Origin of the sequence: Alteromonas sp. AO-Serp, from assembly GCF_017849675.1 — a bacterium.
In the GTDB taxonomy this organism is placed as follows: Bacteria; Pseudomonadota; Gammaproteobacteria; order Enterobacterales; family Alteromonadaceae; genus Alteromonas; species Alteromonas macleodii.
This window is the reverse complement of the sequence record NZ_JAFLMX010000042.1, coordinates 1-86,675: the sequence shown is the minus strand read 5'-3', so window position 1 is coordinate 86,675 and position 86,675 is coordinate 1. Positions and strand designations below refer to the sequence as shown.

At 44.3% G+C, this 86,675-nt stretch carries 79 protein-coding genes, 1 other RNA gene and 1 pseudogene; 25 read left to right on the top strand and 56 right to left on the bottom strand.

Annotated elements, in window-relative coordinates; all coding sequences use genetic code 11:
• The 4 genes from QVA83_RS04035 to QVA83_RS04020 form a co-directional block, all read left to right on the top strand.
• Window positions 1-1,007: ABC transporter permease subunit (locus tag QVA83_RS04035; protein ID WP_287498142.1), on the top strand; the 1,007-nt coding region annotated here is incomplete at its 5' end.
• A gap of 48 nt (window positions 1,008-1,055) precedes the next feature.
• Window positions 1,056-1,685 carry an ATP-binding cassette domain-containing protein gene (locus QVA83_RS04030; RefSeq protein ID WP_014949285.1) on the top strand — a complete coding sequence of 210 codons (630 nt, stop codon included), beginning with the start codon at window positions 1,056-1,058 and terminating at the stop codon, window positions 1,683-1,685.
• 76 nt (window positions 1,686-1,761) lie between these two features.
• Window positions 1,762-2,427 (top strand): CDP-alcohol phosphatidyltransferase family protein, encoded by a 666-nt coding sequence (locus tag QVA83_RS04025; RefSeq protein ID WP_156078291.1) that lies wholly within the window; start codon window positions 1,762-1,764, stop codon window positions 2,425-2,427.
• 72 nt (window positions 2,428-2,499) lie between these two features.
• Entirely contained in the window at window positions 2,500-3,369 is an 870-nt protein-coding gene (locus tag QVA83_RS04020; RefSeq protein WP_156078292.1) for a sterol desaturase family protein, read from the top strand.
• 26 nt (window positions 3,370-3,395) lie between these two features.
• Here QVA83_RS04020 and QVA83_RS04015 read toward each other — a convergent pair whose 3' ends face one another.
• The 3 genes from QVA83_RS04015 to QVA83_RS04005 all read right to left on the bottom strand — a co-directional run bounded on the left by QVA83_RS04015 (window position 3,396) and on the right by QVA83_RS04005 (window position 6,124).
• Window positions 3,396-4,154, bottom strand: coding sequence for a DNA/RNA non-specific endonuclease (locus QVA83_RS04015; RefSeq protein WP_014949288.1), 759 nt, complete (start codon window positions 4,152-4,154; stop codon window positions 3,396-3,398).
• A 331-nt stretch (window positions 4,155-4,485) separates the two neighbouring features.
• Window positions 4,486-5,541, bottom strand: a complete 1,056-nt coding sequence (locus QVA83_RS04010; RefSeq protein WP_156078293.1) for an alcohol dehydrogenase family protein — start codon at window positions 5,539-5,541, stop codon at window positions 4,486-4,488.
• Window positions 5,542-5,605: 64 nt separating this feature from the next.
• A complete protein-coding gene (locus QVA83_RS04005; RefSeq protein WP_039229544.1) occupies window positions 5,606-6,124 on the bottom strand; it encodes a TetR/AcrR family transcriptional regulator in 519 nt (172 codons plus the stop codon).
• A gap of 278 nt (window positions 6,125-6,402) precedes the next feature.
• Here QVA83_RS04005 and QVA83_RS04000 point away from each other — a divergent pair, with 278 nt between their 5' ends.
• Together QVA83_RS04000 and QVA83_RS03995 are read left to right on the top strand one after the other, a co-directional pair.
• Window positions 6,403-7,149 carry a hypothetical protein gene (locus QVA83_RS04000; RefSeq protein WP_156078294.1) on the top strand — a complete coding sequence of 249 codons (747 nt, stop codon included), beginning with the start codon at window positions 6,403-6,405 and terminating at the stop codon, window positions 7,147-7,149.
• Window positions 7,150-7,199: 50 nt separating this feature from the next.
• Window positions 7,200-8,006 (top strand): DUF3307 domain-containing protein, encoded by an 807-nt coding sequence (locus QVA83_RS03995; protein WP_156078295.1) that lies wholly within the window; start codon window positions 7,200-7,202, stop codon window positions 8,004-8,006.
• 117 nt (window positions 8,007-8,123) lie between these two features.
• On the opposite strand, the gene QVA83_RS03990 is transcribed toward QVA83_RS03995, so the two are convergent.
• A complete protein-coding gene (locus QVA83_RS03990; RefSeq protein ID WP_156078296.1) occupies window positions 8,124-8,954 on the bottom strand; it encodes a DUF4437 domain-containing protein in 831 nt (276 codons plus the stop codon).
• 188 nt (window positions 8,955-9,142) lie between these two features.
• Between QVA83_RS03990 and QVA83_RS03985 the strand changes: the two genes are divergently transcribed.
• On the top strand, window positions 9,143-10,102 hold the full coding sequence (locus QVA83_RS03985) for a LysR family transcriptional regulator (RefSeq protein WP_156078297.1): 960 nt from the start codon (window positions 9,143-9,145) through the stop codon (window positions 10,100-10,102).
• A 246-nt stretch (window positions 10,103-10,348) separates the two neighbouring features.
• Window positions 10,349-11,575, top strand: coding sequence for a hypothetical protein (locus QVA83_RS03980; RefSeq protein WP_156078298.1), 1,227 nt, complete (start codon window positions 10,349-10,351; stop codon window positions 11,573-11,575).
• An 82-nt stretch (window positions 11,576-11,657) separates the two neighbouring features.
• Here the strand turns inward: QVA83_RS03980 and QVA83_RS03975 are convergent, their stop codons facing one another.
• The 9 genes from QVA83_RS03975 to xisR form a co-directional block, all read right to left on the bottom strand.
• Entirely contained in the window at window positions 11,658-13,853 is a 2,196-nt protein-coding gene (locus tag QVA83_RS03975; RefSeq protein ID WP_156078299.1) for a TonB-dependent siderophore receptor, read from the bottom strand.
• Window positions 13,843-15,153: a DUF3526 domain-containing protein gene (locus QVA83_RS03970; RefSeq protein WP_156078300.1), complete on the bottom strand. Its 1,311-nt coding sequence runs from the start codon at window positions 15,151-15,153 to the stop codon at window positions 13,843-13,845. Before QVA83_RS03970 ends, QVA83_RS03975 begins: the two co-directional genes overlap by 11 nt.
• Entirely contained in the window at window positions 15,150-16,592 is a 1,443-nt protein-coding gene (locus tag QVA83_RS03965) for an ABC transporter permease (protein WP_287498141.1), read from the bottom strand. The genes QVA83_RS03970 and QVA83_RS03965 overlap by 4 nt, the downstream gene beginning before the upstream one ends.
• A complete protein-coding gene (locus QVA83_RS03960; protein WP_061485774.1) occupies window positions 16,589-17,311 on the bottom strand; it encodes an ABC transporter ATP-binding protein in 723 nt (240 codons plus the stop codon). Before QVA83_RS03960 ends, QVA83_RS03965 begins: the two co-directional genes overlap by 4 nt.
• A 244-nt stretch (window positions 17,312-17,555) precedes the next feature.
• A complete protein-coding gene (locus QVA83_RS03955; RefSeq protein ID WP_061485775.1) occupies window positions 17,556-18,050 on the bottom strand; it encodes a hypothetical protein in 495 nt (164 codons plus the stop codon).
• Window positions 18,050-18,703, bottom strand: a complete 654-nt coding sequence (locus tag QVA83_RS03950; protein WP_061485776.1) for a hypothetical protein — start codon at window positions 18,701-18,703, stop codon at window positions 18,050-18,052. The genes QVA83_RS03955 and QVA83_RS03950 overlap by 1 nt, the downstream gene beginning before the upstream one ends.
• 4 nt (window positions 18,704-18,707) lie before the next feature.
• Window positions 18,708-19,439: a hypothetical protein gene (locus QVA83_RS03945; protein ID WP_061485777.1), complete on the bottom strand. Its 732-nt coding sequence runs from the start codon at window positions 19,437-19,439 to the stop codon at window positions 18,708-18,710.
• Between the two features lie 11 nt (window positions 19,440-19,450).
• Complete coding sequence (locus tag QVA83_RS03940; RefSeq protein ID WP_061485778.1) at window positions 19,451-20,374, bottom strand: site-specific integrase; 924 nt, start codon at window positions 20,372-20,374, stop codon at window positions 19,451-19,453.
• Window positions 20,375-20,518: 144 nt separating this feature from the next.
• Complete coding sequence (xisR, locus tag QVA83_RS03935; protein ID WP_061485779.1) at window positions 20,519-20,701, bottom strand: excisionase family protein; 183 nt, start codon at window positions 20,699-20,701, stop codon at window positions 20,519-20,521.
• Window positions 20,702-20,793: 92 nt separating this feature from the next.
• Here xisR and QVA83_RS03930 point away from each other — a divergent pair, with 92 nt between their 5' ends.
• On the top strand, window positions 20,794-21,732 hold the full coding sequence (locus tag QVA83_RS03930) for a hypothetical protein (protein ID WP_061485780.1): 939 nt from the start codon (window positions 20,794-20,796) through the stop codon (window positions 21,730-21,732).
• A 41-nt stretch (window positions 21,733-21,773) separates the two neighbouring features.
• Here QVA83_RS03930 and QVA83_RS03925 read toward each other — a convergent pair whose 3' ends face one another.
• From QVA83_RS03925 to ssrA, 4 genes and pseudogenes are all read right to left on the bottom strand, one after another.
• Entirely contained in the window at window positions 21,774-22,172 is a 399-nt protein-coding gene (locus QVA83_RS03925; protein ID WP_081106083.1) for an SEC-C metal-binding domain-containing protein, read from the bottom strand.
• Window positions 22,173-22,205: 33 nt separating this feature from the next.
• A pseudogene (locus tag QVA83_RS03920) lies at window positions 22,206-23,081 on the bottom strand (replication endonuclease).
• Complete coding sequence (locus QVA83_RS03915; RefSeq protein ID WP_061485783.1) at window positions 23,056-23,784, bottom strand: replication endonuclease; 729 nt, start codon at window positions 23,782-23,784, stop codon at window positions 23,056-23,058. The pseudogene QVA83_RS03920 and the gene QVA83_RS03915 overlap by 26 nt, the downstream one beginning before the upstream one ends.
• 227 nt (window positions 23,785-24,011) lie before the next feature.
• Window positions 24,012-24,370, bottom strand: a transfer-messenger RNA (tmRNA) gene (gene ssrA, locus QVA83_RS03910).
• Window positions 24,371-24,763: 393 nt separating this feature from the next.
• On the opposite strand from ssrA, the gene QVA83_RS03905 reads away from it, so the two are divergent.
• Window positions 24,764-25,987, top strand: coding sequence for an NADH:flavin oxidoreductase/NADH oxidase family protein (locus tag QVA83_RS03905; protein WP_014976383.1), 1,224 nt, complete (start codon window positions 24,764-24,766; stop codon window positions 25,985-25,987).
• Between the two features lie 44 nt (window positions 25,988-26,031).
• Here QVA83_RS03905 and smpB read toward each other — a convergent pair whose 3' ends face one another.
• On the bottom strand, window positions 26,032-26,511 hold the full coding sequence (smpB, locus tag QVA83_RS03900; RefSeq protein WP_014949307.1) for an SsrA-binding protein SmpB: 480 nt from the start codon (window positions 26,509-26,511) through the stop codon (window positions 26,032-26,034).
• 145 nt (window positions 26,512-26,656) lie between these two features.
• Here smpB and QVA83_RS03895 point away from each other — a divergent pair, with 145 nt between their 5' ends.
• Entirely contained in the window at window positions 26,657-27,088 is a 432-nt protein-coding gene (locus QVA83_RS03895; protein ID WP_014949308.1) for a type II toxin-antitoxin system RatA family toxin, read from the top strand.
• Complete coding sequence (locus QVA83_RS03890; protein ID WP_061485785.1) at window positions 27,085-27,432, top strand: RnfH family protein; 348 nt, start codon at window positions 27,085-27,087, stop codon at window positions 27,430-27,432. The genes QVA83_RS03895 and QVA83_RS03890 overlap by 4 nt, the downstream gene beginning before the upstream one ends.
• Before the next feature lie 89 nt (window positions 27,433-27,521).
• On the opposite strand, the gene QVA83_RS03885 is transcribed toward QVA83_RS03890, so the two are convergent.
• Both QVA83_RS03885 and QVA83_RS03880 read right to left on the bottom strand, forming a co-directional pair.
• Window positions 27,522-27,998, bottom strand: a complete 477-nt coding sequence (locus QVA83_RS03885; RefSeq protein ID WP_012518305.1) for a MarR family winged helix-turn-helix transcriptional regulator — start codon at window positions 27,996-27,998, stop codon at window positions 27,522-27,524.
• A gap of 30 nt (window positions 27,999-28,028) precedes the next feature.
• Window positions 28,029-29,999, bottom strand: a complete 1,971-nt coding sequence (locus QVA83_RS03880) for a BCCT family transporter (RefSeq protein WP_049586689.1) — start codon at window positions 29,997-29,999, stop codon at window positions 28,029-28,031.
• 321 nt (window positions 30,000-30,320) lie between these two features.
• Between QVA83_RS03880 and QVA83_RS03875 the strand changes: the two genes are divergently transcribed.
• Complete coding sequence (locus QVA83_RS03875) at window positions 30,321-33,032, top strand: TonB-dependent receptor (protein ID WP_156078301.1); 2,712 nt, start codon at window positions 30,321-30,323, stop codon at window positions 33,030-33,032.
• 168 nt (window positions 33,033-33,200) lie between these two features.
• Window positions 33,201-35,162 carry a tetratricopeptide repeat-containing sulfotransferase family protein gene (locus tag QVA83_RS03870; RefSeq protein WP_156078302.1) on the top strand — a complete coding sequence of 654 codons (1,962 nt, stop codon included), beginning with the start codon at window positions 33,201-33,203 and terminating at the stop codon, window positions 35,160-35,162.
• Between the two features lie 204 nt (window positions 35,163-35,366).
• Here QVA83_RS03870 and QVA83_RS03865 read toward each other — a convergent pair whose 3' ends face one another.
• A complete protein-coding gene (locus tag QVA83_RS03865) occupies window positions 35,367-35,831 on the bottom strand; it encodes a metal-independent carbonic anhydrase family protein (RefSeq protein ID WP_069944203.1) in 465 nt (154 codons plus the stop codon).
• Window positions 35,832-36,065: 234 nt separating this feature from the next.
• Between QVA83_RS03865 and QVA83_RS03860 the strand changes: the two genes are divergently transcribed.
• On the top strand, window positions 36,066-36,977 hold the full coding sequence (locus QVA83_RS03860; protein ID WP_156078303.1) for a hypothetical protein: 912 nt from the start codon (window positions 36,066-36,068) through the stop codon (window positions 36,975-36,977).
• A gap of 78 nt (window positions 36,978-37,055) precedes the next feature.
• On the opposite strand, the gene ppsR is transcribed toward QVA83_RS03860, so the two are convergent.
• Window positions 37,056-37,868: a posphoenolpyruvate synthetase regulatory kinase/phosphorylase PpsR gene (gene ppsR, locus QVA83_RS03855; protein ID WP_014949315.1), complete on the bottom strand. Its 813-nt coding sequence runs from the start codon at window positions 37,866-37,868 to the stop codon at window positions 37,056-37,058.
• Window positions 37,869-38,140: 272 nt separating this feature from the next.
• Between ppsR and ppsA the strand changes: the two genes are divergently transcribed.
• Together ppsA and QVA83_RS03845 are read left to right on the top strand one after the other, a co-directional pair.
• Entirely contained in the window at window positions 38,141-40,513 is a 2,373-nt protein-coding gene (gene ppsA, locus QVA83_RS03850; RefSeq protein WP_014949316.1) for a phosphoenolpyruvate synthase, read from the top strand.
• Window positions 40,514-40,838: 325 nt separating this feature from the next.
• Window positions 40,839-40,988 (top strand): hypothetical protein, encoded by a 150-nt coding sequence (locus QVA83_RS03845; protein ID WP_155279892.1) that lies wholly within the window; start codon window positions 40,839-40,841, stop codon window positions 40,986-40,988.
• Window positions 40,989-41,709: 721 nt separating this feature from the next.
• Here QVA83_RS03845 and QVA83_RS03840 read toward each other — a convergent pair.
• The 3 genes from QVA83_RS03840 to QVA83_RS03830 all read right to left on the bottom strand — a co-directional run bounded on the left by QVA83_RS03840 (window position 41,710) and on the right by QVA83_RS03830 (window position 45,057).
• The gene (locus QVA83_RS03840) at window positions 41,710-43,971 is read right to left on the bottom strand and encodes a molybdopterin cofactor-binding domain-containing protein (RefSeq protein ID WP_156078304.1); all 2,262 of its coding nucleotides are present in this window, start codon (window positions 43,969-43,971) and stop codon (window positions 41,710-41,712) included.
• On the bottom strand, window positions 43,968-44,474 hold the full coding sequence (locus QVA83_RS03835; RefSeq protein ID WP_069944206.1) for a (2Fe-2S)-binding protein: 507 nt from the start codon (window positions 44,472-44,474) through the stop codon (window positions 43,968-43,970). The genes QVA83_RS03840 and QVA83_RS03835 overlap by 4 nt, the downstream gene beginning before the upstream one ends.
• Window positions 44,475-44,841: 367 nt before the next feature.
• On the bottom strand, window positions 44,842-45,057 hold the full coding sequence (locus QVA83_RS03830) for a PGPGW domain-containing protein (protein WP_014949320.1): 216 nt from the start codon (window positions 45,055-45,057) through the stop codon (window positions 44,842-44,844).
• A 327-nt stretch (window positions 45,058-45,384) separates the two neighbouring features.
• On the opposite strand from QVA83_RS03830, the gene QVA83_RS03825 reads away from it, so the two are divergent.
• A complete protein-coding gene (locus QVA83_RS03825; RefSeq protein ID WP_014949321.1) occupies window positions 45,385-45,801 on the top strand; it encodes a DUF4826 family protein in 417 nt (138 codons plus the stop codon).
• Between the two features lie 47 nt (window positions 45,802-45,848).
• Here QVA83_RS03825 and QVA83_RS03820 read toward each other — a convergent pair whose 3' ends face one another.
• The 7 genes from QVA83_RS03820 to QVA83_RS03790 form a co-directional block, all read right to left on the bottom strand.
• On the bottom strand, window positions 45,849-46,307 hold the full coding sequence (locus QVA83_RS03820; protein WP_014949322.1) for a GNAT family N-acetyltransferase: 459 nt from the start codon (window positions 46,305-46,307) through the stop codon (window positions 45,849-45,851).
• A gap of 9 nt (window positions 46,308-46,316) precedes the next feature.
• On the bottom strand, window positions 46,317-47,483 hold the full coding sequence (locus tag QVA83_RS03815; RefSeq protein WP_156078305.1) for a cupin domain-containing protein: 1,167 nt from the start codon (window positions 47,481-47,483) through the stop codon (window positions 46,317-46,319).
• Window positions 47,484-47,838: 355 nt separating this feature from the next.
• The gene (locus QVA83_RS03810; protein ID WP_069944209.1) at window positions 47,839-48,672 is read right to left on the bottom strand and encodes an adenylate/guanylate cyclase domain-containing protein; all 834 of its coding nucleotides are present in this window, start codon (window positions 48,670-48,672) and stop codon (window positions 47,839-47,841) included.
• Between the two features lie 106 nt (window positions 48,673-48,778).
• A complete protein-coding gene (gene purB / locus QVA83_RS03805; protein ID WP_069944210.1) occupies window positions 48,779-50,146 on the bottom strand; it encodes an adenylosuccinate lyase in 1,368 nt (455 codons plus the stop codon).
• A 13-nt stretch (window positions 50,147-50,159) separates the two neighbouring features.
• Entirely contained in the window at window positions 50,160-50,786 is a 627-nt protein-coding gene (gene hflD, locus QVA83_RS03800) for a high frequency lysogenization protein HflD (protein WP_014949326.1), read from the bottom strand.
• Window positions 50,786-51,913, bottom strand: a complete 1,128-nt coding sequence (mnmA, locus tag QVA83_RS03795) for a tRNA 2-thiouridine(34) synthase MnmA (protein WP_139125421.1) — start codon at window positions 51,911-51,913, stop codon at window positions 50,786-50,788. The genes hflD and mnmA overlap by 1 nt, the downstream gene beginning before the upstream one ends.
• A gap of 352 nt (window positions 51,914-52,265) precedes the next feature.
• Window positions 52,266-52,808, bottom strand: a complete 543-nt coding sequence (locus QVA83_RS03790) for an rRNA large subunit pseudouridine synthase E (RefSeq protein ID WP_014976399.1) — start codon at window positions 52,806-52,808, stop codon at window positions 52,266-52,268.
• 513 nt (window positions 52,809-53,321) lie between these two features.
• Here QVA83_RS03790 and QVA83_RS03785 point away from each other — a divergent pair.
• A complete protein-coding gene (locus QVA83_RS03785; protein WP_069944212.1) occupies window positions 53,322-55,541 on the top strand; it encodes an NADP-dependent isocitrate dehydrogenase in 2,220 nt (739 codons plus the stop codon).
• 479 nt (window positions 55,542-56,020) lie between these two features.
• On the opposite strand, the gene cspD is transcribed toward QVA83_RS03785, so the two are convergent.
• Window positions 56,021-56,239: a cold shock domain-containing protein CspD gene (cspD, locus tag QVA83_RS03780; protein ID WP_014949330.1), complete on the bottom strand. Its 219-nt coding sequence runs from the start codon at window positions 56,237-56,239 to the stop codon at window positions 56,021-56,023.
• Between the two features lie 243 nt (window positions 56,240-56,482).
• Here cspD and clpS point away from each other — a divergent pair, with 243 nt between their 5' ends.
• Both clpS and clpA read left to right on the top strand, forming a co-directional pair.
• The gene (gene clpS, locus QVA83_RS03775; protein ID WP_014949331.1) at window positions 56,483-56,803 is read left to right on the top strand and encodes an ATP-dependent Clp protease adapter ClpS; all 321 of its coding nucleotides are present in this window, start codon (window positions 56,483-56,485) and stop codon (window positions 56,801-56,803) included.
• Between the two features lie 24 nt (window positions 56,804-56,827).
• Window positions 56,828-59,104 carry an ATP-dependent Clp protease ATP-binding subunit ClpA gene (gene clpA / locus QVA83_RS03770; RefSeq protein ID WP_014949332.1) on the top strand — a complete coding sequence of 759 codons (2,277 nt, stop codon included), beginning with the start codon at window positions 56,828-56,830 and terminating at the stop codon, window positions 59,102-59,104.
• A gap of 178 nt (window positions 59,105-59,282) precedes the next feature.
• Here the strand turns inward: clpA and infA are convergent, their stop codons facing one another.
• From infA to trxB, 4 genes are all read right to left on the bottom strand, one after another.
• Window positions 59,283-59,501, bottom strand: coding sequence for a translation initiation factor IF-1 (gene infA / locus QVA83_RS03765; RefSeq protein WP_014949333.1), 219 nt, complete (start codon window positions 59,499-59,501; stop codon window positions 59,283-59,285).
• 75 nt (window positions 59,502-59,576) lie between these two features.
• The gene (locus QVA83_RS03760) at window positions 59,577-60,299 is read right to left on the bottom strand and encodes an arginyltransferase (RefSeq protein WP_069944251.1); all 723 of its coding nucleotides are present in this window, start codon (window positions 60,297-60,299) and stop codon (window positions 59,577-59,579) included.
• The gene (gene aat, locus QVA83_RS03755; RefSeq protein ID WP_061486964.1) at window positions 60,296-61,042 is read right to left on the bottom strand and encodes a leucyl/phenylalanyl-tRNA--protein transferase; all 747 of its coding nucleotides are present in this window, start codon (window positions 61,040-61,042) and stop codon (window positions 60,296-60,298) included. The genes QVA83_RS03760 and aat overlap by 4 nt, the downstream gene beginning before the upstream one ends.
• Window positions 61,043-61,092: 50 nt before the next feature.
• Window positions 61,093-62,058 carry a thioredoxin-disulfide reductase gene (gene trxB, locus QVA83_RS03750; protein WP_069944252.1) on the bottom strand — a complete coding sequence of 322 codons (966 nt, stop codon included), beginning with the start codon at window positions 62,056-62,058 and terminating at the stop codon, window positions 61,093-61,095.
• Between the two features lie 611 nt (window positions 62,059-62,669).
• On the opposite strand from trxB, the gene yfbV reads away from it, so the two are divergent.
• Window positions 62,670-63,119, top strand: a complete 450-nt coding sequence (gene yfbV / locus QVA83_RS03745; protein ID WP_014949337.1) for a terminus macrodomain insulation protein YfbV — start codon at window positions 62,670-62,672, stop codon at window positions 63,117-63,119.
• 57 nt (window positions 63,120-63,176) lie between these two features.
• On the opposite strand, the gene QVA83_RS03740 is transcribed toward yfbV, so the two are convergent.
• From QVA83_RS03740 to QVA83_RS03730, 3 genes are all read right to left on the bottom strand, one after another.
• Complete coding sequence (locus QVA83_RS03740) at window positions 63,177-63,629, bottom strand: SprT family zinc-dependent metalloprotease (protein WP_156078307.1); 453 nt, start codon at window positions 63,627-63,629, stop codon at window positions 63,177-63,179.
• Window positions 63,630-63,715: 86 nt separating this feature from the next.
• Entirely contained in the window at window positions 63,716-65,581 is a 1,866-nt protein-coding gene (gene sppA, locus QVA83_RS03735; RefSeq protein ID WP_156078308.1) for a signal peptide peptidase SppA, read from the bottom strand.
• A 162-nt stretch (window positions 65,582-65,743) separates the two neighbouring features.
• A complete protein-coding gene (locus QVA83_RS03730; protein ID WP_014949340.1) occupies window positions 65,744-65,935 on the bottom strand; it encodes a hypothetical protein in 192 nt (63 codons plus the stop codon).
• A gap of 44 nt (window positions 65,936-65,979) precedes the next feature.
• Here QVA83_RS03730 and QVA83_RS03725 point away from each other — a divergent pair, with 44 nt between their 5' ends.
• Both QVA83_RS03725 and QVA83_RS03720 read left to right on the top strand, forming a co-directional pair.
• Window positions 65,980-66,591, top strand: coding sequence for an HvfX family Cu-binding RiPP maturation protein (locus tag QVA83_RS03725; protein ID WP_014949341.1), 612 nt, complete (start codon window positions 65,980-65,982; stop codon window positions 66,589-66,591).
• 169 nt (window positions 66,592-66,760) lie between these two features.
• Window positions 66,761-67,312 (top strand): NAD(P)H nitroreductase, encoded by a 552-nt coding sequence (locus QVA83_RS03720; RefSeq protein ID WP_014949342.1) that lies wholly within the window; start codon window positions 66,761-66,763, stop codon window positions 67,310-67,312.
• Between the two features lie 100 nt (window positions 67,313-67,412).
• On the opposite strand, the gene QVA83_RS03715 is transcribed toward QVA83_RS03720, so the two are convergent.
• The 16 genes from QVA83_RS03715 to QVA83_RS03640 form a co-directional block, all read right to left on the bottom strand.
• The gene (locus tag QVA83_RS03715) at window positions 67,413-68,252 is read right to left on the bottom strand and encodes a DUF2797 domain-containing protein (protein ID WP_081333994.1); all 840 of its coding nucleotides are present in this window, start codon (window positions 68,250-68,252) and stop codon (window positions 67,413-67,415) included.
• A 41-nt stretch (window positions 68,253-68,293) separates the two neighbouring features.
• Window positions 68,294-69,301 (bottom strand): asparaginase, encoded by a 1,008-nt coding sequence (gene ansA, locus QVA83_RS03710; protein ID WP_069944254.1) that lies wholly within the window; start codon window positions 69,299-69,301, stop codon window positions 68,294-68,296.
• Between the two features lie 190 nt (window positions 69,302-69,491).
• Window positions 69,492-70,454, bottom strand: coding sequence for a lipoyl synthase (gene lipA / locus QVA83_RS03705; RefSeq protein ID WP_014998236.1), 963 nt, complete (start codon window positions 70,452-70,454; stop codon window positions 69,492-69,494).
• Complete coding sequence (lipB, locus tag QVA83_RS03700; RefSeq protein WP_069944255.1) at window positions 70,447-71,118, bottom strand: lipoyl(octanoyl) transferase LipB; 672 nt, start codon at window positions 71,116-71,118, stop codon at window positions 70,447-70,449. Before lipB ends, lipA begins: the two co-directional genes overlap by 8 nt.
• Complete coding sequence (gene ybeD, locus QVA83_RS03695) at window positions 71,119-71,382, bottom strand: DUF493 family protein YbeD (RefSeq protein WP_014949347.1); 264 nt, start codon at window positions 71,380-71,382, stop codon at window positions 71,119-71,121. It abuts the gene before it with no gap.
• Between the two features lie 101 nt (window positions 71,383-71,483).
• On the bottom strand, window positions 71,484-72,668 hold the full coding sequence (locus QVA83_RS03690) for a D-alanyl-D-alanine carboxypeptidase family protein (RefSeq protein WP_014949348.1): 1,185 nt from the start codon (window positions 72,666-72,668) through the stop codon (window positions 71,484-71,486).
• A 318-nt stretch (window positions 72,669-72,986) separates the two neighbouring features.
• Window positions 72,987-74,009: a septal ring lytic transglycosylase RlpA family protein gene (locus QVA83_RS03685; protein WP_014976410.1), complete on the bottom strand. Its 1,023-nt coding sequence runs from the start codon at window positions 74,007-74,009 to the stop codon at window positions 72,987-72,989.
• A 5-nt stretch (window positions 74,010-74,014) separates the two neighbouring features.
• Window positions 74,015-75,130 (bottom strand): rod shape-determining protein RodA, encoded by a 1,116-nt coding sequence (gene rodA / locus QVA83_RS03680; RefSeq protein WP_039229455.1) that lies wholly within the window; start codon window positions 75,128-75,130, stop codon window positions 74,015-74,017.
• Window positions 75,130-77,043 carry a penicillin-binding protein 2 gene (gene mrdA / locus QVA83_RS03675; protein WP_156078309.1) on the bottom strand — a complete coding sequence of 638 codons (1,914 nt, stop codon included), beginning with the start codon at window positions 77,041-77,043 and terminating at the stop codon, window positions 75,130-75,132. Before mrdA ends, rodA begins: the two co-directional genes overlap by 1 nt.
• A gap of 30 nt (window positions 77,044-77,073) precedes the next feature.
• Window positions 77,074-77,544: a 23S rRNA (pseudouridine(1915)-N(3))-methyltransferase RlmH gene (rlmH, locus tag QVA83_RS03670; protein ID WP_156078310.1), complete on the bottom strand. Its 471-nt coding sequence runs from the start codon at window positions 77,542-77,544 to the stop codon at window positions 77,074-77,076.
• Window positions 77,545-77,660: 116 nt separating this feature from the next.
• Complete coding sequence (rsfS, locus tag QVA83_RS03665; protein WP_014949353.1) at window positions 77,661-77,978, bottom strand: ribosome silencing factor; 318 nt, start codon at window positions 77,976-77,978, stop codon at window positions 77,661-77,663.
• A gap of 17 nt (window positions 77,979-77,995) precedes the next feature.
• Entirely contained in the window at window positions 77,996-78,697 is a 702-nt protein-coding gene (gene nadD / locus QVA83_RS03660) for a nicotinate (nicotinamide) nucleotide adenylyltransferase (RefSeq protein WP_231513069.1), read from the bottom strand.
• Between the two features lie 13 nt (window positions 78,698-78,710).
• The gene (gene holA, locus QVA83_RS03655; RefSeq protein WP_014949355.1) at window positions 78,711-79,739 is read right to left on the bottom strand and encodes a DNA polymerase III subunit delta; all 1,029 of its coding nucleotides are present in this window, start codon (window positions 79,737-79,739) and stop codon (window positions 78,711-78,713) included.
• A gap of 15 nt (window positions 79,740-79,754) precedes the next feature.
• Entirely contained in the window at window positions 79,755-80,291 is a 537-nt protein-coding gene (locus QVA83_RS03650) for an LPS-assembly lipoprotein LptE (protein ID WP_014949356.1), read from the bottom strand.
• A gap of 11 nt (window positions 80,292-80,302) precedes the next feature.
• Window positions 80,303-82,906: a leucine--tRNA ligase gene (gene leuS / locus QVA83_RS03645; protein ID WP_287498140.1), complete on the bottom strand. Its 2,604-nt coding sequence runs from the start codon at window positions 82,904-82,906 to the stop codon at window positions 80,303-80,305.
• A 311-nt stretch (window positions 82,907-83,217) separates the two neighbouring features.
• Window positions 83,218-83,835 carry an SRPBCC family protein gene (locus tag QVA83_RS03640; protein ID WP_014949358.1) on the bottom strand — a complete coding sequence of 206 codons (618 nt, stop codon included), beginning with the start codon at window positions 83,833-83,835 and terminating at the stop codon, window positions 83,218-83,220.
• A 511-nt stretch (window positions 83,836-84,346) separates the two neighbouring features.
• Between QVA83_RS03640 and QVA83_RS03635 the strand changes: the two genes are divergently transcribed.
• The coding region (locus tag QVA83_RS03635; protein ID WP_287498139.1) for a Lon protease family protein at window positions 84,347-86,675 on the top strand (2,329 nt) is incomplete at its 3' end.

Sequence of the window (86,675 nt, the reverse complement as noted above, 5' to 3'; positions counted from 1 at the left end):
GGTTTAATCATATTGATTTGTCCATGCGACTGCTTGCAAGTAGCGCTGCTGTGGTTCAGGTGGCAGTTTCAGCCGTGGCGGTACTGTTGTTTTTTGGTATAGAGCGATTAGTGACTTACACCGGTAAGCGCAGCCTTTCAGGTGGAAATCGATATTTTGCAGATACTGCGCTACGCGCATGTGGTTTTACCGTTATGGCAGTTTACATCATCTTGATTTGCACAGTGGTATACACGGTTGTTGTGTACTCCTTTGCTAAGCAATGGCATTTCCCGTTGTTATTGCCAGAGGGGCTAACACTACTGCATTGGAATACGGCAACAAGTGCGCTGACAACACCGCTTATTAATACCTTGTTGCTTGGAGTGCTGGTGAGTACAACTTCATTGGTACTTGTTTTATTTACGCTGGAAAGCGAACAGTTAAAGCCAGCGCGTGCTGTTGCTGAGAATGCATTTTCTGTCTCTCTATTTTTGCCTCTATTGGTACCTGGCGTAGCTTTCCTATATGGTCTGGTCTGGTTCCAGCAGCTTGTTTTTCAAAACGCCGTATGGTTTCACACCTATGTAGCGCACATGGTTTATGTTTTGCCTTACGTGTTTTTATCGATGGCGGTGGCGTATAGGAAGTTCGACAACCGATACGCCATGGTGGCGAAGAGCTTGGGCAAAACGCCGTGGCAGGTGTTTTATCATGTTAAGCTGCCTTCGTTGTTCAGCGCCATTATGGTGGCATGGGCGTTGGGGCTGGCAATTAGTTTTAGCCAGTATTTACCTACCTTGCTGGCGTCTGGCGGGACGCTCCCTACTGTTACTACCGAGGCTGTAGCGTCAGTATCGGGGAGCAGTACGCGACTTACTGCGGTGTATGTCATTATTCAAGCGGTAATGCCGTTAATTGGCTTTATGATCGCTTGGTACATGCCTGCAGTTGCAACGAGAAGACGAAGTAAGCAAATGCTGGTATCAGATACTCACAGCAATCGTTCCGCAGACCCGGTGCAGTAAAAGCGCATGGCTAACATAAGAGCAAAAACTACAAGGGCGTAATTTATAGTGCTTAGTTTAGAAAACATCGTTATTTATCGCGATGACAAGCCGCTGCTTCAGTTAAGTGCTGAGGTAGCAAAGGGAGAAGTGCTGACCGTTATGGGACCTAGCGGCGCAGGTAAGTCTACTTTACTTCAAGCCATCGCCGGACAGCTTCAGGCCCCCTTTAGCGTTACTGGACAAATTAAAATTAACCACGTGGTGATAAACGAAATCGATGCGCACCTTCGCAAAGTGGGTATTATGTTTCAAGATGCGCTTTTATTTGAACACATGACCGTGGGCGAAAACATTGCGTTCGCTATGCCTGATAAGGCATATAAAAACAAGCAATTGAAACACGACGCCATAAACGCGTTATTAGTGGCCGTCGAACTTGACGGCATCGCTGACCGGACTGTGAATACGCTCTCTGGTGGTCAGCAGGCCAGAGTAAGCCTTATCAGAACGTTAGCTTCTGAGCCTGATGTGGTATTGCTTGACGAGCCGTTCAGCAAACTAGACGTAGCCCTTCGAAGTCAAATTCGCAGCTGGACGTTTTCGCAGCTAAAAGCACGTAATATTCCCGCAGTATTAGTGACACACGATAAAGATGATGCGCTAGCCGCAGGCGGTAACGTCATAGAAATTTTATAGCGGTATTACATAGGTGCTGCCGAAGGTAGTACTGAAATAGTAAAAAAATACTGCAGAGCGAGTAAAGAGACATGTCATGTTAGATGCCAAAGTTACCCCTTTTATAAAGCCACTTTTAAAACCGTTGATAAAAGCGCTAGACAGCAAGGGCGTTACCCCAAATCAGGTTACGCTTGCCGGGTTTGTCATCGGTGTTCTTGCGCTTCCCTTTATTATTCTTAACTGGTGGAATATGGCGCTAGCCTGCATCATATTGAATCGTGTTTTTGATGGAATTGACGGTGAATTGGCGCGCTATCAGCAAAGTAGCAGTAGTGCGGGTGGTTTTTTAGATATTTGCTTAGATTTTCTATTCTACGCTTCTATTCCTTTGGCGTTTGGCATTGCTAACCCTCAAGAGTGGGGCATACCAGCAATGGTGCTGTTAGCTACCTTTATTGGCACTGGCAGCAGTTTTTTAGCCTTTGCCATTGCAGCAGAGAAGTTTCAAATAGATAGGCCCCAGTTTGCTAACAAAAGCTTTTATTATATGCAGGGGTTAACCGAAGGCACTGAAACCATTTTTGTGTTTTTGGCGTTCTGTATTTGGCCGCAGTATTTTGCAACGCTTGCCTATGTGTTCGCTGCAGCCTGTGCCGTAACAGTCATTACTCGCATAGTAGGGGGCTTTTCTACGCTTCATAGGGTAGAGCGCGACGCTGCTAAGTCAGAACGTACAGTGCCTTCTTCAGGTTATGAATGATGGTGAAAGTTCTCGTAGCAGTAAAAGTAATCTGAATTTTGAAAGTAATTAACGTGATAAAGGTAATTTGCTTTGGATAATACCGCGGTTATTCGCTTAAGCGTATTTCTTGGCGTTTTTGTGCTTATGGCAGTACTTGAAGCACTGTTGCCAGCGCGTGAAGCCGTGCTTAGTAGGAAAACACGCTGGTTGGGTAACTTGTCCATGGTGGTAATGGGGGCACTAGTATCGCGTATTTTGCTTCCGGCCACACTCGTCGGTGTGTCTTTATGGGCGCAGCAGAAAGGCATAGGTGTGTTCAACGTTTTACTGGATGCCGTGCCGGCTGATGCCTCAAGCTCTAATCAACTGCTAAACAGTGGTGAGCCTCTCAGTAATTCTTCAACGTATCTTGTTCATATAGCCATCGTAACCTTAAGTGTTTTACTACTTGATATGCTTATCTATTGGCAGCACCGACTTTTTCATACCGTGCCTATGTTGTGGCGCTTTCATAAAATGCATCATGCCGATAGTCATGTCGACACCACTACAGGCCTTCGCTTTCATCCAGTTGAAATTGCTATGAGCTTGGGGATTAAAGCCGGGGCGGTAGTGATACTAGGCGTGCCAGCTATTGCTATTATTATCTTTGAAGTAGCGCTAAATGGCTTTGCCCTTTTTAATCATGCCAATATTAGGTTGCCACAAAAGTGGGATGATAGAATTGGGCTTGTGCTAATCACACAGCGCTTACATCGCATTCACCATAGCCAGGCTAAAAATGAATCTAATTCTAACTATGGCTTTAGCGTATCGTGGTGGGATAGGCTCTTTAATAGTTTTACGCCTCGCGCTGCGTTTAGCGACGAAACATTGCCCATTGGTCAAAAAGACGTGCCAGCCACTAAGAAGAACGCAAGTATCATTGCGCTTTTACAGCAGCCATTTAAAAAGAGGTAGGCATCCCTGCCTTTTTAGATGGGTTATTAACAGCCGAGCGCAGCGGTTAAGCCTCCTAATCCCCCTTCAACAGCATTTTCTTTATAGCTTGGTAGTGACGGCATAATGTTTAGACCTGTTCTGGATTCAACTTCATTAACCGTTACCTCAGTTGCGCAAAAGTTATCACTGCGAGCTGCGTTTTGCTCTAGGATGAAAGCAGAGGCTTCCACCCAGCCGTTAACATCGGTAATGACGACTTTAAAATATCCACTAGGAATGCTGTGCGACTCATCTGCCTCTGGCAGAGTAGCGAAATACCACTCATATAACGGCCCAGAAACCACATAAACGTCTTGCCCAGTTCTCACTACATCACGCACCGCATTTTCTAGATCCACCCAAGGACCTTGGTTTAGGTCTGAATCTTGAGGTGTAATGTTTGATAAATAATTTAACATTTGCCAATCGGCTGTGTTGCTGAACGAAGCAAGAGGAACTTGATGGCCGCGGTCAGTGCCAATTGTAGCCCATGCTCCGCTGTAATCGTTCGGCTCTAAAGTATTCGCAGAGTTAATTGAAGGGTCAGCTTTCCAATTACGACTTCTTGATGGGCCGTCAATAGTGCTTGGGGTTACATGATAGGCCACCCAGTTGGCGAACTTTGTTTGTGCATTATTGTTTAGGGTGTAAATGGAACGGGTAATGGTTTGTCCAGATTGACCAGTGGGGCAGTTGTAAACACAGTTATCAGCAAACGCATTAAATGCGCAAATTGTTAGTGTGAACGCGATGAGCTTTTTCATTATATTTCCTTTTGTTTTTAGACGCCTGCGTTTTACAGGCTGTACCAAAGTACAGGTCTAAAATGTCAGGAAATAGTACCTAATGTTACAAAGAGTACAAAAACAAATACCTATGTTTGAAAACGCGATTAGCAGTGGCTTTTCTTATAATGCCCTGGCTTGTAGAACAATCCGACGAAGCACGTTATCGCGCAAGATATGCTGGCAGAAAATTATGCTCAGCTGTGTAAGAATTAGTGTTAAGAGCTTCGCCAAGCATTTACTCGGCGAAGCTCATAGGAACGCCCGTCGTCAAAGGACTTTGGTTTATGTTCTCTCGGGCATATCGACGTTATTTGGGCTGTAACGTCAATACCATCTTACCAATGTGTTTTTTCTGCTCAAACTCTTGCTGCGCTAGGTGTATTTCACTTAGTGGGAATGTGCTCGATACTAGTGGTTTAATATTGCCTGCTTCGATGTGTTTTACTAAGTTGGCAAATACATCGTGTCCTAAAATAGTGCAGCCTAACAGGGTTAAATCTTTCAAATACAGAGTCCGAACATCCAAAGAAACGTCGTGACCAGCAATTGCGCCCGACGTAGCATAGCGGCCAAACGGTTTTAGGATCTCAAGTAGCTCAGGCCATCGTGGGCCCGCAACAAGGTCGATAACAACGTCGAACGGCTCGCTTTCTGCCATGTGTTGCCAATCTTCATCACGCAAAACGGTCTTGTCGGCGCCTAATGCTTGTATGGCTGATTGCTTTTGTTCGCTGGTTACTGCAACAACATAGGCGCCACGTGCTTTAGCGAGTTGTACGGCAGCTGAGCCTACGCCGCCCGAGGCACCGGTTATAAATACTCGCTCACCTGTTTTTACGTTTGCTCTGTGCAGCATGTTTTCGGCTGTAGAGTAAGAGCAGGGGAACGAGGCTAGTTCCACATCTGTCATCGTTGAATTTACTGCATGGGCGTGGCGCGATGCGACTTTAGTAAACTGTGCGAAACCTCCATTGCATTCCGAGCCGAAATACCAAGGGGTACTTAGCGGTTTACTGTCAACTTCTACCAAACAAGGCTCAATGATGACGCGTTCACCAATACGTTCTTTGCTCACGTTATTACCCACAGCGGTAATATAGCCACATACGTCGGCGCCTTGAATTAGAGGTAGGTTTAACGCATTGCCGGCCCATCCAGCATCTTCTGCATTGTTGTCGCCTTTGGAATACCAACCTTTTCGCGTATTTAAGTCGGTGTTGTTTACCCCCGCAGCGCGTACTTCAATAAGTACATCGTTGTCGCTGAGTGTAGGCAAAGGTATGTTTTCGTTAAATGTAAGCGCGTCGAGAGCGCCATGTTTGGTTAACTGCACGCCGTACATTTCATTTGGCAATGATTTCATATTGTCCTCCAGAATTTTTGCTTTAGACGAGAAAGGTAATGGTTGATGCAAGTGCTAAGAAGGGCTAATCAAGTAGCACTGTTAGTGCGCCTTTCGCTGCGGTTAACGCTTCATCACCAATCGTTGGCCATGCTGATGACATGCCCTCATGTAGCAGGAACACGCTGTTTGAAAGGGCTGGGTCTTCGAGCTTTTCATTCAGCCACGTTAGCACCGCGTGTTTGTGGTTGTTCACAGCGGTTTCAATTTGAAGGTTATTGGGGTAACTCGCCAAAGCCTGCAATGACATGCAACCTCTGGGAGCGAATGTCGTTAGCCACACCGACAAGCGTTCAAATATGTGGTTAATTGCTTCGTTACGCGTCGAGGGACAGTTTTCTTCCAGAAACGCGATGTAACGGCTGTGACGATAGTCAAGCGCGCCAATAATCATGTCTTCTTTTGAAGGGAAGTATTTGTACAAGGTTTTAAGTGTGGTGCCAGTGTAGTCCTTGAGTTTAGCCACATTAGGCTCTGCGAATCCGTAAAGGGCAAAAGCTTGCTCTAGTTTCGAAGCTAACTCAGATTGTTTGGGCGCGGTCATACCGGGTCTCCTCGAAAGCGTTTGTTATTTTCGTCTGCTTGGCACATCGCTTGTTATCCAATTAAACAGATTTTAAGTAGAATGAATATTCTACTCTAGGGTAGAATAAGTATTCTACTTAATCAACAGCCGCTATACGTTCTTTGTTATATTTTGCTTTCCGTTACGCAATTTAGTCACATGTGAATTTGTGATTAATAATAATCACATTTTGCTGTGTGATTGTTTTTGAATTTGAGATGGTAGCGTGTCATAGTGGACCCCTGAACGGGAAAAAAGTGTCTATTGAAAGTAGAAAAGACAACGCGGCGCATAGTGAAATGACAAGAAAGAGTGCTTTAACAAGCAATACAAAAAAGCGCGCTGGTGTGATTACCGGTGACGTCTCCAACTCTCAGTCTTATTCTGATGCTGAATTCAGAGAGATAATTGCTACGCTGAGAGAGCGTTTAACATACTACGCCGAGTACTACGGTGGAGACTTTGATATTTATCGAGGAGACGCATTCCAGCTAGTTGTTGCACAACCACAGCATAGCATTGCAGCCGCAGTTGGATTGCGGCTAGCTCTTAAGGCGCACGCTTCAGGTGTGGACGTGCGAATGAGTGTTGCTGTGGGAGAAGCGCAATTTCGCCCTTCAGAAGTAAAAACTGGGACTGGAGACGCGTTTGTGTTGTCAGGACGAGGGTTAGATAACATAAAGCCGCACCATCTTACTTTTTGTAGCGGTGAACAAACACTCGACGACAAAACGCAGCTCTTAACACGTTTTGCCGACGCGCATATCAATGGACTGACACAAACCCAGTCGCAAACCTTACTCGCGTATCTTGAAGCCACGGATAAGAGCCATGAAAGTGTAGCGGCCATACTAGATAAGAATCGCAGCAATGTAAGTCGAATTCTCAATGCCAGTAACTATAAACTGATAGCAGAATATCTCGACTATATGGAGAGAGCGCTCATTTTATGGGTTCAAGGTGGAACCTCATTAAAAACGGAACAATTGACCAAGGAATACTAACGTGATGACGGGTTATACAAAAAACATAATGCTTGTGATAGGAGAGCCACATGCTTGCTGAACCTCAACTGCTGGTGGCACTTGTGTTAGCGCATCTATTAGCAGACTTTTATTTTCAACCGTTTACCTGGGTACAGCAAAGAAACGAACGACACGCACTGGCTTTGCCCTTATACCTACACGCAATCATTCACGGTATACTCGCGGCAGCAGCAATGTTCTCGTTTTCATCAACGATAAGTATCGCAAGTGTAGGTATTGGGGCAATTGTAGTCGCCGTTTCTCACTTCAAAATTGACGTGATTAAATCGTATTGTAAGCAAAACACTACATCTTTTGTTGTCGATCAAATAGCGCACATTGTCGTGATCTTTGGCGTATTTTTGTATGCCACCAACCAGTGGCGCGAGGCAGTGGGACTACTTCAGCAGGTAGGTACATCGCATCTATTAGTGGTCTTAGCCTATTTGGCGGTACTCAAGCCCAGTTCAGTTATTATTAAACAGCTGCTGTCGCCTTGGAGCGATGAAGTATTGGCTAACAAAATGCCGTCTTCTCATCCCAATGACCCGCCCACAATAAGTACAGAGGCACAACAAACTTTATCACTGGCAGGTCAACGAATTGGCTATTTAGAGCGCGTACTCATGCTTACCTTTGTATTGTTAAATCAATTTTCTGCCATAGGTTTTCTTATTGCGGCTAAATCTATATTTCGCTTTGGCGACCTCACTAAACACCAAGACAGAAAGCTAACTGAATATGTACTTTTGGGCACCTTCACCAGTGTGGCGATGACCTTTGCCATTGGCTTGGCATGCGCAGCGGCATTAGGGCAATTACCCATAAAGTCTTAGCAAACCTCCTTAACGTACTGCTTTTGCAAAGGCTTGTTGACTATGATTGCTGAACACCTAGAAAATACGCGAAGCAAGCGTGGAAATGCCCCGCGTAAGTGAGCTGAAAAAAGCGTACTAATCTGTAACGCTAAATTTTGACGACGTTCTTACGTATACAATGGTTTCGCTTTGGTTTGCGCTTTCAACAGAATGGTGTGCGGCAGTTGATGATTCAATGTAACTTCCTGCGTTTAATTCAATCTGTCTGGGGGTATTGTTTTGGGTATAATTGATACTTCCCTTGATAACCACTGCCTTAAATTCATCACCATTAGATTTTATTGAACCTTTAAATCCTTTTGGAAGCTTGACAAGGGTACCGTATACACTACTTGTCTCGCCCCACAAATAGGCAACAGAAACACCGTCGGCCGCTATATTTACAAGGTCGCTTTTTTGCAGCCACACCATATTGTCTGCGTGAACGTTGATTGGCCTTTCACCGTTGTCAAAATGTTCTTTTGATGGCTTTACAAGGTATGGGCCTTCATCAATTTCCAGGTAAATCAGGTTGGTTTTGTCGTTTGCTGCAGTCGTGTGAGCTTCACCTGCAGGTTGAGTCCAAAACGAACCTGTTGGCATCCACATCTTTGCTGCGTTTGGATCGTCATTGTGCATTTCACCTTCAATCACAATACCTCTATAGGTTATGTTGTGAATGTGCGGTGGCGATTCAAAGCCTTTGTTAAATCGCACTAACATCCCCGTTGCCGTGTCTTTTGTTCGGTCTCCCCACAAGTCTGCTGCCCCGGGGCTTTTGTCGCCACGGGCTGGGTTCAAGTAACCCCATTCTACATCCTTGGCTGCAATAACGTTGTCTTGTGCGTGTGCGCCGGGTACAAGAAGAAAACAGGTGCTCAATAATAGCGATGCTACTGTCAGCTTGCTTCGGTTCGTTGGTTTCATTCAAACCTCCTAATTGTTGGTCGTAGGTTGTATTTAACAGACAGGCACAGTCTATTATTTCGAATAAGTCTCATAAACGACCAAAATCAATAAAGACTTTCCTGAAAATGTGGATAATAGAGGTGATCCATTTTGCTTTGTCTTTTTCGCCTTGAAATCAAAAGAGTGAAATAAACGTTGAGGGAAGTATGAAAACCGAAGACCTGTCTGTGTTCGTAAAGGTGGCTGAAGTGGGCTCGATAACCACTGCTGCGATAAAACTTGATATTAGCTCATCTGCTGCAAGTATGGCGGTTAAACGTTTAGAAGAGCAGCTTGGCGTAGCGCTATTTGTGCGAAGTACACGCAAAATTCGATTGTCACCTGAAGGAGAGCAGTATTTGCCTATGGCAAAGCAGGCACTCGACACCTTACAGCAGGGCCTTGCATTAGTGACAGAGCAGAAGCAGAGCATTCATGGTGAGCTTCGCATGGCGATGTCTTCGGAAATGGGTCGCAACTTAATGCGTGAACTGCTAAATAAAGTGCAACGCGAAAATCCAGAACTTTCATTGCGATTACATGTGAGCGACAGTCGGGTGGACTTCTACCGCGATGGTGTAGATGTAGCACTTAGAGCCATGACAAAAGAAGCGGTTAAAGAATCGCAGATGTATGGTTTTAAAGTGTGCAATATTCCGCATGTGATTTGCGCGTCTCCCGATTATTTAGAAAGAAACGGTGAGCCTACAACTTTGACTGATTTAGCGCAGCACAACGCACTTCTTTATAAGCTCTACGACCAAACCCACAATACGTGGGAACTTATCAACGAGGGCGAGAGAGTTAAAGTGAAAGTGAACAGTAATCGCGCTGTGAATGACGGTGATATTGTTCGACGCTGGTGCGTAGATGGAGAGGGGATCGCTAAAAAGTCATGTATAGACGTTGCGGAGGATTTACTGAGCGGAAAGCTGCAGCGTATTTTGATTGGTTACCACGTACCGCTAACTGAAATGTGGCTCATGCTGCCTAGCCGACATCTTATTACGCCAGCGGTAAGATTAATTAGAGATGAATTAAAACAGGTTATTGAAAGTAAGCGTCAACGTCTTATCAATACATATATTCTGACAGAGCGAGAGTGGCCTGTCTCCAATGAAATTTGAGCTCGTTTTTAGATACTCATTTGTTTCGATGCTAAGTGACTAAAAAATAAACTAAAAACAGAATCTTATAATTGAAAAAAAGACTGGAATATCCTTTAATAGTGCTCGCAAGGGATTGCGACATTTTAATAGTACACTCAACTATGCAGGACGGCATGGTGAAGTCTCGTCATGTGCAATCCTTTGTTTTCATAAAAAAGCTTCAGTTCTAAATATTTTAGCTAAAGCGAAAAACAGAGAAAACACATGAATGCAAAACTATTAGTTCCATCTTTATTAGCAGTTTCACTTCTTACTGCGTGTGGTAGTACACCACCCTCGCCAGAAGAGCAGGCAATGGCGAACCAAATGAAGCAGGCGTTTCTTGCGAAAATTCAAGGCATGTCCTTACCTGTTGCAGCCCAACAGCAACAGCAAGCTGCACCCCAGCCGGAAATCGTTATCAGTGCGACTGAACTTACAGCACAAAAACAGAAAATTGACGAAACCGGCGGAGCAGCGATTTTTTATCGTAAGAAAGATGGCATCATGATAGATGGGGAGATGTTTCATGACTTCGAAGGACAAGTTGCCAACTTCGGAGGTAATAGATTTACTGGTGAGTTTACCTATGCGGTAGAAAATTTCGATGGCTCATTTACACTCAAATATCACAAAGCCAAATCAACTGAAGCACCTATAAAAATTGCAACAGTGTGGAAGCGTGGTGACCGGTATGAAGTAAAAACAGTTACTGGAAAAACTGCAACAGGTAGTAGTGTAATTCCTACTTCAGACGGTTTTATTATTGGCCGTCCGGGGTCTGCTTTTCGCTATTTTATAGACAATGATAACGTAAAAAATATAACACTCTTAGATAACTACCACATCGCTAAACATCAGAAAGGCGATGCTGCATCTACAGGTTTTATTTTGTTAGAGAAAGATCCTCGAGACAAAGGCGACAGCGTGGGCGGATTGCTAGACTCCTTTAAAGAAATAGGTAATACGTTTGGACTTAACAAGTTTGATGACTATGTTTTAGTTAGCCTAGACGGAAAGACCATCGTTCCAATGGATGTTGGATTAGGAGGTAAGGATGTTGCAGAATACTCAAACTGCGAACGTCAAAATGCTGTGATGAACAAGTGCGAAAACGTGGATTTCAAAGAGTCGCTTTACACAAAACTTGGCTTACCTAATTACAGTCACTATTTCTGGTCAATCAATTGGGTACAAACGCAGTCAGGTCCACTGGCTATATACAGAACGTCGACGAAAATTAAAATTGTCGATATCAACAATAATCAGGTTCACACTGCATTTTCGCGCACCTTAGGTGTAAACGAGTTTGATATCATTGAAAACGCTGACGGAACTACTGGTATAGAAGCAAGACTCGGATTTTCTAAAGAGAAAATTAACGATATAGAGTCATTTATCAAGAATAATACGTCTGACATCGAGCCAATCCAGACTTTACAAAACTCTTAATTTACACAAAAATTAAACATTCAAAAGTCGTAGTAAGGAAGCGGTAATAAGTCCCGCTTCCTTTTACGTTAAATTCTAGACCTTAAAAGCGATAGGCGGCGGTAAGCCTAAAGCGTTGAGGCGCGCCAGGTTCAACCCACACATCTGCGAAAGAGTTAGTATAAAACTCTTCATCAAACAGGTTATCTACTGCAACTTTAACTGACAAGTTTTCTATAGGCTCTATTTCAGCAAACGCACGAACCGTGGTGTAGCTTGGTAAGTAGAAGTCGGTAGCGGTTTGACCTAAACGCTCATCAACATACAACAGCCCTGAACCGATACGTACTGGCATATCAGCAAATATAAGTCCCTTGCTCAACTGAATGCTCAATTGGTTTTCTGGAACGTTAATTAAAGGATCGCCAGATTCAATGGCTGCAACAAAGTTAGCATCCGCCGCATCGTTTGTACTTTCAGCATCTACGAAGGTGTACGACACCCAAAGCGAAATATCATTTTCAAATTCAGCGTTAATGTCTAACTCAACACCACGGCTACGCGCTTCGCCAGCAGGGGTTAAGAAGAAGCCGTCAGACGCCTCAGGGCTATCATCATAAACAAGGATGTTACTTTGCTCGATATTAAACACGGCGAAGGTGATATCACCCCGTATAGTATTAAACATTGATGTGAGGTCGGCTTTAACACCAATTTCCGCAGACTTCGATTCGTTAGGTTCAAACGGGTTTCCGGCGAAATCCGACCCCGTCAGCTGACGGAAACCTTCACCGTAAGTTGCGTACACACTTGTGGTGTCATCAAACAGATAAACAGCACCCACTTGTGGAGAAAAGCGTGTGTCGTCTTGTGATGTGGTACTTACAGGTGACGCCAGGCGATTATCAATTTCCTGCTCGAACTTATCGAAGCGACCACCCAGCCTAACTTGGAAATTATCAGTGATGTTGATTTGGTCTTGGAAATAGATACCCCACGCTTCCTGAACTTCAAAACGGTCCAAGTTGTCAGACAATTCCACATCTGGAAGTGGTGAGTAATCCGGATTAAAAATATCGACCACTAAGTACTGTTCTAAGTCCAAGTCGTTAATGTCAGTATCGCTTGAAAAGAATGGCGGGCGATAGCGCAGAATAATCTGGTCATTTTCAAACTTATCGTAGTCAGCACCAATAATCACGCGATGTGATAGCGACCCAGTATCGAATTGTCCCGCTATTTCGCCGCGTAAAACGAAGTAATCGGTTTGGAAATTACGGTAGCGCTTAAAACGAGACAACAAAGCTTGATTAGGATCGATAAACAATGTTTGGCGGCCACCAAAGTTGTTTTCTAATGCATTACCCTCGAAAGTGGTATCGCGTAAGCCAGCACCCAAAAGCAGGTTCCATTCGTCAGCAAGTTTATGAGAAACCTCAATTTGATGACCAACCACTTCCGTATCGATGGTGTCGCCATTAGGATCGCCGGTAAAGGTTTCAATTGGCTGGTGGCCCAATTCACCATCGATGGCCACTACGCCACGGTCGAAAGGAATTTTTTGCTCGGTGTATTCGAGTTCGTACGTAACCGTGGTGTCTGCTGATGCTTCCCACGTAACCGATGGATAAAAGCCCAAACGCTCAGTTTCTACTGTATCGCGGAAACTTTCAGCATCTTCATAAAAGCCTACTAAGCGTACACCTACATTTTCAGCACTGCCTGCAACCGATTGTACATCAGCCTCAATGCGCTTTTGTGACCAGCTTCCGTAAGTTGCTTTAATTTCACCACCTTGACGAAACTGGGGGCGTTTTGTAACAAGGTTTACCGCTCCACCTGGTTCACCGCGACCAAACAGCGCAGCTTTAGGGCCTTTTAATACTTCAACATGATCAATGCCAGAAAGATCACGAGGTCCGCCAAATCCGCGTCCTGCGTTAAAACCGTTTACCAGAAACCCGCTAGGTAAGTTTTCGTCACCTGAAAAACCACGAATAGCAAAGCTGTTCCAAAGGCCACCAAAGTTATTTTGTCTGGCTACCGAAGCGGACAAGTCTAAAGCGTCGTTGAGGTTTATAGCGCCTGTATCATTGATGAGACCAAGGTCGATATCCTGCGCTGCTGCCGGCACCTCTTTATACTCAAATGCCCCTTGATACGCACGGTGCATACCATGCACCGTAATTTTCTCTACATCCGCTTCCGATTGAGTATTAGTGTTTTGCGCATTTGCAGGCGCATTCAAAAGCGTTGCGATAGAAAGGGCGAGGGTAAATTTTACCCAACTAGTCTTCATTAGTGTTTTCCTGTGTCTTTCTTATTTTTGGTGAAAATTGAGGTAGCTGTTTAAAACTGGCCGATGAAAACTCCGGGGCTTCAAACAAGTGATGATAGTAGAATTTGCGCAACGACGCATGAAACTCGCGAACATTATTTTCGTAGTTAACCATGGCTTTAACATCGGTATCAGCCGCACTCGTTAATAAGCGTTGCGTTAACAAAGACGGGGATAGCAGAGCAACATAGCTTGCAATTTTATCTTTGCGTAAGGTGGCGGCTTGATAAGCCTCTGAAAGTTCCTTTGCCGATTGGTCGCCAACTTGTTGAAACGCGTAATACCACTTCCAATTAAATGAACTGTCTCGTTGTGGATCAAAGTCGGTTTTATCCGCCCACTGTGGGTGAGTTTCAATAAACGCTTCCCATGTTTGTTCAACAGGTTTGTCCCATGCACTGTTAACGGCTTCTCGCTGCGTGAGCACAATGTCGCCGCCCTCAGGTGTATCGACCGACGCATTAATTATGGTGTGCCCGGTAACTGGCACAATAACCGTTGTGACAAGCCATACGCCTAACATGATTGAAGCTAGGTGCGTGGCGCTGAAATTGGCAAAACGCTTAGCAGCACCTATAGCAAGCACAATAGCGCTCCAAACAATTATGCTGCCAATGACGATGGTACAAACCGTTACTGTTTGAAACACAGACGCGCCATTCACTACACTAAAGGCAATAAACGGAATAAGTGTAACTAGTGCCAAGGGCACCAGGGTTACCAATACGCGTGATGACCAAATAGCATGCGAATTGCGTGCGGTTACATTAAGTAAGTCAAAACGGCGGGCTTCGCGTTCCTTCGCTTTTAAGTCGTAAAGGAGCAAAATGATAAACAGAGGCAACAGCACACTGGTAACGAAAGCAAAGTCAAAACGCCCTAGGAAAGCAAGCTCCGGATTGTCTGTATCGCTTTCATAAATCTGACCTTCTAGCGCTAGCATTCTAATACGGTGCTTCCACGGAAACACATCGCGCTCTCCTACAGCAGCAAACGCCAACGGCGAGGGCGGGGCATATGTCAAATGAAAGGCGTAATAGGCTACCATGCCATAATTAGATTGGTGAGTAAGGACAGCGTTGCGCTCTGTTTCATCTTTATCTAACAAGCGCTCAATAGTGGCTTGCTGTTCTTGCATTTCCGAATAGCCAGACCACAACGACATCGAGCTTAAAAGAAACACGACCAAAAGCGTTAGTTTTATCTGACGATGGCCAAATACGAAACCCGCTTCTCGTTTAATATCGCTATAACGCATCATGGATTTAATCTCCTAACTGCAGCTTGAAGAAGTAGTGCGGTAAGTCCCATCCAAAGCAACAGCTGAATAAAATAAATCAACGCGTTACTAATGCGTGTGCTTCCTGCTTCTGGTTTAAAATCAAACTCTGCTAAGATCGCCCAGTTATCTGCGCCAACCACAGCTTTGTCTGCTGCTTCTTCACTGGCGTTGCGGTTCATATCTAACTTGTAATCGAGTTTTTCAGCGTGAACCTTGTTCAAAGCCTGAACAAACTCAAGTCTTAGCGTTTCCGCTTCCCTTAAAAAGCGGTGGTGTGTCTCGAGGCTAGTTCCCGCAAGGATCGTAGAAATAGAGCGCACCGCAACTGTAGGCGAAAGCCAGCCAAACTGACGTGCTATTTGGGCTTGGTCTAACTCTTCAGTCATGCGGGTTTCAGCAAACTCATTGAGTACTTTGGCTTGTCGACCTTCTGAGTACTGGGCAACAATGCCCCTGAAATTCACGGGTAAGTCATCAACTGAATCTACATTATATTTGGCTAGTAAATCTTCTTTTAGCTTTTTGAATGCAGGGTCGTTAACGTCGTGACCGTCGCCTAAACTTCTAAGCTTTTCTTCCACTTTGAAATCGGCTTCAACTTTTCCTATTGAAGGGGCAATGTTTGTGGCAACGCTGCTCCCTAAACGAGGAAGCAACACACAAGCGCTCATCCAAATGACAACAAGTACCGTGAAGCTAACGCTGCCTTTCTCAAATATGGCCGAGCACGCAGTGACTACCGTGGCCCACAGTAAAAAGTAAACCACATAACTAAGGCAAAAGAGTATTACAACAAGTGCACTTTCGTTTGAAAACGCGACATAAAGACAGGCAAGCAGTAGCGGGAGTAAAAATAGGCTGCTAGCAGTCATAAGCGCCAGAAGCTTCCCCAAGAGCAATTGCCAACGGGTGGTGCCTTGAGAAAGCAGTAAGGTTAGCGTGCCGGCTTCGCGTTCACGAGACACGCTGCCGTAGCCAATTAGAATAATAAATAAAGGTGCAAGAACCAAAGCTAAAAAGCTGGGTGTTAAACTACTAAAGCGTGTAAGCCCTGCGGATTGGCGCTGCTCGGCGAACATCGCACTATTTTGGCGGTGCCCTTCTAAAAATATAGCGTTCCCCGTGTAAGTATCGACACCCGGTTCAATTACGCTCAGTGGAGTGGGGGCTCGAAATACATAATGACCATAATGCACCATGCGATGAGGGTGCTTATCGGGCTGTGCCTCAAAGCGTTGTTCAGCTTCTGTTTGAAGGTGGTCTCTGGTGTGGGCAGCCTCATCGACGTGAAAGGCGTTAACTACCAGTGCAGCTATGGTAAGCATAGCGCCTAGCAATAAAACGGTCGCTGCTACTTTTGTTCGCATCCAATAGCGCCACTGTTCTGCACAAATGATTTTAGCAACATTCAGTATCATACATTACGCCCTGCAAATGCTGCGTGAACGGCTTCAGTATCTATTGGCGTATCGCCAGCGCGCTCGAAGGAACCGGTTAATTTGCCATTACTTAAAAGCACAATTCGATGGGCAACTTGGCAGGCAGCATAAACGTCGTGGGTAACCATAAAAATAGTAGCGCCACCCGCTGCCAGCTCTGACACTAACGCATTAAATTCGTCGATGGCTGCTGGATCTAGCCCAGATGTAGGTTCGTCTAAGAACAGTACAGGCGCATTGCGCAGTAGCGCCAAGGCAATTGCGGTCTTCTGACGCATGCCTTTTGAATAATTAGATAGCGCCTTATTCCACGAATCTTCTTGAAGTGCGACCTTGCGAAGTGCGGCGAACATATCGTCGTCAGACTTATCGACTCCAGCCACTGACAAGAAATAACGAATGTTTTCTACGCCAGAAAGATGGCCATATAAGGTGACAGATTCGGGTAAGTAGGCAACAGACTTTTGAACTTGGTTTGGCTGGGTAGAGGCATTATGCCCTAATACAGTAGCGCTACCGCTACTTGCCTTCATAAGCCCTAAAAAGGTTTTAAAGGTGGTAGATTTACCTGCGCCATTTCCACCTAAAAGTGCAAATACTTCGCCTTTTCCTACATTAAAATTGAGATTGTCTAGAAGCGTGCGATCGTCAACACACACGGTAAGCGCATCCGCGCATATCACTGAATTTGTTTGCATTGTTTGGAGAAGCTATACATTAGAATCGTGCTGCAATGTTATAATATAACCATCTAGATGGGAATAGCTTTTATTTAGGTAGTGTGTGTTTTGTCTTAATTAGAAACAATTTACAAATTTCGGAAGCTGAAACGAAAAAGGCTTGCCGAGTGGCAAGCCTTTGAAATTGGTGGAGCTGGCGGGATTTGAACCCGAAGTTTCATTCATTTTTTCAATGTCTTACGTATTCGAATAGATTTAAATGTCAAGCTACTTTGTCTTGGATGCTGGTAGGAAGCGATTTTAAGTCTAAATCACCTTTATCACATGCTTCTTTAAACATCTTCTTTATTTCACCAACTGAAATACGTTTGTGATTATCATCTTTAACTGTGTCACGAATCATCTCACTAACTATTTTTAACTTTTGTATGTCTAGATTTACTAAATCTCTATGGAGTGTATCAGCTCCTGCTAGCAAAGTGTCTCCAGGCGTTGCTTCAATAGCTAATTCTAAGGCCTCTATGTTTCCAGTATCTAAAACAACATAATCCAATGATGAAATAGAGTCTAAGGACGCTAAGATAGCCATGGCTGCTCTCCGAATATCTTGCTCAGTTTCAGCTATCCAGAAGGATAAAGTATTGTTGGTTGTTCTTAAGCAACTGGTTGGTGCGTCTGCGCTTATTGAATCATCACCAAACTCATTTATCGATTTTTTCCATTTTGATAAAGTTATTTTTCTTACTAAAAAAGGCATCATAGTTCCTGTAGATACAAAATAACGTCCTTAAGATAACAGTTTAACCAATCAAATTTTATAGTCACTGATTCTAAAAAAATTAAACAATCTTTTTCTTCCCAATTCTCAAAAGCTCTTATGCCTGACTCAACGACTTCTTCATCCTTATTTGATAATGCAGCAAGTGCCATAGTTGGCCCCTGAGGTGAAACAATTGAATAATCCATATGGGAGAGCGTTAAAATGATTCCAGAAGCTATAAATGGGTTTTTAAACTCATCAAGAAAAATTTCATTAACTAATTCAAAAATAAATAAAGATCCATACTCTTTTATTTTTGATTCTATTTTATTTTGTAAAAGAGATGTTTTTCCATATTCAAAGACACTTTCTTTGGCACTTTTAAGTAATTCTTGACGAATTGCACGTTTTATTTTTAGTTCATTATAAAAATTATTGTTGGTGTCTGAGATGTAAGAGCGAAATTTTAGATGCTCAGAGGCGCTCAAAGTTATAGGACTTGCGATATTTACTGACAAGTCGGTGTTTATCGGCTGTATGTGGTCTGCAGTTGAAAATCCGAGGTTTTCGTACCCTTTATAGGATGATCCTGAGAGACTATGATATTCATACTGTTTATCAGACTCTATATCACTAAATCTGAATTGCATCTGCCTAAGCCTCCGAATTTACTAATCTGTCTAGGTTGTTCCTCATTTCATTAGCAAATGTGTCAGTTAATTCTAAAAAAGAACGGGAGTGAGATAGCTCAAATCTATCTGCAGTTTTCTCATATTTAGTATTAATATCAATCGTTACCGCTAGAGTATCAAATGGGGTTTCAAGTCCATTATTTACGACTGTGCCTTGAACTCTTTTTAGTGATCGAATTAGGTTCAAATCTTCGTTTAACCCTTCAAAATTGTGAGATTCTGAGACACCATCCCGAAAACTCCATTCGAAAGGAACTCCTCTACATCCTGTATCACTAAAAACTTTATTATGAGTTTCATTTACGTTAATTGAATCTGGATCAAATAAGTATTCATTAATTAATGATAATCTAGTGAACTTCTTGTTATAAATTCTAAGGAATTTTGAAACTATATCTAGACTTGTGGATATGAAATTTTTAGAAAATTCTGCAGCATCAAACGGGAAACTCTGACATCTTTTGGTTATAACAATTTTCTCACTCTGAAATTCCACTACGACATTCAAACTATCAATTTGTAATTGAGGTCTTAACGATACGCCGGTTGGTGAAACTTCCTGGAATGTCGAAGGAATTATATCTAGATCACCGAAGGCGTCCATCAACCCCTTGAAAGTTCCTTTGTTCTTGGCATCAAGTTCGCGCAAATTACAAAAGAATGAAGAAGAAAGTTTATATTCAAATTTGTACATTATATTTCCATTTAAAAAGTGTTTTTACCTGGGAGCCATCGTCCATAAACTTTCCTTATCATGCCCCAGTCAGTGTACCCCATCTGCGCGGCTACCCAGAGCGGGTTTTTTCCTTTTGACAACATCATTGATGCATATGTATGTCTGCAGTTGTATGGACTGCGGTAACACACGTTAGCATTACTCAATGCAGGACGCCAAATATACTTGCGCAACCCTTCTGCATTTTTGAAGGGAGCTTCAGTGATGGGGTCGATGAATACCTTTTTCAATGAGCCGTTGAATAATACTAAAAATTGTAATGCCGAAAACGAATCATCATTCATCTCGACAGTTCTGATGCTCCCTCGAGTTTTAGGTTCCTTTTCGATGCCTCTACTGACTGATTTTCGGACATGTATAACTCTTTTGTCAAAGTCTATATTCTCCCAATCTAAAGCAACCAGCTCACCGGTCCTGAGCCCTGAATATATTGCGAGTTTGTACATGCTGGAATAGGGCTCCTCTAGTGCGTCTAGAATTCTCCCTATTTCATCGAAGGTAAAGGGCTTAGGCTCGTTGTGAACTTGTTTGAATCGCTCAACTCTGTCTATGGGATTTTCTTTTATTACTCCATCATAATATGCTCTTTTGAAAATTTGTTTAAATACGCTTCTAGTTTCGTTTATTGATTTTCCTGAAAGTAGACTAGCAGATGCCCATTCATCAAACATACTGGCCTTGAATTCCGTCAGCAGCAAATGCCCCCAATTGGGCTTGATATAACTATTGTACTTCTGCGAGTAACCACGAATCGTAGTGTGCGACCAGTTGCGCTGTTTTTGCTTAAACCAGATGCTTGAATAATCATCTATCGTACAGTTGCATCCTGTATCGAAAGCTTTTTGAATGATTTTGCTGTTCGGGAAACGATCAGCAATAGATTTGTCGTTCATACTGATCGCAAACTTGTAAACAGGCTTCCTGTTCTTCTATTCGTTTCACTGCGGCTTTGTTTTGTGGGGAAGGGATGGTTTCTCTATATCGCTGATGCCCCAAAGTAAAGTCGATCACGTATCCGCCTTTAACTGCTTTAACACTCACTTGCTGTTCTCCTTAAACCATTGATTAACCATCTCGACAACGAATATCAGTTTGCCGTCTGGTGCTTTGAAATAATGTTCGTTGCGCGTCCACACGCCTTTCTTAACCTTCATGTGGATCGCGACTTTCGTATAGCCTGTTAGTTCAGAAAGCTTTTCAGTAGTAACCATTGTGTTCATTTGTGTATCTCCGTATTAAGACGGGGCTAGCATGCTCTGAAAAGGTCTGCTAAAACAGGCACCTTACGGGTATATGACGGGTAGCAAAGGAAATGATTAGTCAGGATATTCAAGAGCTTAAAGAATCCCTGCAATTAGCTGATAAGTTTCTAAATGAGAAGCTAAACCAACAGGATAAAGCCGAGGAAGTGCTTCATGCGATAGTCATCAAGTCTCTTAAACTTATTATTGATGAAGTATCGGTGAGGGATATTTACTTCTATTACACTAATATTTATGCCGCTGTCTGGGGGGAGGGTGATACCGATAAGGCATCTAGAACGGTCAGGAAATATCTGGAAGATATCTCAAATACCAAGCTATCTGCTAACTCAGAAATTAATCAATTTTTGGTATCCGAAAACTGTCAGCCATTATTCCTCACAGTCGCTCCATCGACAGGGGGAAAGCGTACACAATTCTACTTGATAACATGTCGACATGTAGAAGAGTCGACCAATGAACAAAGTACCAATGTGATTGAGTATGTGGTAACGAAGCTGCCTAAACCTCATTGGTGGGTTAAACCGCTCATGGAAATTAAGGTCACTGTCTGGCGAGTCTTCTGTGTTGTGGCAATCGGCGTATTTCTAACATGGTCGGGTGTATTTTATCTTACTAAAATATTCTCCGGCTCAATTTCAGTACCTTTGGCGATATTAACAGTAAGCCTCGCTGCTATCGCTGGTTATACAGTGATGAGATTGAATGACCTTAGCACAAAAGGCATAACTAATATTCCCTCTTTCATAGTGCCTTTGAAGCAAAGTAATAACCTTTTTACACTCGTTAGAGATGATAAAGAAAAAAAGCGAAACCTGAAAATTCTTGCTGTGACGTACGAGTCGAAATGTCCACTTTGTGGGGATAAAATCATCATTGAGAAGAGTAGGGACTTTCACAATCGATATGTCGGAAAATGCTCAATAGCGCCGAGTGAGCATGTATACACTTTTGACCATGTTCTCAAGAAAGGTCGACTTCTGAGATAACGGTAAATTCCTTCGCTACCAATTTTTTAAAGAGCGGTTTCTCAAATAAACTGAGGTTTGCCCATAAAACGGACAGCTCCGAATTTTTCTCTGGCAATATCAAATGCAGATTCGGCGGATTTGAAAGGGCCCTCTAGTTGAATGTTTGAGCAATCACCAACTGTTACTATGTAATCGCCATTGACAAAAGAAACGGATTGTTCAGGATGATTCAATGTACCTGCACCGTATTCGTTCAGTCGCGTTACTAAGCAACACATTGACTCTGTTTGTATGTCGAATGGGGAGTCGCCAGGTTGACGTTCGGTTGCATTGCCGCAGTACTGTTCCTTTGGTTCTGTAGGTGCAAAGGTGTTTGAGCATTCCCTTTGTTGAATGCAGCATTTTTTATACTTTTTACCACTTCCGCAGGGGCATCTTTCATTTCTTCCTGTTTTCATTTTTTATTTCTCGTTTGGGGTTAGTACAGTTATTTACACAAGTCCAAGATTACCTTCGCTTTCGGCCAGCGCTCCGGTCTCCGGCGAGCTGGCCTTCAGACTCAGGTGACCACCAGATCCTTTATCGAACGCGCGCCTCTCGTGGGGCTCCAGCGCGGGTTCGAAAAGTTCTGGTGGTGACGTTAAGAGTATCCAGCCTTTATCCGCTAATGGGTACTTGGCTGATGCTGAAAGGATGGTTTTCGGTTTGCTTGAGAATGCATGTTTTGACAGCTGCGTCGGCTCTAAATGCTCGAACATGGCTTTTATATGCTTTGCATATTCGAGAGCGAATGGGCGTTCTGCTTTGCGCTTATTTGTGCCACCCATCATTAAAAGGTATGCCAGCCAGTCAGCTGAATCAGCTGCCTGTCTCAATTGCTCCAATTCAGCGTCTTCGATTGCTCCATCAACTTTACGAAGTTGCCGCCAGAGTGACACGGAAGGTAAACCGAAGAACTGAAACTGTCGGATATTGTATAAAGAAGCCCATGCCGTGATTCTTGTCGCTGCGACTTTTGCATCATTGCCGTATTTGTCGGTATCGAGATATTCACCATCAATATTTTTGCAAATGTACTTAGCGATATAGTCTTGTGCTGAGCCTTTTTCTTCACGTATTTCTTCCGCTTTGAACCGGCTTTCTTTCGCGCCAGCTTCTTCGCTTCCATGTTCCATTGCGTAATGCCGTTATATTTCAGTCACTCGCACAGCATTCTCCGCTGGCATGCAGAGCATTAGGTGCCAATGTGGTGTACCGTCATGGTGAGGTTCTACAACGCGCAAGCCGTAAACGTTGATTTTTTCTCTGTCGAATTGTGCCCGAGCCTTCTGCCACTGAGCGTTAAGATAACTGTTCGCATCTTTCACACTGAGCTTTTGATATTTCGGGTTCGCTCGACCGGATTTGTAATGAGAGTGATATGTTAGAAGGGGTGGTCACTGTAAAGAACCAACCGCAGTCCCCCTGCAATTTGGAATATTCTTCCGTGCCTTTCACTCGTGTTATAAGCTCGGCGCGCCTGACCTTCGGATTAGAAACATTGGCGTTGTATGCATCCAGCATCGAAATAAGCTCACCGTCTGCACTGCAGAACCATTTGTTTTCCATAAAGGCATAGGCTTGATCTTTCTCCCACTGGTGCTGACGGAGTCTGTCTTGGCTGCAATATGTGCTTTTTGCCTGATTCACTAAATCTAAATGACGACGGACTTCCTCCATCTTTTGAATGGCAAGTGTTTTAAGTTTCTTAAACCAAAATTTTTTGGAGCGCAGCAATGAGAGTGCTTCAGACTGAGACAAGTCACCTGGAATATTGAAGCCGTATCGACGGAATTTGCTGATGCAAAACCGGAAAGCAACGTCATTTGTCATGTGTGATGTATCTCGCATACATTCTGATGCTTTTTGCTTGGTAAAGGTTTTTAGCTCTGCGATATCTTTTGAAAGATTGAGATCTGCAACTTCAAGTTCTTTATCTAATCGATACAGAATGCGGTTCGCTTCAACGTAGTTGCTTTGTTGACTAATTTTGAGATATTTATGCGCTACATCGTAGGCGATAGGGGGCATCTTATCGAAGGTGCGTTTTCGGAACAGGTGGCATTCACGTGTACCTATTCCGCGGGTCAGTTCGTCGGGAGAAGTGACAGTCTCGCGACATTCAAGTACAGATTCGCGACACTTTACAGCCCTATTAAGACCATTAGAGACCTGTGGTTGGTTTTGAGTGGTATCGCCAGAGGTGGCGAATTTAAAGGGGGGAAGCGGTCTAGATTGGTCTAGACCGCTTCTGGAATTGGTGGAGCTGGCGGGATTTGAACCCGCGTCCAGAAAATGTCTACCTTTGGTACTACATGCTTAGTTTGTCATTTATTTAACTGCTTGGAACTCCGACAAACAGGATTTCCTTGCAGCTGGCCTAATACTGTTTCGCGGTTCACCCTTAGACAAGGTTCCCTCGCTATCCTACTTGGATGACCTTCCGAATCCCCGCTAGCAGGAAAAGACTAGGGTGGAAGGGCCTATGCCGGTTATTAAGCGGCTAGTGCGTATGTTTCGTCGTTTGCGACTATTTAAATGCGGCTTTTTAAGAGGCAAACCGCTCCTCTGCATGCACCTCCGGCTTCCTAGATCCTGTCGAATCCTAATCAGCCCCGAGTGTGATTTTCAATAATAGCACAATTGTTACATGGTGAAATACATTCTTTTGAAAATTACTATAAATTTTAAGGGTTTGGCTATAAATCAACCAAAAATAACATCTAGTTTTTCAAAAGCTTACCTGTGTGGCCTTCAGTTGAAGCTTTGCTTAAACAGTAACACACAAACATTGAGTATTATTGAACTACCATAGATATGTGGATGCTTGAGTAAAATTCAAGTGTCGAGCGCACAAGGGCTGTACAAGAAACGCAATTTATAAACCAAAATAGCGCTTTTTATTTGATTACTTTAGCGAATTTTTAAGGAAATAGTGCTGATGTAATGATGCAATTAGTAGCAAGAACCATTAAAGTACGTGAGCATAATTAAAAGGCTTGTAGTGTAAATGTCTTCAGATTCCATATTGTATTCTCCGTATACCTTGCCATGTGGCGTAACAGCGCGAAACCGTCTTGTTAAAGCTGCTATGGAAGAAAATATGTCGAGTATGGGAAATATTCCCGGAGAGTCTTTGTACTCACTCTATCGATATTGGGCCCACGGCAATTTAGGCATGGTGATCACAGGCAACGTTATGGTCGATAAAGGCGCCATGACAGGGCCAGGTGGCGTTGCACTAGAAAAAGATACCGACATTGCGCCGTTTCAAAAGTGGGCAAAAATCATTAAGTCTAATGGCGCTTTAGCCATAATGCAGATTAATCACCCTGGTCGACAGGTATTTAAAGCGATGAAAGGCAAAGCTATTGCGCCTTCTGCTGTACCGCTTGATATGGGCAAACACTCCAAGCTGTTTGCTCAACCACGAGAAATGACCTGCCAAGACATTCACGATGTGTGCAAACGTTTCGTTCAAACTGCTAAGCAAGCTGAAAAAGCCGGGTTTGATGGCGTTGAAATTCACGCCGCTCACGGTTATTTGCTTACGCAGTTTTTGTCTCCGCTTACTAATCAGCGTCAAGACGAGTGGGGAGGTTCTATTATTAATCGCGCCCGCTTGCTGATAAACATAGTCAGTCAGGTTCGAGCGGTTTGCGCTAAAGACTTTATTGTTATGGTAAAGCTTAACTCTGCAGATTTTCAGAAAAATGGTTTTTCTTTTGATGATGCCTGTGAGGTGGTAAATCGCTTGGAAGCCTTGGGTGTTGATGTTGTAGAACTGTCTGGCGGCAGTTATGAAGCGCCTGCCATGCAAGGGCAAACTCGTGACGACACCACGCTGGCCAGAGAAGCGTACTTTTTGGAATTTGCGCAGGCACTGGTAAGTAAAACTGATATTCCGCTTATGACAACTGGCGGTATAAAAAGGGCCGAGGTAGCAGAGGAAGTGATTGAGCAGGGCTGTGCCCTCGTTGGATTAGCCAGCGCCCTTGCTATTACCCCAGACTTAGCCAAAAAGTGGCAACAAGAATGGGCGTATTCGGGCATAATTCCACACTGCTCATGGAAAGATAAATCGCTTGCAAGCCTTGCGAATATGGCCATGGTGCGAAGACAACTTAGACGCCTTGGGAATAACCTAACCACCTTAAGAAACCCGTCACCGCTGTGGAGTCTGATTCTTGATATGCTACATCGCAAGAAAATGACGAAACGAGACGTAGGTTAAACCTATTACACTTCTTTTTTGGCAGCCCAAATAAAAACACAGCGTTAAACGCTGTGTTTCATCATTCTTTCTTTTTGACGCTGCCAATCTTTGTCTTTAATGGTGTCACGCTTGTCATGGGCGTGCTTACCTTTTGCTAGGTGAATTTCTAGTTTCACCCAACACTTTTTCCAATACATAGACGTGGCAACGATTGAATAACCTTGGCGGTCTCGCGCACCCATTAAGCGGTCAATTTCTCGTTTGTTCAGCAACAATTTGCGAGCACGCTCTGGAGCAGCGATAACGTGGGTAGAGGCTTGATTCAGCGGACTAATTCTACACCCTACCAAATACGCTTCGGCATTCTGGATAATAATGTATGCATCGGTAATGTTCACTTTACCGGCACGAATACTTTTAATTTCCCACCCTTGAAGCTCAAGTCCGGCTTCGAACTTGTCTTCTAGGAAATAGTCGTGACGCGCTTTTTTATTCTGCGCGATATTTCCTGTGGTGTTTTTGTTGGCTTTATTCTTTTTCATGCTGGCTATTATACTGATTGTTCAAAGGAATGTCTTTAGTTGTCATTGTTATCTTATATTGGGGCATTTGGTTCAAAACCGAATACGAGCGAACCAAATTTTCTGTGATACAATGCGGCCAAGAGTTTTAATTGTAGTGGAATCAATGCCAAGTATTCATAGAAGCGCGCTGGTAGCTCATAGCGCAGAAGCCATGTTTAACTTAGTCAACGATGTAGCTTCCTACCCAGAGTTTTTGCCAGGCTGTACCGATAGCAAAATCCTCGACACTTCAGCGCAAAGCATGAAAGCGTCATTGTTAGTGGCAAAAGCTGGTATCAAGCAATGGTTTACAACGCACAACGTGTTAGAGCCAGGTAAAAGTATTCAAATGCAACTGGTCGACGGTCCGTTTCGCTCGCTTACCGGTGGCTGGACATTTTCAGCGTTATCAGAAGAAGCCTGTAAAATTGAATTAAACCTAGAGTTTGAATTCAGCAATAAGCTAGCTGAAATGGCTTTTGGTAAAGTGTTTAACAGTTTAGCCAGCAGTATGGTTGCAGCGTTTACAGACCGAGCGCGGAGCGTGTACGCATGAGTAAGAAGCTCATCAATATTGAGGTTGCCTACGCGTTACCCACCAAGCAAACTATCATTGATGTTGCTATTCATGAAAATGCGACGGTAGAAGAAGGAATAAACGCGTCTAACGTGCTTGAGCAGTTTCCCGAGATTGATTTGAAAGCAACAAAAGTGGGTATTTGGAGCCGCGTGGTTAAGCTTCGCGACACGCTTACCGATGGCGACCGTATTGAAATTTACCGCCCGCTTATTGCTGACCCTAAAGAAATCCGCAAGCGCCGTGCTGAGAGAGCGAAAGAGGAAGGGCGCGCTGACAAAGTCACAGGTGGAAAGGTAAATCCACTTAAGGCGAAGTCATAGCAGTCAGCTGAGCGCTTCTACGCCAGCGCCAAAGATAGATACAAAAATGGCCTTCAAGTGAAGGCCATTTTTTTTAAAGACAAAGGCTATTAGCTTTTTTCTGAAATACTGCCTAACTCCAAGAAAGGGGAGGCATCAATATCTTCAGCATCCATCATGCTAGCAATTCGCTGAACGGTAGCGACCATTTGGCTTTGCTCCCACTCTTTAAGCTGTGAAAAACGCTCGACAAAGTGTTCTTGAAGCGGACGAGGGGCGTCAACCACTGCCTCTTTACCGCGTTCGGTTAAGAATACGCCCACTTTTCGTTTATCTTGCGTACTTCTTATGCGCGTAGCTAAGTCTCGTGATTCTAGTCTATCTAGAATATTCGTGATGGTTGCAGGGCTTAAGTTAATATTCTCTGCAATTTCTCGCACCATTATACCCGGGCGCTCTTCAATATTTTGCATCACCAATAACTGTGGGCCTGTTAAACCCACGTGTTTACTTAGCTGCTTGCTGCGTAGGTCTACAGCGCGTATTACGCGCCGTAGTGCCACTAATAGTTCTTCTTCTTTTCGCATGTTACTTCCAACAAATGCGTAACCCAACGGTTACTTAAGCAAATGAATAAAATGTTGGTGCTTATGATAGTGATCGATGACGTCATTAATGACCGAAATCTTCGACCAGCCCATAATATCATAGTTCTGACCACCTTCACTAAGGTGCACTTCGGCGCGATAGTACGTGGCCTTTTTGTTTTCGTCCAGTGCTGGTGTGTCACTTGGACCAAATTCAGGCTGTTCTGTCGATACAGGGTGCACAGCATAAATAAACTCAGGGTCATTGCCCATATCAACGGTTAATATGAGTGCTTCGTCGGTATCTTCAATTTTAATTTCAAATTGCTGTGCTTTAAACTCCTCGCTTACTTCTATTAGCGCAGGCTTCACCACTTTGTTGATATAACGACGAACGGCAGTTTCATCTGGAAAGGTCACAATATTTTCAAGGCGCTCTTTCCAGTTTTTATCAGAGTCATTATGCTGCGGTGTACCCGTTAGTACTTGTAAACTTTCACGTTTGTACGCCTCAATACGAAGGGCTTTCAATAGTCCCGCTATGGCGATAAGCAGCACAATAGCAAATGGCAGTGCGGCAGCAATCGTCATAGTTTGCAGCGCGCCAAGCCCACCAGCGTAAAGCAGCACTGAACTCACCACACCAACGCCAACAGCCCAGTATACTCGTTGCCACAACGGCGTATTGTTTTCACCGTGTGAACACAACATATCGACAACCATGGCACCCGAATCACATGAGGTTACAAAGAAAACAATGACCATCAATACTGCTATTAGGCTTAGTACTGAAGCGAAAGGGAACTGTTCTAAAAATACAAACAGTGCCACTGAGCTATCTTCATTTACCATTTGTGCAAGTACGTCTTTACCTTGTACTAACACCTGATCAATAGCGGCGTTGCCGAATACGGTCATCCAAAATAGTGTAAACGCTGATGGTATAAGCAGTACGCCCATTACAAATTCACGAATGGTTCTACCGTAAGAGATACGCGCGATAAACAGGCCAACAAATGGTGCCCATGCTAACCACCAACCCCAGTAGAAGATCGTCCAGCCGCCAATCCAGTCTGTTTTCTCATAGGCGAACAGGTTAAATGTGTTGCGCACTAAATCAGACAGATAAGCCCCTGTGTTTTGCATAAACGCTTGTAGTAAAAATACGGTTGGGCCTAAAAAAAGAACAATTAAAAGCAGCAGTAAGGCTAAAACCATATTAGTTTCTGACAGACGGCGTATGCCTTTTTCCAGGCCAGTAGTTACAGAAATTACGGCTAAACCAATAACGCCTGCCATTATAGCTATTTGAACACCAGTATTTGACGGTAGACCAAATAAATAGTTAAAACCCGCATTTACTTGCGAAGCACCCAAGCCTAGCGACGTAGATACACCAAACACCGTTGACGTAACCGCGAATATATCAACCACGTGCCCAGGCCAGCCATAGATCCGGTCACCAATTAACGGGTATAAAGCAGAACGCAGTGTAAGAGGTAAGTTTTGACGGTACGCAAAATAGCCCAAAATCAACGCCACTACTGCATAAATTGCCCAAGCATGAACACCCCAATGGAAAAATGTGGTTTTCATTGCTTCGCGAACAGCATCAATACTTTCAGCCTGTGCAGTGGGGGGCGCTAAAAAGTGCATTAAGGGCTCGGCAACGCCAAAGAACATAAGCCCAATTCCCATTCCTGCTGCAAACAACATACTAAGCCAAGTCCCAAAGCTAAATTCGGGGCTTGCGTGATCTGGGCCTAACTTAATTTCGCCGTAGCGTGACATTCCGAGGAAAACAACAAACACCACAATTACTGCGACAGTAAATACATAAAACCAACTACCGTTGGTCACAATTGCGCTCTGAAGCTTTTGGAAAAGCGCGTCTGCTGTCTCAGGAGCACCAGCAGCGAAGATAAGTAAACATAGGATTAAAGCTGACGATGTAATAAACACCGGCTTGTTGAGTGGAGATTTATTTTCGTTCTCAATCACGCAGTAAATTCCTTTCACCTTTTATAAATTTCGTTATATACGCAGAAATATACCGCATGGTGCATTTTTTATAAACATCAAATGAAATTATTAGATTTGTATGTATTTGGTAGGTGGGTCAAAGTGCAGTCTTTTTTCTTCAATTGTTTTTACGATAAAAATTAGACTTTCTGCTAGGTTTTAGGTGTTTTTGGTTAATTATTAATCGTTAGAGTAGAAATAATTAATAGATTGTGTATCGTAATATATGATCTTTTTGATATGTGTTTTAAGTAAACACTGTCCGAAGAATAAAAAAACAATTGAAGGAAACACACACAAATGCGAAAAACTCAGCTTAGCTGTGCAATCATCGCTGCACTGGCATCCACCTCTCTGGCTGCGCAAGAAACTAAAGCGCCCGCTAAACTTGAAACCATAGAAGTTACCGCCACGAAAAGAAGTGAATCAATCCAAGATGTCCCTGTCGCAGTCTCTGCGTTAGATGGAAAAGCATTAGAAAACCTCGGTATTGATAACTTCCAAGACTACGTAGAGTTTTTACCGAATGTGGTATTCCAAGGTACAGGTCCAGGGCAAAACGAAATATACATTCGTGGTGCGGCGACAACGCAATCAAGCATTACCCTGTCATCTGTTCAAGCACTTCAGCCCTCAGTGGCTTTCTATCTTGATGAAATGCCTGTTTCTATGGCTGGCCGAAACTTAGATATTTTTGCGACCGATGTTGAGCGTGTAGAGGTTCTACCTGGGCCGCAAGGTACGTTATTTGGTGCGAGTTCTCAGGCAGGTACAGTTCGTCTAATCACAAACAAGCCAGATCATTCTGGTTTTGCTGCAGGCTTCGATACCAGTATCTCTACCACAAAAGGCGGAGATATGAGTAACACGGTGGAGGCATATTTCAACGTTACTCCAACTGACAACCTTGCGCTGCGTGTGGCTGCCTACAATGAAAGTCAGGGCGGTTGGATTGACAACATTGAAAATGAGCCAGGAAATGGTGGTTACATTGGAAGTGCAGTAGTTATTGATCGTATTTCTGGAAATGCATTGCAAAAACAGGGCATCGATCCGGCTGCTATGGATGCACGTCGTGAAATTAATGGTTTTACCCGCAGTGAAGCCGCCGTTGTGTCGCCAAGAAACAGCGAACATGTTGAAGATAACTTTAATGACGCGGTTTACTCAGGGGCGCGATTCGGGTTGTCTTACATTATCAACGAAGATTGGGATGTACTGGTTCAACACACTCAACAAACACTTGATACAGAAGGTGTGTTTGCCTACGACCCCACAGTGGAAGGCGAAAGCTCGGCAATTCGCTTTCAAAGCGATGAAAACTCCGACGAATTTGGCTTAACCACATGGACCCTAAATGGTCGTTTGGAAAAACTAGATGTGGTGTATACCGGTGGTTACCTCGATCGTGAAATAGACACGCTTACCGATTACACAGGCTACACCAACGGCGGCTTATTTTCCGCGTACTATGTGTGTACGCACTATGAAACGCCAGATAATCCAGATGACGCGCGCTGCCTCGATCCAAGTAAATACTACAAAGAAGACACCACTAGCACTCGCTTAACCCACGAACTACGTTTCAGCACAACGATGGATACACCATGGCAGCTAACGGCGGGTGTGTTTTATGACGAACAGGAAGTAGGCTCGGTAGGCCAGTTTAAAATCGCAAGCCCTGAAATCTTTGAGAACCTTGCGGGTTCATGGAATGCGCTGGCGGGTGACCGTGGAATTAACAGCGATGGTGGCCCTTTCTCTCCTGAAATTAGCTTTGTAAACGATGTTACGCATACTATCGAGCAGATCGCAGTATTTGGTCAGCTAGGCTATGAAATTACTGATACGCTTACTGCTACCATTGGTGCGCGCTGGTATCAAATTGACGATATTTATCGCGGCGCTACATCAACACGCGACGTAACAGGCCGATTAGAAGCCTATGGTCAAGGCGTGCTAGATCCCGCCGTTTATGATGGTTTGGGTCTTGACGGCCAAGGTGTTGTAGATGCTATCCAAGATGGTTCATTGGAAATTGGATTACTAGACGGTGACGGTGTACTCACTGTTGACGATACCATCTTCAAATTTGGCCTTGACTGGAAAGTAAATGAAAACGTATTGCTTTTCGCGAACTATTCAGAAGGCTTCCGTCCACCAGTAACTAACAGACTAGGTGGTGACGCAGCGGCAAATGACACTGGGGCCTTTGCGGATTTCCGTGTTCCGGTTTACTCAACAACAGATACGCTGGATAACTACGAAATTGGCCTGAAAGGTGATTTCTTAGACGGTATCTTGCGTGTTAATGCTACTGGTTACTATTCAGAAATCAGTGACTTGCAAACGTCGCGTTTCGACCCAGCAAATATTAGTTTCTTAGTCTTTACCGATAATGTTGGTGATGCAGAAGTTAAAGGGATTGATGCAGACATTACTTGGTTAGCAACAGATAACCTAGTCATTAACGCAGCATTTAGCGTACTGGATACTGAACTGGTTAGTATTAACCCTGAACTAGAAGGTATTGCGGCTGGCGTAGGCAGTGAGCTTCCGTACTCTGCTGATTTCTCAGGCAACATTAGCGCACGTTATTTCTTTGAGTTAGATGGCGGTAAAGAAGGGTATGTTAATGCATCACTTACCTATACCGGCGACCGTCTTGCTGGCATGGTGATGAACGCCTATGCCATGGAAGATGCAACTCGATTGATTTATGGCACGGGCTCGGGTCTGAAAATTAAAGATGAGGGTGACGAGTTTAAAGGCGCAACATATCCAGGTGCAGATGGTGAAACAATTCGCGGTGGCCGCTACATTCAGGAAAGTTACGTGATTGGTAATGTATCTGTGGGGATGACGTATCAAAACTGGAAAGTTGAAGCATTCGTTGACAACGTTTTCGACAAATCAGCAATTTTGAACATTGATACACAGCAGTATACGCCTAAGGTTGTGACTAATCGCCCTCGTACTATAGGTCTTCGCTTCTCTTACGATTACTATTAATAGTCGTTCGTCGTAAACGAAGAAGTAGATTGTACACAGTGCATTAAACGGCAGGCCTAGGCCTGCCGTTTTCATTACTTATCTTAGAAAAATTCGGTAGTATTAAATACATACCCTTTTGGCTCTCGCCAATTATCACCTGCGCTACCAAGAATTATAACGAAGGCTATGACAACAGAAGATTTTCAAAATCAAGTTCGCGCTATTAAGCAAGCGCTTCAACGCGGTCAGTTATCAACTGCGAAATCGTATATTCAAGATTTATTGTCCTTGTCGGTAAATGAGCAGCAAAAAGCAGAAGTACTTTATTTGGCCGCTGTCACTTACAGGCTCTCGAACCAACATAGCGATGCTTTTAAGGCTATCGACACTCTTCTATCTCTTCGCCCAGATTACGGCAGGGGATACCAAGAGCTTGCATACTGTCATGAAGCTGTGGGAGACCAGCAAAACGCAGCAAGTGCGTTCTTTAAAGCAACGCATTTTAACCCCGCTCTTATAAGCAGTTGGAAAAAGCTGCTCTTAATCTATCAAAATCATCGCGACGCTACCGCTGAACAAATGGCATCAAATCAGATTGCGCATTTGCAGTCTCTTCCTCCGCCAATTCTGGGTGCCTACGACCTTATGTACGAAAAGCAGTTCGCTGCGGCAGAGCAAGTGTGCCGCCAATTTTTGGCTAAACAAAAGCATCACCCTGAAGCTATGATGTTGTTGGCTGAAATTGGTATGCAGTTGAAGGTGTACAGTGATGCAGAATTTTTGTTGGAAAGTTGTGTGGAATTATACCCGGACAACGAGCGAGCGGCGCTAGCGTATCAAAACGTGCTTTCAAAGTTGGGTAAGTTTCCCGAGGCCGTAAACGTTGCGCGACAAAGACTCTCAAAAAGCCCAGACAGCTTTGTTATTAAAACCAGTCTTGCCCATGCGCTTGTTGGTGTAGGGCAATTAGATGAAGCGATAGATATTTACCATGGCGTACTAGAACAAACGCCAGATAGACCTAAAGTTTGGGTGTCGTTGGGTCATGCACTAAAAGCCAAAGGCGATACTGCCGATGCGGTTAACGCTTACGAAAAAGCGGTAGGTTTTGCCCGCGACTATGGTGATGCCTATTGGAGCTTGGCGAATACGAAGACGTATAAGTTTAGTGACAAGATGCTTAAGCAAATGACTGAGCAAGCCAGCAATGATGCAATTAACTTAGACGATAAAATTCATATTTGTTTTGCGCTCGGAAAAGGGTTTGAAGATAACGCTCAGTATGACAAGGCCTTTGCGTATTACCAGCAAGGTAATGCGCTTAAACGCAGTACGCTTCAATTCGATATTGGGAAAACCGAGCAAGCATTAGATGCTCAGCAACAGGCTTTTAGTCAAGACGATTTCAAAAAAACACAGGGTTGCCAAGCGCCAGATCCTATTTTTATTGTCGGCCTTCCACGTGCTGGCTCTACACTGCTTGAGCAGATCCTAGCGTCGCACTCTAATGTCGACGGAACCATGGAGCTGCATGACATTCTGGGTATAGCGTCTTCGCTCAGCCACCAATCTACGCCATATCCGTTTAATATTTCAGCATTGAGTGAAGAAACACTGGCGAAACTTGGTGAGCAATATATTCAGCAGACCCGTGCATATCGTCAAGGCGCACCGTTATTTATTGACAAAATGCCCAACAATTTCATTCATATTGGGCTTATTAAGAAGATACTGCCTAACGCTAAAATTATTGACGCGCGAAGGGATCCAATGGATTGCTGTTTTAGTGGGTACAAACAACTATTTGGTGAAGGGCAAGAGTTTAGCTACTCGCTAAGTGATATTGGCCGATATTACAATGCGTATGAAAAGTTGATGTCACATTGGCATACGGTGATGCCCGGCGACATTTTAACGGTGCAGCACGAAGATGTGCTCGACGATTTAGAAGGGCAGGTTAAGCGTCTTCTGGCGTTCTGCGGTTTAGAGTTTGAAGAGGCATGCTTAGCGTTTCATAAAACCAAGCGGATAATCAAAACTCCAAGCTCAGAGCAGGTCCGTCAGCCTATTTACAAAACGGGGATGGGGCAGTGGAAGCCATTTGAATCTAATTTGGAAGCGCTGAAGGACGCGCTTAAGACGCAGTAGAAGCGCCTTGCGTTAAATAGCCGTATCTAGCGTAACTAGACTGAACTTGGGCTTTATCCTAAGCCAAGCTTTTGAAACTAGACGGTTACTTATTTACAGCGTTACAGCATCTTTAGAATAAAACGAGGCACGACTTTTACCGTGCCTCGTGTTTTTTGACACTTAAAGGCGTCAAGCCTGTGCCATTAGAGCCATTCCTAACGCTTATGGTTGATAAGGTAACGAAGATTGGTGAAGGATAATTCTAATTTTACCGTCGTCACATTGCTTGAAGACAAAGCTCTTGTTCACAAAAATATGGCTGTCGTCTGCACCAATAAAATGTACGTTGCATTGAACAATGGCTAACTCGCCGTTCAATATGAAATCTTCCTTGCTATACCAAACCTTTACCCAAGGCTTAAGCTTGAACCCATTGTCGTTGGGGTAGTCGCTATTGCCACCTACGAAGTAGGAAAGCGCCCCTTCTTTCGTTGGACGAAATGTTTGAGCACCAAACGTTAAGGTAGGTTTAAACAGTACCTTCCCATTATCGTAATCGTAGTTTTCAGATAAAACCTTTGATGCGAACGCCTTCGCATCGCCACCTTCAGCGTGTACTTTTCCCACCGCAACAACATTGTCGCACCAAGTCTGAAGGGCTGTATGTACCATCTCTTCTGTAAACATGACGCTAACTCCTTTAATTAATGGTTATGTTATACTGTATCAATTGTGTTTTAACAATATCGTTAAATCAATGAAATGTAACTGATTATCCGTGATAGATAATTGCTATCAGCGAAAGGTCACGGAGCATGCGATGATGCTAGCCACTAAAGAAATTAGGAGCTTTCGCTAACTATTATAAGAACAGCTTTTAACCTATACTTCATACAAAATAGACGCATTGCCATAATAATAATGAGATCTCTATTAGCCACCGTTTTATTATTCCTAGCGCTTTTTGTATTTCATGCAAATGCCGCGATTAAAGATATTCAGCCTCTTTGCCAGGATAGTGTCGACGAATGTTTATCGAAAATCAGAGCACAGCAATCTCTATTAGATAAGAACACACCACCATGGTGGGACCTTCAAGTAAGAAGGTTTGATATCTTATTTAACTTTCAACGTTATGATGAGCTTTATGCCCTTCTAAGACCTTGGCTTGAAGCTACAAATTTGAAAGGAATGCCAGAGTACAAGCCACTAGTTTCTCTGTTTTTCGGTAAGTGGTTACGTGCCAGTGGCCGAGAGCAGGAAGCAAGAATAGCGTTAACTAAATCTTTGACGGGCTTGAGAGCACAATATGAAAAGATGCCGTCCCCTCAACTAGGTATAAGGGTTTTAAATCTTTTGACTGTGCTTGGTAAAACGAAAGAAGCGCAGGACTTTGCTGAGCAACTGGAAGGTGAAAACTATAATGCGCCTGTCTTTTACCATGAGATCTTTGCTGAGCTTGGGCACGCCGCGCTAAAAGAAGGCGATAACGCAAAACATATTGAATATCGAATTAAATCGTTGAATTGGGCGTTGAAGCTACCCGATTATCAACAGCAAGCTATCGCCTACAGCAATTATGCTGTAGCGCTTCGCAACAATAGGAATTATCAGGAGGCAGAGCAGGCTTTCCTGAATGGTTTAGCATGTGCAGAGCAAGCGAAGGATATCGCTCAAATTAACAGTATTAAGTTACGGATAGCGGAAAACGCTACGCTTGGCAACGACCCTGAAAAAGCGAGACGTTGGCTCAAGCAAATATCTGTTGAGGGGCTTCCATCTTTACAGCTATCGCGCTACCGAAAATTGGTAAAAGATAACGCACCGCATTAATCGATAGGTTCATTTCGATTAGCTACAGGCAAAATGCACATTGCGGCACGCTTTTTTGTTTTCCAATTGTTAGATTCACTAATACTTACGGCGCTTCAGTCCAGTCTCGGCTAAAATCTTTGCCGAAATTTCTTCAATAGAATATTTAGTGCTGTTCAAAAACGGAATTTTTTCCTTTCTATACAGGTTCTCAACCTCACGAAGCTCCATCCTACATTGTGGTAGCGATGCGTATTTACTGTTTGCGCGTCGCTCTGAACGTATCTGATGTAGTCTATCGGCTTCAATTGTTAGTCCGAAGAGTTTGTTTTTAAATCGTCTTAGGGCAGGAGGCAGTTTCAGCATGTCTCCCATGTCTTCTTCTGTAAAAGGGTAGTTCGCTGCTTTTATTCCGTATTGAAGGGCTAAGTAAAGACTTGTTGGCGTTTTACCCGAGCGTGAAACACCAGTAAGAATGATGTCTGCTTCATCATAATCTTTTAGATTAGAGCCATCGTCATTAGCCAATGCGTAGTTTACGGCCTCAATTCTAATATCGTAGGTGGTTTCGTGGATACTGTGTGTACGATGTTTTTCTGGTTTTGAAGGAACACCCAATACTTTTTCCAGTGGCGCTACGAATTGATCGAGAAAATTATAGTTAATGCCCACAGATTTCGAGATTATTTTGCGAATATCTACATTCACAATTGTATAAAAAACGAGCGGCCTTTCTCCGGTGTCTTGAAAACTTTCAGAAATTTGCTGTAAAACTTTGTGAGCTTGTTCCTCAGTTTCAACGAAAGGAATGGTGTTGTGATTGAAAGAAACGGGAAACAGGGAAAGCAGGGCGTGGCCGAAGACCTCTGCAGTGATGGCTGTACCATCTGAAATATAAAAAGCTGTGCGCACAACATATCCTTAACATTGGTGTAATTTTATTACAAAAGTAATAAAGGGTTTACATTCTGAATTTCCCCATTCTAAGATGATTTCGTCGAAAAGCTACACGGTTCTTGTGAATGATGGCAAATATCAATAGGTTTGCTGTCAAACGTAATGGACAGCGTTAACAGTGGTTTTCACCACATATCGACTACAATTTGATGAGTTTCAGGTGACAAAAAGCACAAACCTGAAATTAACCTCATACCCTACACATAAAAAAGCTGGAGGCTTGGGCTGTGCAAGAATACGTACTTTGGTATCAAGAACTGGGCATGCATGATGTGGGTCGCGTAGGCGGCAAAAATGCATCATTAGGCGAGATGATTTCAAACCTGGCGAACGCCGGTGTGCAGGTGCCGGGAGGTTTTGCTACCACCGCCGAGGCATTTAATGAGTTTCTAGAGCAAAGTGGCCTAGAAGCGCGCATTCACGAAGTCTTAGACTCGTTAGACGTAGATGACGTAAACGCACTGACCGAAGCGGGTAAGAATATCCGCCAGTGGATCATCGACACACCTTTCCAAGGAAAGCTAGAAGAAGAAATCAAAACTGCGTTTGTCACATTACAGGGTGATGCGGGTGAAGAAGCGTCATTTGCAGTGCGTTCATCAGCCACGGCTGAAGATATGCCTGATGCGTCTTTCGCAGGTCAACAAGAGACTTTCCTAAACGTTAAAGGCTATGAAGCCGTGCTTGTGGCAATTAAGCACGTGTTCGCATCGCTATTTAACGACCGCGCTATTTCATATCGCGTTCACCAAGGATACGACCACAAAGGCGTGGCGCTATCTGCAGGCATTCAACGCATGGTGCGTAGTGATATCGCATCATCGGGCGTTATGTTTACTATCGATACAGAGTCTGGCTTTGAAGACGTTGTATTTATTACCAGCTCATTTGGTTTAGGTGAAATGGTGGTGCAGGGTGCGGTTAACCCTGATGAATTCTATGTTCACAAACCAACACTTGATAAAGGCCTGCCTGCTATCGTTCGTCGTAACCTTGGTAGTAAGCTGACTAAAATGGTGTACTCAGATGATGAAGCACACGGTAAGCAAGTGTCTATTGTCGATATTGATGCAGCTGACAGCAAAACCTTCTCGTTGACTGATGACGAAGTAATGGAGCTTGCTAAACAGGCGCAGATCATTGAAAACCACTACAAGCGTCCTATGGACATCGAGTGGGCAAAAGATGGCGCAGACGGCAAACTTTACATTGTTCAGGCTCGCCCTGAAACAGTACGCAGCCGTGAAGACTCACAGAGCATCGAGCGATTCCAGTTGAAAGGTCAAAGCAACATTGTTTGTGAAGGCCGTGCAATTGGACACAAAATCGGTGCTGGTGTAGCGAAAGTGCTTGATTCAATTGAAGAGATGGACAAAATCCAAGCGGGTGATGTTCTGGTAACTGACATGACAGACCCTGACTGGGAACCTATCATGAAGAAGGCTTCTGCTATTGTTACCAACCGTGGTGGCCGTACTTGTCACGCGGCAATCATCGCGCGTGAGTTAGGTATTCCAGCGGTTGTGGGTTGTGGTAACGCGACTGACAGTATCAAGAACGGCGACAAAATTACTGTGTCTTGTGCTGAAGGTGACACTGGTTTTATCTACGGTGACGAACTAGAGTTCGACGTTGTGACCTCACGTATTGACGCAATGCCTGACCTACCGCTGAAAGTCATGATGAACGTGGGTAACCCCGACCGCGCATTTGATTTTGCTCGCTTGCCAAACGCAGGTGTTGGTCTTGCGCGTCTTGAGTTTATTATCAACCGCATGATTGGTGTGCACCCTAAAGCTCTACTTAATTTCGACAGCCAGCCTGAAGAGTTGAAAGAAGAAATTAGCGATATGATTGCAGGCTACGAGTCGCCTACGGAATACTACATCGAGAAATTGGTGGAAGGTATTTCAACCATTGGCGCAGCATTCTCGCCAGAGAAAGTTATTGTTCGTATGTCAGATTTCAAATCGAACGAATACTTCAACTTAGTGGGCGGTTATCAATACGAGCCAGACGAAGAAAACCCAATGTTGGGTTTCCGTGGTGCAAGCCGCTACATCTCTGAAGATTTCCGCGATTGTTTTGCCCTTGAATGTGAAGCCATAAAGCGCGTTCGCAACAAAATGGGCTTGACCAATGTTGAGATCATGATCCCGTTTGTTCGTACATTAGAAGAAGGTCGTCAAGTTATCGAGCTTCTTGAAGAGCAGGGACTTAAGAAAGGTGAAAATGGCCTTCGCGTTATCATGATGTGTGAACTGCCATCAAATGCTTTGCTTGCTGATAAGTTCCTAGACATTTTCGACGGTTTCTCTATTGGATCTAACGACTTAACGCAGTTAACCCTCGGTCTAGATCGCGACAGTGGTCTTATCGCGCACTTGTTTGATGAACGTGATGAAGCGGTGAAGGCATTGTTGTCAATGGCAATTCAGGCAGCGAAGAAGCGTGGAAAATACGTAGGCATTTGTGGTCAAGGTCCATCAGATCACGAAGACTTCGCCGCGTGGCTGGTACAAGAAGGGATTGATTCGGTATCACTTAACCCTGATACCGTGGTTGAAACCTGGCTTTACCTGGCTGAAAAGCACGGCTAATTACGTAGCTCGGATGTGAAGGCGAGATAGGGTCAGAATTATCTAGTTTTCCATCTAACGTCGTGTTATTTCACGACGTTATCGCTTTGATATTATTGAAAAAGAGACCATAAGGTCTCTTTTTTGTTAGGCAACTTAAAGTGATGGCCACTCATCTAGAAGCAAATCTTTGCTCGTGTTTCATTCCTTAAAAAAACTGTGGTTATTTAGCAAAACTATGCATTTTTGCGTGTTGATAACATGACTTTGTGTAATTAAAAATGTAATATTACAAAGTGACTTTCACTTTGAATCTTTGATTAATAATTAACTTGGTTGAATTCTCATGGCACATAATGACAGCGCAGTTTCAGTAAATACTTCCGAAGAAAACGTTATGCAATCACGCTCTGTGGTAGAGCAGTTGGCGGAAGCGCAAAAAGAAATTAACGAGCTTAAAATGCAGTTAATGTGGATGGAACGCAACTACGAGTAAGAATAACCTATTAGAATAAGGCGGGAATTAACCGTCAAACACTGAAAGTGTTTTCCTTTTAATTGTAAGGTTACAGGTTGATTTACAGTTTGAATAAAAGGAGGTCATGTTGGCCTCCTTTTTTGTCTCTAATGGTTGTTTGCTGCTCTTAAGCAATGGCTTAGTTAGTTGGAAATGGCGAATATGCTAATGACTAGGTTTTTTCGCCTTTTTGATGTGCAATAAAACTCAAGACCTTCTTATATTACTTGGTTAAATTATGTCCGGTTGGATTAGTGTGCTATTGTAAATAACGTTTGGCTAGCAGTATGCATGAGGCAGGGAGGGAAACTACGATGGCTTATAAATTTAAGTTTTTTGCACAACCTGTAATCAGTAACATCAGAACGTTCTGTGAAGCTGCGCTGGTTGAATTCACTATTGGTCTGATATGTGCAGTTTTCGCCTATGCAAGTTATGGTGTATTTATTCACCTTTTTGTTGCTTGCGTTGTTATCTCGATAGCGTGTTTTTGCCTAAGTATCTATAACTTATATAGTCTTTTCTATTATTCATAAAGCAATTCGCTTTTTCGCTACTATTGAGACACACCCGAATACAGCATACATCCATAAAAAAAGGGTTAACACTGTGTGTTAACCCTTTTTGATATGATTGCCTGTCTTAAATAGCGTTAGTATTTATTCATCAAACCAGCGATTAAGCCGAATCTATAGAATGCTTACGCTTTAAGCTGGTTACCAATAGGTAGCTGGCGAATACGCTTACCGCATGCAGCAAAAATGGCATTGCACAGCGCTGGCGCATACACGGGGGTTGCAGGTTCACCTACACCTGCTGGCGGCGCATCGCTTTCAATTACTTCAACTTCTACCTCTAGTGGTGAATCGCTCATGCGTGGTACACGGTAGTTGTGGAAGTTACTCTGCTGTACACGCCCTTTATCAAACGTTATACCGTCACTGATTGCTGTTGTTATACCGTAAACCGAGCCGCCTTGGGTTTGGTTTTTAACCGTATCGGTGTTAACTACAGTACCTGCATCAATAGCTACCCATGATTTAATCACGCTAAGATCGCCAGCGTCAGACACCTCAACTTCAACCACAGTAGCAACGTAAGTTAAAAAGCTACGGTGCGCAGCAATACCCAGTCCGCGGCCTTTAGGCATGTTGCGGCCCCAGCCTGCCATGTCAGATACTTTCTCAATTACATTACGAAGACGGCCTGTATCCAAAGGATAAACCGACTTATCACCCCAATAGTTTTGATATTCGGCTTTTTGATCCGTCACATCAATAATTCTATCAGGACCAATTACTTCCAATAGGTAATTTTTAGGGTCTTTGCCTGCTTTGTGGGCTGCTTCATTAATAAACGACTGTACAGCAAACGCGTGGAAGATGTTCGATACTGAACGCATCCATCCAATACGGGCTTTGGCTGGCGCTTCACCGCGCTCTAACTTCATGTTGGGCGTAAGAATAGGGTTATCCGTAAAGCCCAAATCTAACTCAAAGCTAAAGGGTGCGTTCGCGCCCTCTTGGAACGTAGAGGCAATAGGTGAAAACGCGGTTCTGTGAAGATAAGCGTCAATTTTACCGTTTTCATCAAGTGCAGCTTCAACATGTTGAGCGGAAACCGCGTGATAGAAACCGTGCTGAATATCATCTTCACGTGTCCATTGAACGCGAATTGGCTTGCCCGTTTTCATTGATAGGAATGCTGCTTCCGCTGAAAAGTCAGGCTTAGACTTACGCCCGAAAGCACCACCTAGCATGGTAACGTGAACATTGATTTTTTCTTTGTCCATGCCAACCATAGCGCCCACGGTTTCCATATCAGCCTGCGGATTTTGTGTTGCTGCCCATACGTCAACGCGATCTTTATAGTACATGGCAGTAGCACATGGTGGCTCCATTGGGGCTTGTGCTAAATGCGGCACGTAATAGTCAGCAACCAGCTTGTCGCTGGCTTTTTCTAAAACGCTCAACGCATCGCCTTTTTCTCTAACAAGCGCTTGAGGTGCATTTACTGTGTTAAGCAACTGCTCTTTAAAGTTCGCTGAGTTATAGTCGCCATTTGCGCCATCGTCCCAGGTGACGTCTAACGCTTTGCGGCCTTGCCATGCTGCCCATGTGTTGTTAGCTATAATGGCTAGCCCACCTTTTGGTTGGAACTGAGGCGCACCTTTTGGCGCTGGAATTTCAATTACATCAACAACGCCATTAACCGCTTTTGCTTTATCTGCATTGAAGCTTTTCACCTTACCGCCCACTACAGGTGGGCGTTCGATTATAGCAACAAGTGCTTTTGGCTCGCGCACGTCGGCGGCGAAGGTTGCTTTACCGGTAACGATATCTTGAAGGTCGATATGCGCCATACCGGTATTGATGTAACGCCATTCTTTCCTTTCTTTAAGCTTAAGCTTATCTGCTTCTGGCGGCGTAATGGTTAATGCATCGTCTATTAAGTCTTTATAAGCAAGCGTTTTACCTGAAGTGTGTGTTACCACATGCTGCTCGGCAACACAGGTACTTGGCTCAACACCCCAACGCTTAGCTGCTGCATGTTGCATCATATAACGCACGCTTGAGCCCATTTCTCGAAGACGCTGCATATTGAAGCGGATACTACGCGAGCCATCGGTGTTTTGGTCACCGTATTTGGGGTCGCCTTTGCCTTGAATAACAATGACTTTGTCCCACGCAGCTTCCATCTCGTCAGCTACAATTTGCGCAATGGCGGTTCGGATCTGTTGACCCATTTCGCTGCGGTGACACGTTACTTCAACCATGCCGTCAGGGCGAAGTGCAATGAACAAGTTTGCGCGCTTTGCGTTTTCCGCCGGCTTTGCTAATACGCCAGCCATGGCGCGAGGTGCACCACCCATAAAATAGGTACCAAGAACCAGTGCACCCGCCGCTGCTGTCGATTTTAAGAAACTGCGGCGATTCATATCAAAATAGGTATTCTCACTCATGCTTCTTCTCCCGCTTGGGTTGGGTCAAAGTAGCTAACGCCAGCGTTGCTGCTTATTGATTTCGACGCAGACTTAATGGCCTTGTGAATGCGAGGGTACGTGCCGCAACGACAGATGTTGCCCGACATATTCTCAACAATTTCTTCGTCACTTGGCGTTGGGTTGGTTGATAATAGACTGGCAGCTTGCATGATTTGCCCACATTGACAGAAACCACATTGTGGTACTTTATGTTCTACCCACGCTTTTTGGACAGGGTGATCGCCATTTTCGCTTAGCCCTTCAATAGTGGTAATTTTTCTGCCTTGAACGGCTGATACAGGCAATACGCAAGAGCGTTGTGCCATGCCATCAATGTGAACAGTACAAGCGCCACATTGCGCCATACCACAGCCAAACTTAGGTCCTGTAAGATTTAATTCGTCACGAAGGTACCACAACACTGGTGTTGATGGGTCACCAGAAAATTCGTGTTTGTTACCATTAACGGTAAACGTGATCATGGTCTTGTCTCCATAGGTAAGCGAAAGATATGACTTGGACCAGATTGTTTAAATCTGGCCTACCCAAGCAGCGCAATGCGGGGTCAACGCATTGCACAAAATCATATCGATACGGTTACATTGCCTGATGATACGAACTATCTAAGATGCTGAGCATGCTCAGATAATTGCCACTATTATTATTGTTAAAGGCTTCGCAATTTATACTTTAGATTACGTTAACACGCATTGCATCATTACGCATTTACATAAGTTTAATTGCTAACACTTTGCGACAAAGTGGTGAGAGATGAAGAGGGAGGCGAAACGCACTGTGCGTTATGGCGTGCTCAACTTTCTAAAAGCACACCTGTTAGAACAAAAACAATTAACGCAGCTTTCGCATAAGAAGAAAACGATCAATTCTACGGGCACCATTCGTCATTGTTTTTTGGCTGTATTTGAGCCAGCTTCGCGCTTTTGGCCAGTCGTAACTTAAGAGCACTAAACCGCCTATCACTAACAAGATAGAGCCCGGAAGTAATGTTAGAACAATACCGCCGATAAACAAGATTGCTCCAAGGGTAAGTCTTACTATTCGCATGTATAAACACTCGGCTTGGTGAAGTTTTCATCTCGCAGTTTCGCCCAAAGATGCACATTTGCCAATATGAAAAATGTAAATGTTTGTGCCCGATCTTTGAATAACTGGGTGTTGGGTATTCTTAAAGATTGTCGAATAAGTAAGCGGTTAACACCTTCGGTGGGCACAATGCCCTAATTGCGGTGGAAAGCAGGGATGAAATAAAGTACAAAGATAAAAAAGGCGTACGCTACGAAATAGTGGCAAAACTGCCTAGAAGGTAACTGAGACATGGGTATCAAGTAGCAGTACTAGTAAGAACAGATAACGATAATAATGAGAGTAAAAATGGCAGAACAACCAGAAAACCAACCAATCAGTGATGAAGAACGCGCAACATGGGTGCGAGAGCAGTTTCAAAAGGCAAACAAATTTTTAGCGGAAAATGGCGTGTTGTTTGATTCTGTTATTACCGAAGAAAGTCGTTATTTAATGCCGTACCTTGCAGTTTGGAAAATTAGAGCAATGGACAGTAAACGCTATTGGGTTATTAGTGGTGATTTACCTTCTGATTACACATCAGTCGATAACGCCAAAGACGCCAAGGACGTACTGCGTCACTTTGCTATGCATTGGCAGTTGAAAGCAGAAAACCTTATTAATGCAGAGGGCGCAGACGATACCCAAAAGGCGTTTGGTGCTTTACTAATTAATCGTGCTGAAAGCTTGTTTGCCATGCAGAACGCGCCAGATCTTTGGAACTAATTCCAGGCAATAGCCTGTATTAGTGAGACGGTTTGTAAATACATAGCTTAATGAAGTTGAGTCACGTCCGGAAGAGGAAATCGCTCTGCCGGACATTTTAGGCGCTGTCTTGGAACGCCTGCGTCCATAAATACTTGCCCGTCGGGAATAAAACCAATGGATTGGTGATAGGACACGCTTTCTAAATTGCAGACTACTTTGATAATGGGGACGTTGTTTTGCTTTGCCGTGTTAATCAGCGCTTCAAACAAAGCGCGATAAACAGGCAATGTTCTGTGGCAGCGCTTAACAGCAATTCGGCCTAGTTCACCTCGTTTGGTTAAGCGCCCAGTGGCAATGGGTTCGTTTTCATCATTGACGATAAGCACATGGCACGCCGAGCTGTCGTGTTCGTCGAACTCGCTTGCCTCGGGGACGCGCCACTCTAAAACAAATACATGTTCCCTTAGTGCTTTCAGTCGATGTTTATCCTTTTCCCAATCGACGTTTTGTATCGTAAACGCCATACTTACCTGTTAACCTTCGAACCATTCCCAGTAACCATTATTGATAAGTGTAGTTAAGGTTTCTAAAAATGTAAAAGAAGGCGCGTCTTGGCAACACGTTGCGTTCAAAACGCCTCCTGATGCCAGCACTTCAAACCATTCTTGGTCATTTTTACCAAATGCGAATTGGCTACCATTGACATAAAGTGCGCGAGGAAGGCCACGCTTGCCATCGCAAATTAATGCGCGCACACCAGGTGCAGGAACAAAGCTAATGCCTGCAGCAAATTCATTGGAAATTTGCTCTAACGATACTTCATTTTCTAGCGGATATTCAGCAATGCCTTGTTCACTCATGGCTTCTAGAAGTGCCAAAGTAAAGTCTTCACCGTTTATCGCATCTATGAGCTGCTGCTTAAGAAAGGCAACATCGCTTGGATTTACCCAAGCACGACTGCTTTGCATAGAGCGGCTTGCATCGGTAAAGCGATAATTATGTGCGCCTTTATCCAACATCATAGCCAGGCTTTCCGCTAGTTGCAGATTGTCCGGAGCACGATAACCCACAGAGTAGGTGAGGCTATCTTCAATTGTCGCTCCATCATGAGGCCAGCCCGGTGGTACGTACACCACATCGCCAGGCTCAACCACAACATCTATAACAGGGTCGAAGCCTTCAATTTGTCTTAATTTTGGGTGTGGAAAAACTTCTTTATAGTCCGCCGGCTTGCCCACACGCCAGCGTCTTCGGCCCTTACCTTGAACTAAAAATACATCATATTGGTCGATGTGAGCACCAACGCCTGCACCATTGGTGGCGAAGCTCACCATCAGGTCGTCCAATCGCCAATTAGGGATAAAAGAAAAGGGATCTAGTAGAGGGGTTACGTCGGGCACATATTTATCTACGCCTTGAACTAGTAATGTCCATTTGCCATGACATGCTTTGTCAAAATCGGTAATTGGCCCTTGTTCAACATGCCAGCTGCCTTTCACGTTGCTAATAATACGTGCATCCACTTCCGATTCTTGTGCTAGACCGGCAAGATCGTTCTCATCGATAGGATCTACAAAGTTGTCAAAGAAGTGTTTGATGACTACCGGCTTTTGCTGCCAGTAGTTTTTTAGAAAGGTTTCTGCATTAAAGCCGTTTCCAGATTGTGCATCAATAATGTACGAATTGTCGTTAGTGGGCATAGTGTCTCTTATAGTAAGCCAATTAAATGGGTTTAATCTGTTGATTTAAGTATTGTGCGTGGCGTTACAAATATGCGGTAAGCGTTAGCACTTTGTCAAAAGCAAGGTCGAAGTTTTTGGGCGGCATTATCGATTATTGAAACGTTTATTGCTACCTTGCATTTGCTTCACCTGATTCAGTAGGGAGAGCCGAATTCATAACGGTTCGCATAGATAATTACCCACTCAGCGAAACTTAACATGTTCGTACTCGCGGCGAGTTACTGCAGGTGTAATTCATCTAACTTAGAAATCACGTGCTTTTTAGCTCAATGTTTACATGACATGGGTGGTTATCAGATGCGCTAGACAGGAGTTAGCAAACGTATGCGCTCATTAGCATTGTTTTCGTGTGCAGCTGTTTTGGTAGGAATGTGGTTTCTTTGCGATTTTCGCCACACATTTTTGACTCACTGAGTTTCCGCTTGTCGTGTTCACGCGTTGAAAGCTCGGTGTTAGCGTTTATATTTGAACCACAAGTGAAGTACGTATTAAAGGAACAAGGGTTATTCGCACTCGCGCTAGAGCGATGAATAATCTGTCGTTTAACCAGGCTGTAAGACTTCTCACAAATAGCAATTGTATTAGGTGCTGTGTATTGCTCTAACATTGCAGCCCTATTTACCGTAGTCCCCCAAATATCAAAGCCTGCAAGCGGGCGAGCAGATTGGCCGGCAAGTAAAGAGCCTGTCGCAATGCCGACTCGCAGTTGGCTTGAAGATGATGTTAAAAGGTCGTTGCTATTTACAAGCTCGCGAGCGCGAAATGCGAATTCGATGGCGTTCACCAGAGCGTTCAAAAGCGAGTGTGTTGTACTACTGTGTTCGCCGCTAAAACCAACCGCAATATATTGATCGCCGTTTGTTTTTAATGGCGAAAGGTGTAAATCAGCGGCAAGCACATCGAATTCAGAAAACAGGCTATCTACAAGTCTGGCGCATGTAATGTCGCCATATTTAACTGAGAGTTGTTGGAAGCCTGATAGGTCACAAAAAATGACGACGGCATTTTTTATACAGCTTTTTAAATTCGCGGCACTACTTTTGTTTTCTAGCGTTGGACTTAACTCCTTCGAAACCGTGGGGGAAAGTACAACACAGTGTTTTTCCTGCAATGAGAAAGGAGTGTGGTTCGTGTTGCGTAAATCCATTTGCTTGCTCCCATGCGTAGGTGAAAATTCAATGTAGAGAAATTTAGGAATAAAAAAACGCGGTACTAATGACCGCGTTTTTCAGTGTAGTGGAAAGCGTAAGGGCTTATAACTGATCTACAAGCCTGATTGCATCACCAATGTATGTAGCAGGCGTTAATGCCTTAAGCTCTGCTTTGGCCGCTTCTGGCATAGCTAGGTTATCAATAAACTCAGCAATGACCTCAGCGTTTACTTTCTTACCACGGGTCAGCTCTTTTAGCTTCTCGTATGGCTTTTCAATACCGTAACGACGCATAACAGTTTGAATAGGCTCTGCAAGCAGTTCCCAGTTGTTGTTTAGCTCGTTAAGTAAGCTTTGCTCATTAACTTCTAACTTGCTGATACCTTTCAAAGTAGCCTGATACGCAATAACCGCATAACCTACACCTACGCCAAGGTTACGTAGTACGGTTGAGTCGGTAAGGTCACGCTGCCAGCGAGAGATAGGAAGCTTAGCTGCTAAATGGTCAAAAATAGCGTTCGCCAGACCTAAGTTACCTTCCGAGTTTTCAAAGTCGATAGGGTTAACTTTGTGTGGCATGGTAGAAGAGCCAATTTCGCCAGCTACCGTTTTTTGCTTAAAATGACCCAGTGCAATATAACCCCAAACGTCACGATCGAAATCGATAAGGATGGTGTTAAAGCGCGCAATGGCATCAAACATTTCTGCAATATAGTCATGCGGCTCTATTTGCGTAGTGAACGGGTTCCAGGTTAGACCTAGTGAGGTAACAAACTTCTCTGAAACTTCGTGCCAATCTACATCTTTATACGCTGACAAGTGTGCGTTGTAGTTGCCCACTGCACCGTTAATCTTACCAAGTAACTCAACACCTGCGATTTGGCTACGCTGACGCTTTAGGCGAATAGCCACGTTTGCCATTTCTTTACCCATGGTGGTAGGTGAAGCAGGCTGACCGTGAGTACGTGCCATCATAGGTACGTTCTGGTAGCGCTTAGCAAGCTCTACTAGCGCTTCAATTAATTTGTCACAGTAAGGAAGAATAACGGTCTCGCGGGCTTCGCGAAGCATTAAGCCATGTGAAAGGTTGTTGATGTCTTCAGACGTACACGCAAAGTGGATAAACTCATTTACCGCTGAAAGCTCACTATTGTCGGCAACCTTCTCTTTAAGAAAGTATTCAACCGCTTTCACATCGTGGTTTGTTGTGCGCTCGATTTCTTTAATGCGCATGGCATCTTCAACACTAAATTCAGCTACTATTTTGTCTAGTAGTGCATTTGACGTGTCTGTAAAAGCAGGAACTTCTTCAATTTGTGGGTTAGTAGACAGCATTTGTAACCAACGTACTTCTACTTCTACACGGTATTTTAATAAGCCGTACTCACTGAAAATACTGCGTAATTCTACGCTTTTGCCAGCATATCGACCATCGACAGGGGAAATTGCAGTTAACTGACTCAGTTCCACCTTAAGCTCCTCACTAGTTTATTAATCGTAGTGCTTTAACAGCACTGTTAAGAATGTGTTTGCGTTTAAATAAAATGTTTCTTCGTTTTCCACCCATCTGACGCCACATTACTGCAGCCCTAACACCTGCAAGCAAAAGCGCACGCACTTTATGCTGAGTAGCAGGTTGGCTTAAATAATCTGGGTTACCAGCTACCTGAATACGCGGTGCTAGCGGACTGATGATATCGCTGTAAATGCTCGCTAAAGAGGAGACTATTTGTGGGTTTTGGAAATCGATGTGAGCAAGCTGGCGCTGAACATGGGAAATACGTTCGCCCAGTTCCTGCATTGCTTTAGGCTTTCTCGCTAGCTTTCTTTCAAGGCCTAGAATACTAGCTATATAGCGGGTTAATTCCGTATCTTTTGTTGCTTGTTTGTCAGATAGCTGTGCTGCGAGTGTGGTGTAACCGGTTTTTAAGTTGGCGAGCTGGCCGAAGACCTGTTGAGGTGTTTCCGGGTCAGTAACCAGTATGCTCGATAAGCTGGCCTCTATAGCCTCGTTATCGGCAGAACCTCGTCTGGCAAGCTGCTGAACCAGCGCCGCAGCTTGACATACACCAGCAAGAGCTAGGTTATTTTCTATGTCGGTATCTAACATCAGCGAATATAACTCTCAATAATACCGCCGCCAAGGCAAACTTCGTCACTATAGAACACCGCTGACTGCCCCGGCGTTACCGCCTTCTGCGGCTCATCAAACATCACTTCAATGGTGTCGTCTTGAGTTGGCGTTATTGTACATGGGATATCGGCCTGACGATAACGAGTTTTAACTACCGCGCGCACAGGCTCTGTAATCGTTTTTCTATCCACCCAGTGTAGCTGCTTTGCTACCAAGCCTTTCGAGTATAGGCGAGGGTGGTCGGCACCTTGGCCCACAATAAGTACGTTGCGTGCAACATCTTTATCTACCACATACCAAGGGTCGTCACCGTATTTGGCTAATCCACCAATGTGTAAGCCTTTACGTTGACCTAGCGTGTGGTACATCAAGCCTTCGTGTTGGCCAATTTCTTCGCCTTCCGCTGTTTCAATAACGCCAGGCTGAGCTGGAAGATAACGTGCTAGGAAGTCTTTGAATTTGCGTTCACCAATAAAGCAAATCCCGGTAGAGTCTTTCTTATCATGAGTGATAAGACCTTGCTCCTCGGCAATTTTGCGAACTAATGGTTTTTCGATGTCACCCACAGGGAAGAGCGTTTTTGCAACATGCTCTCCGCCTAATGTGTAAAGAAAGTAGCTCTGGTCTTTGTTGTTATCAAGACCGCGTAGCATTTGCCATTTACCGTCAACTTCTCGGCGACGAACATAGTGACCAGTAGCAATGTAGTCAGCGCCAAGGTCTTCTGCTGCAAATTCAAGAAACGCTTTAAACTTAATTTCTTTGTTGCACATAATATCTGGGTTTGGCGTACGGCCCGCTTTGTATTCCTCTAAGAAATACTCAAACACGTTATCCCAGTATTCTGCTGCAAAGTTAATGGTGTGCAGTTCAATGCCAAGTTTGTCAGCAACCGCTTGTGCATCTTTTAAATCTTCCGCTGCGGCACAGTATTCATCGTTGTCATCTTCTTCCCAGTTTTTCATGAAAAGACCTTCAACCTGATAACCCTGTTGTTGGAGTAGGTAGGCTGAAACAGACGAATCGACACCGCCGGACATTCCGACGATCACTTTTTTGCTGGCGTTAGATTCAATATCACTCACTATGGATTGCACACTCATTTGATTAATAAAAAGAAACCGTATTTGTTAAATCAGTCACCAATTAACATGTTGATAAATATGCTAAGGCGCTTACCCACTCAGTGGGCATTACCACTAATCAGCCACTTACAAATCGGCCCGTTTTCGAGGTCGCGGATTTTATCAGATTCCGATAGCTAATTCACATTTAATCCTTATCTGATTAAGTAATTAAATATGTGCCAAGCGGCGATTGGCCTTTGCTGTAAAAAATTGTCTATATACAAAGATGAACAGCAACTTTTAACAGCGCTAAAAATCCGTAACGTTTCGGTGCCTCTTTTAGTGTGGTCAAGGAAGGTGATTTCAAGTATTAGAAATTGAATTGCCTTTAAAAGTGAACGTAGCTGCCATTATCAATACCATCAATGGTCCAATTACCCACGCGATATCTGATGAGCCGAAGGGTGGGGTAGCCGACGTGCGCTGTCATACGTCGCACTTGTCTGTTTCTGCCTTCTGTAATGGTAATTTCTACCCAGCTAGTAGGGATCGACTGTCTAAAGCGTACGGGCGGATTCCGCGGCCACACGCTAGGTGCTTCCATGGCCTTTACTTTAGCGGGGCGAGTCATTCCGTCTTTTAATTCTACGCCGTCACGCAGCGCCTGCATTGCTTTTTCGTCCATAATACCTTCAACTTGCACCCAATAGGTTTTGCTGGTTTTAGCTTTTGGGTTAGCAAGTTTATGCTGAAGCTTTCCGTCATTGGTGAGTACGAGAAGACCTTCCGAATCTCTGTCGAGTCGTCCTGCGGCATACACACCGGGAACATCAATATAGTCCTTTAGGGTTTCTCTACCGTCTGCATCAGTAAATTGAGAAAGAACTTGAAAGGGCTTATTAAAAAGCACCACTTTAGCGTTTGAAGACATATTACTTCCGCTTGTTTAAATTCAAAATTTCGGGGGGGATTTTACGACAAATGACGATGCTTCGCATGGGAAAATCAACCGCAAATAGTGGTTTGCTCAATGAAGTTTGTCGATAAATTCGGTGATCTTATGAGTTAAGACAATGGTATGACTTGTAACTCAAACTTTCGACCCTATACTAATGGTCGCTCCCATTTTTATAAGAGAGCGCATCTGCATAATTATTAGACAGTTTTAGCAGTGATAAGCGGGCTTGCTTATACATCGTATCTCGAAATTGCGTACGACTAGGTAGTCGAGTGCAAAGTCATGAGATGCATATTGCTAACATAGGGAATTGAATAATATGTAGGGAAGAAAACAGCAAGTGACCTAGTGCTTAATAAAAGCAAAAGGTGGAAAACATCAAATACGTTTCGCAATGACTGTGGGCGTGACATGAACATGTTGCGGGTTGTTGCGACCTAATGGACTAAAGACGACAGTACCCTGTCGAGAAAATTGAGGTATATAATGACCAAGTCTAAGATCATCTACACGAAGACTGATGAAGCGCCAATGCTGGCGACTTACTCACTTCTTCCTATCATCCAGAAGTTTGCTGCGGCTGCAGATATCGACGTTGAGCTAAGCGATATTTCACTTGCTGCACGTGTTTTGGCAAATTTCCCTGAGTATCTTTCTGAAGAACAAAGAGTGCCAGACGCGCTAGCTGAACTGGGTGAGATGACCCAAGACCCGAACGCTAACATCATCAAGCTTCCAAACATCAGTGCCTCAATTCCACAGCTTCGTGCAACTATCAAAGAATTAAACGCAAAAGGCTTTAACGTACCAGCGTTCCCTGATTCACTTAAAACAGCTGAAGACGAAGAAATTCGCGAGCGTTACGGTAAAGTATTAGGTAGTGCGGTAAACCCTGTGCTACGTGAAGGTAACTCGGACCGTCGTGCACCGACAGCGGTGAAGAACTATGCCCGTAAGCACCCGCATTCAATGGGTGAGTGGTCTCAAGCTTCTCGTTCGCACGTAGCGCACATGCGCGGTGGCGATTTCTACTCTGGTGAGAAATCAGTGACAGTTGAGAAAGACGGTCACGTTAGCATCGAATTTACGGGTAAAGATGGCAGCAAGAAAACCCTTAAACCGCGTGTAGATTTACTAGCTGGCGAAGTTATCGACGGCATGTTTATGAGCAAAAAAGCGCTGTGTGAATTCTTCGAAGAGCAAATTGAAGATGCGAAAAACACAGGCATTCTTTTCTCACTACACGTAAAAGCGACCATGATGAAGGTGTCTCACCCAATCGTATTCGGTCACTGTGTAAAAGTATTTTACAAAGATCTATTCAACAAATGGGGTGACCTGTTTGAAGAGCTAGGGGTTAACCCTAACAATGGTCTTGGTAGCGTTTACGACAAAATTGCAAGCCTACCTGAGAGCCAACGCTCTGAAATTCAAAAAGATATCAACGCATGTTATGCCGACCGTCCGCCAATTGCGATGGTTAACTCTGACAAAGGTATCTCGAACCTTCACGTACCTAGTGACGTAATTGTTGATGCCTCTATGCCTGCAATGATCCGTAACTCGGGTCAAATGTGGGGACCAGATGGAAAGGCGCACGACACAAAAGCAGTTATTCCAGAAAGTACTTATGCAACCATTTACCAAGAAGTTATCAACTTCTGTAAAACGCATGGTGCATTCGACCCGACAACGATGGGTACAGTGCCTAACGTTGGTCTAATGGCGCAAAAAGCAGAAGAGTACGGTTCACACGACAAAACGTTTGAACTAGAAGCAGACGGTACTGTGTCGATTATTGACCAAGACGGCAATGTTCTTATCTCTCACGATGTTGAAGAAGGTGATATCTGGCGTATGTGTCAGGTGAAAGACGCACCTATTCAAGATTGGGTTAAGCTAGCAGTAACGCGTTCACGTCAATCTGGTATGCCTGCGGTATTCTGGCTAGATGACGAACGTGCTCACGATGCGCAACTTATCAAGAAAGTTGAAAAGTACCTACAAGACCATGATACCAACGGTCTAGACATTCAAATTATGTCTCCTGTACGCGCTATTCGCTACAGCATGGAACGTGCAATTCGCGGTCTGGATACCATTTCAGTAACGGGTAACGTACTTCGTGATTACCTTACTGATTTGTTCCCAATCCTAGAGCTTGGTACCAGTGCTAAAATGCTATCAATTGTTCCGTTGATGGCTGGTGGTGGCCTTTATGAAACGGGCGCGGGCGGTAGTGCACCTAAGCACGTGCAACAGTTCGTTGAAGAAGGTCACTTGCGTTGGGACTCACTCGGTGAATTCCTGGCACTTGCTGTATCGTTAGAAGATGTTGCTATTAAGCACAGCAACACCAAAGCAAAAGTTATTGCTACTGCACTTGATAAAGCAACGGAAAAACTACTAAACAACGGTAAGTCTCCGCTTCGTAAAGCAGGTCAGTTGGACAACCGTGGTAGCCATGTTTACCTAGGTCTATACTGGGCTGAAGAAGTAGCGAACCAAACGGAAGACGCAGATCTAGCTGCGCAATTTAAGCCAGTGTATGAAGAGTTGTCTGCGAAAATTGACGATATCTTGGCTGAGATTGATGCAACGCAAGGTAGCGCGCAAGAAATTGGTGGTTACTACTACCCTGACGAAGACAAGCTTTTCGCAACCATGTCTCCAAGTAAGACATTAAAAGCTATCTTAGGCGCATAGTATTTTGTGTATATGCGTTAGGCTTATAGGTCTAGCGCATAGAATAGTACTCTCAAACCTGAGAAGCTATTTCAAAACAACGTTTAAAAGCCCTCTCTTCAAACGAGAGGGCTTTTTTTATGTAGAACCACTATACCTGCGCTAACACGCGGCGATTACGAACATTTTAAACCTAGCTGAGTAGGCAATGGTCTACGCGGACTGGTATAAGGGGTAATAAGGGGTAGGGCGATATACCTTATGTTATGGAAACGAATGTATAAGCGGGAGATAAAAGGAACAGGAAAAAAGCTCGTTGATTGTCTAATTTGAACTATTACGCAACTTTAATACACAACGTTAAGATAACGTAATGCTTATTTTTGTGGGGAAAATTAAAACGCACTTATCCGCACAGGTGCTTTACTGCACCTACACATTTTGAATGGCAAGAAAAGCAAAAGCCCGACGCAAAAGGTCAGGCTTTGAAAATTCTTTTCTTAACGCTCTGGTTCTTCTTTGAAGCCAATGTTCTCAGCGTGAAGACCTTTAGGCCCTTGCTGAACTTCGAACGTTACTTCTTGACCCGCTTTTAGCGAACGGTAGCCTTCCATCTGAATCGTAGAGTAATGCGCGAAAATATCTTCACCGCCGTCCTCAGGAACGATAAATCCAAAACCCTTTGCGTTGTTAAACCATTTAACTTTGCCAACCGCCATACTTCGACTTCCTCTTAATCCTTGAACTCACGAGTATATGCCCCCATTATAGATCCGGAGACACGGTGGAAAGAGTATTGATTGTAGCTGCTACGCAGTAAGTTATGTCGTAGCTAACGTGCAATACTCAAAACCACTATACAAAATGTAGATTTTTTAACCATATTATGTCAAGGGCAAATGTGAATAAATTTATCCAAAAGTTTGTACACATATGTGCCATTAAACCACTATTATTAAGTTATGAGTAAAGACAACGCTATTAGTATCGAAAAGGAAAAACAGAAAGACGCGCAGCGACAGAAGCCGCAGCCGCCTCCCATGTATAAAGTGTTGTTGAACAATGACGACTATACACCGATGGATTTTGTCATTGAGGTACTCATGCAGTTTTTCAATATGGACGCTGAGAAAGCCAACCAACTTATGCTGACCGTTCATTATCAAGGAAAAGCCGTGTGTGGCATTTTTACTGCTGAGATAGCAGAGACAAAAGTGATGCAGGTTAATCAGTACGCACGCAAACATCAGCACCCGTTGATGTGCACGATGGAGCAGGCATAAGGTTTTTTGTAGAGGGCGAGCAATATGTTAAATAAAGAATTAGAACAAACGTTAAATAACGCGTTTGTATTTGCCAGAGAGCATCGTCATGAGTTTATGACGGTTGAGCACTTGTTGTTGGCATTGCTTGATAACTCAGCTGCTCGCGATGCGCTCAAAGCATGTGGTGCCGATATTGAGGCAATTAAAAGCGAACTGTTAGCTTTTGTTAAAGATACTACGCCTCTCATTTTAGATGACCAGTTAAACGAACGCGAAACTCAGCCCACGCTCGGTTTCCAGCGCGTGCTGCAGCGTGCGGTATTTCACGTTCAGTCGTCTGGTAAGGACGAAGTTACTGGCGCAAACGTACTTGTTGCTATATTCAGCGAGCAAGAGTCTCAGGCCGTTTATATTCTTAAGAAGGCGGATGTAACGCGCTTGGATGTGGTGAACTTCATTAGCCATGGCGTAAGCAAAGCGGATGATGATGAGCCCGTAAACCCTGAAGCGTCGGAAGAGGCTGAAGCAGGCGAAGAAGGTGGCTCAGCATTAAGCAAATACGCAACTGACCTGAATCGTCACGCGAAAGACGGCAAAATAGACCCGTTGATTGGCCGCGATTCGGAAGTAGAGCGCACTATTCAAATTCTATGTCGTCGTCGCAAAAACAACCCGCTGCTTGTGGGTGAAGCGGGCGTAGGTAAAACGGCGATCGCAGAAGGTCTTGCATACAGAATCGTTAACGAAGACGTGCCTGATGTTATTGCTGAAAGTACCGTTTATTCACTGGATTTAGGTGGCCTTCTTGCTGGTACCAAATACCGTGGTGACTTTGAGAAGCGTTTGAAAGCAATTCTGAAAGAGCTTGGTAAAGATAAGAACGCCATTTTGTTTATTGATGAAATCCATACCATTATTGGTGCAGGCGCTGCGTCGGGCGGTGTAATGGATGCGTCAAATTTACTTAAGCCTAAGCTATCAAGCGGTGAACTACGCTGTATTGGCTCAACCACATATCAAGAGTATCAAGGTATTTTTGAGAAAGACCGCGCCCTTGCACGTCGTTTCCAGAAAGTTGACGTTACTGAACCTAGCGTCAGCGATACCACAAAGATACTGCTTGGCCTTAAGAGTCGCTACGAAGAGCACCACAATGTGCGTTTCACACAAAAAGCGATTCAAGCTGCGGCGGAATTGTCGGCTAAATACATCAACGAGCGTCACCTTCCAGATAAAGCCATTGATGTAATGGATGAGGCGGGTGCAAGCCAACGTCTGTTGCCGCCTTCTAAGCGCAAAAAAACGATAGGTGTGGGCGACATTGAGCAAATTATTGCAAAAATGGCGCGTATCCCTGAGAAGTCTGTATCGGCTTCTGACAAAGAGGTGCTTAAGAACCTTGGCCGCAACCTTAAAATGGTCGTGTTTGGTCAGGATAAGGCTATAGAGACGCTTAATGACGCTATATTGCTATCACGTTCTGGACTTGGAGCTGAAGCAAAACCAATTGGTAGCTTCTTATTTGCCGGTCCAACTGGTGTTGGTAAAACAGAAGTAACCCAACAGCTGGCTAAAATCATGGGTGTTGAGCTTGTACGTTTTGATATGTCTGAGTACATGGAACGTCATGCAGTTAGCCGCCTCATTGGTGCGCCTCCTGGTTACGTTGGTTTTGATCAAGGCGGTCTGTTAACAGATGCAGTAATCAAAAACCCGTACTCAGTAGTGCTGTTAGATGAAATTGAGAAAGCGCATAGCGATATCTACAATATTCTTCTTCAGGTTATGGACCACGGTACGCTCACTGATAACAATGGACGTAAGGTTGACTTTAGAAACGTGGTGTTAGTGATGACCACCAACGCAGGTGTTCAAGAAACCGTACGTAAATCTATTGGCTTTAAGCAGCAAGATCACAGTCACGATGCGATGTCTGAAATCAATAAGGTGTTTACACCTGAATTCAGAAACCGCCTGGACGGTATTATTTGGTTTAATCATCTTGATCCAGAAATCATCTTGCAGGTGGTAGACAAGTTCATTATTGAGCTTCAGGCACAGCTTGACGTTAAAGGCGTGTCGCTAGAGGTCACCAGTGCAGCCCGCGCTTACATGGCTGAGAAAGGCTATGATAAGGCAATGGGAGCACGTCCTATGGCGCGCGTCATTAAAGATGACCTTAAGAAAGAGTTGGCGAACGAGCTATTGTTTGGCGAGTTATCTAAAGGCGGAAACGTTAAAGTAGACTGCGTTGATGACAAACTTACCTTTGAGTACACAGGTGTAGGTGCAACGTCTGAAGAAGCAGAGCCAACCTAATGTAATAAAGCAAGTAGCGCTAGGTAGAAAGACTAATGTCGTCTATCAAGCGCTAAATCTTCTTTAGTAATTTTGATTCTAAGCGATAGCGCTTCGAGGATGAAATAGGTAAAACCCAGATACGAAAAAGCCCGATCTTAATCGGGCTTTTTTTATGCGTTACCGCTTAAATGGCTCATTATCTTGCGCGATAAACGATACGACCTTTGGTCAAATCGTAAGGAGTCATCTCAACGGTGACCTTATCGCCAGTAAGAATACGGATATAGTTCTTACGCATTTTACCAGAGATGTGTGCAGTCACTACGTGACCGTTTTCTAGTTCAACGCGGAACATAGTGTTAGGTAGCGTGTCTAACACAGTACCTTCCATTTCAATACAATCTTCTTTTGCCATGTAAAGCAGTTACCTCAGTAATTCAAAATTTTTGCCGCGCAGACCTTACCCAATCTTGGGTTCGGTGTAAAGCAATTAAGTGGGTATTTTACTATTTTTGCTAAATAGATGCCATTCATTGTCACTAAACTGCTCAAATGGCAAAAATTTGTGTTTATAAGACATTTTTTGACAGCCCTCTACGTAATAGCCCAAATAAACATAGTGGTGGCCTAAACGCCTCGCTTCCTGAATTTGCATGAGTATCATCCATGTACCTAAAGACGCAGAGCCATAGTCAGGGTCGAAAAACGTGTAGAGCGCAGAGAGTGCACCCATATGTTCGTTAGCATCGACAACGTCAGTTACAGCCACTGCAATGAGCTTGTCGCCATCATAGGCCTCTAGGTAATGGGTTGTCATCCAATCACACAAAACGAAATTGTCGAACTGGGTTCGTGACGGCGGATACATACTACCGTCGGCATGTCGCTCCGTAATGTAGCGTTCATACAACGGGTAGTATGTGCTTTTAGTTTCACTAACTAGCTGAACGCGAAACCCTTGATTGGCCTTTAATAGCCTTTTTTGACTGCGAGAGGGGGTATAAGCATTCACCGGAATTCGCACCGACTTACACGCCTTGCAGGCTGGGCAGTGTGGACGGTAAATTTGTTCACCGCTTCGTCGAAATCCCACTTGAATAAGTTGCGAGTATCGCCACGCCTGAAAATCATTGTTTTCGGCGTATACTAATAATTGCTCTTGCTCATCGGGCAAATAGCTACATGAAAATGATTGGGTTATACCAAACTTCACGGAGTAATCACTCTTGGCTTCCAACGATTAAGGTAGTCTTCTGACAGCCTACCGTCTTCAGTTAAAGTGTGGTTGTTGTTTTCCAGTTTTTCAATAAAGTTTTCACGGGATAACACATTCGCACCAAGGGATGCCAAATGATCGGTAGGAAGCTGGCAATCAATAAAGGCCATATCGTGAGACTTCATGTGCTCAACCAACGCCATCATAGCAAGTTTTGACGTATTACTTTCCCGGTGAAACATCGATTCACCGCAATATACCTTGCCAATTCCAACGCCATATAGTCCACCCACCAGTGTTTCGCCGTCCCAAACTTCCACAGAGTGTGCTAAACCCAAACCATTGAGCTGCCGGTAAGCCCCAATCATGTCATCGGTAATCCATGTTTCGCTATTGAGTTCACCTGTGTTTGGATTTTTACGAGGGGTTGATGAACAGGCTTCAATTACTCGGTCGAACGCGTAATTTAACGTTACCGTGTATTTTTGTTTTCGAGCAAGCTTCTTAAGGCTTTTCGATGCGACAAAATTGTCGAGTTCAATAATGGCTCTGGGGTCGGGTGACCACCACAGCAGCGGTTCGTCATCACTGAACCAAGGGAAAATGCCCTGTGAGTAGGCAGAAAATAAACGTGCAGGACTGAGGTCGCCACCAAATGCTAGCAGGCCGTTAGGTTCGTCTAATGCAGTGTCGACTGGAGGGAAGGGCGCGCCTTCTTCGATGTAATGTAACGCTATCATAATCGGGCCAGAAAAAAGCCCCACTGAACAGCAGGGCTTGGGAAACAGTACTAACCTTGTTCAGGCATCGTACCGTCTAAGTATTTTTCAGCATCTAGCGCCGCCATACACCCTGTACCTGCTGATGTAATGGCCTGACGATAAATATGATCGCTCACGTCACCTGCAGCAAACACACCTTCAACGCTTGTTTGCGTCGCATTGCCGTTTGTACCGCTGTTTACAACGATATAGCCATCTTTCATTTCAAGCTGCCCATCAAAGATATCGGTATTCGGTTTGTGACCGATAGCAACGAATAGACCCATAACATCAAGCTCTTCAGTGGCATCACTGTTCGTATCTTTAATACGGACTTTGGTTACACCCATTTCGTCACCGAGCACTTCATCTAGTGTACGGTTTAAGTGTAATACCACGTTACCGTTTTCTGCTTTATCACGAAGGCGTTGCTCAAGAATTTTTTCACTTCTAAAGCTATCTCTTCTGTGAATAACATGTACTTCTGATGCAATGTTTGAAAGGTAAAGCGCCTCTTCAACAGCGGTGTTACCACCACCAATTACCGCTACTTTTTGATTGCGGTAGAAGAAACCGTCACAGGTTGCACAAGCAGATACACCTTTACCCACAAACGCTTGCTCTGATTCAAGACCAAGGTATTTAGCTGAAGCACCTGTAGCAATGATTAGTGCGTCACACGTATAAGTACCGCTATCTCCGTAAAGCGTGAAAGGGCGCTTCGAAAAGTCGGTCTTATTGATGTGATCGAAAATAATTTCAGTATCGAACTTTTCAGCATGCTTTTGCATACGAACCATTAGATCAGGACCAGTAAGGCCTTCAGGATCGCCCGGCCAGTTTTCTACTTCTGTCGTGGTAGTAAGCTGTCCGCCTTGTTGAATACCAGTTAACAGTACAGGTTTAAGGTTTGCACGTGCAGCATAAACCGCTGCTGAATAACCTGCAGGGCCTGAACCCAAGATAAGTAGACGGACGTGTCTGCTTTCTGCCATTTTCCTCTCCAAATAATTCACCCAATAGGGTTACTTATAAAATTTCTCTTAGAAAGCTAGGTAGGGGCGAAAATCTGTAAATCAAGCTCAACACCTAGTTACTTTTATTATAGTAATTTGCCAATACAGAATCTGCAGGGGATGTCGACACGCTTCAAAGAAAGACACAACAAAGCCATGCAGCATAAAGATTAGGCTCAAAAGCTATATGATGCCTTTAAGCGACGAAAATGTCACTTAAAGATAAGATGAACTTATGCCTTTTAATTCTTAGCGTTGTTGATATTTTAACGCTTCTTAATTTAATTATTGAGCCAAGCTTACAGCAATGACGCTTAAAAAGTGGATAGCGATTATTGAAACGGCGTGTCGGGGTGAATTGTCAATCCACCATCTGAAACCGCTATTTCAACGAAACTTAATTAACAAGTCAGATATCTAATTTGCTAAAATCGACAGTGATAGCTTCTTGCTGCAAATACGTACTGATTTAGTAGAACCAGTTTGTATTAGCCAAAAAGCGGATTACAATTTAGTTAGATCTATCGAATAATGACGTTAGTAATATCGGTACTGAGGCCGGTAGAAGTGGTTTAATGAAGAGGTGAGGCATGTCTCAATCAATAATGACAATGTTGAAAAACGGTCAGCAGTACATGAAGACATGGCCTGTGAGAAAAGAACTCTATGCCTTTTTTCCAGAGTGCCGCGTTGTCGCTGCGACTAAGTTCGCGATTAAAACTATGCCACCAGTCGCGATGGTGTCATGCGCGTTACTTTATCAGAACCTAGGTGCTGATTATTTGCCTCAAACCATCACAATAGGTGCTTTTTTCTTAAGCTTACCTATGCAAGGTTTACTTTGGTTAGGCCATCGTTCTGATCAATACTTACCGCCCCAGCTGAAAAGCTGGTATCAAGAAATCCACTCTAAAATGCGTTCGCAAGGAGTGGCTATAACCAATGCTAAGTCAAAGCCCAAGTACAAAGAGCTAGCCCAACTGCTTAAAACAGCCTTCAACGACCTAGACAATGCGTTCACGAAGCACTGGTTTAACTAAAAGATAGCGACGCATCCTAAGTCAGCCCTTCGCTTACCACTGTTTTTGGCGAAACGCTTAGGACGTTCTAAGCAAGGCCTGACACTTCCTACATTTGTATTGTGCCCCTTTTAAAATATTATTGTGTCTGCGTGCACTTAGCGCATAAGTGTCACAGTCACACACATAATGAAAAGTGCAGGCTACCCGTTTCACGTCAAATTGATGGGTAGCATTAGGCGTGCAGTTAAATACGCTGCGCATTATCGACTGCCATTCTTTGCCGTGGGGCTGAACTCTGCCAAACAGAACCCATACCAACAAATGGCTGACTTCGTGTGGTACCACGTCACTTAAAAAGGCATCGATATTATCTTTAAACAGAAGTGGGTGAAAATTCACGCGGTTTTGCTGTAAAAACGCAGTGCCCGCATTTTTCCCCGACCGTCTAAAAGTGATGGTAGGGCGCTTGAACGTTTGCTTGAAGTATTGCTCTGCTTGCTCATAGCAATAAAAAACAGCGTCGGTAATAACGCGACGCTGTTCTTGAGTTAAGTCATTTGAAGCGATGTTGCTGCCTCTGTCTTTTTACTGTTTCTACTTATTTGCTGCGCGTATTATTTAACGTCACAAGGTAAACATAGCACGTAGGTACCCTTAGGGTCGTTTAGTTGGTTTACTAAACTGAACTCTTTAAGTACGCGCTTAAATTCATTTACCAGTGCAGAGTCGGCATGGGCAAATTGCCATTTGCCCACAAACGTCATTGCCTGGCCAAAGAATTCCTTCCAGAAAATTTCCTGGGCACTCAGCGTACGTTGTACGTAGAATGTATCATAATTTTCTAGCTCGGCGAGCTCGGCCGCAGCAACTACAGCATCGTCAACCGTACCAAGCTGGTCTACCAAGCCAAGTTCAATTGCATCTTCGCCAATCCACACGCGTCCTTGGGCAACACTATCCACTTCTTCTACCGACATACCACGAGCATTTGAAACCAACGACAAGAAGTTTCCGTAAGTGTTTTCAACGTTGCGCTGAAGAATCTGACCGAATTCTGGTGCTAGTGGACGCACAGTAGAGAAGCCTGCAAGCTCTGTAGAGCCCACACCGTCACTGTGAATACCTAAATAATCCAGAGAATTCTCGTAGGTCATAAACATACCAAACACGCCAATCGAGCCTGTAATTGTGCTAGGGCTTGCAATTATTCTATCGGTACTTGCTGCAATCCAATAACCGCCTGAAGCTGCATAGGTGCTCATAGAAGCAATAACGGGCTTGCCTGCTTGTTGTAGCTGCAACACTTCCTGACGAATAATTTCAGAGGCGAATGCGCTGCCACCAGGAGAATCAATCTGAAGAACCACTGCTTTTACGTTGTCGTCTAGACGTGTCTTTCTTAAAAGACGAGCGGTGCTGTCTCCACCTATAGTACCGGCTTTTTGATTACCGTCTAAGATGGTGCCCTTGGCAACTACAATCGCCACTTTATCCATGTCTGACTCGATAACCGGCATAGGCGGGTTAACAACTTTAAGATAGGTATTGAACGAAGTGAGGTTAACGCCGTGATTGTTTTCATCTTCACCGACTAACTCAGTGAGCTCCAATCTTACTTCTTCGCGGGTCTTCAATGCGTCTACCCAATTATTCTCAAGCGCATACTGTGCGAAATCGCCGCCTGCCGCTTCAAACTTTGCTAATAAACCTTCAAGGGTCTCGTCAAAGTTTGCTTCATCGATACCGCGAGCTGCTGCTACGTCCGCTTTGTATTGCGCCCAGTAACCATCTAACCACTGTTTCTCCGCTTCTTTTGCTTCTTCAGACATATCATTTCGCATGATAGGCTCAACAGCAGATTTATAAGTACCAACCCGGAAGATATGCGTGGTTACTTTTAACTTTTCTAGCATGTCTTTAAAGTACATGCCATAACGGCCGTAGCCTTCAAACATTAACCCGCCCATTGGGTTCAGATAGATGCTATCAGCGTGTGCTGCCAAGTAATATTGGTCTTGGGAAAAGTAATCGCCAATGGCATAAACGGGCTTTTCAGATTCTTTAAACGCGTCAATAGCATTAGCTACGGTGCGCAACTTGTCTAAACCACCGCCGGTAAGACCTTGAAGGTCAAGAACCAAAGCTTTAATACGGCGATCCTTTTGCGCATTTTCAAGCACTTTCACTACATCGCGTACCAGTACTTCTGGGTTTTCAGGTTCACTGCCTAGCGATTCTTGTAAGAACTGTTCGAAAGGATCAATGCTTTCTTTTTCTATAACTAGCTTGCCGTTAAGCGTAAGAAACAAAGCACTGTCTTTGTTTACGGTAAACTGTTCATCGTCCTGACCAGTTATTGCGATTATCAATCCAACAAAAATAACAATGAATATCAAATTAAAGAAAAGTTTGCGGGTGAAGTTAAGCACCGTCCACAAGCCAATAAACAAGGATTTAGTCCAATTTCCTTTGGCTGCCATTTTAATCACTACCTTTTTTTGAATTAACTAACCAGAGCAAGATAGATCAGGCATACCTTACTCACGTACTGCATTCTATTATGTTACCTAAATCGAGTAAGATCGCGAACTTAATTGTAATTTTTTGTGAGTGTCTTTGTTTTCGGCGACTTACGATGACTTTTATTCTGCGTTCTTTTTTTCGTCTTGTTCCAGCCACTTTCGAATGAGGGAGGCAATACGTTTGTGACTATCCTCGCTCATCGTCATAAGAAATTTTCCATTCTTTGCTTTATAGCCGGTTTTTCCATGGCCCTTTTTCATTAGTCGTAAAAACGGTGAGGGCTTATTTTCGCGCGATGAAATTTTTTTCATAAAGTGCCGTTCTTATTTCTTAATCACACAAAGTAGGCAAAACAATGACACACATTTACCAACAAATCGTAGCCCGACTGCAAGTGGCAGATGGCATTCCTTTACTTTTATTACGCTTGTATTTAGCACCAGTGATGATACAGGCTGGCTGGAATAAAGCATCCAGTTTCGACAGTATTGTAGATTGGTTTGGTAACGATGATTATGGGCTTGGTTTACCAATGCCTTTGGTAATGGCGTTCTTAGCTACAGCCGCAGAACTCGTGGGCGGTGTTCTATTGTTATTGGGAGCATTGACGCGCTTGGTGAGTATTCCATTAATGGTAACCATGATAGTCGCTATGGTGAGTGTTCACGCTAAGAATGGATGGCTCGCTATTGCTGATGCGTCTTCATGGTTAGCCGACGGTACAATCTTACTGAATGAAAACATTATGGCTGCGCCAGAAAAGCTTGCGGCAGCTAAATCATTGTTACAAGAGCATGGCCATTATGACTGGCTTACATCCAGCGGTAACTTTGTGGTACTTAACAACGGCATCGAATTCGCTGCGACCTATTTTATTATGCTTTTAGTTTTGTTTATCTATGGTGGTGGACGCTTCTTTAGTGTCGATTACTATGTGAATAAAGCCATGCGTTCTAAAAGTAATTAGGGACGCTCCATTTGCTGTACAAAAGACCGGAATTTTCTGGTCTTTTTCGTTTATGAACCGTAGGATCTAGCATTCAGGTTAGGTAAATTATTGTTGTTGGCACGCTTGTCTCGATTGTGAAAATCGAAGCGTGATAATAGCAACGCGAAAAAATAAAGTAGGGACGTAAATGGACGCATTAACATTGTTACTCAACAGAAGTTCTCAGCCTCGATTGGAAGCGCCAGCACCTAGTGGAGATGCCTTAGAGAATATTATGCAGGCTGCACTACGTGCCCCAGACCATGCTTGTCTTACTCCGTGGCGTTTTATCGTGTGCACAGGAAAAGGGCTGGATAAGCTAGGTGCACTCTATGAGCAATCCGCTATTGAAAATGAAAAGTCGCAGAAAGAAATTGAACGTGCCGTGCAGCTTCCTCACCGCGCTCCTATGGTTATCGTAGCCATCGCAAAGCATGTGGAACATGAAAAGGTACCGCGTGTTGAGCAGATAGCGTCGGCAAGCTGTGGCGTTATGGCGATGCAAATGGCAGCAGTAGCACAAGGATTTAACGGCATGTGGCGCACCGGTGGCTACGCACACTGTGAGACGGTAAGAAACGGATTAGGTTTAAGTGAAGAAGACGAGCTGGTAGGTTTCTTATATTTAGGAACACCAGCGTTTGAGCCTGCACCTAAACCGCAAAGAAATAGTAACGACTACTTTGAATTCTGGCAGTAGTTGATACCTATTCGAATAAACTGCCGCATTAGATAGCTAGCGGCGGGTAATAAGGGTCTTATTTTTATAAGTAAGCTAAAATAAGACCCTAACATTTAACCTAGAAAGATAGGTCTACATTATAACCAGCGAACTTCCTGATATTAATAACGCGATCGCCATCTAGCATCCAGTATTGCCCTTTGATACCTTGCAATACACCAGTAAATGACGGTGTCTTATCTAAGTTTAAAGATTTTATCTTTACCGGATAATCTTCAACAGGGTAATGAATATCATGGATAGGCGTAGTCACTTCTGATACTGCTTGAAGCCCTTTTTCTTGCTTCAGCGCTTCTAGCTCACTTTCAATTTTACCCATTAATTCGGTTTTGACCTGTTCTAGATCAACCTCGTCAGGTTTGCCCTTTAACATTGTTCGCCAATTGGTTTTATCTGCAATGTGATCCTTGCATAACGTTTCAACCAAACCACTGGTAAGCCTGTCAGGAACTCGCAGCATTACGGTAGCTTGCGTAGCTCCTTGATCCATCCACCGCGTAGACACGCCTTCGGTGACTTGACGAGTGATGCCCACTTTTACCGTACCTGTGTTAGCCAAATAAACAAAATGCTCGCTAAAGCAATGTTCTTCACCCCACTGAGGTTCTCTGCACGTCCCTTCGTGGTAATGGCACTTTTCTGGCTTAATAATGCAGCTATCGCATTGTGCCAGCGATATCAAACACGGGTAGCAGTATCCTTGGTTGAAGCTTTTTTTGGTTTTGCGGTTGCAGTGAACACAGTTGATTTCACCAGAGTAGGTTACCGTTACTTCCTTGCCGATAAGAGAATTGATATCTACCAGCTCATCACCAATTGGAAGCGAGTAGTGCACGGTATTGCTTTCATCGGCGGAGGTACGCATTTTTTTTAGCATACCCGAATATGTTGTTATCACTTGTTGAAACCTTTTTCTTAAAAACTTTATTTGTAACGCTGCTAGTCGCTTAATTCGCCACGCAGGTTTTGCGTTAATAGATGGCTTATTTCCTCAAAAGGAAGCCCTTTACTTAATAAGTAGTGCAGTTTCGCGAGGGCAGCCTCGGGCGTCATATCGCTACCCGATAAAACTCCTACTTCTTGTAGGCCATGGCCAGTGGCATAGCCACCCATGTTTACGCGACCGCGCATACACTGGGTACAATTCAAAACAGGAATTTCTCTGGCTTTTGCGTATTTTAACTGTGCAATAAGCTCAGGGTTCTGAGGTGCATTGCCCACACCATAGCTCAGTAAAATCAGTGCATTCACCGGCTGCTGCAGCGTGTTTTTAATGACCTCTGGCGCAATACCGGGATACAAACTAACCATGCCGATCGGTTGGGCTTTGACGTTCGATACCGTTAAGGTGTTATTTGGTGACTTCGCTAATTCACCGGCTTTCAGACGAATGTTAATGCCAGCTTCTAACAGTGGAGGAAAGTTAGGGGAGTCAAAGGCACTGAATCCATCTGCATCTACTTTGCGGCTGCGGTTGCCACGAAGTAGTCTGTTGTTGAAGAACAGTCCGACTTCGGCAATGGGGAAGTTCGCGGCAACATATAACGCGTTTAGAAGGTTGACTTGACCATCTGAGCGAAGCTCTGCCAGTGGAATTTGAGAACCGGTAACAATGACAGGTTTTGACAAATCCTCAAGCATGAAACTCAACGCCGAGGCGGTGTATGCCATGGTGTCTGTACCGTGCAAAATAATGAAGCCATCATACTTGTCGTAGTTGTCGGCGATATCATCGGCAATACGCTGCCAGTCAGACGGATCCATGTCTGATGAATCGATAAGGTTATCGTATTCATGTAGTGTAAAAAGGGGCATTTCAGAACGGTGAAACTCCGGCATCTTTTTCAGTGTGTCTGACAAGAAGCCTGCAGCGGGTACGTAGCCTTGCTTAGACGGCTTCATACCAATAGTTCCACCTGTATAGGCAATATATATATGTTTGCGCATGAAATGACCTTACCCTTAATTTGGGAATACTTTTTAAAAGGGGATAGCGTAATTTGACGGGCATTCTAACAATACCCACGGGTTTGTCACCCTGAAATACGAAGGCACAAAAAAGCGGTGAAGATCACCGCTTTTATTCTGTATCAACTTTTTAGCAACGTTAGGCTGAGCCCTATGCTGAAGTTCGGTACTACTTAACTTCTTTACCCGCTGCTTGTTGGTCTGCATGGTAGCTCGAGCGGACCATAGGGCCACATGCTGCATGCGTGAAGCCAATTTCTTTTGCGTAATCACCAAGGGCGTCGAATTCCTTAGGGTGTACGTAGCGCTTAACCGGGTAGTGGTGACGGCTTGGCTGAAGGTATTGACCCAGCGTAAGCATGTCCACATTGTGAGCGCGCAGATCATCAAGTACGCCTTGAATTTCTTCGTTCTCTTCGCCCATACCCATCATCAGACCAGATTTGGTCATCACGTCAGGGTGTTGCGCTTTAAACTTCTTAAGCAAATCCAACGACCATTGGTAATTCGCGCCAGGGCGACATTCACGGTATAAACGCGGGATCGTCTCTAAGTTGTGGTTGAACACATCAGGCACGCCGTTTTTGAAAATCTCAAGTGCACGATCCATACGTCCACGAAAATCGGGTACTAATACTTCGATTGTCGTTGTTGGACTGTGTTCGCGAATGGCGTTAATACAATCTACGAAATGCTGAGCGCCACCGTCGCGAAGGTCATCGCGGTCAACAGAAGTAATAACCACATAGCGCAAATTCATTTCTGCAATGGTTTTAGCCAGCTTCTCAGGCTCTTCTGCGCTCGGAGGCAGTGGTTTACCGTGGGCTACGTCACAGAAAGGACAACGACGGGTACAAATATCACCAAGAATCATAAAGGTGGCTGTACCGTGGTTAAAACACTCGGCAAGGTTAGGACAACTCGCTTCTTCACACACAGAGTGAAGATTGTTTTTGCGAAGTGTCTGTTTGATGTGATCAATTTTCTCGGTAGTACGAGGAAGCTTGATTTTAATCCACTCCGGCTTGCGCAGCATTTCTTCCTTTTCAGTAGGAATAATAGTGACGGGAATGTGTTTTACTTTTTCATCATCACGGAGTTTTACCCCCGCTTGAGGTCGTGCATTACTCATCAAAACCTTCTTTGTATGTTGGCTGTGCAATGGAAAGCGCTTCTAGCAACAAATGCGTTAATTCATTACCAGCGGTCTCAAGCGTAGTTGGACCATTGAGGCGCGCGGTATCGATCATTTCCATACCGGCATAACCGCAAGGGTTAATACGCTGAAACGGTGATAGGTCCATATTAACATTTAAAGCTAAGCCATGAAACGAGCAGCCATTACGTATTCTTAAACCTAATGAACAAACTTTCTTCTCATCGACGTATACGCCAGGCGCATCGGGCTTTGGGTACGCGGTTACGCCATATTTTTCGAGTAGTCCGACCACCGCTTCTTCCATAGCAGTGACTAAATGACGAACACCCAGTTTTCTGCGCTTAATGTTTAGCATCAGATAAATAACTTGTTGCCCTGGACCGTGGTAGGTCACTTGGCCGCCCCGGTCAACCTGAATAACAGGAATGTCACCAGGCATAAGTATGTGTTCAGCTTTGCCCGCTTGTCCTTGCGTAAAGACAGCATCGTGCTCAACAAGCCAAATTTCATCCTGGGTGTTTTGGTCGCGTTCATCGGTGAAGCGCTTCATCGCCTCGAAGATAGGCTCATACGGCTGACGCCCTAACTGACGTACTATAACGCCGTTTGCGTCAGACGCTATCGACTGCTCATTCACTTAAAGTACAACCCTAACCAGCTCTAATTTGGCAAGTTCAGTGTAAATGGTTTCCATGTGCTCTTTACTGGTTACACGCACACTGATAGACACCGAGTGGTAAGTACCTTTACTACTTGGTTTTACGTTAGGCGAGTAATCGCCTGGCGCATGTTGCTGAAGGCAGCTCACTACCTGTTGAGGTAGGTCTTCATGAGCAACGCCCATGACTTTAAACGTTTGGTTTGTTGGAAAATCTAGTAATTCGTCGAAACGGGTATCCATGCGATATCCTTGGTACTTAAAATATCATATAAAAAAACGGCCAGATTGTAACAAATCTGGCCGCTTCACAACTAGCTTTTTAACGTATTCAGTAAAGGTGTTTACTCGTCGTCAAATCCTAGCTGAAGCATAATGTAGTCTTTCATGCGATTAAAGAAGCTGCCTTCTTTTACTTCTTGAAGGGTAACTAGGGGATAACTAGCCACATCTTCACCGTCTAGTTGTAGATAAAGTTTTCCAACAACCTGACCTTTTGCAAGTGGTGCTTCAAGCTTGTCATCAAGTTCGAAGTTAGCTTCTAAATTAGCCGCCTGACCGCGTGGAATAGTAATGGGGGTAGATTGATTAATTCCAAGGTCTACTGTCTCTCTATCACCCATATAGATGCGGTGAGCAACGAAACTATGACCAGCTTGGTATGGCGTAAGTGTCTCGTAAAAACGGAAGCCATACTTAAGTAGCTTTTTGTTTTCAACTTTACGTGCACGTTCGCTATCAGTCCCCATAACTACAGAGATTAGACGCATACCGCCTTGCTCTGCAGAAGTGATTAGGCTGTAGCCCGCATCAGACGTGTGGCCAGTTTTAATGCCATCAACGTTTAAGCTTTTGTCCCACAACAGGCTATTGCGGTTGTATTGCTTAATGCCGTTGTAGGTGAATTCCTTCTCGCTATAAATCTTGTACATTTCTGGCGTTTCTGCGATAAGCGCGCGAGACAGAATCGCCATGTCACGAGGGGTAGTGTAGTGGTCAGGGTCGTGAAGACCGTGAGCATTAACCCAGTGAGAACCACTCATGCCAAGTGATGCCGTGTGTGCATTCATCATGCTGGCAAAAGCAGATTCTGAACCTGCTACGTGTTCTGCCATAGCAACACAGGCGTCGTTACCTGACTGCACAACAATGCCACGCAGTAAGTCACGTACTGAAACTTGTGTACCTACTTCAATAAACATTTTTGACGAGTCAGGGAATTTCTTCGCCCATGCGTTTTCCGAGATAGTCACTTCGTCGTCTAAGCTGATGTTACCGGCCTGTAATTCTTTGCCAATAACATAAATAGTCATTATTTTCGTTAAGCTCGCAGGAGCAAGCTGCATGTCCGCATTTTTAGATGCAATCACATGACCCGTTTCAAAGTCGGTTAGAAGAAAACCTTCTGCGGCAACTGAAGGAGCAGGCGGAGTGACTACGGCAGCATTTGCTGTGTGTAGTAAAGTGCCTATCACCAAAAAGGCAAATGAAAGTAATGACGGTTTAGCGCGTTGAATTATTCTGAGCATGGTTCTAATTTCTTTGACCGTTTTATCCGTGTGAGTTAAAGCTTACCCTATTGTTGCGATGACCGCGAAACGATGACCGCAAAACATGGCTACCCAATTTTAGCTTTTGTCCAATTCGTAACCGAATTCTGTTGTTTCACCTACTTATTAGCTGAGGTGACGAGAGATCTTAACGAAAGGCTGCTTATAAGACTAGGTTTTATCAAAAAAGTTTACGCGATTGTAGGTATTAGGCGAAGAAACCGTGATATTGCCTGCTGAATGACACAATGCTGCCACAATGTCGTTGTTTTTATGAGCGTGCGACAACCCAACTAACTACATGGTCTGCGTAATCGCGTAAGCGTTGGGATAGCCATTTTGCTTTAATTGTTCAAGAACCTCCGCGACGACAGCTTCATCGTGGATAGGGCCAAGCTGTAGTTTATAAATGTTATCTGCTACTGGCAGGTGAGCGGGAATTTGATATAACGCCGATAGCACGTTAGAGATAGATTTTGCCTTCTCGGCGTTTGAAAGCGCAGCAACTTGAATATAAATCGCATCACTTACCACGTTGCTACTATTCTCACTGCTGCTTGAGTTGGTATCCGCGGTGTTCGAAGAGGGGGCTAATGGCGGGGTGGGTGAAGTTGCTGCCAAGGCCGGTGCGGGTACTACCGCAATACCCAAATATTCATCGTAAGTAACGGTTGGACTGTTTCCCACCGTCACATTGTTTTGTTCGTCAAAGTGGATAACTTCAAGTTTGACTCGCGCTGTGCCTTTGCTGTGGTAGCCTAGTTTTACTGCGGCTGCATACGACAAATCGATAATTCTATCATCGTGAAAAGGGCCGCGGTCGTTAACGCGGACGATCGCTTGTTTGTTATTTTCCAAGTTAGTAACACGCACGTAAGAGGGCAGTGGCAATGTTTTGTGAGCCGCGCTCATGGCAAACATATTGTAAGTTTCGCCATTTGAGGTTAAGTGACCGTGAAACTTCTGACCATACCAACTGGCATAGCCGACCTCTTCATAGCCTTTGCCACTATCCATTGGCGTGTAGTGCTTGCCTAGTACCTTGTAAGGCCTGCTGTTAAACATGCGGTAGGCTTCGTATTTTGGTACAGCATCAAGTGTTTCTGGTTTCTTGGCAACGTGCTTAGGCGCTGAGTCTTGCTTTTGAGTATAGCGACCAGATTGTGTAGGTGCACTTTGGCATCCCACTAATGCCAAAACTATAAAAACAGCTGAGCCATAGCGAAAGAACTGTCCGTTTGCCAGATTTTGGGCAACAAGACCCGCATTAACTAAACCCGCTTTTACAAAATCAAGTACCGAAAAAAGGCGTTGCAACATACAAGTTATCTAGACATTAAACGTTTCTGAGTGGCAATGGCCATAAGAATGCCAAAACCTGCCATTAAAGTCACCATAGATGTTCCTCCAAAGCTCACTAGAGGAAGGGGAACACCCACCACGGGAAGTAATCCGGACACCATGCCCATGTTTACAAATACATAAACAAAAAAAGTAAGGGTAATACTGCCACCAAGCAATTTTGCATAGGCGTCTTGTGCCCGGCTAGAAATTATAAGGCCGCGCATAATTATAAAAATGTATATTGCCATTAAGCACATTACACCGGTAAGACCAAACTCTTCGCTGAATACTGAAAAGATAAAATCGGTGTGACGTTCGGGTAAAAACTCGAGTTGTGACTGCGTACCCTGTAACCAGCCTTTGCCGTCTACACCACCGGAACCAATGGCAATTTTAGATTGGATTATGTGGTAGCCAGAACCTAGTGGATCGCTTTCCGGGTTCAAAAAAGTAAGAACCCGCTGCTTTTGATAATCCTTCATTAAAAAGAACCACATCACAGGCGCAAACGCGCCAATGAGGCCGCCCACTACTGAAATAAGACGCCAGCTCATACCTGCCAGGAATATGGCAAAGATACCTGAACTGGCGATGAGTAATGAGGTCCCTAAATCAGGCTGCTTTGCAATGAGAATGGTGGGCACGACCACCAAACCAAACCCAACGATAATGTGGGTGGTGCGTGGCGGCATAGTGAATTTACTGATATACCATGCAACCATCATAGGCACGGCAAGCTTCATCAGTTCAGAGGGCTGAAAACGGATAAAGCCCAGGTCTAGCCAGCGCTGTGCGCCTTTGCCCATATCACCAAATAATAAAACGGCAATTAGCATGAGCAGGCCTGCACCATAGGCATAGGTTGAGAAAAACCTAAACACGCCCAAAGGGGCTTGGGCTAATCCGAACATAACGATAAAGCTAAATCCCAGCCTGATAAACTGGCGCTCCATTTGCTCCATATCCTGACCTGACGCCGAGTACAGAGTAAATAGCCCAACACAACTTAGCACGAGTAGCCCGACTAACAGCCATCCATCGATATGAATGCGCTGAAGAAAACTCATTTTATTAGGGTTTATGGTGGTTCTCTTCACTAGTTTGTCCCTAATTCATTATCATTGTTTGCCGAGTCAGCTTCGGCAGTTTCAAAAACACGGTCTCTGAAATAGAAATCCATGATTTGACGGGCGACGGGTGCTGCGTTCTTACTACCACCGCCTACGTTCTCAAGGACCACGGTTACCGATATCTCTGGATCATTGAACGGTGCGAAGCCAACATACATGGCATTGTCTCGAAGACGCTCATCAATTTTAGTAGCGTCATATTTTTCATTTTGGCCAACGGTAAACAACTGTGCTGTTCCTGTCTTACCCGCAGAGTCGTAAGGGGTATCTGCAAATGCATGACGCGCGCCGCCTTCTTCGCCACTCACAACATCGCGCATGGCGTTTAACACCACATCTAAATTGTTACGGTTCTTAATTTCTATAGGCCGCAGCGACTTAAGTGGGATGAGGTCGACAGAACTATCGGTGTTCATATAACCGCGAATGATTTGTGGAATATAGCGTTCCCCAGCATTGATCAGCGTGTTAACCGATGTATTTAACTGTACCGGCGTGGTGGTCCAATAGCTCTGTCCTATACCAACGGGTATGGTGTCACCAATATACCAAGGTTGATTAAAGCGAGCGCGTTTCCAGCCTCGGCTAGGCATGTTGGCATCTGACTCTTCGTAAAGATCGATACCCGTGAAATCTCCGAATCCGAATTCGTACATAGATTCACTGATTTTATCGATACCCAATTTATACGCTAGCTCGTAATAATAAGTATCGCACGACACTTCTATTGCTTTTGATACGTTAACTTTGCCATGTCCCCATCGACGCCAATCGCGCCACACGTGCGACACATTTGGCAATTGATAGCGACCTGTATCGTTAATGGTGTAGTCTTTGGTGATAATGCCTTCTTCTAGTCCAACAAAACCAAGGTGCGGTTTAATGGTAGAAGCGGGAGGGTATTGTCCTTGTGTCGCCCTGTTAATTAGCGGGCGGTCTGGCGAATTCAGTAGCGCAGAGTAATTCTTGCTGCTGATACCGTGCACGAATAAATTGGGGTCGTAACTAGGGTTAGAATAAAGTGCCAGTACGCCACCTGTTTTAACGTCGGTAACCACTACAGCGCCGCGCATGCCTTCTATTATTCGCTGGGCTTCTAACTGAAGCTCTAAATCCAGGTTAAGTACGATGTCTTTGCCCGGTGTTGGTGGCTCAACACTGAGTACACGAATAATTCGGCCTTGATTGTTTACTTCGACCTGCTGATAACCCACTTTTCCATGAAGCAGCTCTTCGTGGTATTTCTCTATACCTAGCTTACCGATATCGTGGGTTGCGGCGTAATTATCTTCTTGGCCTGCTTCAACGAGTTTTTGTAAGTCTCGCTTGTTAATGCGTGCAACATAACCCAGTGCATGGGTAAGCGTTTCTTTATAAGGGTAATGACGAGCTAAACGCGCTTCAATTTGAACACCTGGAAATTTGTGTTTGCTGGCAGAGAACAGCGCTACTTCTTCTTCGCTTAGCTGAGTGCGAAGCGCAACGGGTTTAAATCTCCGCGTTCCTTTTAGCGTAGATTGAAAGCGTTCAATTTCATCGCTGGTGATGCTCATTAATTCGGTCAGATCTGCAAGGGTTTGTTCAATATCATCCACTTGCTCTGGAATAATTTCCAAACTGAAAACCGGACGGTTCTCGGCTAAAAGCACGCCGTTACGGTCATAAATGAGACCGCGGTTAGGCGCTACGGGCAGCACTTTAATTCGGTTACCGTTAGACCGGGTTTGATAATCTTCAAACTGGGTGACCTGCAAAGAATAGAGGTTGTTAAGTACAATGCCCAACATGGCCACAACAATAATAAAAGCAATGGTCGCTCGGCGCGCGAACAAGTTCGCTTCAGCGGAGTGGTCCCGTATTGCTTGACGTTTTCGTTGCATTGACTTCCTTTGCATTAATAAAGCGACCAATTACTCACGGTGATAAGGGTGATTTTGCGTCACCGACCACGCGCGGTATAAGCTTTCTGTAAGAATGATCCTAACAAGTGGATGAGGTAGAGTTAAGGCTGATAAGGACCACTTTTGTTCCGACGCAGCAATACATTCTGGTGCTAGCCCTTCTGGACCACCAATAAGCAGGCTTACGTCGCGCCCGTCCATTTTCCAATTGTCGAGTTGTTTAGCAAGCGTGGGAGTGTCCCAGGGTTTACCTGTTACTTCTAACGTAACAATGCGATTTCCTTTGGGAATAGCGGCTAGCATTTGCTCGCCTTCTTTTCCCAAAATGCGCTTAATATCCGCGTTTTTGCCTCGCTTTCCGGCGGGTATTTCAGTAAAGGACACTGGCATGTCGCTAGGGAAACGACGAATAAACTCATCCACGCCTGTACTTACCCAGCTTGGCATTTTTGTTCCGACCGCGACGATTTGTATACGCACTTCTTTTACCCTTACCGCAGGAATTAGTATTTCACTTATACAATAAAGGCCATACGCATTTGAGTATGGCCTTTATTGACCGTGTTACTGCATGTTTATAGCAGGCGTTTACGCCACTACGACCACAGTTTCTCTAGCTGGTAGAAATCACGGGTTTCATCTTGCATAACGTGCAAAATAACATCACCAAAATCAACCAGAACCCATTCGCCGGTTTCCTTACCTTCCACGCTTCCAGGTGCGTGGCCCGCTTTCTTCGCTTCTACCATGACATTTTCTGCAATAGATGAAACGTGGCGCTTTGAGTTACCTGAACAAATGATCATGGTATCTGTAATACTTGATTTGCCGCGAACGTCTAGTTCAATAACATCACGGCCTTTCATATCGTCAATTTTGTCTTTAACAAACTGTTTGAGCTGTTGACTCTCCAAGAGTTTTCCTCACTTACTTAACTTTTATATAACTGATGTTCGTTTATGTAATCTAAAACGCTTTCTTCTAACCATAAGTTAGATAGGTCAGCATTTGAACTGTTTGGCGTACCCGATTTCTCGGACGTGGCAGCACTTGCTAGTACGTCACGAATTTCAGTAGATGAAACACTAAAAAGCGGTGTGTTGGTTAACACTACATGGCCTGCAGGCTTTGCGTGAATAACACTTTTATCGTTAGCCACATGACAATCTAACCAAGCTTGTATTGCGGGAGGAGGCGAAAATTTCTCATCGTCTCTGCGCATAACCACTAAGTGACAATAATCGAGCAGGTGTTCCCACTCGTACCATTTGTCCAGATTATACAGTGAATCTGCGCCAATGAAAAAACAGATTGTGTCATCGCTTTTCTCTTTAAGTGCACGCAGTGTTTTAACTGTATAAGAGGGTGACGGAAGCGCCAGTTCAATTAACTCTGGAATAAGTCTGTCATTGTTTTGGGCGCAAAGTTCAATCATTTTTACCCGGTGGCTTTCTGACACACCTACTGACTTATGCGGAGCTAATTTACAAGGCATGAGATGAACTTGGTTTACGCCAATTTCATCTGCCGCTTTAAGTGCCGCACCAATATGGCCTTTATGCGGCGGATTAAACGTACCACCAAGAATGGCTTTCACCGTTGGATATGCTCGAGAAGCGCCGGAAAGACTCACTTAGACTTGCCCATTATGCCTGTAACAAAGGAATTTCGCGAAGGTCCATACCCATGAACATCATGCACAGGTGACACATTTCGACGTAAGGGCGGGCAATGACATTTTGTTTGAATGCATGATCTGACTGAGTCAACGCTTTTTGGATGTCTTCTAGCTGCGCGACGCTCAGACGATTCAAGGCACTTTGATAAAAACCTTGTCTATTACGCCAAATACCGAATTTTTGCCACTGAATGGGGGCACCGCTTTGCTGCGCTAGTTTTAGTTTCCATAACTGCTCCCACTCTCGAATCAGCGCCCAAATAATGATGTTAGGCTCCAGACCCTCGCTCTCTAATCGGTATAGCATTTTTATGCAGCGGGTACTGTCGCCGCTAAGCATAACGTCAACCAGTTGAAACACGTTGAAACGCGACTGATCGACCATCGCCTTTTCAATTTGTTCGTCTGAAATAGACTGGTGTGGATAGAGTAGGGCGAGCTTATCAATTTCTTGCTTAGCAGCAAGCATGTTGCCTTCGCAGAAATCAGCTATCATCTTAGCACCCGACGCTGATACGGAGAGTTGGTGGGCATTTAACTGCTGGTTTAGCCATGCATTGAGCTGCTTGCCTTCCAACGGGTAACACAATACCGACGCGCCCAAATCATCAAGCACTTTAAACCATTTGCCGCGCTGCACGTCTTTGCCAATTTTGGGGCCGTGAACCAGCAACAAAATATCGGGGTTTAATGACGCCGCGACTTCTTGCAGCATTTTACTGCCTTCAGTGCCCGGTTTTCCCGTAGGTAGCTCTAATTCAATGAACTGTTGGCTTGAGAAAAGCGACATGCTTTGTGTGGCTTCAATCAACTGATTCCAGTTAAAGCCTGTTTCAGCAACTAGTACTGTACGCTCTTCAAAGCCATTGGCTTTTGCTTTAGCGCGTATTTGCTCAATGACATCAAACTTCTGCTGGGGTTCATCTCCAAACACCAGATAGCACGGGCGAAGTGCCTTGGTGATATCTTGGCTAAATTGGTTTGGATAAATCTGCATGAAAAATTCTGATGTTTACAGACTAACGGAAGTTGATGCATTTGGTGCAGCGGCTGCCTGACTGGAAAGGCGTCTGATCATGATATCAGCGGCTTCATCGCGCATTTCACTTAGCATCAATTCAAGTTCGCGAGACTTTGCCAACACTTGGTCAGGGTCGTCTTGATAGTCACGTACTACTTCAAATTGCACCATTACCGCTTCCTTACCAGGAAACTGCACGCGGTAACGCACAACATATATCAGTTCATATTCAGCAACTTGACCCGAAGGATAAACCGACAGCAGCTGACGTTCTAATTTCTCTGGAAGCAAATAGATGTTTACGTTTTGGTTAGAGCGCGATGTTTTATCTACGCTAACACTGGATAAACCGTAAACGTTTAAGCGTTTGTCAAGCGCACGCGCCAAGGGCGCGTGTGCTCGGGCACTTTCAATAGCAACGGTGTTTATGTCGTCAGGTAAGCTAGGGCTACTTCGCAAATGAAAGCCACAGCCAGTAACCAATACGGTTCCCAACACAGCGACTGCGAATTGTAAGTGCTTTTTCATCAGTATCTGACCTAGTTAGCTACAATGTTTACAAGCTTGCCAGGCACAACAATCACTTTACGAATGGTTTTACCTTCGATGAATTGCTGAACGTTAGGCTGTTCTTTCGCAGATGCTTCAATGCTCTCTTTGCTTGCATCAGCAGCAATTGTCATCTTAGCGCGCACCTTACCGTTAACCTGAACGATGATTAGCTTTTCGTCTTCAACCAATGCGGCTTTATCAGCCTGTGGCCATGGCGCTAAATCGATATCTTCACCGTGACCCAACACTTTCCATAGCTCGTGAGCGATGTGCGGCGTAATAGGGTTTAGAAGCAACAAGATAGATTCACAGGCTTCGCGCATAATTGCGATGTCCTGCGCGTTTTCTTGTGGTGCTTTTTGAAGGTGGTTTAACAATTCCATCACCGCTGCAACCGCAGTGTTAAAGGTTTGACGACGGCCTAGGTCATCAGACACCTTTTCAATGGTCTTGTGTACTTCACGGCGAAGTGCCTGTTGGTCTTTCGACAGTGCCTTAACATCAATCGCTTCTGGCGTGCCTTTTTCAACGTGTTCGGTCACTAATTTCCAGATACGACGTAAGAAACGGTTTGCACCTTCAACACCAGAGTCTACCCACTCAAGGGTTTGCTCCGGTGGCGCAGCAAACATGGTAAATAAACGCACCGTATCGGCACCGTACTGATCAATAACTTCCTGAGGGTCGATACCGTTATTCTTCGACTTAGACATTTTCGTCATACCGCCGTGAATAACTTCTTCACCGTCAGCGGTTAGCCATGCTTTAACAATACGGCCTTTATCGTCCTTTTCAGTGCTTACTTCGGTAGGCGAGAACCAGGTTTTCTTACCAGACGCGTCTTCACGATAGTACGAGTCAGCTAATACCATGCCTTGACACAGCAAACGCTTGAACGGCTCATCAGAGTTTACCAAGCCTTCATCGCGTAACAACTTGTGGAAGAAACGCGAGTAAAGTAAGTGCAAGATAGCGTGCTCGATACCACCAATGTACTGATCTACTGGTAACCAGTAGTTAGCTGATGTTGGATCAAGCATGGCGTCGTTGTTAGTAGCACAGGCATAGCGCGCGTAGTACCACGATGACTCCATAAAGGTGTCGAAAGTATCCGTTTCACGTAACGCGGCTTCGCCATTGTATGTGGTTTTTGCCCACTCAGGGTCAGCTTTAATTGGCGAGGTAACGCCATTCATTTCTACGTCTTCAGGCAAAACAACCGGTAGTTGGTCAGCAGGAACCGGAACAGATTCACCGTTTTCCAAATTTAGCATTGGAATAGGTGCGCCCCAGTAGCGCTGACGGCTTACGCCCCAGTCACGAAGACGGTAATTTACTTTGCGCTTTCCACAGCCTTTGCTTTCAAGTTCATCAGCAATACCATTAAATGCGGCATCGAACTCAAGACCGTCGAACTTATATGAATTGATCAAGCTACCTTTTTCAGTAAATGCAGAGGCGGTAAGGTCGCACTTATCTTCATCACCTGCGTTTGGCGCAATGACTTGTTGAATAGGTAGGTTGTATTTAGTCGCAAACTCCCAATCGCGCTGGTCGTGGCCAGGAACAGCCATTACCGCGCCTGAACCATAGTCCATCAACACGAAGTTAGCGACCCAAATTGGAAGCTTTTCACCGGTTAGTGGGTGAACAACCTCAAAACCCGTGGCGAAACCTTTCTTCTCCATGGTTGCTAATTCAGCTTCAGCAACTTTGGTGTTTTTACATTCGTCGATAAAGGCCGCTAAATCTGGGTTCGATTTTGCTGCGAATTCGGCAAGAGGGTGCTGCGCAGCCACTGCAACGTAAGTAACGCCGTAGAAGGTATCTGGGCGCGTGGTATATACCGTCAAATCGGCAATGTCGTTAACCGCTGACGCTAAATCGAAGGTAATTTCAACACCTTCAGAGCGGCCAATCCAGTTCGCCTGCATTGCGCGTACTTGGTCTGGCCATTCTTCAAGCTGTTCTAAGTCTTGTAAAAGTTCTTCGGCGTAGTCAGTAATTTTAATAAACCACTGAGGGATCTCTTTTTGCTCAACCAGCGCACCAGAGCGCCATCCGCGACCGTCGATTACCTGCTCGTTAGCCAAAACAGTTTGGTCTACAGGGTCCCAGTTCACAGTAGAGTTTTTCTTGTAAACAAGACCTTTTTCGTAAAGGCGTGTGAAGAACCACTGTTCCCAGCGATAGTAATCTGATTTACATGTGGTTACTTCGCGATCCCAGTCGTAACCGAAACCCAACGAGCGAAGTTGGTTTTTCATGTAATCAATATTTGAGTATGTCCATTTCGCAGGTGCAGTGTTGTTGTTAATTGCTGCGTTTTCAGCCGGAAGACCAAAAGCATCCCAGCCCATAGGCTGCAATACATTTTTACCCTGCATGCGCTGGAAACGGCTGATCACGTCACCAATGGTGTAGTTGCGCACGTGACCCATGTGAAGTCGGCCACTAGGGTATGGGAACATAGACAGGCAGTAGAACTTTTCTTTTTCTACGTCGTCATTTGCTTTAAACGATTGGTTTTCTTCCCAGTATTGCTGAACGCGTTGTTCAATGTCTTTCGGATTGTACTGATTATCGGCCATGAAACTTAGGCTTCCGCATTAAAAGTTAAAACGTTTATGGGGCGGCATAAGGCGAGTTTGTAGCAACGCCAACTAACCGCGCGTGGGATTCACCCACTTAACATACATATAGCCCAGTAGAATAACCCAGCGCTAAGCCATGCCTCAATAGCTTAACACCGAACTTGGCAATATTTATTGTTGCTTGCTTGAAAAGTGAGCATTAATGACACAGTTTACGCCGATTGAACACCAGAACTCGCCCCATTTGCTCATCTTACTTTCTCTTGGCGCCATCTTATCTTGTCGATAAACAGGCCTCGGTGTCACATCTAATTATTGTCACTAAACGCGGTTAGCGCATTTAGTTGTTGCGCCTGCACTTTGTCTACTACTCGAACTAAATTGGCGGCGTCTTCGTTAGATGCTTTTTGGCCATTAAAGTGAATATTGCCTGAGGCGTGGTAGGTAAGAGTGACTTTAGTTTTCGGTATGCGACCGTCTTGTGTGTTTGCATCCGATGAAGTGCTCGATGCTATTGTGCTGAATTCCCATGTCAGTGCACCTGACATACCCATCTCTTGAAGCGGGCCTAAGCCACCTGTCATCACCACTTTTTTGTTCGGTTCAACATAGCTTACCTGCATATGCGCTGCACTCGCCGTGTCTGTCGTTTCACAGAAACAGCCACCAGCCTGCTCATCTATGCGCAAAGCACCTTTCCACCATGTGTGGTCTTTCGGCCACCACATATCCACATGTTGAATAAAATGAGAGTACACGACTTCAACTGGCGCATAGCTTTCACTCTCATTGGTAATAGAAAACCCTGAGTTATCTGCATAGTTTACGTTAGCGATACTCATTGAAGAAAATGCCGTACCCAGAAAGATAGCAAGGAAAGAGGAGGTGAGCAGAAGGGGTGAGCGAGTTTTCAATTTTTTTGTCATTGTTATTACCCTGTTTTTGTTCATTGGTTATTGCGCGCGAAACCTGGTCTCGTCGCCAAACGAATTTCGGTTTTTGTGTTTTCTAAGGTAATTGAAAGCAGCTTGCGTTGCTACCTACTTTAAAGCCTTACTGTTACAGGATTCTTCAGAGCTTTGTCTTGACCACATTGTCCTTACGGCTCTGACCTTGGCGCGCTTTTCTTAACGCTGTGATTTTAATGCTCTGATCCAAATTATGTGGCAGAAATAAATGCAGCGGTTAAATTGAAGTAAGTTCTTTCGTACTTAACTCCTTTTCGGCTTTAATTAGACGCTACACCTTGTGTCGCAAGGTATCAGTTCTAATGAAGACCACAAAAAGCTCGTAGTGCTTGCCAATTCCTCTCTAAAATCATGAAGGTGGTTGTTTGTTGTGCAATTAGCGATGCAAAGCTGCCTTATTCAGGATAAGCGTTTGACACTAATGTTAATTAGGGTTTCACTTAAGTAAAGAAACAAAGATAGAACAGACATGTCTGTAGACAGTAAATTATATGCGTTAGATGTAGACGCGCTTTCACCTACCATAAATCGCCGAGCGATAAACAGTGCCTTAAAAGATGATGAAGCGCTAAATGCGACCTTCATTGGGCAAGAGCGTGCGCGTGAAGCACTTACGTTTGGGTTAGGTATTAACACCAAAGGCTATAATCTTTACGTGATGGGTGAGCCCGCTACGGGGCGCTTCACTCTAGTGAAGGATTACATTGAACGCCAAGTTGCCCAGCTACCGGCGCCTGATGATTGTTGTTATATCAACAATTTTGACGAAGAGCGCGAACCTGTTGCGCTAAAATTTCCTCCCGGTGGTGGAAAAGCATTCCACAAGGACATGGCTGCGCTTATTGACGATGTCTTAGACTCACTGCCCATTGCTTTTGATAACCCGGGATATCAGCGCCGTCGCGCGTCAATTTCCAGAGAGTTCGAGCAAAAGTACGATGCGGCTATCGATGCGGTAGAGCGTTACGCACAAGCGAATGATGTTGCGCTGTACGAAGAGGGTGGCTCTATTACGTTTTCACCTATCGTTAACGGCAAGCCAATAAGTGACACAGAGTTTGCGTCATTATCTGATGCACAACGGGAAGGGTTTTATACTCTTATCGACGAACTAGAAAATAGGTTAAGCGAAGGTCTGTTAAGCCTACCTACGTGGAAACGCGAAAACTCTGAGCGTCTGCGTGAGCTTGACAAAAAGACCGCAGAGCAGGGGATTAAGCCGCTGCTAAAAGTGCTTGAACACAAATACGCATCTGAGCTAGGGGTAATGAAGTACCTCAAGCAGCTTAAAACTGCATTAGTCAATGCTATCTTAGTCATTCACAGTGAAGAGCAGAAAGAAGAGAAGAGTGATGACTTCGACAAGAAGGTATTTTTAGAAGAGCAATTTCTTCCTAACGTTTTGGTGTCGAATAAACTCGATGACGCAGCCCCTGTTATTTATGAGCCGAACCCTACTTATCAAAATTTGTTTGGCAAAATAGAGTACACCAACATTCACGGCAGCGTGTTTACCAACTATCGCATGATTCAGCCCGGTGCGCTCCATCGTGCAAATGGCGGTTATTTGTTGTTGGATGTCGACCAACTTATTGAACAACCTTTCGTGTGGGATACTCTTAAGCTTGCCATCAAGTCACAGCGCTTGCGCATGGACTTACCCCAGCAAGATGTGGGTATGGTGAACAATATTACGCTCAATCCACAGCCCATCGACTTAAATGTGAAAATCGTTCTGTTAGGCTCGCGTGATTTATACTACACGCTGCAAGATTACGATGACGAGTTTGATGAACTGTTTAGAGTGTTGGTGGATTTTGATTTGGAAATTCCCGTCACCAGACAGGCGCTTTTTGATTTCGTGGGCAAAGTACGTGCGCATCTTATTCAGTTAGGACTTAAAGGCATTACCGCTAACGCGATGTGCAGGCTAGTTGAGTACTCGTTAAGAATGGCTGAACATAAAGAAAAGCTATCTGCGCACTTCGCTGAAGTTATCGAGCTAGTTAATGAAGCCTATTATTTCTGTCAGAAATCTAATGCCGACACGCTAGAACTTGATCATTTAAAAACAGCATTAAGTGCCAAGAAGCGTCGTACCGGCCGTGTCAGCCAAACACTATTAAACGATATTAAAGAAGGGCACGTGCTTATTGCCACTGAAGGAAAAGCGGTAGGCAAAGTAAACGGGTTAACGGTATTGGATATTGGTGACACTGCATTTGGTACGCCTGCACGCATTACGTCTACTGTATTTGCCGGCGCAAGTGGTGTAGTTGATATTGAGCGTGAGGTAGAGCTTGGACAGCCTATTCACTCAAAAGGCGTCATGTTGTTAAACGGCTACTTGGGCAACAAGTATGCCCAACATTTCCCGTTAACCCTATCGGCAAATATAGCGCTAGAGCAGTCATACGGACATATTGATGGCGATAGTGCATCCCTTGGTGAACTGGTTGCGCTTATCTCTGCGTTGACTGAAATCCCTTGCTTACAAACCTTGGCTATCACGGGTTCCATAAACCAGTATGGTGAAGTGCAAGCGGTTGGCGGTGTGAACGAAAAGATAGAAGGCTTTTTCGACTTGTGTCAACACCGTGGCCTCACCGGCACGAAAGGCGTGATTATTCCTAAATCAAATGCGATTAATTTGGTATTAGACGCCACTGTTATCGATGCTGTGAAAAAAGGGCTGTTCCATATTTACACTGTAGAGACCGTTGATGACGCGCTATCTATTTTGATGGAACAGGAAGCGGGTAAATTAAGTAGTAAAGGTCGTTACCCCAAAAATTCAA

Excerpts from the sequence above, each read along its gene's own strand:
- QVA83_RS03940 (WP_061485778.1), bottom strand. The coding sequence starts at position 20,374 with ATGAACGACAAATCTATTGCTGATCGTTTCCCGAACAGCAAAATCATT.
- QVA83_RS03650 (WP_014949356.1), bottom strand. The coding sequence starts at position 80,291 with ATGAAAAAGCACTTACAATTCGCAGTCGCTGTGTTGGGAACCGTATTG.
- QVA83_RS03865 (WP_069944203.1), bottom strand. The coding sequence starts at position 35,831 with ATGTTTACAGAAGAGATGGTACATACAGCCCTTCAGACTTGGTGCGAC.
- QVA83_RS03820 (WP_014949322.1), bottom strand. The coding sequence starts at position 46,307 with ATGGCGTTTACGATACAAAACGTCGATTGGGAAAAGGATAAACATCGA.
- ansA (WP_069944254.1), bottom strand. The coding sequence starts at position 69,301 with ATGCGCAAACATATATATATTGCCTATACAGGTGGAACTATTGGTATG.
- QVA83_RS03925 (WP_081106083.1), bottom strand. The coding sequence starts at position 22,172 with ATGAAAACAGGAAGAAATGAAAGATGCCCCTGCGGAAGTGGTAAAAAG.
- QVA83_RS03915 (WP_061485783.1), bottom strand. The coding sequence starts at position 23,784 with ATGCCCCCTATCGCCTACGATGTAGCGCATAAATATCTCAAAATTAGT.
- leuS (WP_287498140.1), bottom strand. The coding sequence starts at position 82,906 with ATGGCCGATAATCAGTACAATCCGAAAGACATTGAACAACGCGTTCAG.
- QVA83_RS03830 (WP_014949320.1), bottom strand. The coding sequence starts at position 45,057 with ATGCGAATAGTAAGACTTACCCTTGGAGCAATCTTGTTTATCGGCGGT.
- QVA83_RS03685 (WP_014976410.1), bottom strand. The coding sequence starts at position 74,009 with ATGTTGCAACGCCTTTTTTCGGTACTTGATTTTGTAAAAGCGGGTTTA.
- QVA83_RS03875 (WP_156078301.1), top strand. The coding sequence starts at position 30,321 with ATGCGAAAAACTCAGCTTAGCTGTGCAATCATCGCTGCACTGGCATCC.
- QVA83_RS03870 (WP_156078302.1), top strand. The coding sequence starts at position 33,201 with ATGACAACAGAAGATTTTCAAAATCAAGTTCGCGCTATTAAGCAAGCG.
- clpS (WP_014949331.1), top strand. The coding sequence starts at position 56,483 with ATGAGTAAAGACAACGCTATTAGTATCGAAAAGGAAAAACAGAAAGAC.
- QVA83_RS03885 (WP_012518305.1), bottom strand. The coding sequence starts at position 27,998 with ATGCGAAAAGAAGAAGAACTATTAGTGGCACTACGGCGCGTAATACGC.
- QVA83_RS03825 (WP_014949321.1), top strand. The coding sequence starts at position 45,385 with ATGGCAGAACAACCAGAAAACCAACCAATCAGTGATGAAGAACGCGCA.
- QVA83_RS03970 (WP_156078300.1), bottom strand. The coding sequence starts at position 15,153 with ATGATGCGTTATAGCGATATTAAACGAGAAGCGGGTTTCGTATTTGGC.
- holA (WP_014949355.1), bottom strand. The coding sequence starts at position 79,739 with ATGCAGATTTATCCAAACCAATTTAGCCAAGATATCACCAAGGCACTT.
- QVA83_RS03955 (WP_061485775.1), bottom strand. The coding sequence starts at position 18,050 with ATGCCTTTTTTAGTAAGAAAAATAACTTTATCAAAATGGAAAAAATCG.
- QVA83_RS03840 (WP_156078304.1), bottom strand. The coding sequence starts at position 43,971 with ATGAGTGAGAATACCTATTTTGATATGAATCGCCGCAGTTTCTTAAAA.
- QVA83_RS03895 (WP_014949308.1), top strand. The coding sequence starts at position 26,657 with ATGCCAAGTATTCATAGAAGCGCGCTGGTAGCTCATAGCGCAGAAGCC.
- cspD (WP_014949330.1), bottom strand. The coding sequence starts at position 56,239 with ATGGCGGTTGGCAAAGTTAAATGGTTTAACAACGCAAAGGGTTTTGGA.
- QVA83_RS03810 (WP_069944209.1), bottom strand. The coding sequence starts at position 48,672 with ATGGATTTACGCAACACGAACCACACTCCTTTCTCATTGCAGGAAAAA.
- hflD (WP_014949326.1), bottom strand. The coding sequence starts at position 50,786 with ATGTTAGATACCGACATAGAAAATAACCTAGCTCTTGCTGGTGTATGT.
- yfbV (WP_014949337.1), top strand. The coding sequence starts at position 62,670 with ATGTCTCAATCAATAATGACAATGTTGAAAAACGGTCAGCAGTACATG.
- QVA83_RS03950 (WP_061485776.1), bottom strand. The coding sequence starts at position 18,703 with ATGCAATTCAGATTTAGTGATATAGAGTCTGATAAACAGTATGAATAT.
- QVA83_RS03725 (WP_014949341.1), top strand. The coding sequence starts at position 65,980 with ATGACACACATTTACCAACAAATCGTAGCCCGACTGCAAGTGGCAGAT.
- QVA83_RS04005 (WP_039229544.1), bottom strand. The coding sequence starts at position 6,124 with ATGACCGCGCCCAAACAATCTGAGTTAGCTTCGAAACTAGAGCAAGCT.
- clpA (WP_014949332.1), top strand. The coding sequence starts at position 56,828 with ATGTTAAATAAAGAATTAGAACAAACGTTAAATAACGCGTTTGTATTT.
- mrdA (WP_156078309.1), bottom strand. The coding sequence starts at position 77,043 with ATGCAACGAAAACGTCAAGCAATACGGGACCACTCCGCTGAAGCGAAC.
- mnmA (WP_139125421.1), bottom strand. The coding sequence starts at position 51,913 with ATGAGTGTGCAATCCATAGTGAGTGATATTGAATCTAACGCCAGCAAA.
- QVA83_RS03720 (WP_014949342.1), top strand. The coding sequence starts at position 66,761 with ATGGACGCATTAACATTGTTACTCAACAGAAGTTCTCAGCCTCGATTG.
- QVA83_RS04015 (WP_014949288.1), bottom strand. The coding sequence starts at position 4,154 with ATGAAAAAGCTCATCGCGTTCACACTAACAATTTGCGCATTTAATGCG.
- sppA (WP_156078308.1), bottom strand. The coding sequence starts at position 65,581 with ATGGCAGCCAAAGGAAATTGGACTAAATCCTTGTTTATTGGCTTGTGG.
- QVA83_RS03905 (WP_014976383.1), top strand. The coding sequence starts at position 24,764 with ATGTCTTCAGATTCCATATTGTATTCTCCGTATACCTTGCCATGTGGC.
- QVA83_RS03785 (WP_069944212.1), top strand. The coding sequence starts at position 53,322 with ATGACCAAGTCTAAGATCATCTACACGAAGACTGATGAAGCGCCAATG.
- ybeD (WP_014949347.1), bottom strand. The coding sequence starts at position 71,382 with ATGGATACCCGTTTCGACGAATTACTAGATTTTCCAACAAACCAAACG.
- QVA83_RS03990 (WP_156078296.1), bottom strand. The coding sequence starts at position 8,954 with ATGAAACCAACGAACCGAAGCAAGCTGACAGTAGCATCGCTATTATTG.
- QVA83_RS03835 (WP_069944206.1), bottom strand. The coding sequence starts at position 44,474 with ATGATCACGTTTACCGTTAATGGTAACAAACACGAATTTTCTGGTGAC.
- QVA83_RS03690 (WP_014949348.1), bottom strand. The coding sequence starts at position 72,668 with ATGCTCAGAATAATTCAACGCGCTAAACCGTCATTACTTTCATTTGCC.
- QVA83_RS03960 (WP_061485774.1), bottom strand. The coding sequence starts at position 17,311 with ATGCAAACAAATTCAGTGATATGCGCGGATGCGCTTACCGTGTGTGTT.
- QVA83_RS03640 (WP_014949358.1), bottom strand. The coding sequence starts at position 83,835 with ATGACAAAAAAATTGAAAACTCGCTCACCCCTTCTGCTCACCTCCTCT.
- QVA83_RS03890 (WP_061485785.1), top strand. The coding sequence starts at position 27,085 with ATGAGTAAGAAGCTCATCAATATTGAGGTTGCCTACGCGTTACCCACC.
- QVA83_RS03860 (WP_156078303.1), top strand. The coding sequence starts at position 36,066 with ATGAGATCTCTATTAGCCACCGTTTTATTATTCCTAGCGCTTTTTGTA.
- QVA83_RS03985 (WP_156078297.1), top strand. The coding sequence starts at position 9,143 with ATGAAAACCGAAGACCTGTCTGTGTTCGTAAAGGTGGCTGAAGTGGGC.
- QVA83_RS03945 (WP_061485777.1), bottom strand. The coding sequence starts at position 19,439 with ATGTACAAATTTGAATATAAACTTTCTTCTTCATTCTTTTGTAATTTG.
- smpB (WP_014949307.1), bottom strand. The coding sequence starts at position 26,511 with ATGAAAAAGAATAAAGCCAACAAAAACACCACAGGAAATATCGCGCAG.
- QVA83_RS03815 (WP_156078305.1), bottom strand. The coding sequence starts at position 47,483 with ATGCCCACTAACGACAATTCGTACATTATTGATGCACAATCTGGAAAC.
- QVA83_RS03730 (WP_014949340.1), bottom strand. The coding sequence starts at position 65,935 with ATGAAAAAAATTTCATCGCGCGAAAATAAGCCCTCACCGTTTTTACGA.
- infA (WP_014949333.1), bottom strand. The coding sequence starts at position 59,501 with ATGGCAAAAGAAGATTGTATTGAAATGGAAGGTACTGTGTTAGACACG.
- aat (WP_061486964.1), bottom strand. The coding sequence starts at position 61,042 with ATGATAGCGTTACATTACATCGAAGAAGGCGCGCCCTTCCCTCCAGTC.
- QVA83_RS03845 (WP_155279892.1), top strand. The coding sequence starts at position 40,839 with ATGGCACATAATGACAGCGCAGTTTCAGTAAATACTTCCGAAGAAAAC.
- xisR (WP_061485779.1), bottom strand. The coding sequence starts at position 20,701 with ATGAACACAATGGTTACTACTGAAAAGCTTTCTGAACTAACAGGCTAT.
- lipA (WP_014998236.1), bottom strand. The coding sequence starts at position 70,454 with ATGAGTAATGCACGACCTCAAGCGGGGGTAAAACTCCGTGATGATGAA.
- QVA83_RS03980 (WP_156078298.1), top strand. The coding sequence starts at position 10,349 with ATGAATGCAAAACTATTAGTTCCATCTTTATTAGCAGTTTCACTTCTT.
- QVA83_RS03790 (WP_014976399.1), bottom strand. The coding sequence starts at position 52,808 with ATGTCTTCAAACGCTAAAGTGGTGCTTTTTAATAAGCCCTTTCAAGTT.
- QVA83_RS04010 (WP_156078293.1), bottom strand. The coding sequence starts at position 5,541 with ATGAAATCATTGCCAAATGAAATGTACGGCGTGCAGTTAACCAAACAT.
- QVA83_RS03965 (WP_287498141.1), bottom strand. The coding sequence starts at position 16,592 with ATGATACTGAATGTTGCTAAAATCATTTGTGCAGAACAGTGGCGCTAT.
- QVA83_RS03995 (WP_156078295.1), top strand. The coding sequence starts at position 7,200 with ATGCTTGCTGAACCTCAACTGCTGGTGGCACTTGTGTTAGCGCATCTA.
- QVA83_RS04025 (WP_156078291.1), top strand. The coding sequence starts at position 1,762 with ATGTTAGATGCCAAAGTTACCCCTTTTATAAAGCCACTTTTAAAACCG.
- QVA83_RS03975 (WP_156078299.1), bottom strand. The coding sequence starts at position 13,853 with ATGAAGACTAGTTGGGTAAAATTTACCCTCGCCCTTTCTATCGCAACG.
- trxB (WP_069944252.1), bottom strand. The coding sequence starts at position 62,058 with ATGGCAGAAAGCAGACACGTCCGTCTACTTATCTTGGGTTCAGGCCCT.
- QVA83_RS03930 (WP_061485780.1), top strand. The coding sequence starts at position 20,794 with ATGATTAGTCAGGATATTCAAGAGCTTAAAGAATCCCTGCAATTAGCT.